89 protein-coding genes, 1 tRNA gene, 3 rRNA genes and 3 pseudogenes (2 of these 96 running past the window's edge) are annotated in these 115,343 nt (G+C 70.6%); 48 read left to right on the forward strand and 48 right to left on the reverse strand.

What is annotated here, in order from left to right:
* From H4W81_RS19235 to H4W81_RS47360, 5 genes are all read right to left on the reverse strand, one after another.
* Window positions 1-11 carry the 5' portion of a phosphotransferase family protein gene (locus H4W81_RS19235; protein WP_192776088.1) on the reverse strand. 889 nt of this gene lie to the left of the window's left edge, so the window shows 11 of its 900 coding nt (coding positions 1-11); its start codon is at window positions 9-11; its stop codon lies off the left edge, out of view.
* 43 nt (window positions 12-54) lie between these two features.
* Window positions 55-1,548, reverse strand: a complete 1,494-nt coding sequence (locus tag H4W81_RS19240; RefSeq protein WP_318781819.1) for an alkaline phosphatase D family protein — start codon at window positions 1,546-1,548, stop codon at window positions 55-57.
* A gap of 62 nt (window positions 1,549-1,610) precedes the next feature.
* Complete coding sequence (locus H4W81_RS19245; RefSeq protein ID WP_192776090.1) at window positions 1,611-4,139, reverse strand: hypothetical protein; 2,529 nt, start codon at window positions 4,137-4,139, stop codon at window positions 1,611-1,613.
* Between the two features lie 4 nt (window positions 4,140-4,143).
* Entirely contained in the window at window positions 4,144-5,928 is a 1,785-nt protein-coding gene (locus H4W81_RS19250) for an HSP90 family protein (protein WP_425574692.1), read from the reverse strand.
* Entirely contained in the window at window positions 5,928-6,737 is an 810-nt protein-coding gene (locus H4W81_RS47360) for a hypothetical protein (protein ID WP_225958695.1), read from the reverse strand. The genes H4W81_RS19250 and H4W81_RS47360 overlap by 1 nt, the downstream gene beginning before the upstream one ends.
* Window positions 6,738-6,859: 122 nt before the next feature.
* Between H4W81_RS47360 and arfB the strand changes: the two genes are divergently transcribed.
* Window positions 6,860-7,267: an alternative ribosome rescue aminoacyl-tRNA hydrolase ArfB gene (gene arfB, locus H4W81_RS19255; protein ID WP_192776092.1), complete on the forward strand. Its 408-nt coding sequence runs from the start codon at window positions 6,860-6,862 to the stop codon at window positions 7,265-7,267.
* 4 nt (window positions 7,268-7,271) lie between these two features.
* On the opposite strand, the gene H4W81_RS19260 is transcribed toward arfB, so the two are convergent.
* The gene (locus H4W81_RS19260; protein WP_225958696.1) at window positions 7,272-9,179 is read right to left on the reverse strand and encodes an ABC1 kinase family protein; all 1,908 of its coding nucleotides are present in this window, start codon (window positions 9,177-9,179) and stop codon (window positions 7,272-7,274) included.
* Window positions 9,180-9,195: 16 nt separating this feature from the next.
* Window positions 9,196-10,125, reverse strand: a complete 930-nt coding sequence (locus H4W81_RS19265; RefSeq protein ID WP_192776094.1) for an acyl-ACP desaturase — start codon at window positions 10,123-10,125, stop codon at window positions 9,196-9,198.
* A 65-nt stretch (window positions 10,126-10,190) separates the two neighbouring features.
* On the opposite strand from H4W81_RS19265, the gene H4W81_RS19270 reads away from it, so the two are divergent.
* From H4W81_RS19270 to H4W81_RS19280, 3 genes are read left to right on the forward strand one after another with little or no spacing between them, the layout of a single operon-like run.
* Window positions 10,191-10,640, forward strand: a complete 450-nt coding sequence (locus H4W81_RS19270; protein ID WP_192776095.1) for an NUDIX domain-containing protein — start codon at window positions 10,191-10,193, stop codon at window positions 10,638-10,640.
* Between the two features lie 57 nt (window positions 10,641-10,697).
* Window positions 10,698-11,744, forward strand: coding sequence for a sensor histidine kinase (locus tag H4W81_RS19275; RefSeq protein ID WP_192776096.1), 1,047 nt, complete (start codon window positions 10,698-10,700; stop codon window positions 11,742-11,744).
* Window positions 11,741-12,394, forward strand: coding sequence for a response regulator (locus H4W81_RS19280; RefSeq protein WP_192776097.1), 654 nt, complete (start codon window positions 11,741-11,743; stop codon window positions 12,392-12,394). Before H4W81_RS19275 ends, H4W81_RS19280 begins: the two co-directional genes overlap by 4 nt.
* Here the strand turns inward: H4W81_RS19280 and H4W81_RS19285 are convergent.
* Window positions 12,355-12,984 carry a hypothetical protein gene (locus H4W81_RS19285; protein WP_192776098.1) on the reverse strand — a complete coding sequence of 210 codons (630 nt, stop codon included), beginning with the start codon at window positions 12,982-12,984 and terminating at the stop codon, window positions 12,355-12,357. The genes H4W81_RS19280 and H4W81_RS19285 overlap by 40 nt on opposite strands.
* A gap of 4 nt (window positions 12,985-12,988) precedes the next feature.
* Window positions 12,989-13,768 carry an HAD-IIA family hydrolase gene (locus H4W81_RS19290; protein WP_192776099.1) on the reverse strand — a complete coding sequence of 260 codons (780 nt, stop codon included), beginning with the start codon at window positions 13,766-13,768 and terminating at the stop codon, window positions 12,989-12,991.
* A 62-nt stretch (window positions 13,769-13,830) separates the two neighbouring features.
* Between H4W81_RS19290 and H4W81_RS19295 the strand changes: the two genes are divergently transcribed.
* Entirely contained in the window at window positions 13,831-15,039 is a 1,209-nt protein-coding gene (locus H4W81_RS19295) for a M20 metallopeptidase family protein (protein ID WP_192776100.1), read from the forward strand.
* 79 nt (window positions 15,040-15,118) lie between these two features.
* Here H4W81_RS19295 and H4W81_RS19300 read toward each other — a convergent pair whose 3' ends face one another.
* Complete coding sequence (locus H4W81_RS19300; RefSeq protein ID WP_192776101.1) at window positions 15,119-15,550, reverse strand: nuclear transport factor 2 family protein; 432 nt, start codon at window positions 15,548-15,550, stop codon at window positions 15,119-15,121.
* 64 nt (window positions 15,551-15,614) lie between these two features.
* On the opposite strand from H4W81_RS19300, the gene H4W81_RS19305 reads away from it, so the two are divergent.
* Complete coding sequence (locus H4W81_RS19305; RefSeq protein ID WP_192776102.1) at window positions 15,615-16,373, forward strand: aminotransferase class IV; 759 nt, start codon at window positions 15,615-15,617, stop codon at window positions 16,371-16,373.
* Between the two features lie 212 nt (window positions 16,374-16,585).
* Here H4W81_RS19305 and H4W81_RS47365 read toward each other — a convergent pair whose 3' ends face one another.
* Window positions 16,586-17,020 (reverse strand): HAD hydrolase-like protein, encoded by a 435-nt coding sequence (locus tag H4W81_RS47365; protein ID WP_318781821.1) that lies wholly within the window; start codon window positions 17,018-17,020, stop codon window positions 16,586-16,588.
* 502 nt (window positions 17,021-17,522) lie between these two features.
* Between H4W81_RS47365 and H4W81_RS19320 the strand changes: the two genes are divergently transcribed.
* The 6 genes from H4W81_RS19320 to H4W81_RS19345 are packed head-to-tail and all read left to right on the forward strand — an operon-like array spanning window position 17,523 to window position 24,071.
* Window positions 17,523-19,352, forward strand: coding sequence for an ABC transporter substrate-binding protein (locus H4W81_RS19320; RefSeq protein WP_192776103.1), 1,830 nt, complete (start codon window positions 17,523-17,525; stop codon window positions 19,350-19,352).
* Between the two features lie 6 nt (window positions 19,353-19,358).
* Window positions 19,359-20,366 carry an ABC transporter permease gene (locus H4W81_RS19325; protein WP_192776104.1) on the forward strand — a complete coding sequence of 336 codons (1,008 nt, stop codon included), beginning with the start codon at window positions 19,359-19,361 and terminating at the stop codon, window positions 20,364-20,366.
* The gene (locus tag H4W81_RS19330) at window positions 20,363-21,256 is read left to right on the forward strand and encodes an ABC transporter permease (RefSeq protein ID WP_192776105.1); all 894 of its coding nucleotides are present in this window, start codon (window positions 20,363-20,365) and stop codon (window positions 21,254-21,256) included. The genes H4W81_RS19325 and H4W81_RS19330 overlap by 4 nt, the downstream gene beginning before the upstream one ends.
* 3 nt (window positions 21,257-21,259) lie before the next feature.
* Window positions 21,260-22,246, forward strand: coding sequence for an ABC transporter ATP-binding protein (locus H4W81_RS19335; protein ID WP_318781822.1), 987 nt, complete (start codon window positions 21,260-21,262; stop codon window positions 22,244-22,246).
* The gene (locus H4W81_RS19340) at window positions 22,243-23,241 is read left to right on the forward strand and encodes an ABC transporter ATP-binding protein (protein WP_192776106.1); all 999 of its coding nucleotides are present in this window, start codon (window positions 22,243-22,245) and stop codon (window positions 23,239-23,241) included. The genes H4W81_RS19335 and H4W81_RS19340 overlap by 4 nt, the downstream gene beginning before the upstream one ends.
* On the forward strand, window positions 23,238-24,071 hold the full coding sequence (locus tag H4W81_RS19345) for a GNAT family N-acetyltransferase (RefSeq protein ID WP_192776107.1): 834 nt from the start codon (window positions 23,238-23,240) through the stop codon (window positions 24,069-24,071). Before H4W81_RS19340 ends, H4W81_RS19345 begins: the two co-directional genes overlap by 4 nt.
* Window positions 24,072-24,073: 2 nt before the next feature.
* On the opposite strand, the gene H4W81_RS19350 is transcribed toward H4W81_RS19345, so the two are convergent.
* Window positions 24,074-25,153, reverse strand: a complete 1,080-nt coding sequence (locus H4W81_RS19350; protein ID WP_192776108.1) for an exo-beta-N-acetylmuramidase NamZ family protein — start codon at window positions 25,151-25,153, stop codon at window positions 24,074-24,076.
* 48 nt (window positions 25,154-25,201) lie between these two features.
* Between H4W81_RS19350 and murQ the strand changes: the two genes are divergently transcribed.
* Genes murQ through H4W81_RS19365 form a run of 3 tightly spaced genes read left to right on the forward strand, consistent with a single transcriptional unit; the run spans window position 25,202 to window position 29,038 of the window.
* Window positions 25,202-26,104: an N-acetylmuramic acid 6-phosphate etherase gene (gene murQ / locus H4W81_RS19355; protein ID WP_192776109.1), complete on the forward strand. Its 903-nt coding sequence runs from the start codon at window positions 25,202-25,204 to the stop codon at window positions 26,102-26,104.
* A complete protein-coding gene (locus tag H4W81_RS19360; protein ID WP_192776110.1) occupies window positions 26,094-27,131 on the forward strand; it encodes a serine hydrolase domain-containing protein in 1,038 nt (345 codons plus the stop codon). The genes murQ and H4W81_RS19360 overlap by 11 nt, the downstream gene beginning before the upstream one ends.
* Window positions 27,128-29,038 (forward strand): S9 family peptidase, encoded by a 1,911-nt coding sequence (locus H4W81_RS19365; protein WP_192776111.1) that lies wholly within the window; start codon window positions 27,128-27,130, stop codon window positions 29,036-29,038. Before H4W81_RS19360 ends, H4W81_RS19365 begins: the two co-directional genes overlap by 4 nt.
* A 75-nt stretch (window positions 29,039-29,113) precedes the next feature.
* Here the strand turns inward: H4W81_RS19365 and H4W81_RS19370 are convergent, their stop codons facing one another.
* The 5 genes from H4W81_RS19370 to H4W81_RS19390 form a co-directional block, all read right to left on the reverse strand.
* Window positions 29,114-29,998 (reverse strand): TIGR03619 family F420-dependent LLM class oxidoreductase, encoded by an 885-nt coding sequence (locus H4W81_RS19370; RefSeq protein ID WP_192776112.1) that lies wholly within the window; start codon window positions 29,996-29,998, stop codon window positions 29,114-29,116.
* A 463-nt stretch (window positions 29,999-30,461) separates the two neighbouring features.
* Window positions 30,462-30,578: ribosomal RNA gene (rrf, locus tag H4W81_RS19375) — 5S ribosomal RNA — on the reverse strand.
* Between the two features lie 60 nt (window positions 30,579-30,638).
* Window positions 30,639-33,742 (reverse strand): 23S ribosomal RNA (locus tag H4W81_RS19380).
* A gap of 344 nt (window positions 33,743-34,086) precedes the next feature.
* Window positions 34,087-35,608, reverse strand: a 16S ribosomal RNA gene (locus tag H4W81_RS19385).
* Together the 16S, 23S and 5S rRNA genes form the textbook arrangement of a ribosomal RNA operon.
* Window positions 35,609-35,978: 370 nt before the next feature.
* On the reverse strand, window positions 35,979-36,488 hold the full coding sequence (locus H4W81_RS19390) for a P-loop nucleotide/nucleoside kinase family protein (RefSeq protein ID WP_192776113.1): 510 nt from the start codon (window positions 36,486-36,488) through the stop codon (window positions 35,979-35,981).
* Between the two features lie 24 nt (window positions 36,489-36,512).
* Between H4W81_RS19390 and H4W81_RS19395 the strand changes: the two genes are divergently transcribed.
* Window positions 36,513-37,376, forward strand: coding sequence for an aminoglycoside phosphotransferase/kinase family protein (locus H4W81_RS19395; protein ID WP_318781823.1), 864 nt, complete (start codon window positions 36,513-36,515; stop codon window positions 37,374-37,376).
* Window positions 37,377-37,380: 4 nt separating this feature from the next.
* Window positions 37,381-37,716 carry a TFIIB-type zinc ribbon-containing protein gene (locus H4W81_RS19400; RefSeq protein ID WP_397129339.1) on the forward strand — a complete coding sequence of 112 codons (336 nt, stop codon included), beginning with the start codon at window positions 37,381-37,383 and terminating at the stop codon, window positions 37,714-37,716.
* A 266-nt stretch (window positions 37,717-37,982) separates the two neighbouring features.
* Here the strand turns inward: H4W81_RS19400 and H4W81_RS19405 are convergent, their stop codons facing one another.
* The 3 genes from H4W81_RS19405 to H4W81_RS19415 all read right to left on the reverse strand — a co-directional run bounded on the left by H4W81_RS19405 (window position 37,983) and on the right by H4W81_RS19415 (window position 42,365).
* The gene (locus H4W81_RS19405; RefSeq protein ID WP_192776114.1) at window positions 37,983-38,921 is read right to left on the reverse strand and encodes a hypothetical protein; all 939 of its coding nucleotides are present in this window, start codon (window positions 38,919-38,921) and stop codon (window positions 37,983-37,985) included.
* Between the two features lie 37 nt (window positions 38,922-38,958).
* Window positions 38,959-40,524, reverse strand: a complete 1,566-nt coding sequence (locus tag H4W81_RS19410) for an ABC-F family ATP-binding cassette domain-containing protein (RefSeq protein WP_192776115.1) — start codon at window positions 40,522-40,524, stop codon at window positions 38,959-38,961.
* Window positions 40,525-40,730: 206 nt separating this feature from the next.
* Entirely contained in the window at window positions 40,731-42,365 is a 1,635-nt protein-coding gene (locus H4W81_RS19415) for a flavin monoamine oxidase family protein (RefSeq protein WP_192776116.1), read from the reverse strand.
* A gap of 155 nt (window positions 42,366-42,520) precedes the next feature.
* On the opposite strand from H4W81_RS19415, the gene H4W81_RS19420 reads away from it, so the two are divergent.
* On the forward strand, window positions 42,521-44,287 hold the full coding sequence (locus H4W81_RS19420) for an AMP-dependent synthetase/ligase (protein WP_192776117.1): 1,767 nt from the start codon (window positions 42,521-42,523) through the stop codon (window positions 44,285-44,287).
* Between the two features lie 253 nt (window positions 44,288-44,540).
* Here the strand turns inward: H4W81_RS19420 and H4W81_RS19425 are convergent, their stop codons facing one another.
* Together H4W81_RS19425 and tnpA are read right to left on the reverse strand one after the other, a co-directional pair.
* The gene (locus H4W81_RS19425) at window positions 44,541-45,944 is read right to left on the reverse strand and encodes a bifunctional phosphatase PAP2/diacylglycerol kinase family protein (protein WP_192776118.1); all 1,404 of its coding nucleotides are present in this window, start codon (window positions 45,942-45,944) and stop codon (window positions 44,541-44,543) included.
* A gap of 147 nt (window positions 45,945-46,091) precedes the next feature.
* A pseudogene (gene tnpA / locus H4W81_RS19430) lies at window positions 46,092-46,498 on the reverse strand (IS200/IS605 family transposase).
* Window positions 46,499-46,568: 70 nt separating this feature from the next.
* Here tnpA and H4W81_RS19435 point away from each other — a divergent pair.
* Window positions 46,569-47,810: an RNA-guided endonuclease InsQ/TnpB family protein gene (locus H4W81_RS19435; protein ID WP_192776119.1), complete on the forward strand. Its 1,242-nt coding sequence runs from the start codon at window positions 46,569-46,571 to the stop codon at window positions 47,808-47,810.
* A gap of 62 nt (window positions 47,811-47,872) precedes the next feature.
* On the opposite strand, the gene H4W81_RS19440 is transcribed toward H4W81_RS19435, so the two are convergent.
* The gene (locus H4W81_RS19440) at window positions 47,873-48,931 is read right to left on the reverse strand and encodes an acyltransferase family protein (protein WP_192776120.1); all 1,059 of its coding nucleotides are present in this window, start codon (window positions 48,929-48,931) and stop codon (window positions 47,873-47,875) included.
* The gene (locus H4W81_RS19445; protein ID WP_192776121.1) at window positions 48,928-49,545 is read right to left on the reverse strand and encodes a TetR/AcrR family transcriptional regulator; all 618 of its coding nucleotides are present in this window, start codon (window positions 49,543-49,545) and stop codon (window positions 48,928-48,930) included. The genes H4W81_RS19440 and H4W81_RS19445 overlap by 4 nt, the downstream gene beginning before the upstream one ends.
* Window positions 49,546-49,618: 73 nt before the next feature.
* Between H4W81_RS19445 and H4W81_RS19450 the strand changes: the two genes are divergently transcribed.
* The 4 genes from H4W81_RS19450 (at window position 49,619) to H4W81_RS19465 (ending at window position 53,149) form a co-directional block, all read left to right on the forward strand.
* The gene (locus tag H4W81_RS19450; RefSeq protein ID WP_192776122.1) at window positions 49,619-50,242 is read left to right on the forward strand and encodes a TetR/AcrR family transcriptional regulator; all 624 of its coding nucleotides are present in this window, start codon (window positions 49,619-49,621) and stop codon (window positions 50,240-50,242) included.
* A 2-nt stretch (window positions 50,243-50,244) separates the two neighbouring features.
* Window positions 50,245-50,658 (forward strand): acyl-CoA thioesterase, encoded by a 414-nt coding sequence (locus tag H4W81_RS19455; RefSeq protein WP_192776123.1) that lies wholly within the window; start codon window positions 50,245-50,247, stop codon window positions 50,656-50,658.
* The gene (locus H4W81_RS19460) at window positions 50,655-51,044 is read left to right on the forward strand and encodes a hypothetical protein (protein ID WP_192776124.1); all 390 of its coding nucleotides are present in this window, start codon (window positions 50,655-50,657) and stop codon (window positions 51,042-51,044) included. Before H4W81_RS19455 ends, H4W81_RS19460 begins: the two co-directional genes overlap by 4 nt.
* Window positions 51,045-51,118: 74 nt before the next feature.
* Complete coding sequence (locus H4W81_RS19465) at window positions 51,119-53,149, forward strand: CehA/McbA family metallohydrolase (protein ID WP_192776125.1); 2,031 nt, start codon at window positions 51,119-51,121, stop codon at window positions 53,147-53,149.
* Here H4W81_RS19465 and meaB read toward each other — a convergent pair.
* The 6 genes from meaB to H4W81_RS19500 form a co-directional block, all read right to left on the reverse strand.
* On the reverse strand, window positions 53,136-54,095 hold the full coding sequence (gene meaB, locus H4W81_RS19470) for a methylmalonyl Co-A mutase-associated GTPase MeaB (RefSeq protein ID WP_192776126.1): 960 nt from the start codon (window positions 54,093-54,095) through the stop codon (window positions 53,136-53,138). The two genes, H4W81_RS19465 and meaB, sit on opposite strands and share 14 nt — an antisense overlap.
* Window positions 54,092-56,221 carry a methylmalonyl-CoA mutase gene (gene scpA / locus H4W81_RS19475; protein ID WP_192776127.1) on the reverse strand — a complete coding sequence of 710 codons (2,130 nt, stop codon included), beginning with the start codon at window positions 56,219-56,221 and terminating at the stop codon, window positions 54,092-54,094. The genes meaB and scpA overlap by 4 nt, the downstream gene beginning before the upstream one ends.
* The gene (locus H4W81_RS19480; protein WP_192776128.1) at window positions 56,218-57,864 is read right to left on the reverse strand and encodes a methylmalonyl-CoA mutase subunit beta; all 1,647 of its coding nucleotides are present in this window, start codon (window positions 57,862-57,864) and stop codon (window positions 56,218-56,220) included. Before H4W81_RS19480 ends, scpA begins: the two co-directional genes overlap by 4 nt.
* 66 nt (window positions 57,865-57,930) lie before the next feature.
* The gene (locus H4W81_RS49385) at window positions 57,931-59,802 is read right to left on the reverse strand and encodes a peptidoglycan-binding protein (RefSeq protein WP_318781824.1); all 1,872 of its coding nucleotides are present in this window, start codon (window positions 59,800-59,802) and stop codon (window positions 57,931-57,933) included.
* Between the two features lie 85 nt (window positions 59,803-59,887).
* Window positions 59,888-60,826, reverse strand: coding sequence for an S-methyl-5-thioribose-1-phosphate isomerase (gene mtnA, locus H4W81_RS19495; protein WP_192776129.1), 939 nt, complete (start codon window positions 60,824-60,826; stop codon window positions 59,888-59,890).
* Between the two features lie 32 nt (window positions 60,827-60,858).
* Entirely contained in the window at window positions 60,859-62,691 is a 1,833-nt protein-coding gene (locus H4W81_RS19500) for a CASTOR/POLLUX-related putative ion channel (protein ID WP_192780904.1), read from the reverse strand.
* 116 nt (window positions 62,692-62,807) lie between these two features.
* On the opposite strand from H4W81_RS19500, the gene H4W81_RS19505 reads away from it, so the two are divergent.
* From H4W81_RS19505 to H4W81_RS19540, 8 genes are all read left to right on the forward strand, one after another.
* A complete protein-coding gene (locus H4W81_RS19505) occupies window positions 62,808-63,548 on the forward strand; it encodes a GntR family transcriptional regulator (RefSeq protein ID WP_192776130.1) in 741 nt (246 codons plus the stop codon).
* Window positions 63,545-64,618 (forward strand): C39 family peptidase, encoded by a 1,074-nt coding sequence (locus tag H4W81_RS49390; RefSeq protein WP_318781826.1) that lies wholly within the window; start codon window positions 63,545-63,547, stop codon window positions 64,616-64,618. Before H4W81_RS19505 ends, H4W81_RS49390 begins: the two co-directional genes overlap by 4 nt.
* Window positions 64,619-64,621: 3 nt before the next feature.
* Window positions 64,622-65,050 carry an alpha/beta hydrolase family protein gene (locus H4W81_RS19515; RefSeq protein WP_225958697.1) on the forward strand — a complete coding sequence of 143 codons (429 nt, stop codon included), beginning with the start codon at window positions 64,622-64,624 and terminating at the stop codon, window positions 65,048-65,050.
* A 1-nt stretch (window position 65,051) separates the two neighbouring features.
* Window positions 65,052-66,314, forward strand: a complete 1,263-nt coding sequence (locus H4W81_RS19520) for a M20/M25/M40 family metallo-hydrolase (protein WP_192776132.1) — start codon at window positions 65,052-65,054, stop codon at window positions 66,312-66,314.
* 81 nt (window positions 66,315-66,395) lie between these two features.
* A complete protein-coding gene (locus tag H4W81_RS19525) occupies window positions 66,396-67,343 on the forward strand; it encodes a cucumopine synthase-related protein (protein ID WP_192776133.1) in 948 nt (315 codons plus the stop codon).
* Entirely contained in the window at window positions 67,340-68,431 is a 1,092-nt protein-coding gene (locus H4W81_RS19530; protein WP_192776134.1) for an NAD(P)/FAD-dependent oxidoreductase, read from the forward strand. The genes H4W81_RS19525 and H4W81_RS19530 overlap by 4 nt, the downstream gene beginning before the upstream one ends.
* Window positions 68,432-68,433: 2 nt before the next feature.
* Window positions 68,434-69,663 (forward strand): cytochrome P450 family protein, encoded by a 1,230-nt coding sequence (locus H4W81_RS19535; RefSeq protein ID WP_192776135.1) that lies wholly within the window; start codon window positions 68,434-68,436, stop codon window positions 69,661-69,663.
* Window positions 69,660-71,216, forward strand: coding sequence for a class I adenylate-forming enzyme family protein (locus tag H4W81_RS19540; protein WP_192776136.1), 1,557 nt, complete (start codon window positions 69,660-69,662; stop codon window positions 71,214-71,216). Before H4W81_RS19535 ends, H4W81_RS19540 begins: the two co-directional genes overlap by 4 nt.
* A 39-nt stretch (window positions 71,217-71,255) precedes the next feature.
* Here H4W81_RS19540 and H4W81_RS19545 read toward each other — a convergent pair whose 3' ends face one another.
* Both H4W81_RS19545 and H4W81_RS19550 read right to left on the reverse strand, forming a co-directional pair.
* Window positions 71,256-71,900 carry a hypothetical protein gene (locus H4W81_RS19545; protein ID WP_225958698.1) on the reverse strand — a complete coding sequence of 215 codons (645 nt, stop codon included), beginning with the start codon at window positions 71,898-71,900 and terminating at the stop codon, window positions 71,256-71,258.
* 38 nt (window positions 71,901-71,938) lie between these two features.
* The gene (locus H4W81_RS19550) at window positions 71,939-73,630 is read right to left on the reverse strand and encodes a beta-N-acetylhexosaminidase (RefSeq protein ID WP_318781827.1); all 1,692 of its coding nucleotides are present in this window, start codon (window positions 73,628-73,630) and stop codon (window positions 71,939-71,941) included.
* A gap of 93 nt (window positions 73,631-73,723) precedes the next feature.
* Here H4W81_RS19550 and H4W81_RS19555 point away from each other — a divergent pair, with 93 nt between their 5' ends.
* Window positions 73,724-74,623, forward strand: coding sequence for a helix-turn-helix transcriptional regulator (locus H4W81_RS19555; RefSeq protein ID WP_192776137.1), 900 nt, complete (start codon window positions 73,724-73,726; stop codon window positions 74,621-74,623).
* Here the strand turns inward: H4W81_RS19555 and H4W81_RS19560 are convergent.
* Together H4W81_RS19560 and H4W81_RS19565 are read right to left on the reverse strand one after the other, a co-directional pair.
* Entirely contained in the window at window positions 74,620-75,042 is a 423-nt protein-coding gene (locus H4W81_RS19560; protein ID WP_192776138.1) for an ATP-binding protein, read from the reverse strand. The genes H4W81_RS19555 and H4W81_RS19560 overlap by 4 nt on opposite strands.
* Before the next feature lie 98 nt (window positions 75,043-75,140).
* Window positions 75,141-75,869: a DUF1206 domain-containing protein gene (locus tag H4W81_RS19565; protein ID WP_192776139.1), complete on the reverse strand. Its 729-nt coding sequence runs from the start codon at window positions 75,867-75,869 to the stop codon at window positions 75,141-75,143.
* Window positions 75,870-75,963: 94 nt separating this feature from the next.
* Between H4W81_RS19565 and H4W81_RS19570 the strand changes: the two genes are divergently transcribed.
* Both H4W81_RS19570 and thrS read left to right on the forward strand, forming a co-directional pair.
* Entirely contained in the window at window positions 75,964-76,428 is a 465-nt protein-coding gene (locus H4W81_RS19570; RefSeq protein WP_192776140.1) for an adenylyltransferase/cytidyltransferase family protein, read from the forward strand.
* A gap of 124 nt (window positions 76,429-76,552) precedes the next feature.
* Window positions 76,553-77,752 carry a threonine--tRNA ligase gene (gene thrS / locus H4W81_RS19575; protein WP_192776141.1) on the forward strand — a complete coding sequence of 400 codons (1,200 nt, stop codon included), beginning with the start codon at window positions 76,553-76,555 and terminating at the stop codon, window positions 77,750-77,752.
* On the opposite strand, the gene H4W81_RS19580 is transcribed toward thrS, so the two are convergent.
* Genes H4W81_RS19580 through fxsT form a run of 3 tightly spaced genes read right to left on the reverse strand, consistent with a single transcriptional unit; the run spans window position 77,730 to window position 82,564 of the window.
* The gene (locus tag H4W81_RS19580) at window positions 77,730-78,659 is read right to left on the reverse strand and encodes a magnesium transporter CorA family protein (protein ID WP_318781828.1); all 930 of its coding nucleotides are present in this window, start codon (window positions 78,657-78,659) and stop codon (window positions 77,730-77,732) included. The two genes, thrS and H4W81_RS19580, sit on opposite strands and share 23 nt — an antisense overlap.
* A 47-nt stretch (window positions 78,660-78,706) precedes the next feature.
* Window positions 78,707-79,420 (reverse strand): DUF72 domain-containing protein, encoded by a 714-nt coding sequence (locus tag H4W81_RS19585; RefSeq protein ID WP_192776143.1) that lies wholly within the window; start codon window positions 79,418-79,420, stop codon window positions 78,707-78,709.
* A gap of 27 nt (window positions 79,421-79,447) precedes the next feature.
* Entirely contained in the window at window positions 79,448-82,564 is a 3,117-nt protein-coding gene (gene fxsT / locus H4W81_RS19590; protein ID WP_192776144.1) for an FxSxx-COOH system tetratricopeptide repeat protein, read from the reverse strand.
* A gap of 87 nt (window positions 82,565-82,651) precedes the next feature.
* Here fxsT and H4W81_RS19595 point away from each other — a divergent pair, with 87 nt between their 5' ends.
* Window positions 82,652-84,589 (forward strand): alpha-amylase family glycosyl hydrolase, encoded by a 1,938-nt coding sequence (locus H4W81_RS19595; RefSeq protein ID WP_192776145.1) that lies wholly within the window; start codon window positions 82,652-82,654, stop codon window positions 84,587-84,589.
* Here the strand turns inward: H4W81_RS19595 and H4W81_RS19600 are convergent.
* Complete coding sequence (locus H4W81_RS19600; RefSeq protein ID WP_192776146.1) at window positions 84,579-86,312, reverse strand: GMC oxidoreductase; 1,734 nt, start codon at window positions 86,310-86,312, stop codon at window positions 84,579-84,581. The genes H4W81_RS19595 and H4W81_RS19600 overlap by 11 nt on opposite strands.
* Before the next feature lie 326 nt (window positions 86,313-86,638).
* On the opposite strand from H4W81_RS19600, the gene H4W81_RS19605 reads away from it, so the two are divergent.
* A tRNA-Pro gene (locus H4W81_RS19605) sits at window positions 86,639-86,715 on the forward strand.
* 216 nt (window positions 86,716-86,931) lie between these two features.
* Here the strand turns inward: H4W81_RS19605 and H4W81_RS50085 are convergent.
* A pseudogene (locus H4W81_RS50085) lies at window positions 86,932-87,144 on the reverse strand (hypothetical protein); the annotation flags it as partial.
* Window positions 87,145-87,851: 707 nt separating this feature from the next.
* On the opposite strand from H4W81_RS50085, the gene H4W81_RS19615 reads away from it, so the two are divergent.
* From H4W81_RS19615 to H4W81_RS19635, 5 genes are all read left to right on the forward strand, one after another.
* Window positions 87,852-95,042 carry a LamG-like jellyroll fold domain-containing protein gene (locus H4W81_RS19615; protein ID WP_192776148.1) on the forward strand — a complete coding sequence of 2,397 codons (7,191 nt, stop codon included), beginning with the start codon at window positions 87,852-87,854 and terminating at the stop codon, window positions 95,040-95,042.
* Between the two features lie 74 nt (window positions 95,043-95,116).
* Window positions 95,117-95,827 (forward strand): hypothetical protein, encoded by a 711-nt coding sequence (locus tag H4W81_RS19620; protein ID WP_192776149.1) that lies wholly within the window; start codon window positions 95,117-95,119, stop codon window positions 95,825-95,827.
* A 472-nt stretch (window positions 95,828-96,299) separates the two neighbouring features.
* The gene (locus tag H4W81_RS19625) at window positions 96,300-96,467 is read left to right on the forward strand and encodes a hypothetical protein (protein ID WP_192776150.1); all 168 of its coding nucleotides are present in this window, start codon (window positions 96,300-96,302) and stop codon (window positions 96,465-96,467) included.
* A 202-nt stretch (window positions 96,468-96,669) separates the two neighbouring features.
* Complete coding sequence (locus H4W81_RS19630; protein WP_318781829.1) at window positions 96,670-96,945, forward strand: helix-turn-helix domain-containing protein; 276 nt, start codon at window positions 96,670-96,672, stop codon at window positions 96,943-96,945.
* 158 nt (window positions 96,946-97,103) lie between these two features.
* Window positions 97,104-98,078 carry a hypothetical protein gene (locus tag H4W81_RS19635; protein ID WP_192776152.1) on the forward strand — a complete coding sequence of 325 codons (975 nt, stop codon included), beginning with the start codon at window positions 97,104-97,106 and terminating at the stop codon, window positions 98,076-98,078.
* Between the two features lie 85 nt (window positions 98,079-98,163).
* Here H4W81_RS19635 and H4W81_RS19640 read toward each other — a convergent pair.
* The 6 genes and pseudogenes from H4W81_RS19640 to H4W81_RS19665 all read right to left on the reverse strand — a co-directional run.
* A pseudogene (locus H4W81_RS19640) lies at window positions 98,164-98,292 on the reverse strand (TetR/AcrR family transcriptional regulator); the annotation flags it as partial.
* A 24-nt stretch (window positions 98,293-98,316) separates the two neighbouring features.
* Window positions 98,317-100,416, reverse strand: coding sequence for a xanthine dehydrogenase family protein molybdopterin-binding subunit (locus tag H4W81_RS19645; protein ID WP_192776153.1), 2,100 nt, complete (start codon window positions 100,414-100,416; stop codon window positions 98,317-98,319).
* On the reverse strand, window positions 100,413-101,393 hold the full coding sequence (locus H4W81_RS19650) for an FAD binding domain-containing protein (RefSeq protein WP_192776154.1): 981 nt from the start codon (window positions 101,391-101,393) through the stop codon (window positions 100,413-100,415). The genes H4W81_RS19645 and H4W81_RS19650 overlap by 4 nt, the downstream gene beginning before the upstream one ends.
* Window positions 101,390-101,887 (reverse strand): (2Fe-2S)-binding protein, encoded by a 498-nt coding sequence (locus H4W81_RS19655; protein WP_192780907.1) that lies wholly within the window; start codon window positions 101,885-101,887, stop codon window positions 101,390-101,392. The genes H4W81_RS19650 and H4W81_RS19655 overlap by 4 nt, the downstream gene beginning before the upstream one ends.
* 103 nt (window positions 101,888-101,990) lie before the next feature.
* Window positions 101,991-103,511 carry a hypothetical protein gene (locus H4W81_RS19660; protein WP_192776155.1) on the reverse strand — a complete coding sequence of 507 codons (1,521 nt, stop codon included), beginning with the start codon at window positions 103,509-103,511 and terminating at the stop codon, window positions 101,991-101,993.
* A 186-nt stretch (window positions 103,512-103,697) separates the two neighbouring features.
* A complete protein-coding gene (locus H4W81_RS19665; protein WP_318781830.1) occupies window positions 103,698-104,843 on the reverse strand; it encodes an ROK family transcriptional regulator in 1,146 nt (381 codons plus the stop codon).
* A gap of 112 nt (window positions 104,844-104,955) precedes the next feature.
* Between H4W81_RS19665 and H4W81_RS19670 the strand changes: the two genes are divergently transcribed.
* From H4W81_RS19670 to H4W81_RS19680, 3 genes are read left to right on the forward strand one after another with little or no spacing between them, the layout of a single operon-like run.
* Complete coding sequence (locus H4W81_RS19670) at window positions 104,956-106,314, forward strand: extracellular solute-binding protein (protein WP_192776157.1); 1,359 nt, start codon at window positions 104,956-104,958, stop codon at window positions 106,312-106,314.
* Window positions 106,311-107,231 carry a carbohydrate ABC transporter permease gene (locus H4W81_RS19675; RefSeq protein WP_192776158.1) on the forward strand — a complete coding sequence of 307 codons (921 nt, stop codon included), beginning with the start codon at window positions 106,311-106,313 and terminating at the stop codon, window positions 107,229-107,231. Before H4W81_RS19670 ends, H4W81_RS19675 begins: the two co-directional genes overlap by 4 nt.
* Window positions 107,228-108,049 (forward strand): carbohydrate ABC transporter permease, encoded by an 822-nt coding sequence (locus H4W81_RS19680; RefSeq protein ID WP_192776159.1) that lies wholly within the window; start codon window positions 107,228-107,230, stop codon window positions 108,047-108,049. The genes H4W81_RS19675 and H4W81_RS19680 overlap by 4 nt, the downstream gene beginning before the upstream one ends.
* A gap of 5 nt (window positions 108,050-108,054) precedes the next feature.
* On the opposite strand, the gene H4W81_RS19685 is transcribed toward H4W81_RS19680, so the two are convergent.
* On the reverse strand, window positions 108,055-109,071 hold the full coding sequence (locus H4W81_RS19685; RefSeq protein WP_225958699.1) for a zinc-binding alcohol dehydrogenase family protein: 1,017 nt from the start codon (window positions 109,069-109,071) through the stop codon (window positions 108,055-108,057).
* Between the two features lie 128 nt (window positions 109,072-109,199).
* On the opposite strand from H4W81_RS19685, the gene H4W81_RS19690 reads away from it, so the two are divergent.
* Together H4W81_RS19690 and H4W81_RS19695 are read left to right on the forward strand one after the other, a co-directional pair.
* On the forward strand, window positions 109,200-110,108 hold the full coding sequence (locus tag H4W81_RS19690; protein ID WP_192776160.1) for a zinc-binding dehydrogenase: 909 nt from the start codon (window positions 109,200-109,202) through the stop codon (window positions 110,106-110,108).
* 97 nt (window positions 110,109-110,205) lie between these two features.
* Entirely contained in the window at window positions 110,206-111,897 is a 1,692-nt protein-coding gene (locus H4W81_RS19695; protein ID WP_192776161.1) for a VanW family protein, read from the forward strand.
* 25 nt (window positions 111,898-111,922) lie between these two features.
* On the opposite strand, the gene H4W81_RS19700 is transcribed toward H4W81_RS19695, so the two are convergent.
* Entirely contained in the window at window positions 111,923-112,495 is a 573-nt protein-coding gene (locus H4W81_RS19700) for a TetR/AcrR family transcriptional regulator (protein ID WP_318781831.1), read from the reverse strand.
* A 77-nt stretch (window positions 112,496-112,572) separates the two neighbouring features.
* On the opposite strand from H4W81_RS19700, the gene H4W81_RS19705 reads away from it, so the two are divergent.
* The gene (locus H4W81_RS19705; protein ID WP_192776162.1) at window positions 112,573-113,730 is read left to right on the forward strand and encodes a cytochrome P450; all 1,158 of its coding nucleotides are present in this window, start codon (window positions 112,573-112,575) and stop codon (window positions 113,728-113,730) included.
* 394 nt (window positions 113,731-114,124) lie between these two features.
* Complete coding sequence (locus H4W81_RS19710; RefSeq protein WP_192776163.1) at window positions 114,125-114,403, forward strand: hypothetical protein; 279 nt, start codon at window positions 114,125-114,127, stop codon at window positions 114,401-114,403.
* A gap of 124 nt (window positions 114,404-114,527) precedes the next feature.
* Here H4W81_RS19710 and H4W81_RS19715 read toward each other — a convergent pair whose 3' ends face one another.
* Window positions 114,528-115,343, reverse strand: the 3' portion of a protein-coding gene (locus H4W81_RS19715) for an MFS transporter (protein ID WP_225958700.1). Its footprint extends 387 nt past the window's final position; only the last 816 of its 1,203 coding nucleotides appear in the window; its start codon lies off the right edge, out of view; it ends in the stop codon at window positions 114,528-114,530.

Consider the following 115,343-nt stretch of genomic DNA (forward strand, 5'->3'; position numbering starts at 1 on the left):
GGAAAGGTCACGGCCGAAAGGTATCCGGAGCCCACCCGCCTCGCGCAACGGGATTTATCCGCTCGAATCGGCCGCCTGGATGGTGACGGTCCTGGTGGTCTTCGCGGGGGCGCCCTTGCGGGAGATGTAGTCGAGGGTGCGGAAGTCGACGGACAGCTCGGTGGAGGTGAGCTTGGCGGCGAGGTAGCCGCGCCGCTGGTCGATGTAGGAGATGTGCGGGTTCTCGGCCAGCGCCTCGGCGATCCAGGCCTTGTCGCGGTAGCCGTCGCCGTCGCTGGCGATCGACGAGGCGACCAGTTCGCGGGCGACCACGGGCGAGGACGGGTCGTCGAAGTCGAGCTTGAGCTCGGCGGCGTGGTGCATGTGGGCGTCGCCGGTCAGCACGACGGGGTTGGCGGTCTGCTGGAGCCAGCCGAGCAGCCTGGTCCGCTCGGGCGCGTAGCCGTCCCAGGAGTCGAGGTTGACCTCCCGTCCCGGGCCGACCTTGTAGTCGCGCTGGGCCATCATGATCTGCTGGCCGAGCAGGTTCCACCGGGCGGTGGAGGAGCGCAGGCCCTCCGACAGCCAGCGGCGCTGGTCGTCGCCGAGGAGGGTACGGCGGGCCGACAGGCGCTCGTCGCAGGAGGCGCGCACGCCGTCCATGCAGGCCTGGTCGTCGCGGAACTGACGGGTGTCGAGCAGGTGGAAGCGGGCCAGCGTGCCCCAGGAGACCCGCCTGTTCACCCGCAGGACGGCTCCCTGGAGGCTGGCTCTGCGCAGCGGCATGTTCTCGTAGTAGGCGCGGAAGGCGGCGGCGCGGCGGCGGGCGAAGTCGGGCGCGCCGGTGCTGGAGACCGGGCCCGCCCAGTTGTTCTCCAGCTCGTGGTCGTCGAAGGAGACCAGCCACGGCGCGACGGCGTGCGCCTTCTGCAGGTCGCGGTCGCTCTTGTACTGCGCGTGCCGCAGCCGGTAGTCGGCCAGCGTGGCGCACTTGCCCGGGGTGTGCGTGCGGACCCTGCCGGCCAGCGCGGTGTAACCGCTCGGGCCGTACTCGTACATGTAGTCGCCCAGATGCACGACCAGGTCGGGCTCCTGCTCGGCGAGGCGCCGGTAGGCGGTGTAGTAGCCGTGCTCGTAGTGCGCGCAGGCGGCCACGGCGAAGTTGAGCGGCTGCGCGCCGACCGGCGTGGTCCTGGTCCGGCCCGCGCGCGACAGCCTGCCCTCGCTCCTGAAGCGGTAGAAGTACTCCCGGCCCGGCTCCAGCCCCCTGGCCTCGACGTGCACGCTGTGCGCGGCGCCGGCCGAGGCGGTCGCGGTGCCCGATCTGACGACCTTGGAGAAGCGCTCGTCGGTGGCGATCTGCCAGTCGACGTCGAAGGAGCGGGACGGCATGCCGCCGCGGCCGTCCCCGCTGAGCGGGTCGAGCGCGAGGCGGGTCCACAGCACGAAGCCGTCGGTGGAGGGGTCTCCCGAGGCGACCCCCAGCGTGAAGGGGTCACCGGCCAGGGACCTGGAGGGGGGAAGGAGGAAGGAGGCGGCCGTCGCGGCGAGGAAGGTTCTGCGTTCCACGCCCAAGGTATGTCCTGCTCCGCTGACCCGGCCATGACAGCCGAGTCAAGCGGAGGTGAACATCAGTCCTCCAGCCAGGCCAGCAGCTCCTTCGCGTCCTCGGCCGCCGGCGAGCACACCTCACCGAGTTTGGCGACCGCCTCCCTGGCACTGTCGATCGCCTCGGCGGTGCGTTCGAGCCCCGACAGGATGCGTGCACTGTCGTAGGCGAGGAGCCCGAGCTCCAGGAGGTCGTCTCCGATGACCTCGCGGGCCCGGTCGGCCGCCACCAGCGCCTTCTCTCCCTCACCGCTCCAGTGCAGCGAAAGAGCGTGGCGCCGGAGCGCCTGCCCCTGCTCGAGCGGGCTGCCCGCCGCCTGGTAGTACCCGGCGGCGATGAGGAAGGTCTCCGCGGCCTCGGCGTCGCGGTCGAGCCGGTCCAGGACGCGGGCGGCCGAGTCGGCGGCCCTGGCCGCCTGCATCGGGTCCCGGTAGAGCGAGATCAGCGCGGTGAAGTCGGCCAGCGCGCCCTCGTGGTCGTCGAGCAGGCCGAGGGCGTTGGCGCGGGCCCACTGGGCGGCCGTCCTGTTGTCGAGGTCGTCCGGGTCGAGCAGCGCCAGGGCCTCCTCGGCGGTCACCGCGGCGTCCATCGGCCTGCCCGTCGCCAGATAGGCGCCGGCCAGGTCCACCCTGGCCAGTGCGGCGTCGCCCTGGCCGCCGAGCGCGGTGAACAGCGCCACGGCCTCGATGAGGTCCTCCGCCGCCTCCGCGGCGCGGTCCACCATGACCAGCACCTCGCCCCTGGTGGCGTGCGCGACGGCGCGCAACCCCGCCTCGGTGCGCGGCGCGACGGCCAGCACCTCGCCCAGGGCGCCGAGCAGCTCCTCCAGGTCGCCGCCGTGCCGCTGGATGAGCCGGCCGTGCAGCAGCGCGGTCCTGGCGAGGGTGAGGACGTCACCCTCGGACCTGAGCGCCTGCCGCGCCGCGCGGGCCGTCTCCACGGCGGCGGGCTCGTCGGCCTGGAGCTGGGCGAGCAGCGACAGCAGCGTGCCCTCCCTCGCGTCCTTGAGCACGGCGACCGCGTCGTCGGTCCTGCCCGCCGCCGCGTAGGCCTGGGCCAGCCGCGACAGCGAACCGCTGCGCCTGCTCTCGTCGCCGTGGGCCGTCAGCCACCGGTGAGTCTCCTCCACCAGCGCCAGGTCCTGGGTGAGCAGGCCGATCCTGCCGAGCGTGGTCTGCCGCCGCACCTCGTCGCCCGCCTCGGCGTGCCGCTGCGCGGCGCGCTCCCACAGCCGCCTGGCCTCCTCGGGATCTCCCTGGACGGCCGCGGCCAGCCCGAGCGCGTCCGTGCGCCGCCCGTTCGGCGCGCCGCCGACGGCGTCGTAGCGCTCCCATGCGGCGAAGGCGGTGTCGAGGTCGCTGCGCCGCCACGCCGCCTCCGCCAGGTCGAGCAGCTCGGCCGGGCTCGCGGCCGCGGGCGGCGCGACGGGCGGGGTGACCGGGATCATCACCCTGCGGGCGTGCGGGGTCAGCGGCAGGTGATCCACCAGCGGCTCGGCCGCCAGGCGCGCCTCCAGTCTGCGGCTCTGCTCGCCGGTGCCGTTGCGGGCGTCGAAGCGGGCGGCCAGGTCGCGGGCGTCGCGCTCCAGCTCGGCCCGCAGCCGCTCCAGCGGCACGTCGGCGCCCTCGCGGCGGACGGTCAGCCCGCCGTGCCCGAGGTCCTCGAGGCGGCGCAGCAGCAGCGCGGCGCAGCCGGCGAAGTGCATGCGGTCGCTGGGCGTGGGCGAGCGGTCGAGGAGCGGCAGCTCGCGCTGGAGGATCTCCAGGCCGCGCGTCTCGTTGCCGGTGAGCGCGCAGAACTCCATGTGGTCGCCGAAGTCGTCGACGTAGTTGGCGTCGCCCTGGACCAGCCGGTAGGCGCGCAGGTGCGCCGCCGCCGCCTCCTCGAGCCGCCCCGTCCGCACGTACGGCAGCAGCAGGTTGCTCAGGATGCCCTGCGGCTGGACATGGCAGGTGAGGTGTCCGGCGACGACCGGCGCGGCCAGCTCGATGGCCTCCTCGTCGCGGCCCGTCCAGGCAAGGTGCCAGACCTTGCCGCTGGGGTCGCACCCCTCGCAGTCGGACAGGTCGTCCCGCGGGGTGGTCTGCCACTTGTGGAACCACTCCTCGGCCGCCGCCCTGTCGCCGACGTGCTGGGCGACGTAGGTGCGCTGGGTGTGGACGGCGTGCAGGCCGTACCCCGCCTCGGCGTAGCGGCGCTCCATCTCCGCCAGCGCGTCGTAGGCGCGCTGGAGCGGGACCTCGGGGAAGCGGCGCATGTCGCCGGCGATCCACTTGAACTGCCACAGCAGGCTGTAGGTGTGCCAGTCCGACCAGCGTCCGGGGTCGGCGTCGTACTCGGCGACGCTGCGGGAGAAGGTGGCGAAGGACTTGGCGGGCTCGGCGCCGTACTGGTAGGCCTCCGTCAGCTCGAGCCGCACCTCGAAGGCCAGCTCCCTGTCGTGGGCCGCCGCCTTGAGCGCCTGTTCGAGCAGGATCGATCGGGCCTCGCCGTACGGCATCTCGCGGGCCCGGTCGAGCATCTCTTCCACATCGGCCATGGGGTCGGCCATCGGGTCACTCCTTGCCGAGGACGGCCCAGTCGAGCAGGCCGAGGAACGATCGGTTCAGCGCGGCGGTGTCGGCCGCGCGCAGGGGGTGGTGACCGTGCAGGAGCGCCATGCCGTACAGCGCCTCCACGGCGGTGGCGGCCAGCGACAGGTCCTTGAGCAGGACCACGCGGCGCACCAGGGGGTTGCGGTGGTTGAGCACCAGGCGGGGGCGTTCGGCGGCGACCGTCCGCTCCATGGCGCCCAGCACGTCGGCCCACAGGTCGTCGGCGGCCTCGCGGGCCTCACGCAGCTCGGCCTGGTGCTCGGCCGCGCGGCTGGTCAGGTAGAGGGCGGGCAGCGAGGCGGGGTCGAAGTCGCGCAGCACCAGCTCGCAGCCGAGCGGGTCGAGGACGCGGGCCGCGGCGGTGACGAACGGCCTGGCCGCCAGGTCGGCGCCGGGGTCGACGGGACCGAGGTGGGTGGCCAGCTCGCCAGGGTCGAGGCGGTCGAGGCCCACGTCGGGGTCTATGCGGCGCAGGCGCTGCAGGATGTCGCTGTCGTAGACGTAGCCGCCGTTGACCAGGCCGACACCCTGCGCGCCGGACACGGCCGACAGCTGGCGGAACTCGTCCACGCTGGAGGTGAAGCGGCCCTTCGGGTGGCGGGTCCTGAACTGGGCGAGCGTCATGGGGCCGTCGCTGGTCTCGAACTCGAGCCACCTGTCGACCAGGCGCAGCATGTCGTCGTCGTGCAGGGCGAGGGCCTTGACGCCGAGGTGGTGCAGGCGCAGGAAGGCGCGCAGCCTGGCCGGGTCGGTCTCGGCCAGCTTCACCAGCCACTCGCGCAGCTGGCGGCCGAGCTGGTCGCGGGTGTGCTCGAGCAGGTCGTCCTCGTAGAGCGCCTCGCGGCTCGCGGTCGGGCGCAGCTCACCGGCGTCGAGCACGCAGCGGGCGAAGAACGCCCAGTCGGGCAGCACGCCCTCGGCGCGCTCGGTGAGCAGCATGCGCTTGAGGTAGACGCGGTGGGTGGCGCGCGCGGTCGGGTTGGCGGGGCTGGGCAGCACGAACGCGACGCCGGTGAGGCCCGCCTCGGCCACGTCGAGGTCGATCACGTCGAAGGGGGTGAACCCGAACAGCTGCCTGCCGTACTCCAGCAGCGCGGCCCTGCGGGCGTCTGGGGTGTCGTGCGCGGCCAGCCACGGCGGCCCCTCGACGGTGGTGGCGACGCCGTTGACGCTCACCCTGCCGGGCAGCAGCGAGCCGTAGAGCGCCGCCAGCTCGGTGACGGTGCGCTCGTCGACCCACTCGGCCGCGTCCCTGCGCGCCCTGAGCGTGACCGTGGTGCCCGGCTCCTCGCGCTCGGCGGGCGAGAGGGCCACCCGGTAGGTGCCGTCGGACCTGCCGATCCAGCTCACGGTCGGGGCGCCGGTCACCGATCTGGTCTCGACGTGGATCTCGTCGGCCACCAGGAAGCCCGACAGCAGCCCGATGCCGAACTGGCCGAGGAACTCGTGCCTGGCGAAGCCGAGCTCGTCGCGCTTGGAGGAACGGCCGATCGTGGCCAGCAGCGTGTGCACCTCGTCCTCGGTCAGGCCGACTCCGTTGTCGTGCACACGCACGAGGCCGGCCGGGCTGCCCTCGTGGACCTCGATCGCGATCCGGCCCTCGCCCTCCCCGCGCGCGGTGATGGCGTCGGCCGCGTTCTGCAGCAGTTCGCGCACGTAGACGCGAGGACTGGAGTAGAGGTGGCGGCTCAGGAGGTCGACGACACCTCGCAGATCCACTTGAAAGGCGTTTTCCACCCGCGACACTATGCCAGGAATGGGCGCAGGTGCGGATCTAGTGCCCCGCAGCCCAGGTACTTCTCCACCGTGTGGAAGTCCAGCCAGTCGAGATCGACCAGCGCCTCGGCGTCCACCCCCGTGAAGCAGCCGCCGAGCCTGGGCGGGATGGCCGCGATGTCGTGCCTGTCGGCGATGTTCACCCAGCGCTTCACGCCCTTGGGCCGCTCGCCCCTGCCGTCGGCCGGAGCCGGGTACAGGCGCTCGAAGACCACGTTCCGCATGCCGAGCGGGCTGCCGAGGGTGACCAGCAGGTCCACCTCGATGTCCGGGTTGGCGTGGAGGGTCTCGTAGGCGACGACGCTGCCGAGGGAGTGCGCGACCACGACGCGCGGCGCGCGTCTCCTCAGCACCTCCGCGACGTCCTGACGGCAGCGCTCGCGCCTGGCCTCGTCGGTGAGGTAGGCGGCCACCTCGGGGCAGAACAGCGCGGCGAAGGCCGCCGCCCTGGTGTCGAGCCTGGCCAGCAGCCAGCCGGTGAACGCCTTCAGCGCGCCGGTGAAGCTCTCGCCCACCCCGAGTTGCCTGGCCCATTCGACGAAGACCCGCTCCTCCTCGGCGCGCATCTCCGCCACCCGCCCGGCCTTGCCGTGGTCGTTGAGGTGATGGGCGTAGTACGCCACCTCGGTGAAGGAGAGCCTGGAGTCGCCGCCGAGTCCCGCCGCGAGATAGCGGTCCCACTTGACCCGCATCGCCTCCGCCGCGCCCGGCACGGACCGGCCGGCCTGGAGGTAGTACTTGTACTTGCCGATGCCGTGCACACCGACGATGCCCACCATGATCACTCCCCACGTTTCGGGAAATAGTGCCATCGGCGGCTTGCGGAATGGTTGCAGGGGAAAATTCCGTTGCCGCGGGCATATGTCACCCAGATACGGTTCCGGAGAAGGAGGTGTTCCGCATGACAGGCTCGTTGATCGTCAACGACTCGATCGCCATTCCGGGCGACGAGCTCGTGTGGCGTTTCTCCCGTTCGTCGGGGCCGGGTGGTCAGGGGGTGAACACCACCGACAGCCGGGTGGAGCTGCTGTTCGACGTCTCGGCCACCTCGGCGCTGCCCGAGGCGCTGAAGGCGAGGGCGCTGGAGCGGCTGCCGTCGCCGGTGATCACGGTGGCGGCGTCGGAGTACCGCTCGCAGCTGCGCAACCGTGAGGCCGCCGCGCATCGGCTGGCTCAGCGGGTGCGGGAGGCCATCGCGCCTCCGCCCAAGCGCCGCCGTCCCACCAAGCCGAGCAGGGGCTCGGTCGAGCGGCGGCTCACGGCCAAGAAGCAGCGCGGCGACGTCAAGCGGCTGCGCCGCGAGATCTGACCGCTCACTCGCGGGGGCGGAAGACGAGGATCAGCACGCGCAGCACCAGGATCGCGCTGATCACCAGCAGGTTGTAGCCGATCAGCTCGTACAGCGACATCCGTCCGGGGATCACGAAGGGCCCGCCCTCGGTGCCCAGCAGCATCACCGCCATCAGGCCCGCCGTCGCTCCCAGGACCGTCAGCAGCGCCTGGTGCAGCAGCCCGGTCAGGAAGCGGCGGTCGCGCTCGTCGCCGAGCAGCCGCACGTTCATCGAGAAGCGCCCGTGCTCGGCCGCGCTGGCGATGCGCTCCACCCGTCTGGGCAGGCGGCGCAGCATCGGCAGCAGGGCGGTGACCTCCTGGGCCACCGCGTCCTTCACGGTGGTGGGGCCGATCTGCTCGGCCAGGTAGCGGGAGGCGAACGCCCTGGCCTCGCCGATCAGGTTGAAGCCGGGCGACAGCCGCACCAGCGTCCCCTCGAGCGTGGCCAGCGCCCTGAAGACCGCCGCCACTTCCGGCGGGATCGACAGGCCGTACTCCGAGACGATCCTGAACAGGTCGGTGAACATGGCGGCGCTGTCCATCCCCGGCCCCATGTGTCTGGCCATGAACTGGCCGAGCGCCCGCTCCAGCGCCGCCTCGTCGATGTCCTCCGGCCTGGGCACGACCTCGAGCAGCGCGTCCGTCACGCCGAGAGGGTCCTGCCGGTCCATGGCCAGCAGGAAGCGCTGCAGCGCCGCGCGCAGGGAGGCGTCGAGACGGCCGACCGAGCCGAAGTCGAGCAGGCCGACCGAGCCGTCGGACAGCAGCATGATGTTGCCGGGATGGGGGTCGGCGTGGAAGACGCCGTCGAGCAGGATCTGGCGCAGCAGGCAGTCGAGCAGCGTGCGGGCCAGCGCCGGGCCCTCGGTGTCGTGCGCGGTGGTCAGCGGCTTGCCCGACAGGCGCTGCATGACGAGCACCTTGTCGGTGCAGAGCGCGAGGTGCGGTGTCGGGTAGGTCACCGCGCCGCCGCCGGAGGCCGCGACCGCGGCCATGTTGGCCGCCTCGACGCGGAAGTCGAGCTCCTCGCGCAGGGCCACGGCGAATCCGGCCGCCAGCTCCCTGAGCCCGAGCGAGCGGCCCCATTTGGTCCTGGTCTCCAGCGTGACGGCCAGCCTGGCGACGATGTCGAGGTCCTGGGCGACGACCGCCCCGATGCCGGGGCGCTGGACCTTGACGACGACCTCCTCGCCGCTGTGCAGGCGGGCGGCGTGGACCTGGGCGATCGAGGCGGCGGCCAGCGGGGTGCGGTCGAAGGAGGCGAACGCGTCGAGGTCCACGACCTGGGAGATCTGCTCCCACGGCGCGGGGTTGACGTGGTCCTGCAGCCGCCCGAGCTCGTCGATGAACTCGGGCGAGAGCAGATCGCGCCTGGTCGACAGCACCTGACCGAGCTTGACGAAGGTGACGCCGCCGTCGTCGAGCGCCTCGCGCAGCGAGCGGGCCAGCCGCGCCCTGCCGCTCCTGTCGCCGGGGTCGCCGCCCCTTCCCCTCAGGTAGGGGCCGAGGCCGTGCCTGAAGGCGATCCTGGTGATCTGGGAGTAGCGGCGGGCGCGCGACAGGCGCCCGCGCAGCGACCTGACCAGCTCGATCGGCCCGGGGATCGAGCCCGGCGGCACGAGCGCCTCGCCGATCACCAGGATGACCATGGGGATCAGCACCACGCACATCGAGACGAGGATCAGCACCCACATCGGCCCGATGCCGGGGTCCTCACGGACGTCGAGGTGCTCGAACGACTGCACCACCGGCGACAGGAACGGCCCGGCGAGCGCCAGGGCCAGCAGCGCGGCCAGCGCCGTGCGGACCGCGCCGAATCGGACGCCGAGCAGCCGCTGCGCCGCCGTGGCCAGCAGGAGCAGCGTCACCGCGAGGGGAACGGCGAACATCAAAACCATTCGGAGATCATCGCATGGCGGCGGCGCGCGCCCTGCGCTCCTCCCTGCGCTCGACGAACCTGGTGGCCGTGGCCTCGGTCTTCTCGAGGAAGGCGGCCAGCTCGTCGCGGGCCTTCGCGCCGTCGCCGTCGAGGTCGGTCTTGTCGAAGACCGCCCACTGGCGCAGCACCGGCATGAGGACGTCGTCGAGGTGCAGGCGCAGGTCGTAGATGCCCTCGTGGGCGATGATCATCGCCTTGCGGGTGAAGCCCTCGATCGTGGAGCCGGGCATCTGGAAGGTCGTCACGACGTCGGTGACAGCGCGCATCGTCTGGTTCGGGTCGAGCTCGAAGGCCGCCTTGAGCAGGTTGCGGTAGAAGAGCATGTGGAGGTTCTCGTCGGCGGCGATCTTGGCGAGCAGCCGCTCGCAGGTGGGGTCGCCGGAGGCCCTGCCGGTGTTGCGGTGCGAGATTCGGGTGGCCAGCTCCTGGAAGGAGACGTAGGCCAGCTGCTGGAGCATGGTGCCGTACTCGGTCTGGAAGCCGCCCTCCATGTGGACCATGCGGGCGCGCTCCAGCGCGACGGGGTCCACGGCGCGCGAGACGGTCAGGTAGTCGCGGATGGCGACGCCGTGCCTGCCCTCCTCGGCGGTCCAGCGGCCCACCCAGGTGCCCCACGCGCCGTCGCGGCCGAAGGTGGTGGCGATCTCGTGGTGGTAGCTGGGGAGGTTGTCCTCGGTAAGCAGGTTGACGATGAGCGAGATGCGGGCCGCCTCGGGGATGGTCGAGTCGGACTCCTGCCAGGCGTCGCCCTCGAAGATGCCGTCGAAGTTGCGGCCCTCGCTCCACGGGATGTACTCGTGCGGGAACCACTCCTTGGCCACCTTGAGGTGGCGGTCGAGCTCGCCCGCCACCACGGGCTCCAGCTCGTGCAGGAGTTCGGTCTGACTCATCACCATAAAGATCATCTCCTTCAAGCTACGCAACCGTAAGTTAGGCTACCTCAGGGAGATGGGGAGTCATTATGCGACCGAGTGTCCGAGGTGTCCTGCTCGATGACGACGAGCGCCTCGTCGTCTTCCGGCGGACCGTCCCCGGCCGACGGCTGTACTGGTCGGTGCCGGGCGGGCACGTCGAGCCGGGAGACGCGAGCCTGGAGCACACCCTGCACAGGGAGCTGCTGGAGGAACTGGGCGCGGTCGTCTCCGCCGTCACGCCGCTGACCACCCTGTCCTACGCCTACCAGGGCGCGGTGAAGACCCAGCACGTGTACGGCTGCCGCCTGGTCTCCATGGACCCCGCCCTGCGCCACGGTCCCGAGTGGGACGACCCCACACGGGGCGTCTACGAGGTCGAGCGGCTGAGGCTCGACCCCGCCGAGATCACCTCCCGGCACCTGGTGCCCGAGGCGCTGGGCGCCTACCTGGCCGAGCACATCACCTCGCTGCCCCGCCTCATACATCGATCGAAGTAGTCAGGTCACCGCACGGGGAGGACGACGCCGAGCGCCGCTCTCGTTAACGTACGCGGCATGTCCGTGTCCCTCGCGCGGCTCGACGCCGTGCTCGCCGTCCTCACCATGACCTGTGCCCTGGCCTCGATCGCCTCGGTGGGCGCCCCGCTGACCTGGAGCGGCACGATCCCCGTCGCGATCGCGCTCGGCCTGCTGCTGCTCGCCAGACGGCGGCACCCGGTGGTCGTGCTGGCGCTGTCGGCCGCGGTGCTGACCGGCGCCCAGTACGCCGGGCTGTTCGGGGGCGGCGTCATCTGGCCGATGACGGTGGCCGTCTTCACCGCCGGGCTGGCGAGCCTGCCCTGGACGGCCGCGATCTGCGCGCTCACGCTGGCCGCGGCGCACGCGCCCGCCATGGACCTGGCCAGGGGCGGGGCCGAGCTGCTCTGGCTCGCGCTCGTGCTGGCCCTGGCCCACGGTTATCGCCAGCACCTGCGCTGGCGTGCCGAGCACGAGGCCAGGCTGCGCGAGGCCGCCACCACCAGGCTGGCCGAGCAGCGGCTGCAGATCGCCCGCGAGCTGCACGACGTCGTCGCGCACACCCTCACCGTCGTCGGCCTGCACCTGAACGTCGCCGCCGAGGCCGACTCCCTGGCGGAGGCGCAGGAGTCCATCAAGGTCGCCTCGGGCGTCCGCAAGAAGGCGATGGCCGACCTCACGTCACTGATCGGCGTGCTGCGCGACGTGTCGGGCGAGCCCCAGCCCGAGCTCTCCTCGATCGCCGACCTGGTGTCGCGGGCGAGGGAGGCCGGGCTCGACGTCACCCTCGACGAGCGCGGCGACCCCACCGAGGTGCCCGCCGCGCAGGCGATGGCCGCCTTCCGCATCGTCCAGGAGGCGATGACCAACGCGCTGAAGCACTCCGACGCGCGCCGGCTGCTCGTCCACCTCGACTACTCCGCCCGCCAGGTGCGGGTCGAGGTGGTCGACGACGGCACCGGACCCGTCCCCTACACCGAGGGCCACGGCCTGACCGGCATGAGGGAGCGGGTCGCCGCGCTGAACGGCTGGCTGGAGATCGAGGCCGACGACGGCTTCGCGGTCAGGGCAGGATTGCCGGTATGACCGTCAACGTGCTGCTCGCCGACGACCAGGCGCTGGTGCGCGCCGGCTTCCGCGCCCTGCTGGCCAAGGACGACGAGATCACCGTGGTCGGCGAGGCCGCCACGGGCGAGGAGGCCGTACGGCAGGCGCTGCGCCTCAGGCCCGACGTGGTGCTGATGGACATCCGGATGCCCGGCTCGGACGGCATCGCCGCCACCCGGCGCATCCTCGCCGAGCTGCCCGGCTGCCGGATCATCATCCTGACCACGTTCGACACCGACGAGAACGTCTTCGACGCGCTGCGCGCGGGCGCCAGCGGCTTCCTGACCAAGGAGGTCGAGCCCGCCGAGCTGCGCCGTGCGGTCGCCGTGGTCCACGCGGGCGACTCGCTGCTGTCGCCCGGCGTCACCCGCAGGGTGGTCGAGCGCTTCGCGAACCGGCCGGAGCCTTCGGCGTCCCTGGACGCGCTGACGGCACGCGAGCTCGAGGTCGTGGGCCTGATCGCCGCGGGCCTGTCGAACGAGGAGATCGCCCGCCACCTGGTCATCAGCCCGCTGACCGTCAAGACGCACATCACCCGCGCCATCACCAAGCTCGGCGTCAGGGACCGGGTCCAGCTGGTCATCCTCGCCTACGAGAACGACCTGCGGTCCTCCATCTCCCACAGGTGATCGATGACGTGCCAGGCCATCCGGCGGGTCGCGTAGCGGCTCGACCAGGCGCCCGACCCACCCGCCAGCAGGATCGCCGCCACCTCCTCGCGCATGGCGTCGCGGTCGGCCGTCGACTTGAAGGGCGGATGGCGCACGCCCAGCTGGCGGGCGTAGGAGCGCTCGGCCTCCGTCACGTGGGCGACCATCTTGGACCTGTCACGCCCGCCGCCGCGCGGCCCCTTGCGCAGTTCCTCCGGCGTGACGGCGGCGCACTCGTCGAACAGCGCCCACACCGCCCGCAGCAGCGCCACGTCGCGGGCCGCCGTGGCGGGATCGACCGGCTCGGCGTCGGCGTCGGGCTCGGCGTCGGGAGCGCCGAAGTCGGTGGTGGCGCTGCCCTTGACCCGCTCGACCACCACCGGCTCGCCGGGCTCGCCGGGCTCGAAGGCCAGCCCGGCCCGCTCGGCGATCACCCGGTAGCGCGGGGCGTAGTCGACGAGCCTGCCGATGGCCAGCTCCTCCGACTTGTCGACGCGGCACCAGCCGGGCCAGTCGAGGGAGCAGGCGAAGACCCTCTTCGGCCCGAGCTCGAGGTAGATGCGATGCATGCCCTCAGACCAGGTCGATCAGGTCGGCCACGGACTCGGCCACGCGCGAGGGCCGGTAGGGGAAGCGGTCGATCTGCCCGCGCTGGGTCACGCCGGTGAGCACCAGGATCGTGTAGAGGCCCGCCTCCATGCCGCAGACGATGTCGGTGTCCATGCGGTCGCCGATCATCGCGGTGCTCTCGCTGTGGCCGTCGATGGCGTTCAGCGCGTGGCGCATCATCATGGGGTTGGGCTTGCCGACGAAGTACGGCTCGACGCCCGACGCCTTGGTGATCATCGCGGCCACGGCGCCGCAAGCGGGCAGCGAGCCCTCGTTCGACGGCCCCACCGGGTCGGGATTGGTGGCGATGAACCGCGCGCCGCCCTCGATGAGCCTGATCGCCCTGGTGATCTGGGTGAAGCTGTAGGTCCTGGTCTCGCCGAGCACCACGTAGTCGGGGTCGAGGTCGGTGAGCACGTAGCCGACCTCGTGCAGCGCCGTCGTCAGCCCCGACTCGCCGATCACGTAGGCCGAGCCGCCGGGACGCTGGTCGTCGAGGAAGCGGGCGGTGGCCAGGGCCGAGGTGAAGATGGACTCCTCGGGCACCTCCAGGCCCGCGTTGCGCAGCCGTACGGCGAGGTCGCGCGGGGTGTAGATGGAGTTGTTCGTGAGCACCCTGAAGCTCTTGCCCGAGTCGCGCAGGCGCTTGATGAACACGTCGGCGCCCGCGACGGGCTGGCCCTCGTGCACGAGGACGCCGTCCATGTCGGACAGCCAGCTCTGGATGGGCTTACGCTCAGTCATCCTCCCCATCCTACAAAGAGGCACTTGTCGAGCTCGTTGCGGACGCGTGAAGAATGTGCTTCATGTCGCTTCTAGAATCCGCGCAGGACATGCGGGACGAGCTCGTCAGGCTCCGCCACTCCCTTCACCAGACCCCGGAGGTCGGCCTCCACCTGCCCATCACCCAGGAGAAGGTGCTGGCCGCCCTCGACGGCCTGCCGCTGGAGATCAGCACGGGCGACTCGCTCAGCTCGATCACCGCGGTGCTGCGCGGCGGCCGGCCGGGGCCCGCCGTCCTGCTGCGCGGCGACATGGACGCGCTGCCCGTGGCCGAGCGCAACGACCTGCCGTACATCTCCGCCCACGACGGCAAGATGCACGCCTGCGGGCACGACCTGCACACCACGATGCTCGCGGGCGCCGCGCACCTGCTCGCGGGACGGCGCGACGAGCTGGCCGGCGACGTGGTGTTCATGTTCCAGCCCGGCGAGGAGGGCTACGAGGGCGCCAAGCACATGATCGACGAGGGCGTCCTCGACGCCGCCGGATCGCGGGCCGTGGCCGCCTACGGCATGCACGTGATCTCGGCCATGCTGCCGCCCGGGATGTTCTCCTCGCGCGGCGGGCCCCTCATGGCCGCCGCCGACACGCTGAACGTCCATGTGCGGGGCCGCGGCGGCCACGGCTCCACCCCGCACCGCGCCCAGGACCCCGTTCCGGCCGCCTGCGAGATGGTCACCGCCCTGCAGACGCTGGTGACCAGGGCCTTCGACGTGTTCGACCCGGTCGTGGTGACCGTGGGCAGCTTCCACGCGGGAACCGTCGACAACGTCATCCCCGACGACGCCCGCTTCTCCGCCACGATCAGGACCTTCAGCAAGGCCAACAGGACCCGCGTCAAAGAGCGCGCCGTGCAGCTGGTAGAGGGCATCGCGGCGGCGCACGGCCTGCGGGTCGAGGCCTCCTTCGGCATGGGCTACCCGGTCACGGTCAACACCCCCGACGAGACCGCCTTCGCGGGCGACACCATCGACGCGCTGTTCGGGCCTGGCCGCTTCTTCGTCCTCCCCCAGCCGGTCACCGGCTCGGAGGACTTCTCCTACGTGCTGGAGGACGTTCCCGGCGCCTTCGTCTTCCTCGGCGCCTGCCCGAGCGACCGCGACCCCGCCGACGCGCCGTACAACCACTCGCCCGAGGCCCGGTTCGACGACGCCGTCCTGCCGGACGGCGCCGCCCTCTACGCCTCTCTCGCGCTGTCCAGGCTCTCCGCGGGTACGGCAGGCCCCCGATAGCCCACCGAGGTCACCGGCGCGGGCCCGTCCATCACGCCCCTCGTGGGGCGCGGGCGGGCCCGCGCGACGTCAGGCTCGCTCACCCGATCGTCCGCCAGGCCTGCTCCTCCACCAGTTCCCGGCTGCGCCACCCCGACGGCGTGCGGACCATGCGGTGGTGGTACCAGCCGCCGCCCTGGCAGAACCCCTTGGCGCCGGCGGCCACCATCTCCCTCGACGGCGACAGCGTGTCGGTGAACGGCGCGAGGACCACGGCCTCGCCGCCGACGAAGTCGATCACCGGCGCGCCGATCAGGTGCAGGCGGCCCGGCCAGTGCGGCAGCACCTCGGCCAGCCAGGCCCGCACCTCCGCCAGCCCGCCGGCGATCCCGCCCGCCGCCCGGTAGTCGATCACCGCGTCGGCGGTGAACACCGCCGAGAGCCCGTCCCACTCGCCGGTGTCGATCGCCCTGGCGTAGCGGGCCAGCACACCGGCGATCTCCAGCCGGTCGGCCACCTCTCGTTCATCCATACGGTTATCCAACCAAACGCTTGCTACACCCCGCCACTCCTTGCGGCGCACGTAGGCTGGAGCGGTGATCACCGTCATCGACGGCAGCGTCGCGGGACCCGACGCCGCTCTCCCCATGCTGGCCCGCAACGGGCACTTCACCGCCATGCAGGTGCGCGACCGGCGCACCCGGGGACTCGAGTTGCACCTGGCCCGCCTCCAAGCGGCCAACCTCGAGCTCTACGGCGAGCAGCTCGACACCGAGCTGGTCCTCGACTCGATCAGGACCGGGCTCGGCGACGACATCCGCGACGCCAGCGTGCGGGTCTACGTGCTGGAGGCCGAGCGGCCGCACGTGTTCGTCACCGTGCGGCCGCCCCAGGAGGTCGCCACTACGCCGAGGAGCGTCATGTCCGTCGTCCACCAGCGCTTCCTGCCGCACATCAAGCACACCGGCGGCTTCGCCCAGGGCTACTTCGGCGCGCGGGCCGCGGCGGCCGGCTTCGACGAGGCGCTGTTCACCACGGCCGAGGGCCTGGTCTCCGAGGGCACGATCACCAACCTGGGCTGCTTCGACGGCACCACGGTGATCTGGCCCGACGCGCCGATGCTGCACGGCATCGCCATGCAGGTGATGGAGCGGGAGCTGCTGGCGGCCGGCATTCCGCAGGACCGTCACCCCGTCAGGGTCGGCGACCTGCCCTCCTTCGCGGCGGTCTTCCTCACCAACTCCCACGGCGTGGTCATGGTGGGCAGGCTGGAGGACCGGCCGCTCCCGCTCGACGAGGCGTTCGCGGCCCGCCTGCTCGGGCTCTACGCGAACGCGCCGCAGGAGAAGCTCTAGCGGCAGGCCACCCGATAGGCGTCCACCTCGTGGTTCTTGCGCATGCCGTGGACGAGGAGCCCGACACCTACGACCAGGATGCCGTGGACGAGGAGCCCGACACCGACCAGGATGCCTGCTCATGTGATCCCGAGAGCTGACAATCCGGAAGGAGTGTCCCGCTATCTCTTCGGAGGTGAGCGGGACTCTGCTTTGAGCAGGTATGTCGGACGCTAGGCCCAGGAACGCCTTGTGGCGGCGAACTCGACCACGCGCGAGGGCCGGTGGGGGAAGCGGTCGATCTGCCCGCGCTGGGTCACGCCGGTGAGCACCAGGATCGTGTAGAGGCCCGCCTCCATGCCGCAGACGATGTCGGTGTCCATGCGGTCGCCGATCATCGCGGTGCTCTCACTGTGGCCGTCGATGGGGTTGTTGCTGCCGATGTAGGCGACGCCGATCCCGGTGCGGTTGTGGCCGGGACAGTGGGCACCGACGGCCGTCCAGCCGCGCCCCTCGTAGATGGTGCCGACATCGCGGACCAGCCAGTTGTATCCGATGTCGGTCCAGTCGCGGCCGTCGATATGGAAGTCCTGGATACTGCTGATCGGCTGGTCGCGGGGTCCGTCGGTGTGGTGGACAAAGAACTCGGTTCGGGCCGACCAGGGCACGGTGTAGATCGGGCCGTCCGGGGTGGCAGGCCTTCCATCCGGCCCTTGTGATGACCTTCATCGACTCTCCTTTTCGATGGCGGTGCTCGGCGAGCTGGACGCGGACGATCATGAGGAGGCGCCAGGCCAGCACCCATGTGAAGACGGCGAAGAAGATCGGTCGCACGTACGGCCACATCCCCGGGTAGGCCGGGCCGGCGAAGCGGCCGCTCGTGACTAGCTGCACAGTTCACAGCGTGAATCCGCTGGCGAGTACCGCCATGAACGAGAACCTTCGGCGCCGGGTGACCAGCCGATACACTACGCGGGTCCCGGCGCGCCCCGGCGCGCCGTGCGACCCCACCCCCCTGTGACAGCCTTTTTCCAGCGTGACGTGCGATGAAGGAAAGTTACATTCACCTCACAACCTCTGGAGATTATTGACGCGTCCGCGGGCTGACCATAGGGTCCGGACAATCCCCGATCTATCCGGACCCATCGATAGCCCCCCACGGAGCGGTACATGAAGCGACTAGCAGCCGTAGTGGCGCTGCTCGGTCTCGCCACGGCGACGGCGTGCAGCAGCACCGACAACAAGCCGGCGGGCGCTGGTGGGAGCGCCGGTGGCGGCCTCTTCACCACGATCGACGTGAACAGGCCCGGCATCGACGCGAGCGCCCCGGCCAACCCGTACAACCCCAAGGGCAACGCCTTCCCCGGGTACACCACGATGAAGATCGGGTGGGTCGTGAACCACCTGACCGACCCCAACAAGGCCCTGCCGGGTATGGCGGCCAGTTGGGAGATCGCGCCGGACAACTCCGCCATCACGCTCAAGCTGCAGCCGAACGCCAAGTGGTCCGACGGCAAGCCGGTCACCGCCGAGGACGTGAAGCTCTCGATCGCCCTCGCCTACACCCAGGGCAGCACGGCCTTCGCCGTCACGCCCGGCGCGGCGGGCGCGGCGGCCGAGGTCACGGTCATCGACGACAAGACCATCAAGATCACGCAAGACCCGGCCAACCCCAGCCCCAAGTTCGCGCGCGGCGTGCTCGACACCACGGTGCTGCCCGCCCACGTGTGGAGCAGCGCGGTGCCGGCCACCATCTGGGACACGATCAAGACCGCTCGCGGCGACGGTCCCGACGCGGAGAAGGCTCGCGAGGAGATCACCGCGCTGGGCGAGAAGGTGATCGCCTTCGCGCCGCCGAAGGATGTCGCCGGCGGGCCTTTCGTCCTGGAGCGGGTCAACCCGGGCGAGGCGCTGCTGGTCAAGAACAAGCACTTCTTCAACGCCGCCAACGTGGCCCCCGCCCAGGTGAAGTTCCTCAACTACACCGGCAACGAGCAGATCTGGAACTACCTCACCCAGGGCAAGCTCGACCACTCCGGCTTCGTCGCCGCGCCGACCGACGTGATGAACCGGATCAAGGCCGCGCCGGGCAGCGAGGTCATCAAGGGCTACTCCCCCGTGGCCGTGAGCATGGCCTTCAACCAGAGCAAGAAGCCGTACGACAACGTGCACGTGCGCCGCGGTCTGGCCTACCTCATCGACCGCGAGCAGGTCACCAAGGTCGCCTCCCCCGAGGGCGGCACCGCCGCGACCACCACCACCGGCATCCACCAGAAGGCCGCCGCCGCCTGGATCCCCGAGACGCTGCCCAAGCTGGAGCCGTACAAGACCGACCTGGCCAAGGCCGAGGAGGAGTTCAAGACCGCCGGCCTGACCAAGAAGGACGGCAAGTGGACGCTGGCCGACGGCACGCCGTGGAAGGTCTCCATGCACGCGCCGGCTCCCTTCTCCGACTGGCTGTCCGCCCAGGAGAACATCAAGAGCCAGCTCGTCAAGGCCGGCATCGACGCGGAGGTCGTGACCACCGCCGACTACCCCGTCTACCTCGAGGAGCTGGCGGCCGGTAAGTACGACGTCGGCTTCTGGCTGATCGCGCTCGGCCCCGCGCCGTACGACATCTTCCAGCGCCTCTACGGCGCCTCCAACGGCTGGGCCAACATCGGCGGCAAGGTCAAGCACTCCCCCGCGGGCAAGAGCGGCAACTGGATGGGCAGCCCCGAGGAGATCGAGGTCGACGGGGCCAAGATCAACCCGGGCGAGCTCACCGCCAAGCTGAACTCGGTGGGCCCGGACGAGGCCAAGCCGATCATGAGCCAGCTGGCCATGGCCGCCAACCAGGACCTTCCGGTCATCCAGCTCTGGGACTACATCAACAACCAGTTCGTCAACAACAGCCGCTTCACCGGCTGGCCCCACGACGACGAGATCCTGCGTCTCGGACAGGGCGTCCTTCCCTCGGGTGTCTGGATCCAGCAGGGTCTGGTCAAGGCGAAGCAGTAACGCACCATGACGGTTATCGCGCGGCGACTCGCGGGCCACCTGGCCCGCGGGTTCGTCATGATCCTCGTGGTCGCCACGATCAGCTTCTTCATCGTCAACAACATCCCCGGCGACCCGGTCGCCGCCCGCTACGAGAAGCTCGTCGAGCAGGGCATGTCGCCGGAGGCGGCGATGCAGGCCACCAAGGTGCTGTACGGCTTCCTGCCGTCGGGCACGATGTGGGAGCAGTACGTCGACTACATGAGCGGCCTGCTCCGCTTCGACCTCGGCGTCTCGGTCACCAGGCCCGGGACCCCCGTACTCGACGTCCTCACCGACGCGGCCAAGTGGACCGTTCTACCGGTGCTGCTCGGCACCCTGCTCAGCTTCCTGGTCGGAGTGATCCTGGGCGTGTACGCGGCGATCAGGCGCACCGGCAAGCTGGGTGACGCGCTGGCCATCTCCGGCTCGCTGCTGCACGGCATCCCGCAGTACGTGCTGGCGATGCTGCTGGTCGTGATCTTCGCGACGCTGATCCCGATCCTCCCCGCCGACGGGCCGGTGGACATCCTGTTCGAGCCGGGCTTCAACGCCGGATATCTCGGCTCGCTGGCCGAGCACGCCGTCCTGCCGGTCGCGACCTACGCGCTGTCGGCCTACGGCGGCTGGATCCTGGCCATGAAGTCCAGCGTGGTGACGGTGCTCGGCGACGACTTCATCCTGGCCGCCGAGCTGCGCGGGATGAAGCGGTCGATCATCTTCCGGTACATCGCGCGCAACGCGATCCTGCCGCTGTTCACGATCCTGGCGCTCTCGCTGGGACTGCTGCTGGGCGGCGCGGTCTTCATCGAGAAGATCTTCAACTATCCGGGTCTCGGGTGGCTGCTCATCGACAGCATCACCCTGCGCGACTACGCCCTCATGGGCGGCGCGTTCCTGCTGATCACCGTGTCGGTCATCGTGGCCAACATCGTGGCCGACCTGTTCTACACCGTGATCGACCCGCGGGTCCGCAGCGGGGAGGAGGCCCGATGAGCATCTTGCTGGAGAGCACCTCGGCGAGCATGCGCCGCAACTTCTGGAACGGCGTCTGGCGCGTCATGAAGCGCAAGCCCAGCCGCATGGTCGGGGTCGTCATCATTCTCGGCTTCGCGTTCATGGGCGTCTTCGGGCCGATGTTCTTCCCCGGCCAGTTGCCGGACAACCCCAACGCCATCACCCAGCCGCCGAGCTGGGAGCACTGGTTCGGCACCGACCCCCAGGGCAGGGACGTGCTCGCGCTGGTCATCACCGGCTCGCGCTACGTGCTGCTCAGCGCCACGGTGACCGCCCTCATCACGGTGGTCCTCGGCACCGCGCTGGGACTGTACTCCGGCTTCAAGCGCGGCCGCTGGGACACGGTGCTCATGCGGATCACCGACATGAAGCTCACGATCCCCGGACTGCCCCTGCTGCTGGTGCTGGCGACGGTGTGGAAGTTCGGCAACCCCATCCAGATGGGGCTGGTGCTCGGCCTGCTCGGCTGGGGCGGGGTGGCCCGAGCCGTCCGCGCGCAGACCCTCTCCCTGCGTGAGCGCGGTTTCATCGAGGCGGCGCGCGGACTCGGTCTGTCCACCTCGCACATCATCGGCAAGGAACTGCTGCCCAGCATGGCCCCCTATATCGCGATGAACATGCTCATCGCGGTGACCGGCGCCGTGTACGCGCAGGTCGGCCTGTTCTTCCTGGGTGTGCTCCCCTACGAGTCGGACAACTGGGGCGTGATGCTCAATCTCGCCGTCTTCCAGGCCGGCGCGATGATCACACCGACCGCCCTCGGCTATCTGCTGGCGCCGCTGCTGGCGATCCTGCTGCTCACGCTGGGGATCGTGCTGGTGGTGGACGCGATGGACGAGATCTTCAACCCCCGGCTGCGCGAGGAGTAGGAAGTGCCGAAACAAGCGCCGGGAGTGCGCATCGACGGCCTCACGGTCGTCTACAAGACCCCGGCGGGCGAGCTGCCCGCCGTACGGGATGTCAGCATGGAGCTGGCGGCCGGCACGATCACCGGCATCGTCGGCGAGTCGGGCTCGGGCAAGTCCACGCTCGCCTTCTCGCTGCTCAACGCGGTCCAACCACCCGGACGCATCAGCGCGGGCAGCGTAGTGATCGACGATCTGGGCGACGTGGTGTCCTTCAGCGGCGAGCGGCTGCGCAAGGCGCGCGGCGCTCACATCGGCTACGTCTTCCAGGCCGCCCAGAACTCGCTCAACCCCCTTAAGACCGTCGGCAAGCAGCTGCTCGACCTGGGCCGCTCGCACGGCGTCGAGGACCTGCGCGGGCTGGTGCGGGAGGCCAAGGAGCTGCTGGGCCGCATGGGCCTGGACGGCGCGCGGGTGCTCGACTCCCACCAGCACGAGCTGTCGGGCGGCATGCGCCAGCGCGTCGGCATCATGCTGGCGCTGGTGCTCAACGCCCACCTGGTCGTGCTCGACGAGCCGACGACCGCGCTCGACATGATCACCCAGTCGACGATCCTGCGGATCATCCGCGAGGTGCACGCCGAGCGCGGGCTGACCACCATGATCATCACTCATGACATCGGCGTGGTCGCCGAGGTCGCCGACCGCCTCGCGGTCATGTACGGCGGGCGCATCGTCGAGCAGGGCCCCACCCGCAAGGTGCTCGCCGACCCGCAGCACCCCTACACGCGCGGCCTGATCAAGGCCATCCCGCGCCTGACGGGTGACATCAACGACGCGCAGGCGCTGCCGGGACGGCCGCCCACGCTGGCCACCGTGCCGAAGGAGGGGTGCGTGTTCAGGGAGCGCTGCTCGCTGCGCATGGACGTGTGCGACACCGTCGATCCCGAGGCGCTCTCCCACGGGGACCGGATCGTCGCCTGCCACGCGGTCAAGGTGAAGGAGCACGCATGATCAGCGGCACGGGCATCACCAAGACGTTCAAGCAGCGCGGCAGCGTGCTGTCCGGACGCACGGTGCAGGCGCTGCGCGGAGTGGACTTCCAGATCCCGAAGGGCGGGGCCGCCTCCTTCATCGGCGAGTCCGGGTGCGGCAAGACCACGCTCGGCAGGATCATCGCGGGTCTCGAGACCTACGACACCGGCGAGATCACCATCGACGGCGTCAGCGTGACCTCGCCGAAGGACCGGCTCTTCCGCAAGGTCCAGATGATCCACCAGGACCCCTACTCCGCGCTGAACCCCACCCGCACCATCCACCAGACGCTGCGGGCCCCGCTGGAGCTGCGCGCCAAGCAGACCCGCCGGCCCAAGTCGTGGATCGACGAGCGCGCCAACGAGGTGCTGTCGCTGGTCGGCCTCGACCCCGGCAGCGTGCTCGGCCGCTACCCGCACCAACTGTCGGGCGGCATGCGCCAGCGCGTGGTCATCGCCCGCGCCCTCACCGTCGACCCCGAGATGCTCGTCGCCGACGAGGCCACCTCCATGATCGACGTCTCGCTCCGGCTCGGCATCCTGGCGCTGCTGAAGGACCTGCGCGAACGCCTCGGCGTGAGCGTGCTGTTCATCACCCACGACGTGGCCACCGCCCGCTACATCGGCGACGACGGCGAGCTGTACGTCATCTACCGGGGACAGGTCGTCGAGCGCGGAGCGGTCGACACGATCATCGCCGATCCCGTGCACCCCTACACCCAGTCGCTGCTGTCGGCCATCCCCGTGCTGCACGGCCTGGAGGAGCCGGGGCCCGAGCCGGTGGTGCCGACCGAGGCGCTGGACGCCGACCACGACGACGCCGGCTGCCTGTTCGCCAGGCGCTGCCCGTTCAGGACCGACGAGTGCGAGACGGGCCGTCCCGTGCTGGGGCTCACCGAAGGCGTCCCGCAGGTGCACGCCTGTTTCCACCCCAGGTCGCGCAAGGTCGTCGCCACCCACCTGGGGCGGGTGTGATCACCACCGCCGAGCTGCCCGCGCTGGGCGAGATCGCCAGGGCGGCGCTCACGCTCGACGCCGACGAGGCCCCCGAGCTGGTCGAACGGCTGGCCGCGCCGCCGCAGACCCGCCGCTGGACGGCGCTGGCCACCGAGGGCGGCTTCGTCATGGCCTCGCTGGCCGAGCGTGAGCCCTCGGTCGGGCACATCGACCTGCTGGCCGTACACCCCGATCATCAGGGCAAGGGGCGCGGACGCGCGCTGCTGGGCGCCGCCGAGGAGTGGCTGCGTGCCGAGGGGGCGACGCAGGCGCGCTTCGCGGGCAACCCGCCCGCCTACGCGTGGCCCGGCATCGACGTGCGATACACCGCCGCCGCCTGCCTGGCCGAGAGCGCGGGCTACGAGCGCTACCACGTCGCGTGGAACATGACAGCCCCGCTGCCGCCTCCCGCCGAGGAGCAGCGCGTACGGCAGGGCGTCACGCTCCACAAGGCCGGCGACCAGGACCGCATGGAGGTCGCCGCCTTCGTCGAGAAGGAGTGGAACGAGCGCTGGGCATGGGAGGCGAGCAGCGCCACAGGACTGCACTACGCCAGGCTCGACGGCCAGATCGCCGCGTTCGCCGCCTGGGGCGCCAGGCCCAGGTGGTTCGGCCCGATGGGCACCTCGCCCGCGGCGCGCGGGCTCGGCCTCGGCGGCGTGCTGCTGCGCCGCTGCCTGGCCGAGCAGTACGCGTCCGGGCTGACCGAGGCGCAGATCGGCTGGGTGGGCCCGCTCCGCTTCTACTCGCGCGCCGCGGGCGCGCGCGCCGAGCGGGTCTTCTGGCTCTACCGGCGCGATCTGCGTTGAGGTCACGCGTACAGGAGCCCGCCCTCGGGGGTGGCGGGCTCAGGGCACAGCTCGCGCGGGTCCCCCCCAGCCGCCAGGCAGCGCGTGAGCGTGTCGGACCCCCACAGCTTGTCGAGGAACGGGGTGGTCGCGAACTCCTCGGGATGCCGCGTACGGGCCAGATGCATCATCGACACCGCCGTCAGCACGGGCCTGAACGTCCGCGCGTCGGTGACGTGCAGCTGCACCCCCCGTACGGCCGTGCCCGCGTGCTTGCCGAACATCGGCATGAACCACAGATCGCGGAAGCGCACCCCTGGCAGGTCGAGGGCGTTGAGCGAGGGGGCGAACCTGTCGTCCAGATACGGCGCCCCGACCAGCTCGAACGGCCTGGTGGTGCCGCGCCCCTCCGACAGGTTGGTGCCCTCGAACAGCCCGGTGCCCGGATAGACGAGCGCCGTGTCGAGCGTGGGCATGTTGACCGAGGGCATCACCCACGGCAGCCCCGTCGCGGCGAACGGCAGATCCCTGCGCCAGCCCTCCGCCCTGATCACCTCGACGCCGGGGTCGAGGGAGCGCGCCAGCTCGCCCACCGTCAGCCCGTGCCTGTTGGGAATCGGCGCGCCGCCCACGAAGCTGGCGAAGGCCGGGTCGAGCAGCGGCCCCTCGGCGACGGTGCCGCCGATCGGGTTGGGCCGGTCCAGCACGACGAAGCGCAGGCCGAGCCGCTTGGCCGACTCCATCATGTCCTTCATCGTCCAGACGTAGGTGTAGAACCTGGCCCCGACGTCGAACAGGTCGAACAGCAGGGTGTCCACCCCCGAGGCGGCCACCAGCTCGTCCAGTTCGGCGCCCTCCTTGAGGTAGGTGTCGTGGACCGGCAGGCCGAAGCTCTCCCCCGACCCCTCGCTGGCGCCGTCCTGCACGGTGCCGCGGATGCCGTGCTCGGGGCTGAAGAGCGCGGTCAGGTTCTCGAGGGCCGCGGGCGTGGGGGTCAGATCTCTCAGGACTCCCGTCTGGTTGGTGATGAGGCCGAGCCTGCCGCCCTTGACCAGGCCGGGATCCGCGGCCAGCCGTTCGGCTCCGGTGCGTACGTAAAACATAGCTGAAGCTTATTTGCATACGAGATGCCAAAGGTGGAAATTAGCGTCATGATTGATCCACTCCCCGAGCTGTCCACGGAGCAGAGCGATCCGCGCTACAGCCAGATCGACCGGCTGCCGACCTCGGAGATCGCCCAGTTGATGAACCAGGCCGACGCCACCGTGCCCGCCGCGGTCGCCGACGTGCTCCCCGACATCACGGCGGCGATCGACGCGATCGCGGCCCGCATGGGGGCGGGAGGGCGGCTGCTCTACGTCGGCGCCGGCACCTCCGGCCGCCTTGCCGTCCTCGACGCCTCGGAGTGCCCGCCCACCTTCGGCACCGACCCCTCACTCGTGCAGGGCGTCATCGCCGGCGGGCTCCCCGCGCTGACCAGGTCGGTGGAGGGAGCGGAGGACGACGTCGCCGCGGGCGAGGAGGCCCTCGCCGAGCTCGAGGTCGGCGCGCTCGACGCGGTCGTGGGCATCTCGGCCAGCGGCAGGGCGCCCTTCGTGCTCGGCGCACTCGCCGAGGCGGCCAGGCGGGGCGCGCTCACCGTGGCGCTGTCGTGCAACCACCGCACGCCCCTCTCGGCCGCCGCCGGGCACGCCATCGAGGTCGTCGTGGGGCCCGAGGTGGTCACCGGCTCGACCAGGCTCAAGGCCGGCACCGCGCAGAAGCTGGTGTTGAACATGATCTCCACGATCTCGATGATCAGGCTGGGCCGTACCTACGGGAACAACATGATCGAGATGTCCGCCATGAACGCGAAGCTGGCCGGGCGCGCGGCCCGGATGGTCAGCGACATCACCGGCGTCTCCCCCGAGACGGCGCGCGAGACGCTGGAGGCCGCGGGCGGCCAGGCGAAGATCGCGGTGGTGATGATCGAGCACGGCGTCGACGCCGACGAGGCCAGGACGCTGCTGGAGTCGCACGGCTCCCGGCTCGGGGAGGTACGACATGCTCGCTGACATCCTGGCCGCCGCCACCCCCTCGGTCGTACCCGCCGCGGTCGCGGTGATCGCCGTGGACGGCGAGGTCGTGGCCGCCGAGGCCGCGGGCGAGCTGGTCCGCTACAGCGACCCCGACGGGACGCTCGCGCCCGTCCGCCCTCCCGCCCGGCGCGACTCGATCTTCGACCTGGCCTCCATCAGCAAGCTGTTCACCACCTCGGTGATCCTCTCGCTGGTGGTGGAGGGCAGGCTCGACCTCGACGCCCCGGTGGCCAGGTGGTTGCCCGCCTTCTACACCGACCGCCGGCGGATCACCCTGCGCCACCTGCTCACGCACACGGCGGGCCTGCAGCCGACGCACCGGGTGGACCACGTCCCGCCCGCCGAGCGCCTGGACACCATCCTCGCCACCCCGATCACCTCGGCGGTCGGCGGACCCTACCTGTACACCGACGTCGGCATGGTCACGGTGGGACGGATCGCGGAGGTCGCGGGAGAGGCGCCGCTGGACGAGCTGGTCCGGACGCGCGTGACGGCGCCGCTGGGCCTCACCGACACCGGCTACCGCCGCCTGCGCGTTTCCGGGGAGCCCGGCCCCGTGCCCGCGGACTTCTCCCGCATCGCCAAGACCGAGTGCCACCGCGCCATCGGAGAGGTGCACGACGAGACCGCCCACTCCCTCGGCGGCGTCGCCGGCCACGCGGGCGTCTTCTCCACCGCCGACGACGTGCTCCGCTTCGGCGAGGCCCTCCGCCTCGGCCACCTCCCGCTCAACGGCGAGATGACCCGCGACCACGGCGTCGAGGGCGCGCCCTTCCGCCACGGCCTCGGCGTCCGCATCGGCGACCCTGCCGTCGTCGGCCCCCTCACCGACGCCTTCGGCCACTCCGGCTTCACCGGCACCTCGCTGGTCGTCGACCCCGTCCACCGGCTGACCGTCGTCCTGCTCACCAACGCGGTCCACCCGGTCCGCGGCCGCCCCGGCATCAGGGAGCTACGCCATGCGGTCGCCGCTGAGGCCCTACGGATAGGGTCTCCGTCATGAAACCCAGCGATCTTTCCCTTTTGCACATTCTCGGCACCCCGAGCGTGTCCCCTGAGGGCACGCACGCGGTCGTCGCCGTCACCCGGCCCGACCTCGAGGCCGACGAATATCGCGGTGAGCTCTGGCTGGTCCCGACCGACGGCTCGGACGAACCCCGCCAGCTGACCGGCGGCCGCCGCGACGCCGAGCCCGCCTACTCCCCCGACGGCAGGTGGCTGGCCTTCACCCGCGCGGAGAACGGCGCCAAGCCCCAGCTGCACGTCATGCCCACCGCGGGCGGCGAGCCCTGGCGGGTCACCGACCAGCCGCTCGGCGCCGGCAAGCCCACGTGGAGCCCCGACTCTCGGCGGCTCGCGTTCGTCGCCCGCGTGCCCGAGGAGGGCAGGTACGGCGACACCAAGCCGGACAAGGAACGCCCCCGCCGCATCACCACCCTGAAGTACCGCCTGGACAACCTCGGCTTCTTCACCGACCGCAGGTCCCACGTCTTCGTCGTCGACCCGTTCGCCTCCCGCACCTCGACCCCGCCCGCCGTCCAGGTGACCGAGGGTGACTACGACCACGACGAGCCTGCCTGGAGCCCCGACGGCGCGCAGCTGGCCTTCGCCGCCGCCCGCCACGACGGCCGCGAGCTCGACCACTACTCCGACCTGTGGGCGTGCGCGCCCGACGGCACCGGCCTGCGCCGGATCACCGACACCACCCTCTCGGTCGGACTGCCCCGCTTCACCCCTGACGGCGGCACCCTCTGCTTCGTCGCCGCCCAGCCGGGACAGAACGGCCGCACCCTGATCGCCAGGCACCACGGCGTCTACTCTGTGCCCGCCGACGGCTCCGCCGCCCCACGCCGCCTCACCGCCGCCGAGCCGTACCACCTGGCCCGCAACGGCACCATCGTCGCCACGGCCGACGGCGTGCTGTTCCCCTCCGAGAACCGCGGCGCCTGCGACCTGTTGCTGGTGCCGTACGACGGGGGTGAGCCCACGGTCCTCATCTCGGGCAGGCGCGAGGTCCTCGCGCCCGCCCACGCCGCGGGCACCACCGTCGCCATCGTCGCCGACCAGAACAGCCCCGGCGAGCTCGTCGTGCTGCGCGACGGCAAGGAGCGCACGGTCACCTCCTTCTCCGCCATCACCCCGCTCCCGCCCGAGGAGATCAACACCACCGCTCCCGACGGCCACCCCGTCCACGGCTGGGTGGTCCGCCCCGCGGGCGAGGGCCCGCACCCCACGCTGCTGATGATCCACGGCGGACCCTTCACCCAGTACGGCTGGCACCTCTTCGACGAGGCCCAGGTCTACGCCGCGGCCGGGTACGCCGTCGTCATGGGCAACCCGCGCGGCTCCTCCGGCTACGGCCAGGCCCACGGCGCCGCCGTCCTCGGCGACGTCGGCAACGTCTCGGCGGCCGACCTGCTCGCCCTGCTGGACGCCGCCCTCGACACCGGCGGCCTGGACGCCGACCGGGTGGGCGTCCAGGGCGGCTCGCACGGCGGCTACATGACCACCTGGCTGGCCGCCCACCACGGCGACCGGTTCAAGGCGGCGATCAGCGAGCGGGCCGTCAACGCGATCGACAGCTTCCACGGCTCCAGCGACATCGGCTGGTGGTTCGCCCACGATCTCTACGGCGCCGAGCCGGGCGGGTGGCGCGAGCAGAGCCCGTTGAGCCACGCCGACCGGATCGAGATGCCCTTCCTGATCATCCACTCGGAGAACGACTGGCGCTGCCCTGTGGAGCAGGCGCAACGACTGTTCGTCGCGCTGAAGCTGCGGGGGGTGGAGACGGAGATGCTGCTGTTCCCCGGCGAGGGACACGAGATGTCCCGCTCGGGCCTGCCCAGCCATCGCCTGGCCCGCTTCGAGGCCATCCTCGACTGGTGGAACCGCCACCTGTCCACGACGTGACGCCTCCGGTGCCCGGCGTGGCCGGGCACCGGAATGGCCGGGCACCCCGGGCACCGATCGACCCTTCCGGTGGGTTCAGGGAGCCAGCGCCTCCAGCGCCTCCTCGGCCCTGCGCATGGCCTCCTCCGGGTCGGCGGTCACGATCGCGGGGTCGAAGTTCAGGTCGTGGAACACCTCCGTCACCCCCTGCTCGGCCAGCGCCGCCACATCCTGCCGGATCTTCTCGTACGGCCCGCTCAACGGCGGCCCGTCGACGGCATCACTCACCTTGGTGACGCCTCTGCACACGAACCGCAACACCTCGGGGTCGCGTCCCGCCTCACGGGCGGCCGCCTTTACAACGTAGATTTTCTCCGCGATGCCCGCCAGGTCCTCCCTGCTCGCGCTCACCCAGCCGTCCGCCAGCCGTCCCGCCCTTCTCAGCGCGACCTCGGCGCCACCACCGAGCAGCAGCGGCGGCACCGGCGACGGCTTCGGGTCCATGTGCGCGGCCGGGACCCGGTAGAACTCCCCTTCGTGCCGGATCACCTCGTCGCGCCAGCACGCGCGCAACACCTCGACGAACTCCTCGCCCCTGCGCCCGCGCTTGGCGAAGTCGACCCCCATCGCCTCGAACTCCTCGGGCAGCCAACCCAGCCCCAGCCCGAACGTCACCCGCCCGCCGGAGACCTCCTGCAGCGTCGCCACCTGCTTGGCCACCAGCACGGGCGGCTCGAAGATGTTCACCAGCGCCACGCCGAGGCGGATCGTCTCGGTGACTCCGGCCAGGTAGGCCAGGGCGACGAGGGGATCGTGCACCCTGCGATAGGTCGCCCCCATCCGATGGCCTTCGGGGTAGAGGAGCCGCTGGAAGGTCCACAGCTCGTGGTAGCCCAGCTCTTCGGCCCGGATGGCGATCCTGCGCAGGTTGTCCCGCGTGGCCCATGGCCCCGACACCGGGGCGGCGAATCCGATCCTCATGAACCGCCACCCTAGAACACCCCGTTCTCCCGGCTGCCGGCAGTGTGGCTCCGCCGTCCCAGTACCGGTTCCGATCAGTAAGGTGGTTTCCACGTCCGCCGGTTGCTCGTTGGAGGTGACCATGGGCGCCACGGTCCCCGGCCGGGACCTACAGCCAACCTCCAGATAGGGGAACGCCTCCATCGAGTGCGTGCAGCGGCCGTTGAGGCATCACCCCGGACACACGAAAAACGGGTCCCGCCACCTAGGGCGGAGGGTTCTCAAAATCCTCGGTGTCACGGGGCCCTCGGTGTCACCGGGCCCTCGGTCACGGGGCAGAAGCAACAGCCGCGGCCATGACGCCACCACAAACAGGCCCGGCACACGAAAAAAGGGGGGTCCCGCCCACACGGCAGAACCCCCCGACAACGAGAAAAGGGGCCCCACCAGACGGTGGAACCCCAACTCCCATAATGTAAAGATTGCGCGGCGGCGACCTACTCTCCCACACCCTCCCGAGTGCAGTACCATCGGCGCTGCAGAGCTTAACTTCCGGGTTCGGAATGTAACCGGGTGTTTCCCCTGCGCTATAACCGCCGCAACCCCATGAGACAGTGCTTGTTGTCTCAGAATTGCGTAGTGGACGCGAGCAAGATGCTTTGTGGTCAAGTCCTCGGCCTATTAGTACCGGTCAGCTCCACACGTTACCGTGCTTCCACCTCCGGCCTATCAACCCGGTCGTCTACCGGGAGCCTTACCCACTCTCGTGGTGGGAGACCTCATCTCAAGGCGAGCTTCCCGCTTAGATGCTTTCAGCGGTTATCCCTTCCGAACGTAGCCAACCAGCCGTGCACCTGGCGGTACAACTGGCACACCAGAGGTTCGTCCGTCCCGGTCCTCTCGTACTAGGGACAGCCCCTTTCAAGTCTCCTGCGCGCGCAGCGGATAGGGACCGAACTGTCTCGCGACGTTCTAAACCCAGCTCGCGTACCGCTTTAATGGGCGAACAGCCCAACCCTTGGGACCTACTCCAGCCCCAGGATGCGACGAGCCGACATCGAGGTGCCAAACCATCCCGTCGATATGGACTCTTGGGGAAGATCAGCCTGTTATCCCCGGGGTACCTTTTAGCCGTTGAGCGACGGCGCTTCCACATGCCACCGCCGGATCACTAGTCCCAGCTTTCGCTCCTGCTCGACCCGTCAGTCTCACAGTCAAGCTCCCTTGTGCACTTACACTCGACACCTGATTGCCAACCAGGCTGAGGGAACCTTTGGGCGCCTCCGTTACTCTTTAGGAGGCAACCGCCCCAGTTAAACTACCCACCAGACACTGTCCCCGATCCGGATCACGGACCAGAGTTAGACGTTCAAAACGACCAGAGTGGTATTTCACCAATGACTCCACCCGAACTAGCGTCCGAGCTTCACAGTCTCCCACCTATCCTACACAAGACGCTCCAAACGCCAATGTCAAGCTGTAGTGAAGGTCCCGGGGTCTTTCCGTCCTGCTGCGCGTAACGAGCATCTTTACTCGTAGTGCAATTTCGCCGGGTCTGCGGTTGAGACAGCGGGGAAGTCGTTACGCCATTCGTGCAGGTCGGAACTTACCCGACAAGGAATTTCGCTACCTTAGGATGGTTATAGTTACCACCGCCGTTTACCGGCGCTTAAGTTCTCACCTTCGCCACTTGCGTGGCTAAGCGGTCCCCTTAACGTTCCGGCACCGGGCAGGCGTCAGTCCGTATACATCGTCTTACGACTTCGCACGGACCTGTGTTTTTAGTAAACAGTCGCTTCCCCCTGGCCACTGCGACCCCCACCAGCTCAGAAAGCTAGTTTCATCACCAGCAGAGGTCCCCCTTCTCCCGAAGTTACGGGGGCAATTTGCCGAGTTCCTTAACCACAGTTCACCCGATCGCCTTGGTATTCTCTACCTGACCACCTGAGTCGGTTTAGGGTACGGGCCGCCACAACACTCGCTAGAGGCTTTTCTCGGCAGCATAGGATCATCCACTTCGCCACAATCGGCTCGGCATCACATCTCAGGATACGTGTGTCGCGGATTTGCCTACGACACTCCCTACATGCTTACCCCAGGAACAACCATCGCCTGGGTTGGACTACCTTCCTGCGTCACCCCATCGCTTACCTACTACCCGATCGGATCGAGCGTTCACTCTGACGGCTGCCCCGAAGGGCGTGCCCGAGCTAAGGACTCTTAGCATCACGAGGTTCGATATGGGCGCGTTAAAGCGGGTACGGGAATATCAACCCGTTGTCCATCGACTACGCCTGTCGGCCTCGCCTTAGGTCCCGACTTACCCTGGGCGGATTAGCCTGGCCCAGGAACCCTTGGTCATCCGGCGGCAGGGTTTCTCACCCTGCATTCGCTACTCATGCCTGCATTCTCACTCGCACAGCCTCCACAACTAGATCACTCTGCTGCTTCGCCGGCTGCACGACGCTCCCCTACCCATCAACCCCGCAAGGGGGTCAATGCCACGACTTCGGCGGTGTACTTGAGCCCCGCTACATTGTCGGCGCGGAATCACTTGACCAGTGAGCTATTACGCACTCTTTCAAGGATGGCTGCTTCTAAGCCAACCTCCTGGTTGTCTCTGCGACTCCACATCCTTTCCCACTTAGCACACGCTTAGGGGCCTTAGTCGGTGATCTGGGCTGTTTCCCTCTCGACTACGGAGCTTATCCCCCGCAGTCTCACTGCCACGCTCTCACTTACCGGCATTCGGAGTTTGGCTGACGTCAGTAACCTTGTCGGGCCCATCGGCCATCCAGTGCTCTACCTCCGGCAAGAAACACGTGACGCTGCACCTAAATGCATTTCGGGGAGAACCAGCTATCACGGAGTTTGATTGGCCTTTCACCCCTACACACAGGTCATCCCCCAGGTTTTCAACCCTGGTGGGTTCGGTCCTCCACGAGGTCTTACCCTCGCTTCAACCTGCCCATGCGTAGATCACTCCGCTTCGGGTCTACAGCATGCGACTCAAACGCCCTATTCAGACTCGCTTTCGCTACGGCTCCCCCACACGGGTTAACCTCGCCACACACCATAACTCGCAGGCTCATTCTTCAAAAGGCACGCAGTCACATCACAGCCGTCCGAAGACGACTAAGCTCCTACGGCTTGTAGGCACACGGTTTCAGGTACTATTTCACGACCCCTCACCGGGGCACTTTTCACCTTTCCCTCACGGTACTAGTGCACTATCGGTCATCAGGGAGTATTTAGGCTTACCAGGTGGTCCTGGCAGATTCACACAGGATTTCTCGGGCCCCGTGCTACTTGGGATCCCCTTCAGGAGTCCATCCGATTTCGTCTACCCGGCTCTCACGGTCTACGGCGCCCCTTCCCAGAGGCTTCAACTATCGGAAGGATTTCTTACTCCTCGAAGAAGCGGCAGCTCCTTCAGAAAGGTCCCACGACCCCGCTTGCGCAACGCCTGCCGGCTATCACACGCAAACGGTTTAGCCTGATCCGCTTTCGCTCACCACTACTCACGGAATCACTGTTGTTTTCTCTTCCTACGGGTACTGAGATGTTTCACTTCCCCGCGTTACCACCAACCGCCCTATACATTCAGGCGGAGGCAACACCACATGACTGGTGCTAGGTTTCCCCATTCGGACATCCCCGGATCAACGTCTGGTTGGCGACTCCCCGAGGCTTAACGCAGCCTCCCACGTCCTTCATCGGCTCCTGATGCCAAGGCATCCACCGTGTGCCCTAAAAAACTTGGCCACAAAGATGCTCGCGTCCACTATGCAAATCTCAAACAACAAACAGCAACCACATCCCGACCAGGCATAACCTGGTCGTTCAGTGGTCCTGTGCTCCAGAAGAAGCAAGACCCGCAACCTCGCAAGGCTGCAGGGCCCGTTTCCTCAGGACCCAACAGTGTGTCCAACCAGTCCCAGCCCCCTCACGACCGTTCCCACTCCCTCTCGCGAGGGCGGTACTGAACCGCAGGCAACCAGACCTGGTTGAGTAGCCAGTGCTCCACTAATGAGCTGCCGAGCATCAGACGTTCGCTGATGACCTCGACGTAGGCCGGAGACTGTCGCCTCCAACCAGATGCTCCTTAGAAAGGAGGTGATCCAGCCGCACCTTCCGGTACGGCTACCTTGTTACGACTTCGTCCCAATCGCCAGCCCCACCTTCGACCGCTCCCCCCAGCAAGCTGGTTGGGCCACGGGCTTCGGGTGTTGCCGACTTTCGTGACGTGACGGGCGGTGTGTACAAGGCCCGGGAACGTATTCACCGCAGCGTTGCTGATCTGCGATTACTAGCGACTCCGACTTCATGGGGTCGAGTTGCAGACCCCAATCCGAACTGAGACCGGCTTTTAGGGATTCGCTCCACCTCGCGGTATCGCAACCCTCTGTACCGGCCATTGTAGCATGTTTGCAGCCCAAGACATAAGGGGCATGATGACTTGACGTCATCCCCACCTTCCTCCGAGTTGACCCCGGCAGTCCCCCATGAGTCCCCACCACCCCGAAGGGCGTGCTGGCAACATGGAGCAAGGGTTGCGCTCGTTGCGGGACTTAACCCAACATCTCACGACACGAGCTGACGACAGCCATGCACCACCTGTCACCCAGTCCGAAGAGGGCCACATCTCTGCAGCTTTCCGGGCGATGTCAAGCCTTGGTAAGGTTCTTCGCGTTGCGTCGAATTAAGCAACATGCTCCGCCGCTTGTGCGGGCCCCCGTCAATTCCTTTGAGTTTTAGCCTTGCGGCCGTACTCCCCAGGCGGGGCGCTTAATGCGTTAGCTCCGGCACGGAGATCGTGGAAGACCCCCACACCTAGCGCCCAACGTTTACAGCGTGGACTACCAGGGTATCTAATCCTGTTCGCTCCCCACGCTTTCGCTCCTCAGCGTCAGGTAAGGCCCAGAGAACCGCCTTCGCCACCGGTGTTCCTCCTGATATCTGCGCATTTCACCGCTACACCAGGAATTCCGTTCTCCCCTACCTACCTCTAGCCAGCCCGTATCCACCGCAGACCCGCAGTTAAGCTGCGAGCTTTCACGGCAGACGCGACAAGCCACCTACGAGCTCTTTACGCCCAATAATTCCGGACAACGCTTGCGCCCTACGTATTACCGCGGCTGCTGGCACGTAGTTAGCCGGCGCTTCTTCTGCAGGTACACGTCAACTTCGTCCCTGCTGAAAGAGGTTTACAACCCGAAGGCCGTCATCCCCCACGCGGCGTCGCTGCGTCAGGCTTTCGCCCATTGCGCAATATTCCCCACTGCTGCCTCCCGTAGGAGTCTGGGCCGTGTCTCAGTCCCAGTGTGGCCGGTCGCCCTCTCAGGCCGGCTACCCGTCGTCGCCTTGGTAGGCCACTACCCCACCAACAAGCTGATAGGCCGCGAGCCCATCCCCAACCGAAAAAACTTTCCACCACCACCCGATGCCGGGGGCGGTCGTATCCGGTATTAGACCCAGTTTCCCGGGCTTATCCCAGAGTCAGGGGCAGGTTGCTCACGTGTTACTCACCCGTTCGCCGCTCGAGTACCCCGAAGGGCCTTTCCGCTCGACTTGCATGTGTTAAGCACGCCGCCAGCGTTCGTCCTGAGCCAGGATCAAACTCTCCAAACAATGTTTGAGAATTTCTCCCGGCTGAAACATGAATGTTCCAACCAAAGGAATCCGTCCAATGGACGGGGTTGTGCATCATGCACTGGCTTTTAACACACTGTTGAGTTCTCAAGAAACGGACGCGTTCACCGTCACCCACCCGGTGGCGCTCGCTTCGTTATGTCGTTATTCTTTCAGTCTTCGCGGTCCGAGTCAAATTGACTCTTTTCGCGAATCCTTCGGAAATTTCCACCGCCCCGTTTCCCGGGCGACTCCTCAAACCTACGCCGACATCTGATTTCTGTCGAACCGGCCCGAGGAGGGCAGCCGACGGCCAACGCCGGCTGGGTGGGACTGGTGAACTCTATGTACGCCTCCGCCACCCGTCAAATCAACGCCCGCCATTCCGGTCAGAGGCGTCAAAGAGGGACAGTTCGTCCTCGGCGGGAGCCTCGAAGAGCGCGGCGTATCCCGCCATCATGGCCCTGGTGATCGGTGCCGCTCCCCAACCGCCCGCTGCCGTCCGCTCCTCGACCCTGCGGCACAGCTCCTCCAGCCGCACGTCCAGGTAGCGCAGCTCCACGGGGACGCCGAGCGCCCGCGCGGCGAGCCGTTTCTCGTCCCGCTCCGCACGCCCCCAGAAGCCGAACTCGAGGATCACGCTCACGCCAAGGTCCAGCAGTTCCTCCGCGTGCCGCCAGAGCCGCCGCTCCAGCAGGTCGCGCGCGGCCTCGTCGAACAGATCGGTCCCAAGCGCCGCCAGCCATTCGTCGGGGCAGAGCCGTACGGCTGGCAGCTCGGCGGCCAGCCGCCGGGCCAGAGTCGTCTTCCCCGACCCTGGTAGCCCGCAGAGCAGGACCAACCGGGCGGAACCCCGTTGCCCGGTCGTGGAGAACGGCATCGAATCACCTCATAGTCTGTGCGCGTGGATCTCGAGGCAGAGCTGGCGCGCATGGCGGGCGCGTACGGCGGGACCGGCGCGCCCGTCACCCATCCGACCAGAAGCGACGTGGTGGTCGTGCGCCGCGGCGAGGTGGTGGTGAAGGCGCACTCGGTCCGCGACGATCCCGAGTTGCTCCGGATGCGGTTGAAGGCCGCCAACGCGCCCGCGCTGACCGGGCTGCTGCTCGCCTCGCTCGACCCCGAGGTGCACACGCTAGACGGCAGGGCGGTGACCGTGTGGCCCACCGGGGTGCCGGTGGCCCGCGACGACCCCGACGCCGCGCCGTGGGAGGAGGGCGCGCGCCTGCTCGCGCGGCTGCACGCCGTACCTCTCACGATGTTGCCGCCGCTGCCGGAGGCCGCGGGGCCGGCGCGGATGGCGCGGGCGGTGGCCGCGATGCCGGGGGACGGCGCCGCCCAGCGGGTGGTACGGCGGGCGCACGCCGCCCTCCCCGAGCCCGAGCCGGTCCCCCGCCTGCTCACCCACGGCGACTGGCACCTCGGACAGCTGGTGCGAAGGGACGACAGGTGGCTCATGATCGACGTGGACGACCTGGGGACCGGCGACCCCGCGTGGGATCTGGCCAGACCCGCCGCCTGGTACGCCGCGGGACTGCTCGAACCCGAGCTCTGGAGCCGGTTCCTCGACTCCTACCTGGCCTCGGGCGGTCCCGCGCTCGATCCAGGCGACCCATGGGCGCGGCTCGACCTGCCCGCGAGGGCGCTGACCGTCCAGCTCGCCGCCGTGGCCGTCGCCCATGCCGAAGCCGAGAAGCGGGAACTGGACGATGTGGAGCAATCGTTGGTCCAGTCGTGCGGCAGGATTGTCGGCCTCAACCAAGGCTGACATAGTGGCGCACGCACGACCGAGGAAAATCCCGCCCGAGGGCAAGGAGATCAACCTGATGCAGTGCCCCAAGTGCCGCGGCAACATGCGGACTTACGAGCGCAACGGGGTCCACATCGAGCAGTGCGAGAACTGCCGAGGGATCTTCCTGGACTATGGCGAGCTGGAGACCCTGACTCGCATGGAGTCCCAGTACCACACCCCGCCCGCCGCGCCGCCTCCCCCGCACGGCGCCCCCGCGGCTCCCGCCTGGGGCGCGCCCGCTCCGCACTACGGTGGCGGGCACTACGGTCACCGGCGCAAGAAGGACAGCTTCCTCGGGATGCTGTTCTCCTCCTAGGACCTGGTGAAAGGGCCGCGACCTCGACAGGGGTCGCGGCCCTTCCTTGTCGGCCCGAGTCGTTCGGATCGCCCGAGGACGCCCCAGGCCGGCGCATCAGCCGAGGGTCGCCGGCGCGGCCGAGGCCGGAGGGAGCCAGCCGAGGTAGTCCTGGACCGACCGGGACCAGGCCGGGCCGGCGGGGTGTCAGGCCGATGCCAGGCGTGCCGGCCGATGCCAGGCGGGGGACCGACATCAGGCCGATGTCCGGCCCGGGTGGCCGGGGTTCAGCCGGGGAAGGATTCTGGGTCGACCGTCGCCGTGGGGGCGTTGCCGCCGCTCACCATGTGGAGGGTGACCCGCCAGTCGTGCCACCTGATCTGGGTGGAGGTGTAGGTCGTCCGGTACCGCACCGACTTCTCGAACCGCTCGAAGCTGCACGAACGGGTGAACGCCCGCCCGTCCCAGTCGGCGCCGTGGGTGAAGTACACCTCGTACGTCCCGTCGCGCACGCCTCGCACCTTGAACGACGACTTCCTGCGCACGTAGACGCTGAACGCCTTCGCCTTGCCGCGCAGCACGGTGACCACCGCGTCACGGGAGGCGCCGTTGTCGATCTGCAGGGAGCCGCGCCCGGTGCGCTGCCCGCTGCGCAGGAACGTGCCGTTGGCCAGGCGCCTGTTCTGCTTCTTGGCCACCTTCACCGGCACGACGTCGGCCGGGTAGTCGCCGAGCGCCCGCAGCGCCTTCCCGGTCTGGTCGAGGGCCTGGAGTTTGCCCGACAGGTCGGCGAACACGCCGCCCGCCGTACAGACGGTCCTGTCGCCCACCCTGCCGAGTGTGGTGCCCAGTTCGGTGGTGAAGTCGCGCAGGCTGGCGACGTACGCCTCGTGCTGGACCCTCGCCTCCACGGGCGGCGCGAGAGCCGACAGGCTCTGCGCGGCCCCGCGCAGGGTCTCTTCGGCACGTTCCACGCGGTCGTCGAGCGTCTTGATGGTCTTGGCGGCGGCCACGTCCGAGAGCGCGTCGCGCACGCCGTCGCGCTGCTTACCCAGCGCGCCTCGGTAGGCGTCGGCGGTGAGCGCGGTGGGCGTGGAGGCTCCGGTGGAAGGACTGGCGACGCCGGAGGCCGCCGGTTCCCCCGCGCCCTGGACCGTGGAGGTGCAGGCGGTCAAGGCCAGCGTCGCCACGACGAGCGTGCAGGAGATCAACCGGGGGGCAACCATCTGCCACACTATCGCCCGGCTGATCCCCTGCCGTCAATTACGGTTCGGTCAGACCGCTGTCCGGGTCCAGCCGGAGCCATCGGGTGATCCCGAGCCCCTCGAGGAACGGCAGGTCGTGGCTGGCCACGATCAGCGCGCCCCGGTAGGCGGCCAGCGCCTGCGAGAGTTGCCTGACGCTCGACAGGTCGAGGTTGTTCGTCGGCTCGTCCAGCAGGAGCAGCTGGGGCGGCGGCTCGGCCGAGAGCAGCGCCGCCAGCGTCGCCCTGAACCGCTCTCCGCCCGACAGCGTGCCGACCGGCTGCTCGGCCCGCGCGCCTCTGAACAGGAAGCGCGCGAGGCGGGCGCGCACCTGGTTCTCCGAGGCGGAGGGGGCGTGCGCCCGCACGTTGCCGACCACGCTGAGCGACTCGTCCAGCAGGTCGAGCCGCTGCGGCAGGTAGCCGACCGGCACCTCCACGCCCGCCGCGACGATCGCCTTGAGCAGCGTGGTCTTGCCCGAGCCGTTGGGCCCGAGCAGCGCGATCCGCTCGGGTCCGCGCACCTCGAGGCGGTCCGTTCCGGCAGGGCCGGTCAGGTCGAACGACAGGACCATCCGCCCGGCGTGGACCTCGGTCTCGGGTAGCGAGATGCGGATCTCCGCGTCGTCCCGTACGGCCTGCTCGGCCCCGGTCAGCCGCTCACGCGCCTCCTCCAGTTTCTCGGTGTGCATGATGCGGTGCTTGCCCGCGGACACCTGCGCCTCGCGCTTGCGCGCCTGCATGATGATCTTCGGCTCGCGCTTGGTGGCGTACATCTTGGCGCCGTAGCGAACCCTGCGATCCAGCTTGGTACGGGCGTCCATGAGCTCGCGGTGCTGGCGGCGCACGTCCGCCTCCGCCGCCCTGACCATGCGCTCGGCGGCCTCCTGCTCGGCCGCGAGCACGCGCTCGTAGTCGGACAGCGTGCCGCCGTACAGGCGGACCGTCCCCTCGCGCAGTTCGGCGATCTGGTCGACCAGGTCGAGCAGCGCCCTGTCGTGGCTGACCACCAGCAGCACCCCCTGCCACGCCTCGACGGCCGCGTACAGGCGCCGCCTCGCCGGCAGGTCGAGGTTGTTGGTGGGCTCGTCGAGCAGCAGCACGTCGGGCCTGTTCAGGAACTGCGCGGTCAGGCCCGCCATGACGGCCTCGCCGCCGGACAGGGTCGCGACCGCGCGGTCCAGGCCGATGCCGTCGAGCCCGAGCGCGGACAGCTGCGCGAGGGCCCGCTCCTCCACGTCCCAGTCGTCGCCGACGTTCGTGAAGTGCTCCTCCCGGACGTCACCCGACTCGATGGCGTGCAGCGCCGCCCTGGTCGAGCTGATGCCGAGCAGGTCGGAGACGGTGAGGTCGGCGCGCAGAGGCAGGTTCTGCGGCAGATACCCCACCCGCCCCGCCACGCTGACCGTGCCCGAGGCGGCGGCGAGCTCCCCTGCCACGATCTTGAGCAGGGTGGACTTGCCGGAGCCGTTGACTCCGATCAGGCCGGTACGGCCGGCGGGGAAGGCGGCGTCGAGGTCGTCGAGCACCTGGGTCCCGTCGGGCCAGCCGAACGAGACATGGTCGATCACCACGGAATATGACACAGAAGGCTCCCGTCAGAAACGTCGACATTTCGTGACTTGGCGGGAACCACCGCGAAGACGCCCGAGGTCCAGGTGCGCACGTGGCCCCGAGACAGGGCGGAACGGCGCGGTGCCCGCGACCTCAGATCCTCACGTCAACAGCCTCCATGGCTCGGTGATACGACTCCGGAAGGTTACGCGACCGGAAATCCACCCGCAAGGGGTGATCACCGCAGTTTCGCGATCACCTCGTTGGCCGCGCGCTCCCCCTCGGTGGCCCCGCCGTTCATGAAGCCCTGGAAGTCGTAGGAGGTGTGCTCGCCGGCGATGTGCACGTTGCCCTGGGGCACGCCCTCGTACCCGGCGTACCTGTGCAGGTAGCCGACGGGCCAGTAGGAGTAGGCGCCGAGCGCGTGCGGGTTCTTGTGCCAGGCCGACAGCTGGGCCCTGCCGTTCCACTGGGCCTTGGTGCCGGGGAAGACGGTGTCGATGCCGTCGAGCACCGAGGCGGCGAGGGTGCGGACGTAGGGGTCGGTGTGGGTCGGGAAGGCGGTGGCGGGGTTGAGCGCGCGGGCGTTGGCGCCGCCGCCGTACTGGATGAGGACGCCGGTGGTGCCCGCCTGCGCCTTGGTGGTGTCCCAGCACTGCTGCCACGGCTGGTCGGTGAAGCAGTCGCCGGCCGACACCCCGTCCCACGGACCCGTGCCGAGCCACGGGCGGGTGGAGAACTGCATGTTGAGCTTGGTCACGTAACCCATGCGGGCGTCGCGCAGCAGGTTGGTCATCCTGGCGTCGAAGCCCGCCCTCGACAGGTCGAGGCCCTGCAGGATCGGCAGCGGCACGGTGAGGATCGTGTGGTCGGCGGTGACCGTCCTGCCGCCGTCGAAGGTGAGCGTCTGGGTGCCGTCCGCGTTGGCCCGTACGGCAAGCAGCCGCCATCCCGTCCGCACGCTGTCCGCGGGCAGCGAGGCGGCGATGGCCTGCGGGAGCTGGTCGTTGCCGCCGACGATGTGGTAGCGCTCGTCCGACAGGCCCCAGACGTTGAAGTGCCCGGGGTTGGGCTGGTAGCCGAGCAGCAGGATCAGCGCGAGTGACGACTGGTCGGTGGTCTCGGCCCCGTACTCCACGTTATAGGCGACGTCGAGGAATTTGCCCAGGTCGGAGGCGTAGCCGCCGGGCACCCGCGAGTCGATCCACTCGCGGATGGACATGTTGTCCAGCGCGATGCCCTCGGGCGTGGCGTTGTTCCATTTGACCTCGCCCGCGGCCATGAGGTCGGCGTGGAGGTCCTGGTACATCTCCTTGAAGTCGGCGTCGGCCTGCGAGCGCGGGTAGTAGTGGCCGTTGACGTGCAGGACCTCTTCGGCGCCGTTGGGCCCCGACCCGGCGAAGTTGACCGTCTGGAGGTTGAAGCGGCGGCACAGCTCCAGCATCTTCTTGTGCTCGACGTCGATGAGCTCGCCGCCGATCTCGGAGGTCTGGCCGTTCAGCCAGAGCGAGCGCTGGGTGTACATCCGGCCGCCGACGCGGGTGTTCGACTCGTAGACGACGGGCTCGGCCCCCGCGTCGCGCAGGGTGAGCGCGGCGGTCAGGCCCGCGATGCCCGCGCCGACGACGGCGATCCTGGCCGGCCTGAGCGGCGGCCTGGGCGCCTCGGCCCCGACGTCGGCCCCGACGTCGGCCAGGGCGGCGGCGGGGGTGGCGGCGAAGGCGGTCACGCCGAGACCGGCCAGGGCGGCGCGCCTGAGCAGCTCCCGGCGGCCGAGCCCGCGCACCTCCTCGACCGGCATGCCCAGACGGCGGGCGGCGTGATGATCGGCGGCGATGCGCTGAAGGGCGCGCAGAGCGGCGGTGCGAGGCATGGGGGGTGTGCCTTCCTGTTGGTGTTGTCGCCAGAGTGGAGATCGAGGCGTTCACCGAACAGTCGGCAGAACGTAACCGATCCCGGCCATCGACTGACACAGTGCGTTCGGCCTAGAGTGCGCACCAAGCCGTCACTCCCCACCGGAGGTCAGGAATGTCCAGCATTCCCTCTCTGCTGCGCGACCGGATCAAGGCCACCCCCGACGCCGAGGCCTATCGCCACCCGGCGGGATCCGGCTGGGCCTCGCTGACGTGGGCCGACGTGGGCGAGCGGGTCCGGCCGCTGGCCCTCGGCCTGGCCGAGCTGGGCGCGAGCGCCGAGTCGCGCGTGTCCATCCTCTGCTCCACCCGCCTCGAGTGGGTGCTCACCGACCTGGCGGTGCTCTCGACGGGCGCGGCGACCACGACGATCTATCCGTCCAACACCGCGGCCGAGTGCGCGTACGTGATCAACGACTCGGGCAGCACGCTGGTGGTCGCCGAGAACGACGACCAGGTCGCCAAGCTGGCCTCGGTCCGCAAGGAGCTGCCCGACGTCCGCCACGTCCTGGTCGTGGACGGCACCGCGAGCGACGACGGCTGGGTCATCCCGCTCGACCAGGTCAGCGGCGAGGGCGACTACGACGCCATGATCGACTCGATCAAGGCGGACGACCTGGCGACGCTCATCTACACCTCGGGCACCACCGGCCGGCCCAAGGGCGTCGAGCTGAGCCACGACAACTGGCTGTACGCCGCCGAGGCGGTCCGCAAGATCGACCTCATCGGCCCCGACGACCTGCACTTCCTGTGGCTGCCGCTGTCGCACTCCTTCGGCAAGCTGCTCCAGGTCGTGATGATCGACATCGGCGTGCCGACCGCGATCGACGGCCGCCTCGACAAGATCGCCGACAACCTGAGCGAGCTGCGGCCCACGTTCATGGCCGCCGCGCCGCGCATCTTCGAGAAGATCCACAACACGGTGGCGGCGACCGTACGCCGCGAGGGCGGCGCGAAGCTGCGCATCTTCGACTGGGCCAAGGCGACGGGCATCAGGGTCAGCAAGGCCCGCCAGCGCGGGGCGGCGATCCCGCTGACCACCCGGCTCGAGTACGCCCTCGCCGACCGGCTGGTCTTCGGCAAGCTGCGGGCCCGCTTCGGCGGGCGCATCCGCTACTTCATCTCCGGCTCGGCTCCCCTGTCGCAGGACATCGCCGAGTTCTTCGACGGCGCGGGACTGACCATTCTCGAGGGGTACGGCCTGACCGAGTCGTCGGCCGGCAGCTTCCTCAACCGGCCCGAGAGCGTGAAGTTCGGCACGGTCGGCCCCCCGCTTCCCGGCACCGAGGTGCGCATCGCCGAGGACGGCGAGATCCTCGTCGGCGGCCGCGGCATCATGCGCGGCTACCACGGCCTGCCCGACGAGACGGCCGCGACGCTCGACGACGGCTGGCTGCGCACCGGCGACATCGGCGAACTCGACGAGGCGGGACGGCTGCGCATCACCGACCGCAAGAAGGAACTGATCAAGACCTCGGGCGGCAAGTACGTCGCGCCCACCTACATCGAGGGGCGCATCAAGGCGGCCTGCCCTTATCTGTCGCACGTCTTCGTGCATGGGGACCGGCGCAACTTCTGCACCGCGCTGGTGACGCTCGACATGGACGTCGTCAAGCCGTGGGCGGCGGCCGAGGGGCTGCCGGACGACCCGGAGAAGCTGCGCGAGCATCCGCGGATGAGGGAGGAGGTGGCCAAGGCCGTCAAGCAGGTCAACGAGTCGCTGGCCAGCTACGAGACGATCAAGGAGTTCGCGATCCTGGCGAAGGACTTCACCGTGGAGACGGGGGAGCTGACGCCGAGCCTGAAGGTGAAGCGGAAGGTCGTCGAGCAGCACTTCAGCGACACGCTGGACGCTTTCTACAAGGACACCAACCTGATGTGAGCCCCCTCGGGGAAACCGGAACCCACGCTCACGCAGGACGCGGGCCGGAGTCCCCCAGGGGATCACTCACTCCCCCGGGTCTTCCGGAAGACGGGCGCCCTCCGAAGCCCGGGAACCCGCGCATACGCAGGACGCGGGCTGGGGTTCTTTGGGTCATCCCCGAACCCACGTGCCCCCGAAGCCCGGGAACCCGGCTCAGTGGGGCGCGGGCCGGGGTTCTTTGGGGGCCCATGAACCCTCCGCGGGCCGAAGGTCATCTGAAGACGTGCAAGGAGCGGGGGCGTTTGGTGAAGACCAGGGGGCCACGGACGGTGAGGGTTTCGCCGTCGCGGGCCAGCCGCACCTCGCCCGAAGGCGTCTCGACCCGCACTGTGTCGGCCTGCCATTGGCGGTAGTGGCGCGACAGGCCGAGCCGTCCGCCCACCACACTGCCGAAGGCGCGCAGCCTGGGCAGCGTACGGGCGGCGGTCATCAGCCTGATGTCCAGCACCCCGTCCTCCAGCCGGAGGCGCCGCCCCGGGGCGGCGCCGCGCGAGCCGTACCTGCAGTTGCCCACGAACAGCAGCCACGCCCGGTACGGCACGCCGTCCACGACCACGTCGAAGGGCGCCGCGTCGCGGCCCAGCACCTCGCCCAGCGCCCACAGCAGCGCGGGCCACTTGCCGACGCGCTTCTGCCTGGCCTCGCGCAGGTCGACCAGGTCGGGGTAGATGCCGAGGCTGGCGTTGTTGACGAAGACCCCGCCCGCGACCTCGCCCACGTCGACCGCGACCAGGTCGCCTCCGCGATAGGCGGCGACGGCCTCGTCCGCGTCCTCGATGCCGAGTTCGGTGGCGAAGTGGTTGAGCGTGCCCGCCGGGACGACCAGCAGGGGGCGGCCGTGCTCCAGGGCCGCCTGGGCGCCCCTGTTGACGGTGCCGTCGCCGCCCGCGACGGCGAGCGCCTTGCCCTCGGCCTTGTCGACCGAGTCCATGGGGACGAACTCGGCGCGGGGGAAGGCCTCGCGCAGGACGCGCGCCGCGTCGCCCGCCTCCGGGTTGACCGCGACGGCGAGGCCGTCGCCCAGGGGGTCGAGGTCGAAGGAGGGCGCCGTGGCCGAGGCGCGCGCCCGGCCCGCCTCGCCGGCCTCGGGCCAGACGCGGCGGGTGAGCAGGCCGGTGGCCACGCCGATGGCGACGCCCGCCAGCACGTCGCCCGGGTAGTGGACGCCGGTGTAGACGCGGGAGAAGCAGACCGCGGACGCGAGCAGCGCGACGGGCGCGGCGACCACGACGGGGGCCTCCAGCGCCACGGCGGTGGCGAAGGCCGCCGCGGAGGCGGAGTGGCCCGAGGGGAAGGAGGCCGACAGCGGCGTCCTGAGCAGCCTGGCGAGCGGCAGCGTGTCGGAGGCGGGGCGCTTGCGGGCGAAGGCCTGCTTGCCCGCGAGGTTGACCAGGGGGCTGGCGAGGCTGACGGCGAGCAGGCCCCTGGTGGCCGCCCTGCGCAGCCGCCGCCTGCCGCTGAGCGCGAACCCGCCCGCGATGCCCGCCCAGAGCAGCGCGTTGTCGGCGGCTCGCGACAGCGGCGGCAGGACGCGCTCGAAGCCGGGCAGCCTGGCCTGCGCGACGGCGGCGAACAGGTGCTTGTCGAGCCGGTGGAGGCGTGATCGGAGTCGCATGTGTATCTCCTGCCCAGCTTCGCGGGCGTTTACAGAAGGTCCGCAGAAGGCCTCGGCCCTTCAGTCCGGGGATGAATGCGGTCCCCGTCAGGGGATGGCCCACCGGTAGGCGGGGGTAGTCGGGAGCGCGTCGCGGGCCTGGGACGGTCAGGTTGGTCGGCGCTGTTGTTCGATGTAGGCCCTGATGACGGCCAGTGGGGCTCCGCCGCAGGAGGCGGCGAAGTAGCTGGGCGACCAGAAGTGGCCGTGCATGATGGCCCGGTTGACGCGGCCGGTGAACTCCTTGCGCAGGTAGAGCGAGGAGACACCCTTGAGCGAGTTGACCAGCTTGGAGACCGCCATCTTGGGCGGGTAGTGGACCAGGAGGTGGACGTGGTCGTCTACTCCGTTGACCTCGCGGAGTTCGGCCTCGAAGCTGGCGCAGACCTCGATCATGACGTCTGCGCGGCGGCGTAGCATCTCGGCGGTGAACACGTCCCTGCGGTATCTGGTCACGACGACCAGATGGACGTCGCGGAAACCGCCCGTCCGCCGCGCCGGTATTCGTCTGACACGGTCCCAGGCCCGACGATAACGTGTTCGAGTCCGTGGGACGTCAAGGTCGCGAAAAGGGGGTGGTGTGCGGTGAAGCTGCGCTACAACTACCGGTTGTACCCGGACGCGCCCCAGCGGGAGTCGCTGGCCCGGACGTTCGGGTGTGTCCGCGCGGTGTGGAACGACGCGCTCGCGCGGCGGAAAGCGGCGTGGAAGACCAACCGGTCCCGGATCGGCGGCGTGGAGTTGCAGAAGATCTGCATCACCGCCGCGAAGCGGACCCCTCAGCGGGAGTGGCTCGGGGAAGTCTCCCCGGTGCCGTTGCAGCAGTCGCTACGGGACCTCGACGTGGCGTACAAGAACTTCTTCGAGTCGGTGAACGGCAAGCGCCGGGGTCCGAGGATGGGCCTGCCCGTCTTCAAGTCCCGCCACGACCATCGCCAGTCGGCGCGGTTCAACACCAACGCCTTCAAACTCCGCGATCACGGCACGTTGTATCTCGCGAAGATCGGCGAGGTCGAGGTCCGCTGGTCGCGCGAGTTGCCCGCCGCACCATCCAGCGTCACGATCATCAAGGACGCGGGCGGCCGGTACTTCGCGTCGTTCGTGATCGAACTCGATGACGACGCCCACCAGCTCCCGCAAGTGGACACCGACACCGGGATCGATCTCGGGCTGACCCACTACGCCGTCACCTCCGCCGGCGAGAAGATCGCCAACCCGCGCTGGTTGCGCCGCCGGGAGCGCAAGCTCAAGAAACTCCAGCGCGCCCTGTCGCGCAAGCAGAAGGGGAGCGCCAACCGCACAAAGGCCCGCATCAAGCTCGCGCGCCAGCACGGACGCGTCGCCGACGCCCGCCGAGACTTCCTGCACCAAACCAGCACCACGATCATCCGCGAGAACCAAGCGGTAGCGGTCGAAGGTCTGGCGGTGCGGGGGCTGGCGCGGGGCATGCTCGCCAAGTCCGTGAACGACGCCTCCTGGGGCGCGTTCCTGCGGCTCCTGGAGGGCAAAGCCGCCCGGTACGGGCGCGCGTTCATCCGGATCGACCGCTGGTATCCCTCCTCCCGGCTGTGCCCGTGCTGCGGCTGGCAGGTCGGGAAACTCCCGTTGGACGTCCGCGAATGGGACTGCCCCTCCTGCGGCGAACACCACGACCACGACATCGCCGCCGCGCTCAACATCCTCGCCGAAGGCATCCGCCTTCGGTCCCCGAACGACGTGGCCGCCGGGCTGGCGGACACCCGAAACGACTGTGAAGGGCAGGTAAGACCAGGAACGGCAATCCCGACCCTGGCACCGCCCGAAACCTCCACCGCGCAAGCGGCGTAGAAGCAGCAGTAAACACCCTGCCGCGAGGCGGGAGCATCCCCGTCAATCATGGCGGGGAGAAGTCAAAGGATCCGTTTGGCTCCCGGCAGCGCGCGCACGAGGGCGGCCAGTCCCCAGCACAGCGGCAGCGCCAGGACGGCGACGACGGCGAACTTGACGATCGCGGCGGCCTGCAGCCCGCTGAAGGCGTAGGCGAGGCCGACCAGCACGAGGGGGTGGATGATGTAGACGGTGTAGGCCTGGCCGGACAGGAACCTGCCACGCGGCCCCTGGCGGTCGAAGCGCTCGCGGAACGTCACGAGCAGGCCGATGATCATGCCGACCGCGAACACCGCCTCCCACGCGGCCTGCGCCAGCCCCGACACCGCGCCCCTCGTGGCGAACTGCACCGGCAGCAGCACCAGCGTGGCCGCGCCCATCGCGGCGAAGCCGAGCCTGCCGGCCCGCTTCGACAGCGCGTCGAACCAGCCGTGCCTGAAGGCGAGCACGCCGAGCACGAACATGCTGACGTACTGGGGCAGGTGCGAGGGCGTCGGGAGGCCGAGTACCGGCACGTACAGGCCGGTGGGCACGACCAGCCGCCACAGGAAGGTGACGAGCGCCAGGGCGAGCGTGTAGCCGGCGATCGCCGTGAATCCCGGCGCCCCCTGGGGCACGGGGCGAGGGGTCCTGCCGTGGCGGCGGACGAGCGCGTAGATCGCGGCGAAGACGAGCAGCACCTCCACGAACCACATCGGGCCCGGGTCCCACGAGGCGAGGTAGAACTGCCAGTACGGCAGGTCCATCTCCCTGTAGATGCCGAAGGTGACCAGCGGCCTCAGTAACACGACGAAGACGAGCAGCGGGATGCCCAGCCGTACCAGCCGGTCCTTGAGGAAGGCGGCCCCGCCCTTGCGGTCGTGGGAGCCGGGGGTGAAGAAGCCGGAGATGAGGAAGAAGAAGCCCATGAAGAAGGCCTGGTCGACCATGACCAGGAGGTCGAGGAGCTGCCCCGAGGGGTCCTGGGCGGGCTCCACGTAGTACCAGACGGGGATGTTGCCGTAGGTGACGGCGACGTGGTGCAGGACGACCAGGACGGTCAGGACCACGCGCAGGTTGTCGACGTAGGCCAGGCGCTTCATCGGACCGCCCTGGTGAAGATCTCGACGAGCTCTCTGGCGTGCGCGTCCAGGTCGTGCTCGGGGTGGACCGCCCAGTAGGCGAACATGTTGTCCACCGCCGAGGAGTGGGTGATCGCCATGACGCGCGGGTCGAACTCCCTGAACTCGCCGGTGCTCTGGCCGAAGCGGTAGATGCGCTCCAGCGACTCGTACAGCTCCTCGTTGGCGGCGACGCCGTAGCGGGGTGAGCCGTCGGGCAGCCGGAGGTTGTGGAAGATCTCCCCCAGCGCCATGAGCTGGACGCGGTGGTCGCGCATGTGCTCGGCGACGGTGAGGATGTGCGTGCGCAGCAGCCCCGTGGCCGTGTTCTCGCCCTCCATCCTGGCCAGGACGAAGTCGGCGATGCCCGAGTAGACGTGGTCGACGACCTGCTCCATGAGCTCGTCCTTTCCGGAGAAGTGGTAGGAGATGACGCCCTTGCTGATGCCCGCGTGCTTGGCGATGAGGGCGAGGGAGGCCTTGGCGAAGCCGACCTCGGCGATGACCTCGATGGCCGAAGCCATGATCTGGGCGCGGCGCGCCTGTTCGATGAAGGAGCGCGGTTTCTGACCGCCCGCCTCATTTTCTGACCGCATGGCCAAAACTTAGCACGACCGGCCAGGAATAAATAAGAACGACCGATCGGTCGTATTGTGTTAGCCTGGCCGCATGGCAGACGGGCGCAGAGTGCGCGGGCAGCGCAGCCGCGAGGCGATTCTGGGCAGCGCGGTGGCGCTGGCCTCGGTCGACGGCCTGGGCGGCCTCAGCCTGGGCAGGCTCGCCGAGGCGGCGGGCGTCAGCAAGTCGGGCTTCTTCGCGCACTGGCGCGACAAGGAACAGCTCCAGCTCGACGCCGTCGAGTGGGCGGCGCGGCAGTGGGTGGAGCACGTCATCACTCCGGCCGCCGCCGCTCCCAAGGGCGTGCGCAGGGTCTTCGCCCTGCACGAGGCCAGGCTCGCCTTCTACAGGGACGGCGTCCTGCCGGGCGGCTGCTTCTTCTTCGTCGCCCAGGTCGAGTTCGACGACAAGCCAGGCCCGGTCAAGGACCGGGTCGCGGAGGCGATGAACGACTGGCTCGACTACCTGGAGCACACCGTCAGGGAGGCCGTCGACAGGGGCGAGCTACGCGCCGATCCGGCCCAGCTGGCCTACGAGATCGAGGCGCTCGGCGAGGCCGCCGTCACGCACTCCCGTCTGCGCGACGGCCCCACGGCCTTCGCCCACGCCCGCCGCGCGGTCCTCGACCGGCTGCGGGCGCTCTCACCGGCACCCGAACTCCTTCCGGAGGACTGACCTTGTCCCACACCCGCCCCGTCCAGGTGCACTTCGACGACCTCGACGCCATGGGCCTGCTGCACAACGCCCACTACTCCGTCCTCGTCGAGCGCGCCATCACGGCCTTCTGGACCGAGCAGGGCTGGGACTTCGACCCCGCCCGCTCCCGCTTCAAGGACGTCTTCTTCGCCGTCCGCGAGTTCACGATCACCTACCACGTGCCGATCATGGGCGCGGGCGAGCCGCTGGTGCACTTCTGGATCGAGCGGATGGGCACCACCAGCGGCGTGTACGGCTTCCGCGTGCTGTCGCCCGACGGCGAGACCGTCCACGCCGAGGGCCGCAGGGTCAACGTCAACATCGACCCCTCGACGTTGCGGCCCACGCCCTTCAGCCCGGAGATCCGCGAGGCGGCACAGGTTCTCGCCGCATGATGCGGACCCGATGGATCCCCGGCCCTGAGCGCAGGGGCGAGGATCCCGTCGTGGTCGCGCTCACCGCCTTCCGCCTGCACCGCGCCGTGCACCTGCCGCGCGCCTGCCGTACGGGGTGGGGGCTGAGCCGCCTGTGGCCGGAGCTGGACGGCGCGGTCGGGCTGTGGCTGTGGGCGGACCCGGGGGCGCGCCGCATCGGGTCGGTGTCGGTGTGGCGCTCCGAGGCCGGCCTCCGGGCGTTCGTGCGGCTGCCGGCCCACGTCGCGATCATGCGGGCCTACCGGGACAGGGGCGAGCTCGTCTCCGTCACCTGGACGAGCACCGCCCAGGACCTCTGGGAGGAGGCCAGGTCACACGGGGTGGAGAATTCCGCACCCCGCGGGTGACAATTCACGCCCCGGCTGACCTGGAGCTCCGCCGTACCGTGCCACGATGTCCGCACGCGAGGCGGGAGAGGCTCATGTGCGACGATCCGATGCTGCCCGGCACGGTCGCGGGCGCGCTGCGAGACTACGGCAGGCTGCTCGACGAGCACGGCATCACCTGGGGTGAGCCGGAGATCCACTACGTCAAGCTCTTCAGGGTCAGGGGGGTGCTGCCGCCCCAGCTCATGGACAGGTTCTGGGGGCTGGCCTTCACCAGGCTCGCCGAGCGGCATCCCGGCGCGTCCTTCATGGAGCTCGGCGCCCGCCTGGGCGAGCCCGACTACGACGAGCTGCTGCGCGACACGCTCGAGGGCAGGCTGCCCGGCGCGCTGGCGGCGCTGCGGATCACCGACGAGGGGGTGCGGCTGGAAGGCGCGCCCCGCACCACCCTGGGGGAGCCGCCCACGCTGTCGCTGCTGGTCGACTCCTGGCGCGACGGCCCGGTGCGGGTGTCGGCCGACGGACGGTCGCGGGAGCTGCGGGCGGCGGGCGCGTGGCTGGTCGAGGTCACCCCCGACAGCGAGCTGACCGTCGACGGCGCGCCCGTGTGCCTGCGCCGCCTGGTCAGGACGGTCCCCTCGGCCAGGCTCCGGCTGAGCGCGGGCTTCCCCTGCAGGTGGAGCGTGTTCGGGGCCGACGGCCAGGGCTGGTTCCCCGCGGGCGCGCCGCACCGTCACGACTTCCACGGCCTGCCGTACTTCCACGGCGACGACCTGGTCCTCGATGTGCCGGCCGACACGCTCACCGTCTCCGTCACGAGGGGCATGGAGTACGGCGAGGCGCTGACCGCCGTCATCCTCTCCCCCGGCCAGGAGCACGCCGTACGGCTGACGCCGCGCCGCCGCCTCGACGCCGCGGCCCGCGGTTGGTACGGCGGCGACCTGCACGTCCATCTCAACTGGGCGGGCGACCACGTGGCCACCCCCGCCGAGGCGGCGGCCGTCCAGCTCGGCGAGGACCTGCACGTGCTGAACCTGCTCGCGGGCAACGTCTCGGGCTCCCGCGTCTACGACCGCGACGCGCTCGACCAGTGGACGGGCGCCGACCTGCCCTGGTCGGACGACACGCACGTGGCGCGCATGGGGGTGGAGTACCGCAACGACCTGCTCGGCCACGTCCACGCCTTCGGCCAGGCCAAGCCGCCCGAGCGCTTCCACACGGGGTTCGCGGGCGAGGCCGACTGGCCGCCCAACGCCGAGGCGCTGCGGGAGCTGCGCCAGTCGGGCGCGCTGCTCGGCTACAGCCACCCGTTCGGCACGCCTCTCACCGAGAACGACCCGCCCCAGCGGCTCATGCGCCCCGTCGCCCGCAACTGCGCGGCCCGCGCGCTCGTCGCCGACGCCGCCCTCGGCCTGGTCGACAGCCTCGACGTGCTGACCCACGCCGATATCGGCGCCACCGCCGTCGTCTACCGGCGCCTGCTCGGCGCGGGCAACCGCCTGGCCGTCACGGCGGGGACGGACACGATGCTCTCCTTCACCCGCCTCGACCGCCAGTCCAGCCCTCCCGGCTGGGCCCGCGTCTACGCACGCGTGGACGGCCCGCTGAGCGCCGCCTCCTTCGCCGAGGCCGTACGGCGCGGCCGCACCTTCGCCACCACCGGCCCCTGGCTGGAGCTGTCGGTCAACGGGCACGAGCCGGGCGACGTGCTCGACCTGGAGCGCGGCGCGAGGGTGGTGGCCACCGCGCGCACGGCCGGGCCGGAAGTGGCCGAGCTGCGCCTGCGGACCGCCGACGGCGTCGTGGCCGTCTCCGAGGGCACCGCGGTGAGCGCCTCGTTCGAGGTGGACGAGCCCACCTACGTGCTCGCCGAGGCGGCCGGCGGGCCCTCCGCCGAGTCGATGACGGGCGAGACGTACGCGCTGAGCAGCCCCGTCTATCTCGACGTCGAGGGGCGGCGGGTGGCCAGGCGGCAGGACGTCCAGTGGTGCCTGGACTGGCTCGAGGCGCTGGAGGAACTGGTGCGCGAGCACGCGGTCCTGCACACCCCCGACCAGCTCGACGACCATCTCGCGGTGCTGGAGCGGGCCCGCGAGATCTACCGCGCCCGCCTCAGCGGCGTTTGAAGGCCGACAGGAGGCGGTCGGCGGCCAGCGACGGGGTGAGCGCGCCGTCGAGCACCTCGCGCTCGACCTCCTCGGCGATCGCCGCCACGGCGGGGTCGCCGCGCAGCTCGCCCAGCAGCCGGTCGCGCACGAGCGTCCACGTCCATCCGACCTGCTGGCGGCGGCGCCGCTCGACCAGGTCGACGCGGTCCTGGTGGGCGAGGACCTGCGCCCACACCTCCTCGATTCCCGCTCCCGTCAGCCCGCTGCAGGTCAGGACGGGCGGGGGCGGGCCCTCGGAGCGCAGCATCCGCAGCGCGCCAGCCAGCTCTCGCGCCGCCTTCCTGGCGGCCATCTCGAAGTCCCCGTCGGCCTTGTTGACCGCGATGACGTCGGCGAGCTCCAGCACGCCCTTCTTGATGCCCTGCAGCTGGTCGCCGGTGCGGGCCAGGCTGAGCAGCAGGAAGGTGTCGACCATGTCGGCGACCGCGGTCTCCGACTGCCCGACGCCGACGGTCTCCACCAGCACGGTGTCGAAGCCCGCGGCCTCGACGACGACCATCGCCTCCCTGGTCGCCTTGGTGACGCCGCCCAAGGTGCCCGAGGTGGGCGAGGGGCGGATGAAGGCGTTCGGATCGGCCGACAGGCGCGACATGCGCGTCTTGTCGCCGAGGATGCTGCCGCCGGTGCGTGTCGAGGAGGGGTCGACGGCCAGCACGGCCACGCGATGTCCGCGGCCGGTCAGCAGGGTGCCGAGCGCGTCGATGAACGTGGACTTGCCCACCCCTGGCACACCCGAGATGCCCACCCTGCGCGCCTGCCCTGCCAGCGGGGTGAGCTCGACGAGCAGCCGCTGCGCCAGCTCGGCGTGGTCGGCCCTGGTCGACTCCACCAGCGTGATCGCGCGGGCGATCCAGGCGCGCGAGCCCGACTTCACGCCGCTGACGTAGTCGTCGAGCGTTCTCAATGGCCCAACCGCGAGGACAGCTCGCGTACCAGGTCGAGGGCGGCGTCGGCGATCACCGTGCCGGGCGGGAAGATCGCTGAGGCGCCCGCCGCGCGCAGCTCGCCGAAGTCGCCGGGCGGGATCACGCCGCCGACCACGATCATGACGTCGTCCGCGCCGAGCTCGGCCAGCGCCGCGCGCAGCGCCGGGACCAGCGTGAGGTGCCCCGCGGCCAGCGAGGAGACCCCGACGATGTGCACGTCGGCCTCCACCGCCTGCCTGGCCACCTCCTCGGGCGTCTGGAACAGCGGGCCGACGTCCACGTCGAAGCCGAGGTCGGCGAAGGCGGTGGCGATCACCTTCTGGCCGCGGTCGTGGCCGTCCTGCCCCATCTTGGCCACCAGGATGCGCGGGCGCCTGCCCTCGGCGTCGGCGAAGGCCGCGCACGCCTGCCGGACCTGCTCGATGCCCTTCACCGGGCCCGCCTCCTCGCGATACACCCCGGAGATGGTACGGATCTGGCCCGCGTGCCGCCCGAACACCTTCTCCAGCGCGTCGGAGATCTCGCCGACCGTGGCCTTGGCGCGGGCCGCCTCGACGGCGAGCGCGAGGAGGTTGTCGCCGCCCGCCGCGCCCTTGGTGAGGTTCTCCAGCGCCTGCCGTACGGCCTGCGGGTCCCTGTCGGCGCGCAGGCGGCGCAGCTTGTCGAGCTGCTGGGCCCGCACCGCGCTGTTGTCGACCTTGAGCACCTCGATCGGCTCGTCGGCGGCGGGCCGGTACTTGTTGACGCCGATGACCGGCTGCCGGCCCGAGTCGATGCGGGCCTGGGTGCGGGCCGCGGCCTCCTCGATGCGCAGCTTGGGCAGGCCGGCGTCGATCGCGCGGGCCATGCCGCCGGCCGCCTCGACCTCCTCGATGTGCTGCCACGCCCGCTCGGCCAGGTCGTGGGTGAGGCGCTCGACGTAGTAGGAGCCGCCCCACGGGTCGATGACGCGCGTGGTGCCCGACTCCTGCTGCAGCAGCAGCTGGGTGTTGCGGGCGATGCGGGCGGAGAAGTCGGTGGGCAGCGCCAGCGCCTCGTCGAGGGCGTTGGTGTGCAGCGACTGGGTGTGGCCCTGGGTGGCGGCCATCGCCTCGACGCAGGTGCGCGCGACGTTGTTGTAGACGTCCTGGGCGGTGAGAGACCAGCCCGAGGTCTGCGAGTGGGTGCGCAGCGACAGCGACTTGGGGTTCTTCGCGCCGAACCCCGCGACCAGGCGCGACCACAGCAGGCGGGCGGCCCGCAGCTTGGCGACCTCCATGAAGAAGTTCATCCCGATGCACCAGAAGAACGACAGCCTCGGGGCGAACCTGTCGAGGTCGAGCCCCGCGTTCACGCCCGCGCGCAGGTACTCCACGCCGTCGGCCAGCGTGTAGGCCAGCTCCAGGTCGCAGGTGGCCCCCGCCTCCTGGATGTGGTAGCCGGAGATCGAGATCGAGTTGAACTTCGGCATGTGCTCGCTGGTGTAGGCGAAGATGTCGGAGATGATCCGCATCGACGGCCCAGGGGGATAGATGTAGGTGTTGCGGACCATGAACTCCTTGAGGATGTCGTTCTGGATGGTCCCCGTGAGCTGCTCGGCGGCCACTCCCTGCTCCTCGGCGGCCACGATGTAGAGCGCGAGGACAGGCAGCACCGCGCCGTTCATGGTCATCGACACCGACATCCGGTCGAGCGGGATGCCGTCGAACAGCTGGCGCATGTCGTAGATGGAGTCGATCGCCACGCCCGCCATGCCGACGTCGCCCGCCACGCGCGGGTGGTCGGAGTCGTAGCCCCGGTGCGTGGCCAGGTCGAAGGCGACCGACAGGCCCTTCTGCCCGGCCGCGAGGTTGCGCCGGTAGAAGGCGTTCGACTCCTCGGCGGTGGAGAAGCCCGCGTACTGCCTGATCGTCCACGGCTGGTTGACGTACATCGTCGGGTAGGGCCCGCGCAGGTACGGCACCGCTCCCGGATAGGTGCCGAGGAAGTCGAGCCCCTCGAGGTCCGCCGCCGTGTAGACCGGCTCGACCGCGATGCCCTCGGGCGTCTCCCACGGCTCGCCGTCGAGCGTGCCGGTGGAGGTCGCGGGCGACGCCAGGGGGATGGTCGTGAAGTCGGGGATCATCGAGTCACTCCCAGGTCGTCGAAGGTCGTGCGGAGGACTTCCAGCGCGTCGCAGCCGGCGTACAGGCGCGCGTCGACGCCTTCATGGGTTCCCTTCCCCGCCAGCCAGACCCTTCTCGCGCCCGCGCGTCTCAGCGCCTGCGCGACGGGGGTGGCGTGCTCGCCGTACAGCTGGTCGCTGGAGCACAGGCAGGCGACGGCGGCGCCGCTCGCGGCGAAGGCCCGCGCGATCGCCTCCGGGTCAATTCCGGGGCCGGAGGTGACCGTGCGCAGGCCGCCGGCGCGAAAGAGGTTGGCGGCGAACGCCGCCCTGGCGGTGTGCGCGGCGACGGGGCCGATGGTGGCCAGGAACACGGTGGGCCGCTCGGGCTGGGCGTCCGCGAGATCGCGCAGCTCCTCGTACGGCCTGGCGTAGCGCTCCACCCTGCCGCTCGTCGAGGGCCGCGGGCGCTCGTCGGGGTTCGGGAACTCGCTCACGCCCGTGATGGGGAAGCGCCGGTGCGCGATGTCGGCCTCGCGCCGCGCCCTGGTCGCCGCGATGCGCGCGCTGACCAGCCCGGAGGCCTCCTGGATGCCGCCCGCGGCCTCGATCTCCTGGAACCACCGCCAGGCCCGCTCGGCCAGCTCGGCCGTCAGCCGCTCGACGTACCAGGAGCCGCCCGCGGGGTCGGCGACCTGCCCCACGCCCGCCTCCTCCAGCAGCAGTGCCTGGATGTTGCGGGCGAGGCGCCGCGAGAAGGCGTCGGGCGCGCCCAGCGCGGCGTCGAAGGGCTGCACGGTCACCGCGTCGGCGCCGCCCACGCCCGCCGCGAAACAGGCGAGGGTGGTCCGCAGCAGGTTCACGTGGGGGTCGCGCGCGGTCATCATGGCCGAGCTGGTCACCGCGTGCTGCACCTGCTCGCCGCCTCCTCCGCAGACCTCCGCCACCCGGGCCCACAGCAGCCGGGCCGCCCGCAGCTTGGCGATGGTGGCGAACTGGTCGGCGGTGGCGGCGTAGCGGAACTCCAGCTGGCCCAGTGCCTGCTCCACCGGCAGCCCGGCCTCGGTCAGCGCCCGCAGGTGGGCCACGCCGACCGCGAGGGAGCAGCCGAGCTCCTGCGTGTCGCTGCCGCCCGCGTCGTGGTACGGCAAGCCGTCCACGACGATCGCCCGCAGGCCCTCGTGCTCGGCCGCGCACCGCCTGGCCAGCGTGACGGCGTCGGCGCCCAGCCCCGCGCCGAGGTTGCCGCGCACCTCGGCGCCGAGCCCGAGCAGCACGGCGGCCGCCTCGGCGGTGCGCTCGCCTGCCTCGAGCACCACGGGCGCCAGGTCGAGGTGGACCCCGCGCAGCGTCCGCGCGAGATCGCCGGGGGGAACGGCCAGCCACAGGGAGGTGACACCGTTCTCCAGGTCGGCCAGCACCGCCTCGTTGTCGGCCACGGCGTGGCGCTGCCGCACGTCCCAGCCCCGGTGCGCGGGGCGGGGCGCGCGCAGCTCGGGCAGGTCGCCGGCGTCGTAGAGGGGGGCGAGGCGCACGCCGTCGTAGGTGTCGGTGGCCAGCGCGGCCTCAGGGTCGGCGTCCACGCCGGACCTGCGCAGCACGCCGAGCGCCAGAGCCCGCCAGTCGTCGCGGGTAGTCGACGGGAAGTCCGCGGCCAGTCTCATGCCTTGGATGGTAAGCGGAGCCGTACCAGAACATTGCTCCGGGGGTGCCTCCGGCGCGCCGGCGGCTCAGGGCAGCGGCGCCTCCCAGGCCAGCCGCCAGGTGGTGGGGCCCACGATGCCGTCGTCGGCGATGCCCTGGTTGCGCTGGAACCTGCGGCACACGTCGCGCGAGTCGGCTCCGTAGGCGCCGTCGACGCCGATGTTCCAGCCGCGCTTCTTCATCTGCCGCTGCCACGTGCGGACGTCGTCGCCGCGCATCACGGGCGGGAACCGCAGCAGCCGTCCGGGGAAGGCGGGGGCCTGCGGCTGCGGCGGCGTCGGCGGCTCCTGGCCGCCCGGCCTGGGGGCGCCGCGCCTGATCCAGGCGTAGAGGCGGTCGCCAGGGCAGTCGGTGTTGAACCCGTCGCGGTGCCCCTTGATCTCGCGCCCCGCCTCGCCCTTTTCGCGAAGGTGCTGGATGGCGTCGAGGATGGCGTGCAGCACCCCGTCGGGCGGGACGGTCAGCCCCGCGTTGCCGACCAGCCCGAGCACCGCGTAATGGCCCGAGTTGAGGCCCGCGCCGTTGGCGGCGGGCAGGTGGTGCAGCCCCCGCCCCTCGAACACCTTCCGATGCGGACACGCGACATACGTGTTGCCGGTGAAGTACACGCTGCCCTGACGGCGAGCCAGCCAGCTCTGGTTCTCGGTACGCGGACACCAGATCTCTCCTGTGTAGATCTCCCGCGTGATGGAGAACGTCGAGCCCCGCAGCGCCGCGGAACGAGGGGCGAAGTGCTGCTTGCGCCGTATGTTGACCTGCCACATCTCGCTGGGACAGCTGTCGGTCGGCGGACGCATCCGAAGGGAGGCCCCGCTACCCGACAGGAGCACGGCGAACATGAAGGCCTCGGCGGCGGCCCTGCTCTTCTGCGCCAGCGCGTCCTCACCCGCGTTGTCGGCGGCCAGGGAGACCTCGATGAACAGGGACAACTGCGCCCTGGTCAGGGAGAGCAGGAACTCCTGGGCCGGGACCCGGTCAGGCGCGACCTCGAGCAGAAGCCGTCCCGCGTCCGCCGAGAGGTGGAACTCCGCCAGATGACGGTTGCGGCATTCGCGCCACCTGGGCACGCCGTCGGTCTGGACGCCGAGGCGGGGAAACGCCTCGACCGGCGGGCCGAACACCGCACTCAGCGCCGCCCTGATCCGCGCGACATGGCCTGGATTGGAGGACATCGACTGATAGACCGCCACGCTGGTGGACGGGCGCGCGCCGCGAAGGGGCTTGATGTGCCCTTCGGTCCAGAACCAGGCGACGAGCTCGACGAACGCGTCGGACCACTTGGCCTCGACCGGGAGATCCGCACAGGGAGCCGCGATCGGGATGCGATCCCAGTAGCCGAGTGTCTCCGTTGTCACCCAGAGTCGCTCGCGCTCGGTGACCGAGCGGGGAGCCGCGCCCGTGGGGAGCCACCTACCGTCGGGCCCCTTCTGCCGCGTGGTCCCTGTGCGCCTGCGGAAACGCTCAACCGGCCAGCGGTGTTGCGGCGTGGTGAGCGAGGAATGGCTGACGCCTTCCATCCTCACCATCTCCCGCTCCCTGCTCGGGAAGACGCACACCTCCAGGACCGGCTGCCACTGCGAGACGCCCAGCTCGTGGTTGAGCGTGAGGGTGAGATCGCCCACCTGGAGCTCACGGTAGGACTTCCAGCCCTGCCGGGTGAGGATCTCCGTCTCTTCGTCCACGCAGTAGCCGATGTCGATCCAGCCGTTGGAGTCCATGTGGAAGTTCTGGATCGACTGCACGAGGGAGACGCACTTGGCGTGGTCGCGCACGATGGCCGGGTCGACCCTGCCGCCGGTGTAGTGGACCTTGACTCCCCTGGTGGAGTCGAGCTGGGTGTAGCTGCCGCCGGGGGGACGGGCACGCCAGGCACGGCGCGAGACGAGATCGATGGCCACGGCGAACTCCAGGACGGGGATGGTGACGACCGAGGGTAACGCGGGGTGTACGGACAGATCCCGGGATTGTCGATTATTGGTCTCGTCAGGGCCGGAACACTCGCTGGTCGGTGACGATCGCGGTGATCAGGTCGTGGGGCGTCACGTCGAACGCGGGGTTCAGCGCACGGGTGCCCTCGGGCGCGAGCCGTACACCTCGCACCCGCACGACCTCCTCCTCCGCCCGGTCCTCGATCTCGATGTGCTCGCCCGAAGGGGTGGCGGGGTCGATGGTCGTCTCGGGCGCGACCACGAAGAACGGCACGCCCGCGCGCTCGGCGCCCAGCGCGAGGGAGTAGGAGCCGACCTTGTTGGCGGTGTCGCCGTTCGCGGCGATCCGGTCCGCCCCGATCAGCACCGCGTCGATCCCGCCCCGCGCCAGCAGCGCGGGCCCCGCGGAATCGGCGATCAGCCGGTACGGCGCGCCCATCCGGTCCAGCTCCCACGCGGTCAGCCGCGCGCCCTGCAGCAGCGGCCTGGTCTCCAGCGCCAGCACCTCGGCCAGCCTGCCGCGCTCGTGCAGGGTCTGGATGACGCCCAGCGCCGTGCCGCGCTCCACGGCCGCGAGGCCACCGGTGTTGCAGATGGTCATGACCCGCAGCCGGTCGCCTTCGAGCAGGTCGGCGCCGCGCCTGCCCATGGCCACGCAGGCGGCGATGTCCTCGTCACGCAGCCGCTGGGCCCTGGCCAGCACCGCCGCCCTGCCCTCCTCCAGGTGCGCGGCGGCCTCGTCGACGCCCCACGCCAGGTTGACGGCGGTCGGCCTGGCCTCGCGCAGGCGGGCGATGGCCTTCCTGTCGCCGTCGGCCAGCACCACGCCGAACGCTCCCGCCACCCCCAGGGCGGGAGCCCCCCGTACGGCAAGGCGCTGGATCGCGTCGATGAGCGCGTCCACGGTGGTGATGCGCAGCATGACCAGCTCGTCCGGCAGCAGCGTCTGGTCGACGAGCTCGATGGCTCCGTCGACCCAGTCGATCGTCCTCACACCGCGCACGCTACCGCCTTGTGCGGCGGCGGTCAGCGCTCGGACAGGACGATCACCGAGTCATCCTCGCCGAGCGTCACGGGCTGCGACTTGCTCGGGTTCAGCACGACGCCGTAGTGCGGCGGCTGGTTGACGCCCGAGGCGAGGCGGTAGCCGATCGCCGTCTCCCCCCTGCGCCTGGCCGACTCGATGACGGTCGAGAAGGACACCGGAACGCCCTTCGTGACGTAGGACGTGGCGGGCCGGGGGTAGATCTCCGAGCCGCGCGAGTCGAAGAGGTAGCCGAAGACGTCGGCCAGGTGCCTGTTCTCGGCGAGCTGGGCCAGCAGCAGGCCGATCACGGTGTCGCTGATGACGATGTCGTCGGCCTCGGTCACCTCCGCCAGCGAGCGGTTGTTCTCGTCGTGCATCTCGCTGACGATCGAGTAGCGCTCCCCCGCCACCGTCTGCATGTCGCGCAGCTGCAGGAGCGTCATCAGCGTGCGGGTGTCGGCGTGCTGCGGCTTGAAGCGGTCGTCCGACAGCACGATCACGTGCTGGTAGAGGCCGACTCCGAGCGCCTCCAGCGCGTACCTGTCGGTGGTGTCGCTCTCCTTGACGTTCACGGTCAGGTTGCGCAGGCCGTCCAGGCCCGCGCCCGCCTTGGGGTGGTCGGCCGCGATCTCCAGCACCGACCCGGGGGCGACGTAGCCGTCCAGGTAGCGGACGATGTGCTCGGCGCGCGCGTTCCAGTTGAGGATGAGCGTGCGCTCGGGCTCCTGTGCCACGGCCGGCGCCACCGCGAGGTCCTTCTCCGAGAGCGGGGCCGCGCCCGAGGCGAGGTGGATCAGCGAGTCGTCGTGGGCGATGACGATGACCTCGTCCTCGGCGGTGATGACGGTGTCCATGGGCGGGTTGAGCACGACGCCCTGCGCCCGGCGCAGGCCGATGACGGTGGCCGTCTGGTAGGCGTGCAGCGCGTCGCCGTACGACTGGCCCGTGAGGGCGGCGTCGGAGCGGAGGTAGATCTCGCCGCCGTCGAAGTTGAGCAGGTCCATGCAGACCACGGACATGCCCGACTGCCTGGAGGACTGCACGATCAGCCGGGAGGCGGTGTCGTCGGAGTCGACCAGGTGCACCTGGTCGCCGCCGGCCAGGCGGGCGGCGGCCAGGTTGCGGCTGGAGGTGAGCGAGGCGACGACCGGCGGGTGGTCGCCCGCCCGCTTGGCGAGGGCCAGCAGGATCTTGATGACGTGCGCGTCGGGGTCCTCGCCGTCGGGGGACAGCACGACGATGGAGCGCGCCTTGTCGAGGTTCATCAGCCTCAGGTCGCCGGGCTCGGTGGGCCGCCCCGTGCGGCAGACCAGCCTGGTCCTGCCGGTGTCGCCGATGCGCTCCCTGATCTCCTCCTCCATGTCGAGCTTGTCGCGGTCGGCCAGCACCGCGATGACCGAGCCCCGCTGGCTGGCGTGCGCCTTCACCAGTTCCCCGATGATGGTGAAGACCTGGTCGGACCAGCCGAGCACGACGGTGTGGCCGGTTTCGGCGATCATCGACCGGCCCCTGCGCAGCCGGTCGATCTTCTGCTTGAGACCGTTGGACAGCAGGCCGACCAGGATGCTGACGATGAAGATGCCGGCCAGCGAGCCGGCGAACATGACGGCGAGGAAGGCGGTGCTGCCCTTGTCGCTGGCCACCTTGCTCGGGGTCATGGCGTGCATCAGCGACAGCCACAGCACCTCACCGATTCCCGCGCCCTCGGGCTCGTCGGTCAGCCAGACGGTCAGGCCCGCCACCACCAGCACTAATGCCACCGAGACCAGGGCGAGCCACCCGATGAGCGAGGCGGTTCCCCTGGACATCGTGTTGTCGAACCAGTAACGCATGCGCTCGCGCAGAGACACGCTTACCTCCCCGTGAATGAACCTCGACCAACGGCACAAGGTACAGGTGCTTTCAGGTGACGAAAAATCATGCCGACCAGCGCCCGTACCCTGGTCCCGTGACGACCGCGAACCTGGCCTACGAGACGCTCAAGCGCCGCATCGTCGAGGTCGAACTGCGCCCCGGCGAGCGGCTGGTCGAGCGCGATCTGGCGGCCGAGCTCGAGGTGTCGCGGATTCCGCTGCGCGAGGCCCTGCGCCTGCTGGCCGCCGAGGGACTGGTGGTGCTGGTGCCCGGCAGGGGTGCGCTGGTCAGCCCGTTCACCCCCGACGACGTGCGCGACCTGTTCGACGTGCGCGAGAGCCTGGAGGCGCTGGCCGCGCGCCTGGCCGCCGAGCGCGCCGACGCCGAGGGGCTGGCCAGGCTGCGCGCGTGCATGGAACGGGCCAGGGCGGCGATCGCGCGCGGCGACAGGGCGGGCATCGCCGCAGCCAACGCCGACTTCCACCACGAGCTGGTGGCCATCTCGGGCAACGCGCTGCTCGCCGACCTGATGCGCCCGCTGGACGCCCGCCTGCACCGCCTCTTCCACCTCACCTCCGACCGCGATCCCGGACGGCAGAGCGAGGAGCACGCCGAGCTGTACGAGGCGATCGCGGCAGGCGACCCCGATCGGGCGGCCGCGCACGCGCTGCGGCACGTCGCCGACGGCCGAGCCGACTCCATGGCCGTGGCGCGCGGCTGGTCGGTGCAGGACATCGACCCCATCCAGGCCACGCATTCCCGGCGCAGGGCTGAACGAGTACGTAAACCATCCGATGCGTGCCCACCTGGACGTCCACCACAATCGGCCGGGTGATATCGCGTGTCGCCCTCCAGCCGATCACGCCGGGCGAGCGCGGCTCCCGCGGCTATCACGATCCCTTCGGCAACGGCGCCGCGGTCTGGGATTACACCAGGTGGACCGGCGAGGAGATCGAGATCGGCTTCCCGGCCGCCGAGCTGGTGCCGTCGTGGACCGCGCGCACGCCGCCGGGCAGCTGGCTGGAGGTCGAGCTGCGGGCCAGGACCGCCGACGGCCGCCGTACCCGGTGGTACGTCTTGGGCAGGTGGGCCGAGACCTGCGCCGACATCCACCGCACGTCACTGCCCGGCCAGGGCGACGAGGACGGCGACGTCGCCGTCGACACCCTGGTCGCCAGACGCCCCATGCTCGCCTACCAGGTCAGGGTCACCCTGTACGGCACCGGCGCGAGCGTCGGCTCGGTCAGCGTGATGGCCTCCGCAGCGCCGGGCCCCGTGCGCGCCACGCCTCCCGGCAAGGCGAGCGGGATCGAGCTGGCCGTGCCGCCGCTCTCGCAGCGCGTGCACGCCGGCCACTACCCGCAGTGGGACGGCGGCGGCGGATCCTGGTGCAGCCCCTCGTCGGTGGCGATGGTGCTCGGCTTCTGGGGCAGGGGCCCGGCCGCCGAGGAGCTGGCGTGGGTCGACCCCGCCGATCCGTGCCCCGCCGTCGACCACGCCGCCCGCGACATGTACGACCACAGCTACCAGGGCTGCGGCAACTGGCCCTTCAGCGTCGCCTACGCGGGGCGCTACGGCCTGACCGGCTTCGTCACGCGGTTGCGCTCCCTGACCGAGCTCGAGTCCTTCGTGGCCGCGGGGATCCCGCTGATCACCTCGCAGTCGTTCAAGGAGCGGGAACTGCCGGGAGCCGGCTACTCCACGACCGGGCACATCATGGTCGTCGCCGGGTTCACCGCGCAGGGCGACGTGATCGCCAACGATCCGGCGGCCGAGGGGGTTCGGCGGATCTATCCCAGGGCAGCCTTCGAGAACGTCTGGCTGCGCGGCTCGGGAAGCGGAGGCGTCGTCTACGTCCTCCACCCGCCGGAGATCCCCCTCCCTCCGTCCGACGGCAACTGGTGAGTCATGAGTATCGATGCGGGCGGCTGGACCGCCGTCGCCGCGCTGACCTCCAGCGACGTCTTCGCCGCGGGGGCCGCCCACTACGCGATCACCGATCCGGAGAGCTGGGCCGCCGAGACGCACGACTTCGAGTCGCGCTACCTCGACGGGCTCGTCGGGCCGCTGCCCGAGACGCGGCAGCGCTACCTCGACAGATCGCCGCTGCTGCACGCCCGCCAGGCCTCGGGCCCCTGCCTGATGCTGCACGGCCTGGAGGACGCGATCGTCGACGTCGGCCAGGCCGAGCGGTTCGCCAGCGAGCTGGACAGACACGGCAAAGAGTGCGCGTTGCTGACGTTTCCCGGCGAGCGGCACGGGTGGCGCAGGCAGGAGACTATCGTCGCGGTGCTCGAAGCCGAGCTGGCGTTCTACGAGAAAATCTTCTGGGGATGATGTGAAGAGCGTTGCCGAGATCTGCTCCGATCTGATCAGGTTCGACACCACCAACCCAGGCTCGGGCGAGCGTCCGGCCGCCGAGTACGTCGCCACGCTGCTGGCCGACGCGGGCCTGCAACCGGAGGTCTTCGAGTCCGCGCCGCACCGCACCACGGTCGTGGCCAGGGTCGAGGGCGACTCGCCCGACGCCCTGCTCATCCACGGCCACCTCGACGTGGTGCCCGCCGACCCCGCCGAGTGGCAGCTGCACCCGTTCTCCGGCGAGATCGTGGACGACTGCGTGTACGGCAGGGGCGCGGTCGACATGAAGGGCTCGTGCGCGATGACCATCGCCACCGTGCTCGGCCTGCTGGCCACGGGGCTGCGCCCCAGGCGGGACCTGGTGCTGGCCTTCCTCGCCGACGAGGAGGCGACGGGCGACTTCGGCTCGCGCCACGCCGTCACCGAGCACCGCGACCTGTTCGACGGCGTCACCGAGGCGATCAGCGAGTCGGGCGGCTTCAGCGTGACCTCGGGCGGGGCCCGCGTCTACCCCATCGCCGTGGGCGAGCGCGGCACCTCGTGGATGAAGCTCACCGCGCACGGCGTCGCGGGCCACGGCTCCAGGCCCGCCGTCGACAACCCCGTCGCCACGCTGGCCCACGCGCTGTCCCGCATCGCCTCCCACCAGTGGCCGGTACGGCTGACGCCGTCGGTCGCCGCGCTTCTGCGGAGCCTGTCGGAGATCACCGGCCGGCCGATCGACCTGGACCGGCTCGACGACGAGGCGGCCCGGCTCGGCTCGCTCGGCAGCCTGTTCAAGGGCCAGATCCGCAACTCGGCCAATCCGACCATGCTGTCGGCGGGCTACAAGGTCAACGTGGTGCCGTCCAGCGCCTCGGCGCACGTCGACGGGCGCTACCTGCCGGGCCTGCAGGAGGAGTTCCTCTCGACCATCGACGAGCTGCTCGGCCCGAAGATCACCCGTGAGTTCGTCAACCTCGAGGACGCGCCCTCGGCCCCCTACCCCTCCTCGTTCTTCGACGAGATGGGCGCCGCCCTGGTGGCCGAGGACCCGCTGGCCAGGCCGGTGCCGTACGTGATGAGCGGGGGCACGGACGCGAAGTCGTTCGCCAGGATCGGGATCAAGGGGTACGGCTTCGCGCCGCTCATGCTGAGGCCCGATCTCGACTACTTCGGGATGTTCCACGGCAAGGACGAGCGCGTGCCGGTGGAGGGCCTGGAGTTCGGCACCCGGGTCCTGACCCGGCTGCTCTCGTAACGGTAACGCCAGGGTCCGCCCCGCCGAAAAATCGGACATCTCGCCCACTGAATACGCAACGTGGTGATAGCATCACATATTGTGACTACTCCAAAACGCGTAGAGATCGGCTGGCCCGCACTGGGGCTCGCCGTGACCGCCGAGCTGGATAACCGCAACGCCGCTCTGGCGCAGAGCCTGTGGAACGCCCTGCCGTACCGCAGCCTGCAGGGCCATGCTCTCGTGGCAGGTCAGCACCTCTACCACGTCGCTCCTGTCCATGATCTGCTGTACCAGTCGGCCCCGTACAAGGTGGAGGATCGGCGCGCCGAGCCGGACGGCACCCTCTTCGCCTCCCGCCTTCAGCACCTGGGCATCAAGTACGGCGAGCTCACCGAGCCCATGCCCGCCACCCCGATCGGCCACGTCATCCCCGACGACCTCGACTCGCTCCTGGAGGCGGGCGAGGCGGTGTGGGAGGCGGTGTACACCACCAAGAAGCCCGTCATCGCCGAGGTCCGCCGCGCGGGCGGGGTCGGCGGCCACAGCGTGCCGCGCCTGACCGCGGCCGCCCCGGAGGTCGACGCGCTGATCGGCGACCTGCACGCCGAGACGGAGCGGATCTGGCTGGAGCCACCGCAGGAGCTGGTCGACCTGCACGAGGGCCGCATCGCCTCGTGCGCGGGCAGCTACGAGACGGTCCTTACCACGCTGCTGTTCGTCAACGGCGAGACGCGCCCGCTGGGCTACGCCGCCTACGGCGGCCTGGTGCGGGCGGCCTACGACGGAATGCCGCTGGGGCCGCTGCGCCAGATGGCCCGCGTCCTCATCCCGACACCTGCCGAGTTCCTCGGCTACTGCGGGCTGGAGAAGGTCTGGGACTTCACCAGAAGGACCCTCGACTGCCTCGACGGCATCGGCGACCGCGACGACTTCACCGCGCTCATGGCGCACATGACGCTCTATCTCAACTGTCTGGGCGGGTGGAACCTCCACCTGTTCCCCTGGCAGCTGGGCGATCACCTGCGCCGTGTGAGCGCACCCGCATGAGCACCGACGCTCAGGTCGTGGTCGTCGGCGGCGGGGTGATCGGCCTCTCGATCGCCTTCCACCTGGCGGAGGCGGGGGTCGGCACCCTGCTGCTCGAACGCGGCGCGCTCGGATCGGGCGCGTCGCGGGCCACGGCCGACGTGGTGCGCGCCTACTTCGCGGGCAACCCGGTGAGCTCGGCGCTGGCCGTACGGAGTCTCGCGGCCTACCGCGCCTTCCCCGAACGGCCCGGCCTCGACCTGCCGCTGCGGCAGGTCGGCTACCTGGTGCTGTTCACCGACCGCGAGCAGGTGGCGGCCTTCGAGGCCGACCTGCCCGCGCAGCGGGCCGCGGGGGTGGAGGTCGAGCTGATCGGCGCCGGCGAGGCCAGGCGGCTCAACCCGCTCGTCGCGGCCGACCTGCCGCTGCTGGCCGCCGCGTGGTCGCCGCAGGCGTACATCTCCGACACCGCGGCCATCGTCGGCGGCTACGCCGAGGCGGCGCGGCGGGCGGGCGCGGTGCTGTGCACCAGCACGCCCGTCACCTCCGTCGACGCAAAGACCGGCAGGGTGGAGACCGCCGACGGCGTGATCACGGCGGAGGCCGTCGTGTGCGCCGCCGGCGCCTGGTCGGCGGAGCTGACCCGCCCGGCGGGCGTCGACCTGCCGCTCACCGAGCCGGTCGTCCAGGAGCTGCTGACCACCGACCCGCTGCCGCCCATGCCCGGCATCCCGGTCACCCTGCACGCCGCCAGCGGTCTGCTGGTCCGGCTGCGCGGCGACCGGCTGCTGATCGGCATGGGCTATCCGGACGCCGACCGGGACGCCTGGCGGGCCCGCGTGGCCGCCACGCTCGCCGCCGTCTACCCGAGCGTCGGCGGCGCCGGGCTGCACACGGCGGTCACCGGGGTCAGGGACGCCAGTCCCGACCGCACCGCCTTCATCGGCCACCGTCCCGGCCCTCCCGCGTTCCTCTACGCGGCGGGCTTCTCCGGGCACGGCCTGTGCAACGCGCCCGCGGCCGGCGAGCTGGTCCGCGACCTCTACCTCGGCAAGGATCCAGGACTTGACGCGGCCGCGCTCTCGGCCACGCAGGAAAGGATGAGGTGAGCATGGAGACCGAAGACGTCGTGTTCGTGCTCGATCCGGCCAGCGACGACGTGCACGCCGACAGCGCGCGGCTGCGCCAGGCGGGATCACTGGTCCCGGTGGAGGTCGAGGGGGTGCGCGCGTGGGCGGCCACCCGCCACGACACGCTGGCCGCCGTCCTCACCCATCCCGACCTGTCCAGGGACATCAGTCACTGGGATCCGGCGGCCAGGGCCGCCGCCCCTCCCGACACCGCGGTGACCAGGCTCGCCTCCGACACGTCCATGCTGAACGCGGAGGGAGAGGCCCACCACCGGCTGCGCGCGCCGGTGTCCAAGGCGTTCACCGCCCGCAGGGTACAGAAGCTGCGTCCGAGGATCGCCGAGTTCGTCGCCTGTCATCTCGACCGGCTGGCGGCGATGCCGCCGGGCGTCGTCGACCTGCGGCTGGAGTTCGCCTATCCGATACCGCGCGACGTCATCTCCGAGCTGATGGGCGTCCCCGGCGAGCTGCGGGACGAGCTCCACAAGCTCACCGACGTGGCGGCCAGGGTCGGCGACACTCCCGACGACGTCACCGACGCCCGGAGGCAACTGCGCGGGCTGCTCGACGAGATCATCGAGATGCGGCGCGACACGCCGGGCGAGGACCTGATCACCGACCTGATCGCCGCCTCCGAGCACGACGGCGCGGACCGGCTCACCCGATCGGAGGCCCGCGACACGGTCGAGCTGCTGTTCATCGCGGGGCATGTGACCACCGTCAACCTCATCACCAACGCCTCGCGGGTCATGCTGACGCATCCGGACCAGCTGGCCAGGGTCCGCTCGGGTGAGCACCCATGGAGCGCGGTGATCGAGGAGACGATGCGGTGGGACTCGCCGATCGCGCACTTCCCGATGCGCTACGCCGTACGGGATCTCGAGATCGAGGGGGTCAAGCTGCGCAAGGGCGAGGCCGTCCTCGGCTGCTTCGCCTCCGCGGGCCGCGACCCCGACCACTACGGCGAGCGGGCGGAGCGGTTCGACGTGACCGCGCCCACGCCCACGCACCTGTCGTTCGGGCACGGCCCGCACTTCTGCCTGGGCGCGCCGCTGGCCCGGCTGGAGGCCGAGGTGGCGCTGGCCGCGCTGTTCGAGGCCTTCCCCGACCTGACGCTCGCGGAGCGGGGCGACGGGTGGCGGCCGCTGGGCACGGTGCTGGGCAACAGCACCAAGAACCTGCCCGTGCTGCTCGGAAGGAGGGCGGCATGAGCCTCGGACAGAGCCCCGGTCGGAGGCACGGTCAGAGCTTCGGTCAGAGCCTCGTCGACGGGGTGCGCGCGGCGGGGCCGCGCGAGGTGCTGGTGTGCGGGCGCCGCCGCCTGACCGGCGACGACGTGCTGGCGATGGTCGCGGGCGCGGCATCCGCGCTCCACGCGCGCGGGGTGCGGCCGGGCGACCCGATCGCCTGCATGTCCGGCTGGCAGCCCGAGTCCACCGTCGCCAGGCTCGTGACGCTCGCGCTCGGCTGTCCCGTCATCCATCTGCTGCCCGGGCTTCCCGCCGAGGTGGCGGCCGAGACGGTGCGCGCGCTCGGCGCCTCTGTCCTGCTCCACGAGCCGTCGCGCCAGGACGACGCCGATCAGCTGCTCGAGGCGCGCCCGCTGCCGGTCAGCTATCGGCTCGACGCCGACCTGTTCGGCACCCCGCACTGCCGCCTGGTCGAGGTGCCGGGGACGCGGCCGGGGGCCCTGTCGGCGGTCACGTTCTCCAACGACACGACGGGCGAGTGCAAGCCGGTCGCCTACAGCCAGGACGCCGAGGCGGCGCAGCTGGCCGCGGCGAGGGCCATCTGCGGGCCGGGGCCGTGGCGCTTCCTGGTGCCGCCCGGCCACTACCTGCCCAACCAGATCGTGCTGTGGACGCTGGCCGGCGGCGGCACGGCGGTGCTGCTGGAGGACGCCGACGTCGGCAGGGAGGCCGAGGTGGCCGTCAGAGAGCGGGTGACCCAGGTGCTGGCCGGCCGGCCGCACGAGTTCCACGCCCTCGCCGGGCCGCTCGGCTCGGCGCGGGCCGCCGGGGCGAGCGACGTGCGCCTCGTCATGTACGGCGGCGCGCCCGCCGTACCCGCGCGCAGCCGTGAGGCGATCGCGGCGCTCGGCCCCGTGGCGGTCCAGTGCTACGGGCTGACCGAGGGCGGCTTCGTCACGGCCCTGTCGCCCGGCGACCACCTGCGGCCCGGCCTGCTGGCGTCCGTCGGACGGCCGGTGCGGGGGGTGGAGCTGCGCGTCAGAGGCCAGGACGGCGTCGAGCTGCCCGCCGGCGAGGTCGGCGAGGTGTGGGTGCGCTCGGCGCAGATCATGGCGGGGTACGTGGGCGATCCCGCCGCCACCGCCAGGGCGCTGCGCGACGGCTGGCTGCGCACCGGCGACCTCGGCCGGCTCGACGCCGAGGGGTACCTGTTCCTCGTGGACCGCGTGGAGACCCGGCTGTCGCCGGGCGTCCACGCCTATCCGATCGAGCACGTCCTGACCGGCCATCCGGCGGTGGCGGACGCGGCGGTCTTCGCCCTGCCGGACGAGGGCGAGCAGGTGGTGGCCGGCGCGGTGGTGAGCAGGGGCGGCGCGGAGGTGGACCTCGAGGCGCTGCGCGCGCTGGTCCGAGGTTCGCTCGGCGCGTCCTGCGAGCCCCGGCACCTGTGGCTGGTCGACGAGCTGCCCCGCACGCCCGGCGGCAAGCCTGACAAGGCGGCGCTGCACGCGCGCTACCAGGCAGCGCTGCGCGCGCGCTCCCGGCTCGTCGCGGACGGCGTGCCCGTCAGCTGACCGCCCGTCGGCTGACCACCCCGTCGGCCCGGCCACGCCTCACAGTCCGAAGGCCGCCAGCGTTCCCCAGGTCGTCGCCACGCCCACCAGGGCGCCGGCGGCGACCTGGGCGGCCGTGTGGTGGGCGAGACGGACGCGCGCCCAGCAGACCAGCGCCACCAGCGCCCCGCCCACCAGCGCGGTCGGCAGGGCCGGCAGCACGTGCGCGAGCACCACCACCGTCCCCGCCGACACCGCCGCGTGAAAGGAGATCTTCCAGCGCAGGGTCACGGGCACGGTCACCGCGAGCGCGGCCAGCATCGCGGTGACGGTGGCGACCAGCAGGGTGGGCGCTCCCAGCGCGACCAGCAGCACCAGCGCGCACAGCACGGCGCCCACCGCCGCGAGCAGCGGCCCGGTCCTGCGGGCCCGGTCGACCAGGTGGCGGGAGTCGAGCCGGCCCGAGCGGACGCCCACCGCGATGACCGTGGCGGGGACGCCGCCGCACAGCGCCGAGGCGAGCAGGCCCCAGGCCGCGCCGCTCCAGCCCTGGGCCAGCAGGCCGACCGCCGGCGGCATGGCGATCACCAGCACCTGGGGGGCGAACACCTCGGTCACCCACCCCGCCATCCTGCCCGTCATCGTGCCCGCCGTCCTGCGCGCATCCTGTTCGTCACGGGGCGGGACCGCCGCGTCTCGGCTCATGGGTCACCAACCTTCCATGAGCCGGACGCCCGAGGCAATCAGCGCCAGTCGATCTCCGCCGACCTGAAGAAGCCGATGCCCTGGGCCTCCCAGCGCGGCCCGTGGGCGCCCAGGCGGGCGCGGAAGCCCTCCCAGTCCTTGGCCGCGGCCGGCGACCAGGCGATCTCGGCGAGGGCTGGCAGGCGGGGGAAGGACATGTAGTCCATGTAGACGGCGGGCGCGGGGAACTGGTCGAGCGAGGTGGGCAGCCTTGAGCTGCCCCGGTAGGCGCGGTCGGTCCACAGCGCCGCCTCGACGCCCGCCACCTGCTCCTCGGTGACCAGGCCCTGGCTGCCGTCCGGCCGGGCCAGCGCGGTGACCGGGTCCCAGCTGTAGGCCTTCTGGACGCTGACCAGCCCGGCCCACTGCAGGCCGTAGGGAGTCTGCGCGTCGTACTTCATGTCGAGGTAGGCGCGGTCGGCGGGCGAGACGAGCACCTGGGCGTCCTGCGCCAGTCCCGCGCGGATCTGCCTGACGTTGGCGCTCTCGTTCGCCGTGCCGATGGTCGGGCGGTCGGAGGCGTCGCCCCAGTACTGCAGGAGGCTGCCGGGCGGCAGCGGCCCGTCGGCGATCTGGTGCCAGCCGATGACGCGCTTGCCGTTGGCGACGGCGGCGTCCGCGGCGTCCTTGATGTACCCGGCGTACTGCTCGCGGGTGACCGAGGGCACCTCGTCGCCGCCGATGTGCAGGTAGGGGCCGGGGTTCAGGGCGGCCGTCTCCTTGAAGACCTTGCCGACGAAGTCACGGACGTTGGCGCGGTGCCGCTCGTCGGTCAGGCACAGGATGCTGACCCGCACGTCGAAGCCGTAGTAGGGAGGGCGGGCCGTGTCGTTGCAGTTCAGCCCGGGCACCGAGGCGAGCGCGGCGGCCGTGTGGCCCGGCCCGTCGATCTCCGGCACGACGGTGACGTAGCGCTGGGCGGCGTAGGCGACGATGTCGCGGTACTCCTGCGGCGTGTAGAACCAGGGGCCGCCGGTGCCGGGCCTCCAGCCGCTCTGGGTGGAGCCGCCGACCGTGGTCAGCTCGGGCATGCCCTCGATCGGGATGCGCCAGCCCTGGTCCTCGGTCAGGTGCCAGTGGAAGACGTTCATCTTGTACCTGGCGGCCTGGTCGATGAAGCGCTTGACGTCGGCGGGCGGGACGAACCTGCGGCCCACGTCGAGCATGAAGCCCCGGTAGCCGAACCTCGGCCGGTCGGTGATGTCCGCGGCGGGGATCGTCCACGGGCCGTCCTGGCGGGTGGCCGCCTCCACCTTGGCGGGCAGGAGCTGGCGCAGCGTCTGGACGCCGCGGAACAGGCCCTCGGCGGTGTGCGCCTGCAGCAGGACCCGCTTGCCGCCCTCGGTGCGCAGGCGGTAGCCCTCCTGGCCGAGCTCGGCGGGGCCGCGGGCGTCGAGCTCGATCCAGCCCGCCGCGCCGTACGGGTGGTGCCGGACGGGGAGGGCGAAGCCGGTGGAGGGGCGCAGCACGCCCGCGAGCAGGCCGGCTACGTCGCGCACCGCCGCGGCCTGCGGCCTGCGCACGACGATGACGGAGTCCTCGCCGAGCGAGACGCCGGGGCCGCCGGGGAAGTGCTGGGAGACGGGCTGGGGGATGATCCGCGGCGGCTCGGGCTCGGCCGAGGCGGGCGTCGAGGGGAGGGACAAGAGCAGTGACGTGGACAGGAGGGCTAAGACCATCGCGATACGCACGGGCAGAGTATGAAACGCGCTGCGCAAATTGGTCAATATATGACCTTTCTTGCGCAGATATCGGCGAATCCACTGATGCGAGATGATGGCGCGGTGGACCAGATCACGTTGAGCGCCTGTGCCGAGGTCGGGTTCCAGGTGGCGGGCCGCAAGGGAGCGCACGGCGCGATGCGCGCCCTGCGCCGGGTGCTCCCCCTGGAGGCCTACGAGTTCGTCGCCTACGACCCGGTCACGGAGCGGCACCGGAGCCTGGTCTCCGACGGCCTGACCGTCGTGCCCGCGCCGCGCGAACCGCTCGCGCGGGCCCGCGAGCCGTACCCGATGGAGGGGGCGCACCTGGCCGCCTACGGCTGGAGCGAGGGGCTCACCACGCCGCTGCTGCTGGCCGAGGGCCGCTACACCGGGTTGCTGCACCTGTCGGCCGCCGCCTTTCCCCCGCACGCGCGCACGCTCATGGCCGCGCTGTCGCCGACCCTCGCCCACGTCACCGACCTGACCAGGTGCGTGATCGATCCCGTGGGGCTGCCGAAGGGATTCGCCGCGGTGGCCTTCGACCGCGCGGGGGTGGTGCGCGACGTCGCGGGCGCGGCCAGGTCGGAGGTGGTGGCCGGCGATCCTTCCATGGCTGCCTTCGCCAGGGCCTTCCTCGACTCGCGCGAGCTGAGCAGGCGCGGGCTGTGGCAGGACGCGACCGGCAGGTGGCGGGAGGTGCGGGTGCTGCGGGCGGGCGTGGGCTCGCACGGGGCGCTGCAGGGGGCGGTGGTCGCCGAGCGGGCGTGCGGCCTGCCGTACGAGCTGACCGGCAGGGAGGTGGACGTCCTGACCAGGGTGGCGGCGGGCGACTCCAACCCGCAGATCGCCGCCGCCCTGGTGCTGAGCGTCCGTACGGTCACCACCCACCTCGAGCACATCTTCGCGAAGCTGGGCTGCGACAGCCGTACCAGGGTGACCACGAAGGCCCTCGCGGAGGGCCTGTGCAGGATCGACCTCTAGACGCCCGCCGCCGCCCACCCCGCGGGCACGGTGACGAGCACCAGCTCGAACCAGACGGTGTTGACGCCGTTGTGCCTGCTGAAACCCCAGCGGTGGCTGAGCGCCTCCAGCAGCGGCAGCCCGCGCCCGCCCTGCGCGGTCAGCGAGGTACGGCACGCGCACGGCGGCGCCGCCGAGCCGCCGTCGGTGACGCAGACGCGCACCCGGGTCTGCGACGACAGCACGGTCACGGTGAAGGTCCCGCCGTCACGCGAGGCGGAGTGCGTGACGGCGTTGGTGGCCAGCTCACTGACCAGCAGCACGCTGTCGTCGTGCAGCGGGTGGCCGGATCCGAGTGCGGCGGTCACCAGGCGGCGGGCCATGGCGACCTGGTCGGGTGCTCCTCGAAGGGTCCAACTGTCGTACTCCGGCGGTTCCACGGCGACCTCCCCGATTCCGGCGACCTTCTAAGGACGCGGCACCCGGCGAGGAGGAGGGGTCACGAAAAGGTAGGAATGCCCTTTCCGATGGAACCGGATCAGGCCCGGTGCCATCGCGCCTCGGCCACGCAGTACATCGCGAACAACACCAGCCCCATCGCCACCGCCGCCAGCAGCCACGGCCCCGCGGGCGTGTCGGCGAGCGACTTGAGCGCGCCGTCGATGCCGACCGCCTTGCCGGCGTCGTAGGTGATCGCAGCCTGCCCGACGAGAACGCCCGCCGCGATGGCGATGACGCCGCGCGCGATGTAGCCCGCCTGGCCGAGCCTACGGACCGTCTCGCCGCCGCCGGTCATGTCCTTCATGAACTTCTTCGTCCAGCCCTCGTGGATCCAGTGGGCCCCGAGCGCGACCAGCCCGAGCGCGGCGATCCCGACGAGCACCTGGCCGCCCGGCAGGTCGAGCAGGGCCTTGGTGGCGTCCTGCGACTGCGAGTCGGTGGAGGCCGCGGGCTTGCCGCGCAGCAGGAGGCCGAGCAGGGAGACGACGAGCAGCGCGTAGAAGAGGGCGCGCAGCGCCGACTCGATCCTGTCGCGGGTCCTGCCCCTGCCCGACAGCGTCTCGCGGGCCTGCCACACGGTCAGCGCCGCCAGCCCCACGGTCATGATCCAGAGCACCACGACGCCGAACGGCTGCTCGGCGACGATGCGGATCGCGCCGCTCTTGTCGGCCTCGCCGCCGCTGCCGAAAGCGATCTGCAGGGCGACGATCCCGATCAGTAAGTACAGCACGCCCCTGGCCGCGTACCCCAGCCTGGTAAGAATCATGAGGACCTCTCTGCACCGGCAGGCGGGTCGTAAACCAGGAGGGGTGACCGAGTACGCTGCGATCGGATGAGGCGACGCGAAGGGGAGGCTGGGCGTGAGCAGCCTGGAGGCCGTCTGGGTGCAGCCGTACGACCAGCCGGGAACGGCGGTCGTGACGGGGGTCTTCGACCTCCTGCACGTGGGTCATGTCCGCTACCTGACGTCGGTGGCCGAGCGCGGCCTACCGCTCGTGGTGGGCGTGGAGGACGATCCGCGGGTGCGCGCGTGGAAGGGCCCGAGCAGGCCGCTGAACACCGCCGCCGAGCGGGCCGAGGTGCTGGCGGCGCTGCGCTGCGTGTCGGGGGTCTTCATCGTCAGCGGTCCGCCTGAGGCGCACGGCCCCGAGGACTACATCGACCTGCTGGCGCCGATGCGGCCCGGCGCGCTCGCCCACACCGCAGGCGATCCGCACGCCGGCGGAAGGTGCGCGGCCGCGGCGCTGCTGGGCGCGCAGTGCTGGGAGCTGGAGATGATCCCCGGCCGTTCGACGACACGGATCGTCAACGCCGGGCTAGGATGACCTTCATGCAGCGCGCTTTCGTGACGACGACGCCGGACACGGTCCCGGCGCGCTGAATCCATGCTCCCCGGGCGAACGCCCGGGGTCGCTGGTCGTTCGCCCTCGTCTTTCCGGAGGGTTTCCCATGAACGACCACCGCAGACTGGGCCGCGAGCTCGACCTGTTCGACACCCACCCCCTGATCGGCTCGGGGCTGCCCTTCTGGCTGCCCGCCGGCGCCGCGATGCGCGGGGCGATCGAGGACTACGTGCGCGAGCTCGAACGCCGCAACGGCTACCAGCACGTCAACTCGCCGGTGCTCGGCAAGCAGGAGCTGTACGAGCGATCAGGGCACTGGGCGCACTACAGCGACGACATGTTCCCCGCGATGGAGGTCGGGGGTGAGCGGTTCGTGCTGCGGCCGAGCCTGTGCCCGCACCACGCGCTGATGTTCGCCGCCCGCCCGCACAGTCACCGCGAGCTGCCGCTGCGCCTGGCCGAGCTCGGCGGCATGTACCGGGGCGAGCTGTCGGGCGTGCTCGGCGGCCTGTCCAGGGTGCGGGCCATCCAGCTCAACGACGGCCACGTCTTCTGCCCGCCCGACCGGGCGGCCGACGAGGTGGGCGCGGTGCTCGACCTCATCGAGGCCGCGCACGGGCAGCTCGGCGTCGTGCCCGCCCGCTACCGCCTGTCGCTGCGCGGCGAGGGCGCCAAGTACGTCGACGACCCCGCCATGTGGGCCGCCGCCGAGTCGGTGCTGCGCGAGGCGCTGCGGGCCAGGGGCCGCGCCTTCGACGAGGAGCGCGGCGAGGGCTCCTTCTACGGCCCGAAGATCGACATCCAGGTCGTCGATCCGCAGGGCCGGGAGAGCACCCTGTCCACCGTGCAGGTCGACCTGTTCCAGCCGGAGCGCTTCGAGCTGTCCTACCTCGGCCCCGACCAGGTCGCGCGCCGTCCCGTGATGGTGCACCGCAGCCTGGTCGGCAGCCTCGAACGCCTGGCCGCGCACCTCGTGGAGCGCTACGGCGGCGCCTTCCCCGCCTGGTTCGCGCCGGTCCAGGCCGTGGTGCTGCCGCTCACCGACGCCGAGCTGCCCGCGGCCGAGCGGCTCCTGCGGCGCTGCGTGGCCGCCGGGCTGCGGGCCGCGATGGCCGCGCCGCACCAGGGCACCCTCGGCGCCCGGATCAGGGCGCACCGGCTGGTGCCCTACCAGCTGGTCGTCGGCCCCTCGGAGGCCGGGGCAGGCGAGGCGGCGCTGCGCTCGCGCGACGAGGGCAGGCAGGAGGCCAGGCCGATCGCGCAGGTGCTGGCCTGGATGGCGGCTAGAGCCAGCCCTTCCTTTTGAAGGCCAGGTAGAGCAGCCCTGAGGCGCTGATGATGACGGCCGTCGACCACCAGAATCCCGCGCTCGTGCCGAACCCCGGGTATGGCACGTTCTGCCCGTAGTAGCCAGTGATCATCGTCGGCACGGCGATGATCGCCGCCCAGCTGGTCAGCGACTTCATGATCTCGTTGAGCCGGAAGCCCTGCTGGGTCATGTGGGTCTCGCGCAGGTTGCCCAGCAGGTCGCGCAGGGTGTCGGTCCACTCGGCCACCCGCAGCACGTGGTCGTACAGGTCCTGGTAGTAGGGCGCCATCTCGGGCGCGACCACGTGCAGCTCGCGCCTGATCAGGGTGTTGACCACCTCGCGCATCGGGGCGGCCGCCTTGCGCAGCCCGACCATGTTCTTGCGCAGGGTGAACATGTGCCTGGCGTCCTCCCTGCTCATCTGCCGTTCCTCGAACAACTGCTCCTCGAGCTCCTCCACCTGCTCGTCGAGGTGCTCCACCAGATCGAAGTGGGCGTCGACGACGTGGTCGAGCAGACCGTGCAGCAGGAAGGAGACGCCGTACTTGGCCAGGTCGCCGTTGGCTTCCCAGCGGGCGACCACCTTGTCGACGTCGAAATGCTCGCTCTCCCTGACGGTGACCAGCGCGTTGCGGGTGGCGAACATGTTGATCTCGACGGGGTGCAGCCTGCTGTCCTCGAGGTGCAGCCAGTAGACGGTGATGAACAGGTGGCTGTCGTACAGGTCGACCTTGGGCCGCTGGTGGTGCTGGAAGACGTCCTCCACCGCCAGCTTGTGCAGGCCGAGCTCCTCCGCGATCGTCTCGAGGTCGCCCGTGGTGGGAGCGCACAGGTCGAACCAGACGACGTTGCCGGGGTCTGAGACGTGGTCGGAGACGTCCGCGATGGGGAACCCCTCGCTCACCAGGACCCCATCACGGTACAAACGGGTACGCACCATGAGCGCCAACCCTAGACGAGAGCGCGGAACCGCAGGGCGTTCCTGACGGCAGCCCCTCCAGGATCGTTGTTGAAGTACACGTACGCCTCACGCCATCCCGCCTCGTGGACCCGGCGGGCCCACGAGCGGAGCGCGGTGTCGCCGTAGCTCGGCCTGGGGGTGGCCCCGCCCTCGTGCAGGCGCGCGTAGCCCCACGAGGTCGTGCGCCACAGCGGGTTCTGGACGCGGCCGAGGCGGTCGGCCCAGCACAGCGCCGCGTCCCGCTCCCGCAGCACGTCTTTGACCTCGTCGGTCCACCACGAAGGATGCCTGAACTCCACCGCCACCCTCGTGCCCGAGGGGAAGCAGGCGAGGCAGCGCTCCAGCTTGCCGGGGTCGGCGCGGAGCGTGGGAGGCAGCTGGAGCAGGATGGGGCCGAGCTTGTCCTTCAGCCCTGCGACGGCGTTCATCAGCCGCTCGACCGGCTCCTCGGGGTCGCTCATGCGCTTGATGTGGGTGAGGTACCTGCTGGCCTTGACCGCCATCACGAAGTCGCCGGGGGTGCGCTCGGCCCATCCCGCGAAGGTCTCCGGCGAAGGCAGGCGGTAGAAGGCGTTGTTGCTCTCCACGGTGTGGAAGGTCTCGGCGTAGGTCTCCAGCCAGAGCCGCTGGGGAACCCCTTCGGGGTACAGCTCACCGCGCCAGTCCTTGTACTGCCAGCCTGAGGTCCCCACGTGCGTCCGCATGCCGCTCCCCTACCCGAGCGGCGGGCGTCAACCGGTCCCGGCGGGCAGAGAAGGAGAGCCGCCGCCGCGCAGCGCGTCGGGGCCGTAGGCGGCGCTCAGGATGCGCTCGGCGCGCGAGCGGCACTCCCCCGCCGCCTTCTCGTCGGCCAGCCGCTCGTGGACGGCGGCCAGGTCGAGCAAAGCCCGCCCCACGTCGGGGTGCCCGGGGCCGAGCGCCCGCTCGGTGCCGGTCACGGCGCTCTCCAGCAGCTCTCTCGCCTCGACCACGCGACCGCCGAGGAGCCTGGCCATGCCGAGCCTGCGCGCGCCGAGCTGGGCGTGCGGGTGGTCGGGGCCGAAGACGGTGGAGAAGACGCCCATGGCGCGCTCCTGGTGCGCCTGGGCCAGATCGTGGTCGCCGATGTCCTGGTAGACCAGCCCCAGGTTGGTGAGCGGCATGCCGACCTCGCCGTGCCCCGGGCCGTAGCAGGCCTCCAGGATGGCGAGGGCCCGCTCGTGGCTCAGCCTCGCCTCGTCGTAGCGGCCGACCAGGCGCAACGCGTAGCCGAGCTTGTCGAGGGTGTGGGCGACCTCGGGGTGCTCCTCGCCGTAAACGGCGACCAGCAGGGACAGCGCCTGCTCCTGCAGCTTGATGGCCTCCTCGCGGCGTCCCGCGTCCTGCAGCACCAGGCCGAGGCCCGAGAGGGAGTGCGCGACGTCGGGATGCCCGGGGTCGAGCAGGCTGCGCGAGGCCGTCAGCGAGCGGGTCAGCCACTGCTGCGCGGAGGCCAGGTCTCCGGCGAGCCAGGCGGCGAAGCCGAGGTCGCGGCCGATCGTGGCCAGCTCTCTGCCGTCGGCGTCGGCCCGGGAGGCGAGGATGCCGTGACCGCGTTCGAGTATCCGCCTGGCCTCGGGCAGGCGGCGCTGGCAGACCAGCACGTCGCCCAGGCGTTTGAGCACGTAGGCGACGCCAGGGTGGTCGGGGCCGAACGCCCCCTCGGCGAGGGTGAGCGCCTGCTCCTGTGCCGCTCTCGCGCCCTCCAGGTCGCCGACGACCTCCATCAGCTTGCCCTGCTCGGTGAGGACGGCGGCCAGGTCGGCGTCGGAGCCGCCCGCGCGGCGCAGCAGCGTCAGCGAGGTCTCGAACAGCCTGGCCGCCCGCTCGAAGGAGGCGCGGGTGGTCAGGTAGCGGCCGGCTCCGCACAGGAGCTGCGGCAGCGCCAGCGGCACTGTGCCGGTGCCGGTGCCGGTGTCGGCGTGCTCCGACTGCGCGGCCAGGTGGATGAGGCTGGGCAGCACCTCGTCCCAGTGCGGCCAGTGGGTGGGGTTGTCGGGGTCGGCGGGGGCGGTGGCCTCCACGAGGCGGATGCCGCGCAGCAGCCACTCCCTGCGCGCCGCCTGCGACAGCGTGGCGATGGCGGCGGCGCCGACCATCTTGTGCATGCGCAGCCGTCCGCTGTCGCGGTCGACGAGGGAGTGGCGGAGCAGATGGGCGATGGCGTCGTGCAGGCCCACCTCGTCGGCGACGGCCGCCTCGAGCGCGGGCGGCAGCACGCCGCCGAGGCCGCGCAGCAGGTGCAGCGACAGCCCGTCGCCGCCCAGCGACGCGCACAGGTAGAGCAGCTCGGTGGCGGCCGACGAGGCCGAGCGGACCCGCTCGAAGGCCAGCTGCCAGGAGGTGGCGAAGGTCTCGTCCCGCTCGGCGGCGCGGGTCAGGAGCCGGTCGGCCCTGCGCCTGAACAGGTCGGTGTACTCCTCGAAGGTCATGCCGGTCTGCTCGCTGTAGGCGGCGGCCTGCTCCAGCGCGTACGGCAGGTCGCCCAGCTGGTCGGCCAGCTCGGCCGCGCCGCCCGATCGTCCCGGCGGGCCGAGCCGGCGCTCGAGGAAGGCGACGGACTCCTCCCGGGAGAAAGGGTCGACCCGCAACGGTACGGCGTGCTGGCCCCACGCCGGGTTGCGCGAGGTGATGATCACGTGCCCCTCGCCGCCGTCGGGCACCAGCGCCAGCAGCGGGGCGGCGTCCTCGGCGTCGTCGAGGATGAGCAGCCACCTGTCCATGCCGGCGAGCCTGTCGCGCAGCGCGGTGGCCAGCTCGCCCCTGTCGGCCCGCTCGCGCACGCCCAGGCGCAGCGCGAGGCCCTCCATCGTGCCCGCCAGCGCCAGCGGCTCGGCGGCCGAGGCGCGCCACACCACGTCGTAGTCGGCCGCGTGCCGGTGCGCGTACTCGACCGCGGCCTGCGTCTTGCCGACGCCCGCCATGCCGTACAGCGCGACGGGGTGTCCCTCCGACAGCGCCGCGCCGAGCTCGGCCAGCAGCTCCTCGCGCCCGCAGAAGACGCGGTTGCGGGCGGGCAGGTTGCTGACGCGCCTGCGCGGCGCGGGCCTGACCGGCTGGGCGGTGACGGTCTCGGCCATCAGCGAGGGATCGTGGGTGAGCACCGCCTGGTGCAGGGCCTGCAGGGTGGGCGCGGGGTCGACGCCGAGCTCCTCGGCCAGCACCCTGCGCACCCTGTCGTAGGCGTTGAGCGCGTCGCCCTGCCGTCCGCACCGGTAGAGCGCGGTGATGAGCTGGGCGGCCGAGCGCTCGCGCAGCGGGTGGCGGGCCACCCGCTGCTCCAGGCGGGGCAGCACCTCTGCGTGCCTGCCGAGCGCCAGCTCGGCGTCGGTGCGGCCCTCCTCCGCGGCGTAGCGCAGCTCCTCCAGCCTGATCGCGTCGAACTGCGCCCACGGGTCGGCGCTGAAGTCGGCCAGCGCGGGCCCCCGCCACAGCGACAGCGCGCTGTCGAGGACGGCGACCGCCTCGCTCCAGTCGTGCTTGGCCAGCTCGTCCCTGCCCTTGGTGACCAGGCGCTCGAACCTGTGGGCGTCGACCAGCTCGGGGTCGATGACCAGGCGGTAGCCGGGCCCGTGCGACTGCAGCAGCGCGGTGCCGCCGAGTGTCCTGCGCAGCCGCGAGACGTGCGCGTGCAGGGTGTTGGTCGCGCTGCGCGGCGGCCTGCCCGCCCAGACCTGGTCGATGAGCTGGTCGGCGCTGAGCACGTCGCCGTGGTTGAGCAGCAGCACGGCGAGGATGGCCGCCCTCTGGTGCCCGCCTAACGCGGCAGGGGCGCCGTCGACCAAGACCTCGAGTGTGCCGAGGATCCCGATCTCCACGCGGGCTTCCATGCTGCGCTTCCCTTCTACATGCTTGCAAGCGACTGTAACGCGTCACACATCGGGCTCAAACCAAGCGAATCTGGAGGTGCGCTCCTCATGGCGACCGTCGAGGAGATCGTCGGCCGACCCGCGCCGCGCCGGGTCCAGGGTGCTCCGTGGCCGGAACGGCAGGGCTACCACCCCTCCCCCGCCGACTGGCGGGACGAGGTGATCTACTTCCTGCTCCCTGACCGGTTCAGCGACGGCAAGGAGGGCGAGCGCCCGCTCCTGGACCGGTCCGACCTGTGGGCCGCCAGGCCGCAGGGCTGGCGCTGGGACCGGTGGGCCAGATCAGGACGGGAACGCTACCAGGGCGGCACGCTCTCAGGGGTCGCTTCGCGGCTGGAATATCTGGACGATCTGGGCGTGACGGCCTTATGGATCGGCCCCGTGTGGAAGCAGCGACCCGTGGCGGGCGTCGAGGGCCGGCCCGCCGAACCCGACGACTACCACGGCTACGCCGTCCAGGACTTCATGGAGGTGGACCCGCGCCTCGGCACCCGCGCCGACCTGGTCGAGCTCGTCAGGCAGGCGCACGAGCGCGGCATCAGGGTCATCCTCGACGTGCTGCTCAACCACTCGGGCGAGAACTGGGACTACGACGTCGACGGCCAGGACGTGGTGCGCCCGCCGTACCGGGAGGGCCCGCCGTACGACTTCGGGGCCTGGCGCGACGGGAAGGGCGGGCGGCTGCCGCGCGGGATCGCGCCGACCAGTCCGGATCACGGCGTGTGGCCCGAGGAGCTGCAGGACCCCGAGTCGTACACGCGGGCCGGCGGCGACGGCGGCAGCTTCGGCCACGGCGGCGACGAGGACCCCGGCGCCCCCTACCGCCGCGCCGACTGGTTCAGCCGCGACATCGACATGCCGCACCGGCTGCAGACCATGATCCAGATCTACACGTACTGGATCGCCCTCGCCGACCTCGACGGGTTGCGCGTGGACACGCTCAAGCACGTCCCGCTGGAGCACGCGCGCGCCTTCTGCGGGGCGATCAGGGAGTACGCCGAACGGCTGGGCAAGACGAACTTCCTCATCGTCGGCGAGGTCGGCGGCGGCGACACCATCCAGGAGAAGTACCTGAAGCTGGTCGGACAGAACCTGTCGGCCGTGCTGGAGACCGGCGAGACCAGGGCGACGCTGCGCGCCGTCGCCGAGGGCCACGCGCGGGCCGAGGAGCTGTTCGAGCGCTTCACGCCGCCGCTCGACATCACCCATCGGACGCTCGGCAGCAGGTACGTCTCCATGCTCGACGACCACGACGACCTCGCGATCACCCCCCAGCTGCGCTTCGGCATGGCCGAGTCGTCGCCCGAGCGCGTCGTGGTGGGGGCGGGGCTGCTGCTGTTCCTGCTCGGCATTCCATGCCTCTACTACGGCATGGAGCAGGGCCTCACCGGGCCCGAACCCGAGGAGCGCAAGTGGCTGCCCGGATGGGGCGTCAGGGATCTGGCGGGCGACATCTACCTGCGCGAGGCGATGTTCGGGCCGGACCACCCGCGCGAGCTCGGCGGCCACGCGCTCGACCCCTCGACGCCCGGCTTCGGCCCGTTCGGCACCTGCGGCCACCACGTCTTCGACACCGGCAACGAGGTCTACCAGCGGGTGCGGATGCTGCTGCGGGCCCGCAAGGCGCATCCGGTGCTGTCGGCGGGCCGCCAGTACCTGCGCGCCCTCGGCAGGGCCGACGGCTCCTTCACCTCCCCCGCGCCCGGCGAGGTGGTCGGCTGGTCGCGCATCCTGGCCGACGACGAGGCCCTGTGCGTGATCAACCCCAGCCCTGCCGAGTCCCGTACGGCCCGGCTGCACGTCGACGCGGGCCTGAACGCGACGGCGACGGCGTTCACGGTCGTCGCCAACACCGCCGAGGTGGGCGGCGTCACCAAGCACCCGGTGGGCTCGACAGTGCCGGTGCTGCCCTCACCCGACGGCGCCCGCTACGTGGAGATCCACGACCTGCCGCCGCTGTCGGTGCTGGTCGCCGTCAACCGCTGACCAGCGTGGCGGCCAGGCGCATCGCGAGGGCGGCGAGAGTGAGCGACGGGTTGGCGGCGGGCGAGGTCGGGAAGACCGACAGGTCGCAGACGTAGAGGTTGCGCCTGCCGTACACCCTGAGGTCGGGGTCGACGACGCCGGTGGCGGCGTCGGCCCCCATCCGCATGGTGCCGACCTCGTGGCCGACCGCGCCGAGCGCGGAGCGCACCGGCCGCGGGTCCAGCGGGGTGCCGCCGACGACGTCCATCACCGCCGAGCCGACCCGCTCCATCGCCTCGGCCAGCCCCGGGACCTCAACATGGTCCATGACGACGTGCGGGCGGGCCCGCCGGCCCTCGCCGCGCACCTCCACCCTGTTGCGCTCCTCCAGCGGCACGGCGGTGAAGAAGACCACCTCGCACGGCATGTCCGTCTCGTCGAGGTCGAGGTCCTCGTCCACGTGGTACTGGTTGAGGTTCAGGCCCATCTCGACGACGGCGTTGAAGGGCACGTCGCCCGCCGAGCCCCTGAGCAGGACCTTCGCGGCGTCCGTGGCGCTGTAACCGGGCGCGCCGTCCTTGACGGAGAACTTCCAGTAGTAGGTGGGATGGTCGGTGATGCCGCGCCCGGCCAGCTCGTGCTCCAGGCCAGCGGCGGCGGCGAGCACGGGGGTGCCGACGGTGCCCGCGGCCAGGATCACCCGCCCGCCCTCGGCCAGCCTGAACGTCCGCTGGACGCCCGCCACCAGGTCGAAGGCGTCCACGGCGGTCACCGCGTCGCCGTCGAAGGCGAAGCCGCAGACCTGATGGTGCAGGTTGACGTGCAGGCGCTCGTCCCAGCCGGCGCGCAGCCTGTCCTCCATGAGCAGCGCCGCCGTGGAGAAGATGCCCGAAGGGATGCCGAGGCCGTTGCCCGACGCGTGCTCGGCCGCCAGCATCGCCTCGTGCCCCGCGAGGTCGGGCAGACCCTGCCCGAGCATGGTCTGGACGGCGCCGCACAGCGCGTCCTGCGGCATCGCGCTGCCGTTGAGCAGGTCCTCGGCCCGGTCGTACCAGCCGCCTTCGAGGTCGTGCCTGATCCGCTCCGGCCACCCGGCGAACTCGGCGGCCGTCATCCTCGGCACCAGCGCGCCCCAGAACACCGACCTGCCGCCGAGGCAGAAGGCCTGGGCCAGGTCCAGCGGCCGTTCGGCGGTGTAGCGCCTGACCTTGAACTGGTTCCACAGCTCCCACACGCTGCGGTTGACGTACGGGCCGTGCCGCCTGGGCAGGTTGCCGACGTGCGTGGGGAACAGGTAGCCCCCCGCCTCCAGCACCAGCACCCTGGCCGCGCCGCCGCTCTCCACCATCAGCCGATGGGCCAGCGTGCCGCCCCCGACGCCGCTGCCGACCACGATGTAGTCGAAGTCCTGCGCCGCTCCGGCCGGAGGGAAGTGGGCGCGGGCGGCCAGCGAGTCGGCCACCGGGATGTCGTCGGGCTCCTCGAACAGCTCGTTCCGCCGGCCCACCATGGTCGCCACGTGCTCGTTCTCGACGACCCTGTTGGCGCCGCGCTCCCACGAGCCGTCGCAGCGGAACTTGAACTCCACCGGGCCCTCGCCCTGGAGCTCCACCCGCCACTCGTCGGCGCCGCTCACGTACTCACACGGGACGTCCTCCTGCCAGCCGTCCAGGCCGCTGCGCACCGACACCCTGGCATCCGGCCTGACGCTGCCGCCGCGCAGTACGATCGTGAGAGTCCCCATCGCCTATACCTCCACACTTGGGAGCGATCTCAGCGCATGTGACTTATAGACCGCTTGCAAAGGAATGCAAGGTCCTGACAACCGGGGGCGGGAATGCTGGGGTCCGGGCGGGAGCGCGAGCCGGAAGTGACACGGGGCGCCTGGGGGAGGCGCGGCTCGCCATCCCGCCCCAACAGCGGCGGGGACCGGCGAGGGCGACCGGGGCGGCGGGAGTCACCTCCCGCTGCCCCGGCCCCGAGATGGCACAGAACGGCCCGCCGACCGTGATAGTGTTTTCCACGCAAGGCCGCCGCGGAACTCCTCCGAAAAGGTTCCACGGGGCTTGGCGGGACGTAGCGCAGCTTGGTAGCGCACTTGACTGGGGGTCAAGGGGTCGCAGGTTCAAATCCTGTCGTCCCGACCAGAGAATCGCTGGTCGATGAGGGTGTCATCCGGAAGGGTGGCACCTTTTCGCATTCCTGAGTGACTATCGGGTGAAGATCTCGTCCATCACCCCAGCTCCACCAAGCAGGACCGGGCGGATCTGCTTGCGGTAGACGGCCTCGGTGACGGCCGTCCCGCTGTGGCCGACGAGCCGCGCGATCTCCTCCAGTGGGACGCCGGAGATGGCGGGAGGTCCTTATCCGGATCGCCAACGAGATCGACCTCCTTCCACGTCAGCGCTCGCAGTTCCTCCGTGCGGGCACCGATCAGCAGCGAGAGCACCACGTAGGCGTACAGGCGAGTGCCCTCGGCCGCGTCGAGGCTGGACCCCCGGCACGTCCGCAAGCGTGTCGGGATTGTTGGAGACCTTTTCAAACTTCTCACGGCCCAGGCCGACCAGCCACATCTGGAAATAAAGAAGCTGTCATCGCCGCCTGCCAGAGATAAGACGATTGCGGACTGGCTCATAGTTTCTTTACTGGGTCAAGGCAGCGCCTGCGGCGGTCCGCGGCGCGTCTGGGCGGTTTGCTGGCCGCGCTGTCGCGCTCCGGCCGGTCGCGGCCAGCACCGCCCACGCGCTCAACCGCCACGCGGGAGCGGGTCAAAGGGCATCGCGGAGAATGGCACGCCGAGGTGAAGTCGGCAGGCAGGTGACGGTAGATCATGCCTCTGTCGGGATCGCCGGCGAAGTGGTCAGGGGTGGGCATGATCACCTCGCACACCAAGCTCGGAAGAGTAGCGCACAGCTGTTGTTGCGTGTTCCGTTGACATTCGGTGCCATAACCGAACTAGTTATCGGAAAGTTTCTTTCCCGATCTTGTGGCTCCAGGTAAGCATGCGATAAAAATCCGCTGACTTGTCCATCGTTACCTGTATTGAGGGTGTTACTTGCGCGCCTTACGCAGCTTCAGGCGATCGCGCACCTGGCCGTTGACAGCGGCCGCGCTTGCCCTCTCGGCGCCCTTATTGGTCGCCGAGCCAGCAACTGCTGACCCAACCCCCACATCTACTCACACGACCTCCGCCGCCGCCTCAGACCCGAGCTTAAAGGCAGCCTTCGAGCGGGCCCGCGCATCCAACCAGCACGTCGAGGTTCCCACTCGGTCCACCGAGACCATGAAGGTCTGGGCAAACCCCGACGGCAAGCATCTGCGAGCCGAGTTGTTCACCCAACCCGTGCAGCTCAAGAACCCGGGCAGCGGCGCATGGGAGCCAATTGACACCCGCATCGTGTCGCGCGACGGCAAGCTGCAGGCCACCCGCGTCAAGTCGCTGCTGACATTCGGCTCACGCGGCAGCAAATCACTCGTGTCTGTGACTGGAGAGCACGGTAAGACCGGTCTGAGGGTTCCCAAGGCGCTACCGCAACCGACCATCTCCGGGAACACGATCACATACCCCGACGCGATCGCACCTGGGGCAGATCTCGTCGTGATGGCCCAAGCCAACGGGTTTGTCTCCCAGGTAGTCATCCGCCGCCAGCCGTCAGGCCCAATCACGGTGCGGCTGCCGCTCACCCTCCCCGAGGGCACCAAATTCGACAAGACCCCCCAAGGCTTGCCGCAGTTGGAGAACGCCAAGGGCGAGGCAACAGCTCCGCCGATCGTCTTGACGGCGATGGACGCCACAGTCGAGGCCTCTCCCGAGGAGGGCAAGACCTCCTCGGTCACCGCGCGGGTGGAGACATCCGGAAAGACGTCAGAGCTGGTGTTCACCCCGGACGCGAAGTTCCTAGCCGACCCGGCAGTGACTTACCCGGTGACGATCGCCGCACCTTCGTCCTACATCGGCGGAGGTGTCCCCACCGACGCGTGGGTCAGCAAGAACGACCCCAACGCCAACCACGCCGGTGATGGGTGGCTTCGCGCGGGCACTACCCAAACCAGCGCGGACATCAACCGGGTGTACCTGAAGTTCGACACCAAGCAGCCCGAGCTGGACGGGGCTAGGGTGGTCGATGCGGATTTGATTGTCTGGAACTACAAGTCCGGGGGCCCTGACGGCCAGCTCTGCGGAGACCCGATGGGGTCAGGCATCGTGGCCGAACGCGTGGTTTCCGAATGGAGCCCGTACTACTTGAGCTGGGGCAATCAGCCGCTGAGAGCTGGTAGCCCGGAAGGACTCAACCGGGCCGGCTACAACTATGACGCCAGCGGCACCTGGTGCGCCAAGGACGACAAGCTCTGGCATCGGGTCAGCGGTATGGCCCGCGCCTGGATCGAACAGGGCGAGGAAAACTACGGGCTGGTCCTGAGGGCCGCCAACGAGAGCCCGGCAATCAACTGGCGCCAGTACTACGCCGGCGAATTCGGAGGCGGCCAGCCCTACCCCGGCTATCGGCACCCGCCCTCGCTGATGATCGAGTACGAGCCCGCGACGGTCGAGCGGAAGTCGCTGCACTGGACGGAGAGCGGTGCTCCGAGGCGGACCAAGCCCACGCCGGAGGAGGCTCTCGCCCTGTCCAAGCAGTTCGACTCCTCCTTCATCGACCTGGGGCCCATGGCGGACGAGCTCGCTCAGCGGCTGGAGAGCAACGCGGCTAAGCCATACTTCGTGGGTCCGACCCAACTGGCGCCCATGCCGGGCGAGGACTGGACCACGGACGTCGATCCAGAGATGGATGAGTTCGACCCCGAGGTGACCGCGGTCAGCCCGCCCGAGGATTCGAACGACGCGCTACCGTCAACCAAGATCTCCGCGACGTTCAATGAGGCGGTCACCGGCGCCGTCATGGAGGTCAAGGACGCTCAGGGCGCGGTGGTCGCGGGCACCTCGGCCATGGACGCCGAAAACAAGATCCTGACGTTCACGCCTGACAAGCCGTTGACGCCGGGAGTCAAGTACACGGCGCAGGCCAGCGGGGCCCGCGACGGCTCCACCAACAGGATGGACCCCTACCCCTGGTCGTTCACGATCAGCACGCTGGCCGCTCACTGGAAGCTCGACGAAGGCATGGGCTCCACCGCGGCCGACTCCTCGGGCAACGGTCGCGAGGCGAAACTGAACGACACCGCCTCCTGGGTCCCCGGGAAGACGGGCCAGGCACTGACCAACACGCAAGCCGCACAACCACAGCAGCAGAGCAGGCTGCGCGCTGCCACGGCTGCCGGCACGCCAGTGGTCTCGGGGCTGGAGATACAGCCTTCGCGAGTGACCTCGGGCACGACCTACTCGCTCTCCTTGACCCCGACGCTGAAGGCGACGGCGACCGTGGACACGGGCGCTGCCTCCACGGTGGCGTTCGAGGTGGCGCGTTACAGCGATGACGTGCTGGTGTGGTCGGGGTCGGTGAGCAATGTCGCGTCCGGCTCGCAGGCCTCAATCCCGGTCCCCGCCGCCAAGCTGCTCGACGGCACCAGGTACGAGTGGCGGGTCAAGGCCACCGCGGGCGCCGCCTCTTCGGCGTGGACCGCGTATCAGTACTTCACGACGGATGCGGCGCCGCGAGTGGATCAGCTGCAGATCTCGCCCGCTTCGAGCGACACCCGTGGCGTGGTGACCTCGTCGCTCACCCCGACGTTGCTGGCCAGAGTCACCGACCAGCTCGGCGGTCCGGCCACCGCGTCGTTCGAGGTAGCGCGCTACAGCGATGACGTGGTGGTGTGGTCGGGGTCGGTGAGCAATGTCGCGTCCGGCTCGCAGGCCTCAATCCCGGTCCCTGCCGCCAAGCTGCTCGACGGCACCAAGTACGAGTGGCGGGTGCGGGCCTCCGCCGGCGGTGCGACCTCACCGTGGACGTCCTATCAGTACTTCACGGTGGACGTGCCTGAGGCGGTGCTGGATGGATTCCAGGTCACTCCGTCTTCGACGGACACCCGTGGGGTGGTCAGCTCGTCGCTGACGCCGACCTTGCGTGCCCGGGTGACGGATCCGCTGGGCGGTCCGGCCACCGTGTCGTTCGAGGTGGCGCGTTACACCGATGATGTGCTGGTGTGGTCGGGGTCGGTGAGCGATGTCGCCTCCGGCTCGCAAGCGTCGATAGCGGTTCCCGCCGCAAAGCTGCTCGACGGCACCAAGTACGAGTGGCGGGTCAAAGCCACGACGCCCGGATCCACGCCCGCCTGGACGGCCTACCAGTTCTTCACGGTAGACGTTCCCGAGGCGACCGTAAGTGAGTTCCAGGTCACTCCGTCTTCGACGGACACCCGTGGTGTGGTCAGCTCGTCGCTGACGCCGACCTTGCGTGCCCGGGTGACGGATCCGCTGGGCGGTCCGGCCACCGTGTCGTTCGAGGTGGCGCGTTACACCGATGATGTGCTGGTGTGGTCGGGGTCGGTGAGCGACGTCGCCTCCGGCTCGCAAGCGTCGATAGCGGTTCCCGCCGCAAAGCTGCTCGACGGCACCAAGTACGAGTGGCGGGTCAAAGCCACGACGCCCGGATCCACGCCCGCCTGGACGGCCTACCAGTTCTTCACGGTAGACGTTCCCGAGGCAACAGTGGATCAGTTCCAGGTCAGCCCGGCGATGGTGGTGGGGGCCGAGATCGTCACCTCGACCCTGACGCCGGAGTTGCGGGCGCGGATCACCGACCCGCTGGGCGGCGCTGCCGCCGTGGAAGTGCAGATGGCGGACTGGGCCACCGACACCGTCCGCTGGTCCACCACGGTCGCCAGCGTTCCCTCGGGTGGGCAGGCGGTAGTGACGGTTCCCGCGAGCATTCTGTCCGACCAGGTGAAGTACGAGTTCCGGGTCAAGGCCACGACGCCGGGCTCCACCCCCGGGTGGACCGCCTGGCAGGTGTTCCGCGTCGACCTGCCCAACCCGGCGACCGATCCGTCGGTCATCAATCCCCAGGTTGTGCCCTCTCAGGTCGTGGCCGAGGTCACCGAGACCTCGACGCTCACGCCGGAGCTGCGCGCGTCGGTCGGCCATCCTCAGGGCAGTGCCTCGCGCGTGGAGTTCGAGATCGAACACGATCCGGGCGCACCCGCGGGCCAGGGTACTGGACGGATCTGGTCCGTGGCTGTCGACAGTGTCGCAGCCGGGAGTGTTGCCGCGGCTGGCGTTCCCGCGGGGACCCTGGCCAACGGCTGGCTGGTGCGCTGGCGTGTCCAGGCGATCGTCGGGACTACCACCTCGGGCTGGTCGGCCTGGCAGGCCCTGAAGATCAACCGGCCGGACTCGGCTCCACAGGTCAGCGAGCTGCAGGCCGTTCCGTCCGGCTCCATCGACGGCAAGACGGTCACGTCCACCCTCACGCCGGAGCTGCGTACGACGGTGTCCGATCCGCGAGGCGAGCCGTTGACGGCCGAGTTCGAGGTCGAGCACGATCCCGCTGCTCCGGAAGGACAGGGGAGCGGCCCGATCTGGAGCCAGTCCGTCACCGGGGTGGCCGTGGGTTCCCAGGCTGCGGTCGCCGTACCGGCAGGCACCCTGACCGATGGTTGGCAGGTGCGATGGCGTGTCCGCGCGACGTCGCCCAGCGCCGCCTCGGCCTGGTCGGACTGGCAGGGCCTGGTGGTGGAGATCCCCAAGCCGGGTGTCGGCGACCTGCAGGTCACGCCGTCCACCGTGGTCGACGGTGGCGTCGTCACCGATATCGTCACGCCGTCGCTGCACGCCACGGTCACCTACGCACCGGGCGGGACCATGAAGGCGGAGTTCGAGGTCGAACACGACCCGGACGCCCCCGAAGGACAGGGCAGCGGCCAGATCTGGTCCAGCGCCGTGGAGGGCCTAGCGGCAGGCACCTTGGCCAGTGTGACCATCCCGTCAGGGGAGCTGAACGACGGCTGGCTGGTGCGCTGGCGAGTCCGCTCGCACGTCTCCGACCTGGCCTCTACCTGGTCAGGTTGGCAGAAACTTCGGGTGGACCGGCCGGACTCTCAGCCGGCGATCAGCGAACTGCAGGTCACCCCGGCCTCGGAGGTGGCGGGCAAGCTCGTCACGAGCACCCTCACCCCTACTCTCCGCGCCACGGTGGCCGACCCGCGCGGAGATTCGCTGACGGCCGAGTTCGAACTCGAACATGATCCGGACGCGGAGCAGGGCAGTGGGCAGATCTGGGCCGGATCTGTCACGGACGTGGCCGTCGGGGCTCAGGCCGTGCTCGCCGTACCAGCCGGAAAGCTGGCTGACGAGCAGGTCGTGCGCTGGCGCGCCCGCGCTGTCTCGGCGACCGCGGCCTCGGCCTGGTCGCCCTGGCGACAGGTGACCGTCGACCTGCCCAAGCCGTTGGTCGGTAAGTTGGCAATCGCTCCGCTCATGTCGGGGACCGAAAAGGTCACCACGCGCTCGCTGACCCCCACGCTCAGCGCCACCGCGACCCATCCCAAGGACGCCGCATCCGCGGTGGAGTTCGTGGTGGAGCATGATCCGGCGGCACCCGAAGGCCAGGGCAGCGGGCAGATCTGGACCGGGTCGGTGGACGCCAGTCCGTCCGGCAGCGAGGCCAGTGTGACCGTGCCGGCGAACACGCTCGTCGAAGGCTGGCAGATCCGCTGGCGGGTCCGTGCCACCAGCGGGGGCCTGTCCTCCAAGTGGTCGGCCTGGCAGGAGGCTGTCGCCGGGTTGATTGAGCCGGGCGAGGAGCCGCTGGCCCAGACCAAGGAGCCGGTCGTGCACACCGACCAGAGCTTCACCGTGGCCACCTGGCTGCGCTGGAACGACAAGGACGGTGCCTACAGCGTCGTCGAGCAGAAGGGCGCCCACCAAGCTCCCTTCCGGCTGGGCAACGACCCGGAGCATGGGCTGGTGTTCACCTTCACCAGCGCCGACTCCGCGGATGCCACGGTCGAGGGTGTGCGCTCCGGCGTAGAACCCCCGGTGGGTGAGTGGTTCCACCTGGCCGGTGTCTACGACGCAGCCGCCAAGACGGCCACTGTCCATCTCAACGGCAATGCGATCGGTACAGCGACGCTCACCTTCCCCGCCTGGGACGCCACGCGGCCTATGACGGTTGGCAGCACTATGGAAGGGAGCATCGACGAGGTTCGAATTCATCTGAAGAACTTGACACCGGCGGAGATCACCGGCCTCCAGGCGCCGGAACCCACGTCAGCTCCTCGCACGACGCCGTCAGCGAGCGAGTCCGCCGCCACCACGCAGGCGGCGGATGACTTCAAGTACGAGCACATGTCCCTCGAGGAGTGTGAGCGGGGTCGCGACGCGCGCACGGGAGGTGCCGACATCTGGAACGGCGGCGAAGGCTGGGACTCCATCTCGCCCTACAACGGCTGCTGGAGCCGCCACCTCAGCTTCGCGATTTACGAGCGGAGTACGAAATACAACAAGTACTGCAAATGCATGCTGACGACCACAGCGGTGGAGGACTATCTCAACTTCGACATGACGGTTGTCATGCACAGCTATCTCGGCTCTGCCGATGGGCTGAGCGTGATAGGCGGAGCCGGAACCGGACTATCCCCTCGCGACATCAAAGTCTGGACCAGAGTCGACAATTTCTGGACCGCAGACGACGACTTCTGGAGCATGTTGCTCGGTGTGGGCGGCACAAATCCTGAAGACCTGTACCAGAGCTTCAAGCTGCAGGTCGACGTCGATGGGGGCACCAACGACTGCTTCAAGGTCTTCTCCTCCGGTGACGGCGGTGGCCTCACTCGCACAGGAAACCTGAAGAAATGGATGGAAGACGGAGACGATGTCTTCACCTTCCATTCGGCCTTCGGAACAGGAAGAGCCAGCCGGTGCTCGATCCGGCCCTGGATGGTCTACAACGACCCGGTACACCAGGGAGATTGGGACAAGATAGCGGTCTCAGCGTGGGGGAAGCCCGAGAACGACAAGTCCGCAGGTTCGCCAACTGTTCGCTGTGACAGCCTCTCCATGGGCGCGAAGACTGCGATCTACCGAGGTGGGTGCATCTTCTACGGTGCGAGCCGGGTCTACGAGATGTCGACCGTCGATCTCGAGAACGGAGCAGTCGCACGGCACATCGAGATGGCGTACACCCGTCCGCAGGACACCGTACCCTTCAAAACCGATGGGCCCAAACACTTCCCGGGCAAGTGGCCGAATGGGGAGCCGCTCTCGAGAATCACCAGCGTGGACTCGCGGTATGAGGCCAATCGAAAGGCGGTGGAGGCTGTCTGCGACGAGTTCTTCGACGATCGGCCGCGTAAACTCACCGGCGAGAAAGACGAAACGAAATGGGAACACTGCGATGAGTTCCCGTTCAAATCAACCAAACAGGGTGCCGCGTTCGTTCACGAGAAGTACGGTGCGAACAATTTCTCGGTGAAGAGCATCCTGGGCAGCCAGAACACGAGTGCCGGCAGGCACCTGAATATCTTCTATGCCAGATATCGGGTGCTCGCCAACGACAAGTTCTGGGTGCACATCAAGTAGCGACTCGGGCTGCCGGCACGGCGATCGGCCGTACCGGCAGCCTCTGTCCGATTCGCAAGGAGGGACAAGGGACAATGAGACATCAAGAGCGCCTGTGGCACCTCACCCGGTCCTACGGCATGGGCCAGGAGTTTTTGGCCGCATGGGTGGAGAACTGGGGCGTACGCGACACCGCGCGGCTCATGGGCGCAGATCTCGGGAGCGAGGTCCAGCTGAGCTGGGCGGAGCTGGAGCAGAGCAGCTTCCCTGAAGACCGGGGTGTGCTGTGGATCGGTCAGCTGAACGACAGGTGGATACAGGTGCTGCAGTACCAGGGCGTTCAGGCCATCGATGCTCTCGCCGAGCTGTCGATCGGAGGCCGGGCGCTCGGGCTGAGCTGGCACGTGAACGACCCGGGAACCCTCCTGTACGCGGTCAATGGCAGCTACGTAACGGGAATGGACATCACCCGACCCAAGGGTGGTCGCGGAAGCGACCCGCACGCGCTCGACGCCTACATGGAGGGCCTGCAGTTCGACTGGGCTGACACAAGCTGGCGAACCGACCCTGACCTGCCCGCGGGCTGGCTCGAGTACGCCGAATGGTCGGAGACGCACGTTGAGGATGGCGAAGACGAGGACTATCCCGCCGAGTGGGATGACCTGATACAGCTGTCGCTCGACGGCTACAGCCCGCCCCTCGCGGAGTGTGTCACCTCTGCCTTCGTGCTCATCGGCCGAATCACTGGTCGAGAGTTCGGCCGCGATTGGATGCAGGGCGTGCATTCCTGCTACCTGATTGAGTAGTACCGAGTCGAAGATCAGTCGGGTTGGGCGGGACCGCGTGGTCAAGGGACCAAGGATGTGACGGTAGGTGCGGGACACCGGCGGGATGATCAAGCAAGCCGAACCAACCCGATCCCACGTTTTAGCAGTACCCCGAATGTCGCCATCACCTTGCCGACGATCCAGGCGTTCAGAACCTGCTGCCTGATGAACGTGGACATCGTCATGAGGCGGCACACTCTGTCCCCCGAGGACTTCCAGGCCCTCCAACTATCCGTGTACCCGCACATGGTCACCGGGGTGAGCGCCGGTCGGTTACCGGACAGCCTGCTGCGGTTCGGCGTGCGCTTCGCCGACGGCGCCCAAGGCCACCACTGTCGGACAGCGTTTCGACAGAACACAGCTCCCGCATCCAACGCCGGGCCCGCGGCTCTCCTTGCTGCTCGGCGGGGTGTCGATGCGCAGCGGTGACGAAGACGCAGGTGTCATCACCATGGGTCTGTGGCTTTGGCCCTCGCCACCCCGGGAGACCTTCGAACTCGGCGTGGAGTGGCCCGCCGGCGGAGTCGAACTGAGCATCGTCGACCTGGACGGCGCGGCCATCGTGTCCGCCGCCCAGCTGTCGGTCCCGTACTGGCCGGATTCCACACAGAGCGAGTAGACCTGCCCGAGATCGTCAGTGCCATAGCCGGGCTCTTGTCCGGCCAGCAGACCCCACAGGCACGCCTCAATCCCAGCTATGCACGAGGTCGTCATGCTCGGCGCCTGCCCCGATCCGGCGTCGACGCCTGCTGGGTCGGGAGCCGGATCGGGATCCGCTGGCGGAAGAGGTCGCGGCACTGGTGGCGATGGCGGAGAGCGACGTGTCCGTGACCAGGGTCGACGAGCTGGCCGCCAGATCGGGGCGATCGGTGCGCTCGCTGCAGCGGCTGTTTCGGGACTATGTCGGCATCGGCCCCAAGTGGGTGATCCGCCGCTTCCGGCTGCACGAGGCCGCGGAGCGGGTCTACCAGGGCCTCGACCTCGCCACCCTGGCCGCCGAGCTCGGCTACACCGATCAGGCCCACTTGACCCGCGACTTCACCGCCGCGGTAGGCATGCCACCCGCGGCCTATGCCCGGCTCAGCAGCCGGGCCTGACTCCCACGGTCATCGAGATCCGTCTCCTTCGGAGAAGCGGCGGTAACAGAGGAGAGCGGCGTCAGAATAGGCGACATGAAACCCTCTGCTGGTCCGCGCCACCACTGACAGCGTTCACGGATCCGTCGAAGATCTTCCCGTTCCCGTAGGGTCGCACCATGAAGATCGGGGAAGCGCGGGCGGCGGCGGCGCGCTGGGTGGCGGGACAGCGGGTTCCCGGTTTCGCAGGCGCCTACGTCAGTGGTTCGGCGGCCTGGCTCGCGGCCGAGGCGGCGCTTCCGGCCACCTCCGACATCGATCTCGTGATCGTGGTCGACGGCGAGGTTCCGCCCAAGCTGGGCAAGTTCCGCCATGAGGGCGTGCTGCTGGAGGTCACCTACGTACCGCTGGAGCCCGCGGACAAAGTGCTGTCCTCGCCGGTCCTGTCGCCGGGGTTGAGCAGAGGCGTCATCCTGGCCGACCCGGATGGACGGCTCGCCACTCTGCATGCCGCCGTGGCAGGTGAGTTCGCCCGCCCGCAGTGGATCCGCACCCGATGCGCGGCACTGGAGGACCGGATCGCCACCCTGGCCCAGCTTGATGTCAGCCGGCCACTCGCCGACCGGGTGCTTTCCTGGGTGTTCCCCGCCAGCCTGCCCACGCTGGTGATCCTGACCGCCGCCCGCGCCAACCCGACCGTCCGCCGCCGCTACGTGGCCGCCCGAGAGGTCCTCATGAGGTACGGCGAAGCCGACTTCCACGAGGAACTGCTCGACTGGCTCGGTTGCGCCCGCCTTGCCAGGTCCCAGGTCGCCGCGCACCTGGACCGGCTGACCGACGTCTACGACCGCGTGCCGTACGACTCGGCACAGCCGTACGGGACCGACCTCACTTCCGAGGCCCGGCGGATCTCCATCGACGGCACCCGCGAACTCATCGAGCAGGGCCTGCACCGGGAGGCCGTCTGGTGGATCGTGGTCACTTTCGCGCGCTGCCTGACATTCAGTCCGTACGGCACCGCCGCACTGCAAGACTTGCTCGACGACCTCGGAGCCGGCACACCGGAGGAGATGCGGCACAGGGCCGGGGCGGTGATGGCCGGGCTACCGAGGCTGCGGCAGGTGCGCGAGACGCTCATCAGCAATACAGAATGACAAACTCGCCGACGCCCCACCGCCATCCGACCACACCAGGACGATGCGATGGACCCCCCGTACGGCGCCGCGCGGGGCCGTTCGGTCAGTCGCGGCGGCGCGGTAGCCGTACCGTCAGCAGTTTGGCTCGCGGCGCCACCCTGCCCGCCAGGTCGAACAGTGCCTCGGTGCGGGTGCGGTCGGCGTCGAGGTGGGTGAAGAGGTTCACCCCCAGGTTTGCGGGTGCGGAGGGTGAGCCTCAGCGCAGCAGTTTGTCGAGGCGGATGGGCAGGTCGCGGACCCGGATGCCGGTGGCGTGGTGCACCGCGTTGGCGATGGCCGCCGCGGTGCCGACGATGCCGATCTCGCCGATGCCCTTCGAGCCCATCGGGTTGAGGTGCGGATCGTCCTCCTCGATCCAGGCCGCCTCGATGTCGCGGACGTCCGCGCACGACGCCACGTGGTACTGCGCGAGGTCGCGGTTGAGGTAGTCGCCGAACTCCCTGTCCATGACGCTCTCTTCGAACAGCGCCATCGACAGGCCCATGGTCATGCCGCCGATGAGCTGTGAGCGCGCGGTCTTCGGGTTGATGATCCGGCCCGCGGCGAAGACACCGAGCAGCCGCAGCACCCGCGCCTCCCCGGTGTCGACGTCCACCCCGACCTCCGCGAACTGGGCGCCGAACGCGTGCCGCGAGAACCGCTCCTCGGCGCGGACCTCCCCCGCGGTGTCGGCACCGGCCTCCACCCCGTCCGCGGGGACGTCGCCGCCGCGCCGGTCGAGCTCCGCCAGCAGCGCCTCACAGGCCCGGACGACGGCCGTCCCCCAGGAGGCGGTGCCCATCGACCCGCCCGCCAGCACGGCAGGGGGCAGCGCGCTGTCGCCGATCTCCACCCTGACCCGGTCGGGTGAGGTGCGCAGGGCGTCGGCGGCGATCTGGGTGAGCACCGTACGGGCGCCGGTGCCGATGTCCGTGGCGGCGGTTCGCACGGTGTAACGGCCATCGGGCTCGAGGCGGGCGGTCGCCTGTGAGGGGCTGCGGTAGACCGGGTACGTGGAGGCGGCCACTCCGGACCCGACCAGCGTCCGCCCCTCGATCCGGGCGCCGGGCGTGGGGTCGCGGTCGGCCCAGCCGAACCGCCGGGCGCCCTCCCGCAGGCAGGCCACCAGGTTCCTGGAGCTGAACGGCAGGCCGCTCTCCGGATCGGCGTCGGGTTCGTTGCGGACGCGCAGCTCGACCGGGTCGATCCCGCAGGCGATCGCCAGCTCGTCCATCGCCGACTCCAGCGCGAACATGCCGGGAGTCTCGCCGGGGGCGCGCATCCAGCTCGGGGTGGGGACGTCGAGCTTGACCACCCGGTGGGTGGTCCGGCGGTTCGGCGCGGCGTACATGATCCGTGTAGGCGTAGTGGTCTGCTCGGCGAACTCCTGGATCGTGGAACACTGCTCGATCGCCTCGTGCGCGATCGCGGTCAGCCGTCCGTCGGGGTTCGCGCCGAGCCGTACCCGCTGGATCGTCGGGGTGCGGTAGCCGGTCACCGCGAACATCTGCTGACGGGACACGGCGAGCTTGACCGGGCGGGTGACGTGCTTGGCGGCGAGCGCCGCGAGCACCACCGGGGCGAGCGGCAGGCCCTTGGACCCGAAGCCGCCGCCCACGTGCGGGGCGATGACCCGGACGTTCTGCGGCGGCATGGTGAACAGCGCCGCCAGCGTCGCGCGCACCGAGGACGCCCCCTGGGTGGAGTCGTACAGGGTCAGCCCGCCGGCGTCCCACCTGGCGACGGTAGCGTGCGGTTCCATCGGGTTGTTGTGCTCGGCGGGCGTGCTGTAGGTCGCGTCGACCAGGATCGGCGCCGCCTCCAGCGCCGCGTCCGGGTCGCCGTGCTCACTGTCGGTCGGGTAGCCGCCGTTGACCTGGTCCGGCCGGTACAGGCGCGGATGGTCGGCGCGCAGCTCGGTGTCGTGTGGCTCGCCGGCGTACTCCACCGACAGCGACCGGGCCGCCTCCCTGGCGGCCTCGAGGTTCTCGGCCACCACGACCGCGACGTACTGACCGCGATAGGCGACCCGCGCGGACTGGAGCACGGCCAGCTCGGCGTTGTCGGCGGGGGCCAGCCTGGGCGCGTTGCCGTGCCAGATCACGGCGATCACCCCGGGGACGGTGTGCGCCTTCTGGACGTCCATCGCGCGGATCTCGCCGCGGGCGATGGTCGCCTGCACCGGTACGGCGTAGGCCAGGTCGTCAGGCGAGTGCTCGAACGCGTAACGGGCGCGGCCCGTGACCTTCTCCATGCCCTCGACGCGGTTCAGCGCCGTGCCGACGTGCGGCCTGGCCGTCCTGGCCGTCGTGGTCATGACGCGAGCTCGCTGAGAGTGCGGACGAGGACGTTGCGGGCGAGCGGCACCTTGAACGCGTTCTCCGGCAGCGGGCGGGCGGCGGCCAGTTCGAGGTCGGCCGCCCTGCTGAACTCCGCGGCGGTGGCGGGCGCGCCGCGCAGCGCCGACTCCGCCATGGCGGCCCGCCACGGCACGTGGGCGACCCCGCCCAGCGCGATCCGGCAGTCTCGCACCACGCCGTCCGCCAGGTCGAGCGCCGCCGCGACCGACACCACGGCGAACGCGAACGACGCCCTGTCCCGCACCTTGCGGTAGCGCGACACGGCCGCGAACGGCAGCGCCGGCAGCTCGACGGCGGTGATCAGGTCACCCGGTTCCAGCACGGTGTCACGGTCGGGCTCGTCGCCGGGCAGCCGGTGCAGCCCGGGCATCGGCACGGTACGCGGCCCGTCCGCGCCCTCGATGTGCACGGTCGCCCCGAGCGCGGCCAGCGCGACGGCCATGTCCGAAGGATGCGTGGCCACGCAACTGGCGGAGTGACCGATGATCGCCAGGTTCCGGTGGTCGCCCTCGCGGGCGGGGCAGCCCGAGCCTGGCCGATGCTTGTTGCACGGCTTGGCGACGTCCTGGAAGTAGGAACAGCGGGTGCGCTGCAGCAGGTTGCCGCCGACGGTGGCCATGTTGCGGATCTGGCCGGAGGCGCCCGCGAGCACCGCCTGGGCGAGCATCGGGTAGCGGCGGCGCACCACGGGGTGGGCGGCGAGGTCGCTGTTGCGCACGCCCGCGCCGATCAGCAGGTCGCCGTCGCCGCTCTCCTCGATGGCGTCCGACGTGGCCCTGGAGACGTCCACCAGGACCGCGGGCGTGGCGACGCCCAGCCGCATCAGATCCACCAGGTTCGTGCCGCCCCCGAGGTACATGGCGTCCGCCCGCCCGCGCAGCGCGCCGACCGCCGAGCGCGCGTCGGTGGCCCGGCGATACTCGAAGGGTCTCACCGGGCCACCTCGCCGATCGCCGCGACGATGTTGACGTAGGCGCCGCAGCGGCACAGGTTCCCGCTCATCCGCTCGCGGATCTCCTCCTCGTCGAGGCCGGGCTCGGCGCGCACGTCCGGCGTGACGATGCTCGGCCAGCCCGCGGCGGCCTCGGCCAGCATGCCGACCGCCGAGCACAGCTGCCCCGGCGTGCAGTAGCCGCACTGGAAGGCGTCGTGTTCGATGAACGCGGTCTGCAGGGGATGCGGCGTGTCCCCGTCGGCCAGTCCCTCGACCGTGGTGATCTCCCGATCGTCCAGGGTCACCGTGAGCGTGAGGCACGACTTGACGCGCCTGCCGTCCAGCAGCACCGTGCACGCCCCGCACTGGCCGTGGTCGCAGCCCTTCTTCGCGCCGATCAGGTCGAGCCGCTCGCGGAGCGTGTCCAGCAGCGTCTCGCGGGTGTCCACGGTGACCGGTCGGTCGTTCCCGTTGACCGACAGCCGTATGTCCATCGTGACCGGAACGTCGGGCCCTGAAGCATTCACGGGCGCTTCCTACCCGTCCATCCGCCGGGCTCATCCTGACTCGCCGACGATCTCCACGGGGCGGACCCATTCATGGCCGGTTCTGTGAGCCCTGCGGCGCCGCCCGTCCGCCGGGCCGGTGGGGGACGGCGAGCGGAGGCGCGTCGGCGGACATCGCCGGGAACCGGGCTCTCCACCGGCCCGCCAGGTCGACCTCGCGCCAGGTCCTGACGTACGGCGGCAGCCGTACGTTCTTGTAGACCACGACCAGCCGGTCCCCTCGCTCCAGCGCCTGGCGGATACGGAGCGGCGGGCGCTGGGCGAAGCGCTGGATGATCCCCTGGGACTCGCAGCCGAGCAGGTAGCCGATCTGGACGCCCGACTGCCCGTAGATCATGCAGGGCGGGCGCACGCCCATGCGGTGGAGCGCCTGGACGGCCAGGCCGATCTCGTCCCTGTCCTGACGGTTGATGGCGGCCATGCGGTACGCGTACGCGCCCTGGAGGGCGAAGTGCGCCAGCAGGCCGGCGATCATCGCGACCACGACCGGGCGGCGCAGCCGCGTCGCCGTCACGACGGCCTCCGCGATCGGAAGCGACAGCAGCGCGTAGGTCGGCGTCAGGAAGCGGGGGGCGGCGTAGTCCACGTAGAACAGGTACGGCAGCGCCATCACCACGCCGGTGACCGCGGCCAGCGCGATCGGCCCCAGGCGGCGGGCCCGCCAGGCCGACCACAGGCCCAGCGCGGTCATCACCGGGATCGCCAGCCACCAGATCAGCGCCACGGGCGAGACCGGGCCGCAGTCGGCCCCGAACCGGCACAGCGTCGGGCCGTCCAGGGCCCGGGCGTGCTCGACGACCGACACGGTCCAGCCGGTGCCGTTGTGCACGCCCGCGTCCCTGAGCCGGGTGGCGAGCCCGCCGAACCGCGCGACCGCCTCGATCGCCCACTGCCCCCAGCCCACGGCCAGGCCGGCGGCGATCGCGGCCAGCGCGGCGATCCGGTTCCGGCGCAGGCCGGCGAGTGCCGCGACGACCAGAGGGAGCGCCGCGACCAGCGCGTCGGAGGGTCGCATCAGCGACATGACCGCCAGGGATCCGGCCAGGCCCACCAGCGCCGGCCGGGAGCGCCCGGTCAGGACGAGGAAGCCGACGGCCGCGACGGCGGCCAGCGCGACGTACCCGTTGGGCATGGCCTGGTTGCCGTAGAAGAGCGACAGCCAGCAGCCGCCGAACAGCAGGGCGGCGACGGGGGCCAGGTGATCGGGCCTGATCCGGAGCCACACGGCGAACGCGCCGTACAGGGCCAGCGAGGAGAGCACTGTCAGGTACAGGCGCAGCACGACCACCGAGTCGGTCACCGCCACGACCGGCGTGACCAGCACGGGGACGCCCTGCGCTCGCGGCGCGCTGAACACCGCGGGCGGCGCGTGGGCGGAGAACTGGCTGGCGTAGACCGCCTCGTCCCAGCCGATGCCGAGCGCCGGGGAGACGAGGAGCAGCTGCGCCACGCCGTACAGGCAGCTGACCAGCGCTAGCACGCCACCAGGGCGCAGCGCGAGGCGTCGCCACTCACCGACCGTGGAGAGGACGCGGGGCCGCGTGATCGTCACCGTGGACTCCGGGATGCCGGGAGGCGCGCCTCCTGTCCGAGCTCAGGCGCAGCTCCTACCCGCGCCACCCAGCCCGAACGCCACAGGTGCGTGCTCCTTGGTGAGGACATTGCACGGGCGGAGAAAGCACATCCCACGGCATGGCCGAACCTTTTCCCGGCGGCCGCCTGCTCGCCGTGGGGCGCACTACTCGCTGAGCAACGTGTCCAGCCTTGGCGCGTACGTGGCGTGGAAGACGAGGGAGGCCGCGCCGATCGCGGCGGCGTCGGCGGCGATCGGCGAGGTCTCCACCCGTACGGCGTGCAGCCGCCGGGCCAGCGACCTGCTCGACACCGCCCGCGCGATCACCTCCCTGTAGATCTCGCCCACCTCCCTGAGGGCCGGTCCGCCGAGGACCAGCAGGTCGATGTCGAGCATGTTGACCACGCTCACGGCCGCGTCGGCGAGGCGGGCGGCCACGGCGTCGATCACCTCCCTGGCCCGCGGCTCCCCGGCGGCGGCGGCCGCGCAGATGGCGGCGTGGTCGAGCCGGTGGCCCAGCGCGGCCTCGATCGCGCTCGGGCAGCAGACCGCCTCCACGCAGCCGCGGTTGCCGCAGTAGCATTCGGGGCCCTCGGGCGACACGGTGATGTGGCCGAACTCCGCGGCGTTCAGCGAGCGCCCGCGGTAGACCTGGTTGTCCAGGAAGATCCCGCCGCCGATGCCGGTGCCCAGGTAGAGGTAGGCGAAGCTGGGCGTGGAGCGGGCGATGCCCGCCCACCGCTCGCCGATGGCCGCGGCGGTCGCGTCGTTGTCGACGGTCACGGGGAACCCGGTGTGCTGTGCCAGCAGGTCCTTGATCGGCACCTGGTCCCACTCGGGCAGCCGGGGCGGGAAGACCATCACGCCTTTGGCGTCGAGCGGCCCTGGGCAGGCCAGGCCCACTCCGAGCACCTTGCCGTCGGGCACCCCCGCGTCCTTCAGCATGCGACGGGCGGCGCGGGCCATCTGGCGGACCACCGCGCCGGGTTCGAGGCCGTGCCGTACCGGCCGGTGCAGCCGGGTGACGGGACGGCCGGCCAGGTCGGCGAGCACGTAGGAGACCTCGCCCGGGTCGAAGTGCACGCCGATCGCGTAGCCCGCGGCCGGGTCGACGCGCAGGATGGTGCGCGGTTTGCCGCCGCTGGAGGGCAGCGAGCCGTCCTCGACGACCAGCCCTTCGTCCAGCAGCCTGCGCACGATGACGGAGACCGTCTGGGCGGTCAGCCCCGCCCGGGCCGCGATCTGGACCCTGCTGATGCCGTCGGAGGCCTGGATCGCCTCGAGGACCACCGACCGGTTGTAGCTGCCCACCTTAGGGAGGTTGGTCCCCATCTGCATGTGGCCAATATCACACGAAGTGTTGACTTAGTAAATCAAAAAGATTTACGTTCGCGGCATCCCAAGGAAACCACGGGAGGCCGTGATGAGACGTGCGCTGGCCGGCTCGCTCCTGGCGTTAGCGGTCGCCGCCGCCGCGTGTGGCGCCGAGCCCGAGCAGGAATCCGCCGGTGGCAAGGAGATCGAGGTCCTCTACAAGGTCGAGCCCACCTGGCCCCATCTGGAGAAGATGCTCGGCGACGCGAAGAAGCAGTACGAATCCACCCATCCAGGCGTCACGATCAAGCTGACTCCCGTCCAGGGCAACAACGAGGCCTACTACACCAAGCTGGCGCTGCTGAACCGGTCGGCCGACTCCGCGCCCGACCTCTACTACCACGACACCTTCCAGGTCAACGCCGACGTCGCCGCGGGCAAGCTGGCCCCGCTCGACGACCTCCTCGCCACCTGGCCCGACTGGCAGGCCCAGTTCCCCGACTCGGTCAAGCAGGCCGCCAAGGGCGGCGACGGCAAGATCTACGGGGTGCCGATCAGCACCGACACCCGCGGCCTCTGGTACCACAAGGACGTCTTCGCCAAGGCGGGCCTGCCCGTGCCGTGGGAGCCGAAGACCTGGAACGACGTGCTGACCGCGGCGCGCACGATCAAGCAGAAGGCGCCCGGCGTCATCCCCTTCAGCATGTACTCCACCAAGATCCACGGCGAGGCCGCGACCATGCAGGGCTTCGAGATGCTCCTGTACGGCACGCCGGGCGGCACCCTCTACGACGACGCCCAGAAGAAGTGGGTGGCCGGCGGCAAGAACTTCACCGACGCCCTGACCTTCGTCAACACCGTCTACCGCGAGGAGCTCGGCCCCAAGCTCGCCGACGCGCACAACGCCAAGCTCGCGCAGAAGATCCTCTACGAGTGGTTCCCCGCGGCCAAGCTGGGCATCGCCCTCGACGGCGCCTGGGTCTCGGCGGGCTGGACGCCGACCAGCACCCAGCCGTGGCCCGAGTGGAAGGACAAGATCGGCTGGACCCCCATGCCGACCCAGAACGGCGAGGCCCCCGGCGCGGTCAGCATGTCGGGCGGCTGGGTGATGGCGATGAGCTCCTACACCAAGCACAAGAGGGAGGCCTTCGACTTCATCACCGTGGCGACGAACAAGGACAACTCCATGACGTACTCCGTCGGCACCGGTGACCTCGCCGCGCGCAAGGACGTCGCCGCCGACCCGAAGTACTCCGCCGAGAACCCGAGCATCAAGTTCTGGACCGACCTGGCCTCCGTGACCCACTACCGGCCCGCGTACGAGGCGTACCCGAAGGTGTCGGCGCAGATCCAGGAGGCCATGGAGGCCGTCACGAGCGGATCGAAGAGCCCTGAGGAGGCCGCCGCCGACTACGCCAAGGCGCTGCCCGGCGTCGTGGGCGGCGCCGACAAAGTCCTCGCCCGATGACCGTCACCACCACCGCGCCCTCCCCGCGCGTGACGGGCTCTCCCGTGCGGAGGCCGTCACGCCGCGGGGTGCTGCGCTGGCTGGTGCCGCTCGGCCCCGCGCTGCTGCTGATGGCGATCTTCATGGCGGGGCCGATCCTGTGGAACGTCTACATCGCCTTCACCAACGAGACGCTGACCGGCTCGGCCTCGGTGAACTCGCAGTTCGTCGGCGTCGCCAACTTCGTCAGGCTGTTCGGTGACGCGAACTTCCTCAACTCCTTCGCGCTCACCTTCGTCTTCGTGATCGGCTCGGCGGTCATCGGGCAGAACACGCTTGGCCTGATCATCGCGCTGCTCCAGCGCGGCAGGGGCCGGGTCACGCGCAGCGTGGTGAACGGGGTCGTCATCGCCGCGTGGGTGGTGCCCGAGGTCGTCGCCGCGGTGTGCTGGTTCTCCTTCCTGGCCGAGGAGGGCACGCTCAACACCGTGCTCGGCCTCTCCCAGGAGTGGCTGTACACCGCGCCCATGGTGGCGGTGGTGCTGGCCAACATCTGGCGCGGCACCGCGTTCTCGATGCTGGTGTACTCCGCCGCGCTGTCGGAGGTGCCCGCCGACCTGGTCGAGGCGGCCGCGGTCGACGGCGCGGGGCCGTGGCGGCGGCTGCTGCACGTCACGCTGCCGCTGATCCGCAGGTCCATCATGGCCAACCTGATGCTGATCACCCTGCAGACGCTGGCCAGCTTCGGGCTGATCTACGCCCTCACCGGCGGCGGCCCCGGCACGGCCAGCCAGACGACGCCGCTGTACATGTACGAGCAGGCCTTCCGCTACTTCGAGATCGGGTACGGCTCGGCGATCGCCCTCGTCATGCTGGTGATCGGCGCGCTGTTCTCCCTCGTCTACCTGCGGCTGATCAAGGTGGAGGACGTCGCATGACCCGCCTCGCGGCCCGCGGCGCGGCGTGGCTGTCGCTGCTGCTCATCACCCTCGCCTTCGCCGGGCCCTTCCTCTGGGTGCTGATCGCCTCGGTGCAGCCGGGCGCCAACCTGGCCGCCAAGCCGACGTTCGCGTTCTCCCTGGACAACTTCAGGGCCGTGCTGAACTGGGAGACCGTCTTCCTCCCGCTGATCAACTCGATCGTGATCTCAGGCGCCACGGCGGTGCTCACCGTGATCGTCTCCGGGCTGGCCGCCTACCCGCTCTCCCGTTACCAGCTGCGCTACCGCCGCCACTTCATGCTGACGCTGCTGTTCACCACCGGCCTGCCGGTGACCGCGATCATGGTGCCGGTCTACGCGATGTTCTTCAGGTTCAACCTCTACGGCTCGGTTCCGGCCATGGTGCTGTTCCTCGCGGCCAGCTCGCTGCCGTTCTCGATCTGGATGATGAAGACCTTCATGGACGGCGTGCCCGTCAGCCTGGAGGAGGCGGCCTGGGTGGACGGCGCGGGCTGGGTCCGCTCGCTGACCAGCGTGGTGGGGCCGCTGATGGCGCCGGGCATCGCGGTGGTGGCCATCTTCGTGTTCGTCGGGCAGTGGGGGAACTTCTTCGCCCCGTTCGTCCTGCTCGACAGCCCCGAGAAGCAGCCGGCCGCGGTGACGATCTTCACGTTCTTCTCGCAGCACGGGCAGGTGGCCTACGGCGAGCTCGCCGCCTTCTCGATCCTCTACACCACTCCGGCCGTGGTGCTCTACGTCGCCGTCAACAAGTACCTCGCCAGCTCCTTCAGCTTCGCCGGTTCGGTGAAGGGCTAGGCGCGTCAGCCGCCCATGTGCAGGACGGCGACGCCCGTGACACGATCGGCGGCCAGGTCGGACAGGGCACGGTCGGCCTCGCCCAGCTCGTAGGGCGTGGTGGCGACGCGCAACGGGTGGCGGGCCGCGAACTCCAGCAGGGCCAGGCCGTCCGCGCGGGTGTTGGCGGTGACGCTGCGCAGGGTGCGCTCCTGGAACAGGTGGTCCTGGTAGTTCAGCGGCGGCACGTCGGTGAGGTGGATCCCGGCCACGGCAAGCGTGCCGCCCCGATCCAGGGCCGCCAGCGCCACCGGGACGAGATCGCCGACCGGGGCGAACAGGATGGCGGAGTCAAGCGGCTCGGGCGGAGCCTGGTCGGCCGGGCTCGCCGAGGCCGCCCCGAGCTCCAGTGCCAGCCGCCGGGCCGCGGCGGCCCTGGTCAGCACATGCACCGTGGCCCCCTGGGCGACGGCGACCTGCGCGGTGAGGTGCGCCGAGGCGCCGAACCCGTAGACGCCCAGCCGTCCGCCCGGCGGCAGCTCGGCGCGGACCAGCGCCCGATAGCCGATGATGCCCGCGCACAGCAGCGGGGCGAGCGCGTCGGCGGGCTGGTCGCCGGGCAGCGGGTAGACGAAGTCCTGCGGCGCGACCAGGTACTCGGCGTAGCCGCCGTCGGCGTCCCAGCCGGTGTAGCGCGAGTGCGGGCACAGGTTCTCGGCACCGCGGGCACAGTGGCGGCACGCTCCGCAGGTGGCGCGCAGCCACGCCACGCCTACCCGCGTGCCGTCGCCGAGCCGGCCGGCTTCCGGGCCACGGCCGACGACCCGGCCGACCACCTCGTGGCCGGGGACCGTCCCGGGACGCCTCGGCGCCAGGTCGCCCTCGGCCAGGTGCAGGTCGGTACGGCAGACCGCGCACGCCTCCACCCGGATCAGGACCTCGCCGGGAGCGGGCTCCGGCACCGGCAGGCGCACCCGCTCCAGCGGCCGCGTCTCCATGGGACCAGGGCGCCGCACCACCCAGGCCGTCATCGTGCGCCCCATCACCCCATCCTCACACGCCGGCGCCGACGCCGACGCGCCGTTCCGTCCCGCCATGCGTGGACCGTCAGCCGATCGTGCGGACCGTCGGCGAGGCTCGAGCCGTAACTCCCCGAGTGAAGGAGCAGCCGATGCGAGCCCTCGTCCACGACCCGTCCGCTCCCCACCAGCTGTCCCTGGGCGTGGCGCCCGATCCGGTGCCCTCCACTGGGCAGGCGCTGGTCGAGGTGTCCGCGACGTCGTTCAACTTCGGCGAGATCGCATTCCGGTCGGGGCGCCCCGGACACGTCTCCGGGTGGGACGCCGCCGGTGTGGTCGTGCGCGCCGCCGCCGACGGGTCGGGCCCGGCCGCAGGCACGCGGGTGGTGACGTTCGGCTGGGCCGGGGCCTGGGCCGAGCTGCGGGCCGTCGACACGGCCGAGCTGGCCGTGGTGCCCGAGGGCGTCGACCTGGGTCTGGCGAGCGCGCTGCCGGTGGCGGGCGTCACCGCGCTGCAGGCGGTGCGGCGGCTGGGCTCGCTGATCGGCCGCCGCGTGCTGGTCACCGGCGCGTCCGGCGGCGTCGGGCGGTACGCGGTCCAGCTCGCCGCCCGCGCCGGCGCGCACGTCATCGCCTCCGTCGGCGGCCCCGCCCGCGCGGACGGGCTGCTCGAGCTCGGCGCGGCCGAGGTGGTCATCGGGCCGGAGAACCTGAAGGGCAGGGTGTACGGCGTGCTGGACAACGTCGGCGGAGCCCAGCTCGCCCAGGCGTACAACCGGCTGGAGGACGGCGGCGTCGTCCAGGCCATCGGCATGGCCTCGCGCGAGCCGACGCTGATCGACTTCGAGGAGGCGCGGACCCGGGTGGACCGCGGGCGCCTGGAGACGTTCAACATCTCCACACCTCTCGGCGCCGACCTCGCCACCCTCGTCGGCCTGCTCGAAAGGGGCGAGCTGGACGCGCAGGTGGGGTGGCGCGGGAGCTGGGAGCGGGCGCTGGAGGCGGCCGACGCGCTGGTCGGCCGCCGGGTGCGGGGCAAGGCCGTGCTGGACGTCCGCTGAGCGACCGCGAACATGGCGGCTCGTTCGCGGGGTAGTCGGGTCGTGCCCGTTTGCCGGGCGAAACCACTCCCTACTGGACCTCAGCGAGCTGATCTCCATGCGGTTGCCCTTTCTCCGCCGGACACCCCGCGGCAGGCGACGATGGGTCGCCGTCGTCATCGTGCTGATCCTCGTGCCCGTTCTCGGATACGCGGCGACGGCCGTCGCGCTGGCGGGAGAGGTGCCGCCGCGGACCCGGGTGGCGGGCGTCGACATCGGCGGCCTGTCATCGGCGGACGCCGAGGCGAAGCTGGTCCGGGAGCTCTCCGGGAGGGCCGCCGCCCCGTTGACGCTCGACGCCGCGGACACCGAGGTGCGCGTGCGGCCGGGCGACCTCGGCCTGGCGCTCGACGCGGCGGCCACGGTCGCGGCCGCGCGAGACGGCTCCATGACGCCGGTCGGCGTCGCCCGCTCGCTGTTCGGACAGCGGGACCTCCGACCCCAGGTCACGATCGACAGAAGGCGGCTGGCGGCGGCCGTCGCGGACGTCGCGAAGAAGGTCGACAGAGCACCCAGGGAAGGCGGCGTCGCCTATCGCGGGCTCACGCCCGAGCCGGTGCTGCCGAAGGACGGGCGGCGGCTCGACCGGGAGGGCGCCGCGCGCGCCGTCCAGCAGGCCTATCTGGTGGGCAGCGGCGCGATCACCGTACCGGTTCGCACGGTCGCCCCACGGGTGAGCGCGGAGAGGGTGCGCGAGGTGGCCGCCACGAGCGCGCGCGAGGCCGTGGCGGCGCCGCTCACGCTGACCAGCGGGAACAGGGAGGCCGAGCTCTCACCGCAGCGGATCGCCGCCCGCCTGCGCTACGTCCCCGACGGGCGGGGCGGGCTGCGTCCCCGGTTCGACGCCTCCGATCTCGCCGCCGACCTCGACGCCAAGCTGGTGGACGAGGACCGGCGGCCGAGGGACGCGTCCTTCGAGATCTCCGCCGGCGTCCCCAAGGTGATGCCCTCCCGGACGGGGACGGGGGTGGACGTTGCCGCCCTGGGCCCGGCCGTCTCGGCCGCCCTGTCACGGAACGGCAGCCGCTCGGTCGAGGCGCCCATGCGCGCGACCGAGCCGAGGCTCACCACGGAGAAGGCGGCCGGCCTGGGCATCAAGGAGAAGGTCGGCTCCTTCACCACCCGTCACCCCTGCTGCGCGCCCCGCGTGACCAACATCCACCGGATCGCCGACCTCGTCGACGGGCACGTCGTGCTGCCCGGCGAGACGTTCTCCCTCAATGAGGCCGTCGGCAGGCGCGACAGGGCACGGGGATTCGTGGAGGCGCCCATGATCCTGAACAACCGGTTCGTCAACGACGTGGGCGGCGGGGTGTCGCAGTTCGCGACGACGATGTTCAACGCGGTCTTCTTCGGCGGCTTCGAGGACGTGCAGCACGTCCCGCACCAGTACTACATCTCCCGCTACCCCGCCGGGCGTGAGGCCACCGTCTCCTACCCGCAGCCGGACCTCCGCTGGCGCAACGACTCGCCGTACGGCGTGCTGATCACGACCTCGTACACCAGGACCTCCATCACGGTCCAGTTCTGGAGCACCAAGCGCTTCGAGATCGAGTCGGAGAGCTCGCCCCGCTACGACGTGCGCGACTTCCCCTCCTTGCGGGAATCGGGGCCGGAGTGCATCCCCATGGGAGGTGTCGAAGGGTTCAAGATCGACGTCTGGCGGATCTTCAAGAAGGACGGCGAGACGGTCAGGAAGCAGAAGTTCCACACCGTGTACGCCCCCGAACCACGACTGGAATGCGACTAGCGATCACCAGGTCACCGTCACCAGGTCAGTGTGGCAGGGCGCCCTGGATGACGCCCTCCACGACCTGCCCGATCCGGTCGGCGGCCCGGTCGGGGTCCGGCTGCCCGGCGTCCAGCCAGGAGATGACCGCCTCGATGGTCACGGTGGGGATCAGGCCCGCCGCCCACTCCAGCCAGGGCCCGGGCGGGATGCGCCTGACGAGGTTGCGCCGCGCGATCTCCCTCGATCCCTCGGTGATGACGTCGATCAGGTCGCGGAACTCCGGCTCCCTGGCGGCGTACCGGAACAGCAGCCGGAACCCGTCGGGGTCGGCGGAGGCGGCGCGGAGGAGCGAGGGGAGGGCGTTCTCGTCGAAGTCGTCGGTGCCCACCGTGTCGGCCAGCCGGACACAGGCCCGGTCGAGGACCGCGCGGTACATGTCCGCCTTCGACGCGAAGTGCCGGTAAAGGATCACACGGGTGATCCCGGCCTCCCCTGCCACGTCGTCGAGGCTGGTCGCGGTGAACCCGGCGCGGGCGAACGCGCGCGTGGCCGCGTCGAGGATCTGCTCGCGTCGTTCGGCCCGGCGCATGCGCCGGACCGGCTGCTCCACCGTCACCGCGAACCCCCCTCTTGTTTACCGCGCAGTCTACATATAGCTTTATTTACACCCGAGTATACAAAAGGGAGTACACCATGACCGTCCAGCTGCCTTTCGAGCAGCCCCATCTCCTCCAGCCCCCGCCGGTGCTGCGCGGGCTCCAGGACCAGGGGGCGATCCACCGGGTGCGCACCCGGGTCGGGCACGAGGCGTGGCTGGTCACCGGCTACGCCTACGTTCGGGACCTGCTGGCCGACGACCGGCTCGGCCGCTCGCACCCCGACCCGGACCGCGCCGCCCGCACCGGCGAATCAGTCCTGTTCGGCGGGCCGATGGGCGACTTCGACACCGAGCGGGCCGACCATGCCCGGATGCGGGCCCTGCTCCAGCCGCAGTTCTCGCCCAAGCGCATGCGCGCCTTCCGTCCCCGCGTCGAGGAGCTGACCACCCGCCTCCTCGACCGGCTGACCTCACCCGCCGACCTGCACGAGGCGCTGGCCGTGCCGCTGCCCATCCTGGTGATCTGCGAGTTGCTCGGCGTGCCGTACGAGGATCGCGGCCAGTTCCGCGCCTGGTCGCAGGCCGCGGGAGACGTCCTCGATCGCGACCGCTCCAACCAGGGGCTGGCCGACCTCTTCGAGTACGGCAGGCGGCTCGTGGCCCGCAAGCGCGAGCGGCCCGGCGACGACTTCATCTCCCGGCTGTGCGCCGAGGGCGTCCCCGACGAGGAGGTCGCCATGATGGCGATGTTCATGCTCTTCGCCGGGCACGAGACCACGGTGGTCGCGATCGGCATGGGCGCCCTGTGGCTGCTGACCCACCCGGACCAGCACCGGGCCCTCGTCGACGATCCCGCGCTGCTCACGTCCGCGGTGGAGGAGATGCTGCGCGCGCCCGACAAGGGCGGCGGCGGGATCCCGCGCTACGCCCGCGTCGACATCGAACTCGACGGCGTCACCATCCGCGCGGGCGAGCTGGTCCTGCTCGACACCGGCGCCGCCAACCACGACGCCGACGCCTTCCGCGATCCCGACCGCTTCGAGGTCGGCCGGCAGGGCACGGCGCATCTGACCTTCGGGCACGGCGCCCACTACTGCCTGGGCGCGCCGCTGGCCCGCATCGAACTGCAGGCCGTGTTCTCCCAGCTCGTCCCCCGCTTCCCGGCGATGCGGCTGGCCGTGCCCGTCGAGGAACTGCGGGTCCGCACCGACGTGCTGACCGGTGGGCTCGTCGAGCTTCCGGTGGAGTGGTGATGGCGACTTCGCCCACTGCCCGGACACCGTAACCCGCATGCCGGCGATCGAGCCCGAGCCCCGGCTGCGCGAAGCGGCCCGCGCCGCCGCACCGGATCACATCGAGGTCGTCGACGGCCTCGCCGAGCGGCGGCCCGCCGAGGACGGCGCCTTCGAGGATCCCGTACTCGACCCACATCCTGGGCGCGGCCGTCCTGCCGTTCTGAGGCTACGGCCCCATGCGGCCATCGATGCCATCGGGAAGTCCATCCATCGAGGCCGCAGGCCTATCTCCCCCCTCCTTCGCGCGTCGGGGCGGATCCGCCCGAAGGCGGCAGCGGCCGGCGATTCGCCTGGTCAAAGCCGGGAAGGAAGTCGGGGAAGCGTTGCGCAAGGGGGAGAAATGTATGCACGCGTGAGCACCTACACGGGGCCCGCCGATCGGATCGACGACGCGATCAGGGGGTTCGAACGGTCGCGCGAACTGGTCACGGGAATGGACGGCATCGTGCACGCGTACATGCTCGTCGACCGGTCGAGCGGAAAGGTCATGACGATCAGCCTGTGGCGGGACGAGCGGGCCCTCCAGTCCAGTGCCGATCGGGCCGCCAAGGTGCGCGAGGAGGCGGCCGCGGCCGTCGGCGGGACGGTGGAGAGCGTCGAGAGCTACGAGGTCGCGCTCCAGGTGCCTTAGCTACTGTCTCCGATAGGAAGAAAAGGGCGCGCGCCGAGCTCCACCAGCGCCACCGCCTGCACGCCGACCTGGTCGACGCGCTCGACCGGCGCGACTGCGAGGAGGCCCTGCGCCTGGTCCTGGCTCACAACACCACCGCCTGACGCCCGGCGTCCAGGCGCAGCAGCGGCCTGATCGCGAGCTGGGCGACGGCGAGGGCGACGCAGGCGCACGCCGTCGCCGCCCACAAGCCCGCGGCCCCGGCGCGGTCGAGGAGCTGGATGCCGGCGATCGGCGCCGCGATGGTGGCAAGGCCCCAGCTGGTGCCGTACGCGGCGAGGTAGCGGCCTCGGGCCTCCACCGGGGCGAGCTCGGCGACCAGCGCGTACGCGCGTCCCACCATGAACAGGTCGCCGACGCTCCACACCACGGTCGCCGCCACGTAGGCGGGCAGCGTGGGGGCGACGGCGTAGCCGGCCAGTCCGGCCGCCATCAGGACGGCGCCCCCCGCCAGGGCCGTGGGCGCGGACAGCGCCGCCACGGCGCTCAGGCGCAGCAGCGGCTGACCCGCGACAGTGGTGACGGCCGAGACGGTGAAGAGGAGGCCCGCGTCCGTCGCCGCGATCCCGCGCTCGGGCAGGGACAGCGGGAGCGCGATCATGATCGTCATGTAGACGGTCGCGAACAGCGTGCCGCAGGCGAACATGGCGAGCAGGGCGGGATCCCGCCAGGCCGAGACCCGGGCGGCCGGCGCGGTCGCGGAGCGCGCGACACCGGGCGGGTCCGCGGGCAGGACGGCGCGCACGACGATCGCGCACGCCAGGCAGGTCACCGCGTCGACGACGAACAGCCAGCGCAGGTCCCATCGCCCCACACCGGCCGCGATCAGCCCGGCCCCCATGCCGCCCACGGCCAGCGCGGCGTTGAAGAGGCTGTAGGCCCTGGTCCGGTCACCGGCGCC

Source organism: Nonomuraea africana (assembly GCF_014873535.1).
Lineage (GTDB): Bacteria > Actinomycetota > Actinomycetes > Streptosporangiales > Streptosporangiaceae > Nonomuraea > Nonomuraea africana.

What these genes read in the sequence shown, in the direction of transcription:
- H4W81_RS19245 (WP_192776090.1), bottom strand. Translation starts at nt 4,139, where the DNA reads ATGGCCGACCCCATGGCCGATGTGGAAGAGATGCTCGACCGGGCCCGC.
- H4W81_RS47360 (WP_225958695.1), bottom strand. Translation starts at nt 6,737, where the DNA reads ATGGTGGGCATCGTCGGTGTGCACGGCATCGGCAAGTACAAGTACTAC.
- arfB (WP_192776092.1), top strand. Translation starts at nt 6,860, where the DNA reads ATGACAGGCTCGTTGATCGTCAACGACTCGATCGCCATTCCGGGCGAC.
- H4W81_RS19260 (WP_225958696.1), bottom strand. Translation starts at nt 9,179, where the DNA reads ATGTTCGCCGTTCCCCTCGCGGTGACGCTGCTCCTGCTGGCCACGGCG.
- H4W81_RS19265 (WP_192776094.1), bottom strand. Translation starts at nt 10,125, where the DNA reads ATGGTGATGAGTCAGACCGAACTCCTGCACGAGCTGGAGCCCGTGGTG.
- H4W81_RS19270 (WP_192776095.1), top strand. Translation starts at nt 10,191, where the DNA reads ATGCGACCGAGTGTCCGAGGTGTCCTGCTCGATGACGACGAGCGCCTC.
- H4W81_RS19275 (WP_192776096.1), top strand. Translation starts at nt 10,698, where the DNA reads ATGTCCGTGTCCCTCGCGCGGCTCGACGCCGTGCTCGCCGTCCTCACC.
- H4W81_RS19280 (WP_192776097.1), top strand. Translation starts at nt 11,741, where the DNA reads ATGACCGTCAACGTGCTGCTCGCCGACGACCAGGCGCTGGTGCGCGCC.
- H4W81_RS19285 (WP_192776098.1), bottom strand. Translation starts at nt 12,984, where the DNA reads ATGCATCGCATCTACCTCGAGCTCGGGCCGAAGAGGGTCTTCGCCTGC.
- H4W81_RS19290 (WP_192776099.1), bottom strand. Translation starts at nt 13,768, where the DNA reads ATGACTGAGCGTAAGCCCATCCAGAGCTGGCTGTCCGACATGGACGGC.
- H4W81_RS19295 (WP_192776100.1), top strand. Translation starts at nt 13,831, where the DNA reads ATGTCGCTTCTAGAATCCGCGCAGGACATGCGGGACGAGCTCGTCAGG.
- H4W81_RS19300 (WP_192776101.1), bottom strand. Translation starts at nt 15,550, where the DNA reads ATGGATGAACGAGAGGTGGCCGACCGGCTGGAGATCGCCGGTGTGCTG.
- H4W81_RS19320 (WP_192776103.1), top strand. Translation starts at nt 17,523, where the DNA reads ATGAAGCGACTAGCAGCCGTAGTGGCGCTGCTCGGTCTCGCCACGGCG.
- H4W81_RS19325 (WP_192776104.1), top strand. Translation starts at nt 19,359, where the DNA reads ATGACGGTTATCGCGCGGCGACTCGCGGGCCACCTGGCCCGCGGGTTC.
- H4W81_RS19330 (WP_192776105.1), top strand. Translation starts at nt 20,363, where the DNA reads ATGAGCATCTTGCTGGAGAGCACCTCGGCGAGCATGCGCCGCAACTTC.
- H4W81_RS19340 (WP_192776106.1), top strand. Translation starts at nt 22,243, where the DNA reads ATGATCAGCGGCACGGGCATCACCAAGACGTTCAAGCAGCGCGGCAGC.
- H4W81_RS19350 (WP_192776108.1), bottom strand. Translation starts at nt 25,153, where the DNA reads ATGTTTTACGTACGCACCGGAGCCGAACGGCTGGCCGCGGATCCCGGC.
- murQ (WP_192776109.1), top strand. Translation starts at nt 25,202, where the DNA reads ATGATTGATCCACTCCCCGAGCTGTCCACGGAGCAGAGCGATCCGCGC.
- H4W81_RS19360 (WP_192776110.1), top strand. Translation starts at nt 26,094, where the DNA reads ATGCTCGCTGACATCCTGGCCGCCGCCACCCCCTCGGTCGTACCCGCC.
- H4W81_RS19365 (WP_192776111.1), top strand. Translation starts at nt 27,128, where the DNA reads ATGAAACCCAGCGATCTTTCCCTTTTGCACATTCTCGGCACCCCGAGC.
- H4W81_RS19370 (WP_192776112.1), bottom strand. Translation starts at nt 29,998, where the DNA reads ATGAGGATCGGATTCGCCGCCCCGGTGTCGGGGCCATGGGCCACGCGG.
- H4W81_RS19390 (WP_192776113.1), bottom strand. Translation starts at nt 36,488, where the DNA reads ATGCCGTTCTCCACGACCGGGCAACGGGGTTCCGCCCGGTTGGTCCTG.
- H4W81_RS19405 (WP_192776114.1), bottom strand. Translation starts at nt 38,921, where the DNA reads ATGGTTGCCCCCCGGTTGATCTCCTGCACGCTCGTCGTGGCGACGCTG.
- H4W81_RS19415 (WP_192776116.1), bottom strand. Translation starts at nt 42,365, where the DNA reads ATGCCTCGCACCGCCGCTCTGCGCGCCCTTCAGCGCATCGCCGCCGAT.
- H4W81_RS19420 (WP_192776117.1), top strand. Translation starts at nt 42,521, where the DNA reads ATGTCCAGCATTCCCTCTCTGCTGCGCGACCGGATCAAGGCCACCCCC.
- H4W81_RS19425 (WP_192776118.1), bottom strand. Translation starts at nt 45,944, where the DNA reads ATGCGACTCCGATCACGCCTCCACCGGCTCGACAAGCACCTGTTCGCC.
- H4W81_RS19440 (WP_192776120.1), bottom strand. Translation starts at nt 48,931, where the DNA reads ATGAAGCGCCTGGCCTACGTCGACAACCTGCGCGTGGTCCTGACCGTC.
- H4W81_RS19445 (WP_192776121.1), bottom strand. Translation starts at nt 49,545, where the DNA reads ATGCGGTCAGAAAATGAGGCGGGCGGTCAGAAACCGCGCTCCTTCATC.
- H4W81_RS19450 (WP_192776122.1), top strand. Translation starts at nt 49,619, where the DNA reads ATGGCAGACGGGCGCAGAGTGCGCGGGCAGCGCAGCCGCGAGGCGATT.
- H4W81_RS19460 (WP_192776124.1), top strand. Translation starts at nt 50,655, where the DNA reads ATGATGCGGACCCGATGGATCCCCGGCCCTGAGCGCAGGGGCGAGGAT.
- H4W81_RS19465 (WP_192776125.1), top strand. Translation starts at nt 51,119, where the DNA reads ATGTGCGACGATCCGATGCTGCCCGGCACGGTCGCGGGCGCGCTGCGA.
- scpA (WP_192776127.1), bottom strand. Translation starts at nt 56,221, where the DNA reads ATGATCCCCGACTTCACGACCATCCCCCTGGCGTCGCCCGCGACCTCC.
- H4W81_RS19480 (WP_192776128.1), bottom strand. Translation starts at nt 57,864, where the DNA reads ATGAGACTGGCCGCGGACTTCCCGTCGACTACCCGCGACGACTGGCGG.
- H4W81_RS19500 (WP_192780904.1), bottom strand. Translation starts at nt 62,691, where the DNA reads ATGCGTTACTGGTTCGACAACACGATGTCCAGGGGAACCGCCTCGCTC.
- H4W81_RS19515 (WP_225958697.1), top strand. Translation starts at nt 64,622, where the DNA reads ATGAGTATCGATGCGGGCGGCTGGACCGCCGTCGCCGCGCTGACCTCC.
- H4W81_RS19530 (WP_192776134.1), top strand. Translation starts at nt 67,340, where the DNA reads ATGAGCACCGACGCTCAGGTCGTGGTCGTCGGCGGCGGGGTGATCGGC.
- H4W81_RS19535 (WP_192776135.1), top strand. Translation starts at nt 68,434, where the DNA reads ATGGAGACCGAAGACGTCGTGTTCGTGCTCGATCCGGCCAGCGACGAC.
- H4W81_RS19540 (WP_192776136.1), top strand. Translation starts at nt 69,660, where the DNA reads ATGAGCCTCGGACAGAGCCCCGGTCGGAGGCACGGTCAGAGCTTCGGT.
- H4W81_RS19545 (WP_225958698.1), bottom strand. Translation starts at nt 71,900, where the DNA reads ATGAGCCGAGACGCGGCGGTCCCGCCCCGTGACGAACAGGATGCGCGC.
- H4W81_RS19565 (WP_192776139.1), bottom strand. Translation starts at nt 75,869, where the DNA reads ATGATTCTTACCAGGCTGGGGTACGCGGCCAGGGGCGTGCTGTACTTA.
- thrS (WP_192776141.1), top strand. Translation starts at nt 76,553, where the DNA reads ATGAACGACCACCGCAGACTGGGCCGCGAGCTCGACCTGTTCGACACC.
- H4W81_RS19585 (WP_192776143.1), bottom strand. Translation starts at nt 79,420, where the DNA reads ATGCGGACGCACGTGGGGACCTCAGGCTGGCAGTACAAGGACTGGCGC.
- fxsT (WP_192776144.1), bottom strand. Translation starts at nt 82,564, where the DNA reads ATGGAAGCCCGCGTGGAGATCGGGATCCTCGGCACACTCGAGGTCTTG.
- H4W81_RS19595 (WP_192776145.1), top strand. Translation starts at nt 82,652, where the DNA reads ATGGCGACCGTCGAGGAGATCGTCGGCCGACCCGCGCCGCGCCGGGTC.
- H4W81_RS19600 (WP_192776146.1), bottom strand. Translation starts at nt 86,312, where the DNA reads ATGGGGACTCTCACGATCGTACTGCGCGGCGGCAGCGTCAGGCCGGAT.
- H4W81_RS19615 (WP_192776148.1), top strand. Translation starts at nt 87,852, where the DNA reads ATGAAGGTCTGGGCAAACCCCGACGGCAAGCATCTGCGAGCCGAGTTG.
- H4W81_RS19620 (WP_192776149.1), top strand. Translation starts at nt 95,117, where the DNA reads ATGAGACATCAAGAGCGCCTGTGGCACCTCACCCGGTCCTACGGCATG.
- H4W81_RS19625 (WP_192776150.1), top strand. Translation starts at nt 96,300, where the DNA reads ATGGGTCTGTGGCTTTGGCCCTCGCCACCCCGGGAGACCTTCGAACTC.
- H4W81_RS19635 (WP_192776152.1), top strand. Translation starts at nt 97,104, where the DNA reads ATGAAGATCGGGGAAGCGCGGGCGGCGGCGGCGCGCTGGGTGGCGGGA.
- H4W81_RS19645 (WP_192776153.1), bottom strand. Translation starts at nt 100,416, where the DNA reads ATGACCACGACGGCCAGGACGGCCAGGCCGCACGTCGGCACGGCGCTG.
- H4W81_RS19655 (WP_192780907.1), bottom strand. Translation starts at nt 101,887, where the DNA reads ATGGACATACGGCTGTCGGTCAACGGGAACGACCGACCGGTCACCGTG.
- H4W81_RS19670 (WP_192776157.1), top strand. Translation starts at nt 104,956, where the DNA reads ATGAGACGTGCGCTGGCCGGCTCGCTCCTGGCGTTAGCGGTCGCCGCC.
- H4W81_RS19675 (WP_192776158.1), top strand. Translation starts at nt 106,311, where the DNA reads ATGACCGTCACCACCACCGCGCCCTCCCCGCGCGTGACGGGCTCTCCC.
- H4W81_RS19680 (WP_192776159.1), top strand. Translation starts at nt 107,228, where the DNA reads ATGACCCGCCTCGCGGCCCGCGGCGCGGCGTGGCTGTCGCTGCTGCTC.
- H4W81_RS19685 (WP_225958699.1), bottom strand. Translation starts at nt 109,071, where the DNA reads ATGGGGCGCACGATGACGGCCTGGGTGGTGCGGCGCCCTGGTCCCATG.
- H4W81_RS19690 (WP_192776160.1), top strand. Translation starts at nt 109,200, where the DNA reads ATGCGAGCCCTCGTCCACGACCCGTCCGCTCCCCACCAGCTGTCCCTG.
- H4W81_RS19695 (WP_192776161.1), top strand. Translation starts at nt 110,206, where the DNA reads ATGCGGTTGCCCTTTCTCCGCCGGACACCCCGCGGCAGGCGACGATGG.
- H4W81_RS19705 (WP_192776162.1), top strand. Translation starts at nt 112,573, where the DNA reads ATGACCGTCCAGCTGCCTTTCGAGCAGCCCCATCTCCTCCAGCCCCCG.